This is a genomic window from Ornithinimicrobium sp. F0845 (assembly GCF_023015765.1).
Classification (GTDB): Bacteria; Actinomycetota; Actinomycetes; order Actinomycetales; family Dermatophilaceae; genus Ornithinicoccus.
In genome coordinates, this window is record NZ_JALKAL010000005.1 from 57,672 (window position 1) to 171,367 (window position 113,696).

Sequence of the window (113,696 nt, forward strand, 5' to 3'; positions counted from 1 at the left end):
CGGCCGGCGTGATGGCCGTGGTCAAGGCCGATGCCTACGGTCACGGCCTGGTCCCCGCCGCCCGCGCGGCGCTGGCCGGCGGCGCCTCCTGGCTGGGCGTCGCCCAGCTCCCCGAGGCGATCGCCCTGCGGGCCGCCGGCATCACCGCGCCGGTCCTGTCCTGGCTGCACGCCCCCGGGGCCGGCTTCGCCGAGGCGATCCGCGCCGACATCGACCTCGGGCTGTCGGCCGTCTGGATGCTCGACGAGGTCGCCGCCGCGGCCCGCACGACCGGCCGCACCGCACGGGTGCAGCTCAAGGTCGACACCGGGCTCGGGCGCAACGGGGCCTATCTGTTCCCCGCCTCGACGGGTGCTGCGACCGACTGGTCGGCCCTGGTCGACCTGGCCCGTCGGCTCGAGGCCGAGGAGGCCATTCGCGTCACCGGCCTGTTCACGCACTTCGCCTATGCCGATGCCCCGGACCACCCGACGGTCCGGGCGCAGCAGGAGGCCTTCGCCGAGGCGGTGGCGGAGGCAGAGCGGGCTGGGCTGCGCCCCGAGGTGCGGCACATGTCCAACTCGGCGGCCACGCTCACCACGCCGGCGGCTGCGTGGGACCTGGTCCGCCCGGGCCTGGCCGTCTACGGTCTCACCCCCGCGCCGGAGATCGGCAGCTCGAGCGACTTCGGGCTGGTCCCGGCCATGACCGCCCTGGCGCAGGTGTCGGTCGTCAAGCGGGTCCCCGGCGGGCAGGGCGTCTCCTACGGCCACACCTACACCACGACCGGGCCGACCACCCTCGTCGACATCCCGCTCGGCTACGCCGACGGCGTCCCGCGCCACGCCTCGGGCCTGGCGGAGGTCTTCGTCGGCGGGCAACGGCACCGCATCGCGGGCCGCGTGTGCATGGACCAGTTCGTCGTCGACGTCGGCGACCTCCCGGTCCGGGCCGGGCAGGAGGTCGTGCTCTTCGGGCCCGGCACCCGCGGAGAACCCACGGCCCAGGACTGGGCCGAGGCAGTCGGCACCATCAACTACGAGATCGTCACCCGCTTCGGTCCCCGGGTTCCCCGGGAGTATGTCGGCGGGCCGGGTGGCGGGCAGGAGGCCCGGTGAGTCAGGACCGCACGAACGCCCTGGTCGGTGTGGGGGCCGGCATCGCCGCAGCCGGCCTGGCCGTGGTCGGCGCGGTCGCTGTCGACCGACTCTGGCGCGACCGCAGGCACGCGATCGCCCTGGGCGCCGACGACGACTTCACCGTCGTGCCGGACGAGACGCGGGTCGTCGTGGCGGACGACGGGGTGCCGCTCCACGTCGAGATCAACGTGCCGACCGACTGGGACGAGAGCAGGCCCACGGTGGTCCTCAACCACGGGTTCACCCTCGACCTGCGGTGCTGGGTCTATCAGCGTCGTGCCCTGGTCGAGGCCGGCTACCGGGTCGTCGTGTGGGACCTGCGCGGCCACGGGAGCTCCGGCGAGGGCCCGGAGGAGTCCTACACCATCGAGCAGCTGGGCACGGACCTGGCCCACGTCCTGGCCGAGGTCGTCCCGACCGGAGACCTCGTCCTGGCCGGTCACTCGATGGGCGGCATGACGATCATGGCGCTCGCGGAGGCGGACCCCGGTCTGTTCCGCGAGCGGGTGCTGGGCGTGGGGCTGATCAGCACCAGCGCCGGAGGGCTGCACCGGATCACCTGGGGCCTGGGGTCCCTGCTGGGCGGGGCCGTCACCCGCGTCGGACCGAAGGTGCTGGGCGAGATCTCGCCCCACCAGGACTTTGTGGACTCGGTGCTGCGCGGCGGGCGGGAGCTGCAGGAGTTCTTCGTGGCCCGCGGTTCCTTCGGGTCGCCGGTGCCGCTGTCGGTGGTCCGGCTCACCGCCGACATGATCTTCGGCACGCCCCTGTCGGTCATGTCGGCGTTCAGCCACACACTGGACGACCACGACAAGCGCGAGGCGCTGGCGAACATGGCCGACCAGGAGGTCCTGGTGTTCAACGGGGACAAGGACGCGGTGACCGCCGCGGTGCACAGCACGGAGATCGTCGCGGCGATCCCCGGCGCCGAGCACGTCTTCGTCAAGGACGCCGGGCACATCATCATGCTCGAGCACCACGAGCTGCTCAACCGTGAGCTCCTGGACCTGATCACGCGGGCGGAGCGCTGCCGCGACGCTGGCCCGCGTGCTGCACCACGGACCGGCTCACGGCACACGGTGACCGACCTCAGCAAGCGTCGCAGGGACGTGCGGACACGGCCGGTGCGGGGTCGCCCGCGGCAACGGGCATGAGCACCGGGATGTTGGCCACCGCACTGCGGGGCGGGGTCGTGGAGCTGGCCACCGCCGCGGACACGCACGCCCTGGGCGTGGAGCTCGGTCGGGGGCTGGGGGCCGGCGACCTGGTGCTGCTCACCGGTGACCTGGCCGCCGGCAAGACCACCCTGACCCAGGGGATCGGCGCCGGCCTCGGCGTGCGGGGACCAATTACCTCGCCGACCTTCGTCATCGCCCGCGTCCACCCCAGCCTGGGGTCCGGCCCCGACCTGGTCCACGTGGACGCCTACCGCCTCGGAGGGGTCGGCGAGCTCGACGACCTCGACCTCGACGCAGATCTCGAGGCCGTGGTCACCGTCGTCGAGTGGGGCCACGGGATGGCCGAGGCGCTCGCCGAGGACTGGCTCGAGATCGTGCTGACGCGGCGCGAGGAGGGCCGGACCGACACGATCGAGGGTGACGAGCCACGCTGGGCGCGGGTGCTCGGGCACGGCCCCCGCTGGGCCGGGGAGGACTGAGTATGTCGGACCTGAGCATGTCGGACCCGTCACCTGACACCGGCGCCCGCCCCGCCCGCCTGCTGACCGTGTGCACCGGCAACGTGTGCCGGTCGCCGTTGCTGGAGCGGGTGCTGCAGCGCCGGCTGGACCAGCGCTGGGGCACCGGACGCTACGAGGTCTCCAGCGCCGGGACGCACGCCCTGGTGGGACAGGCCATGGACGAGCGGTCGGCCGACCTGCTGCAGTCCTTCGGCGGGTCACCGGACGGCTTCGTCGCCCGCCGGCTCACCGCGCGGCTGATCGCCGACGCCGACCTGGTGCTGGTCGCGACCACGGCCCACCGGGGACTGGTGATCCGGGAGCACCCGCCCGCGCTACGGCATACTTTCACCTTCCGCGAGCTCGGGGCGCTCACGGACACGCTGACCGCGGACCCGGTCGTGGCCGGGGACCTGCCGCCGGCCGAGCGCCTGCGCGCGCTGGCGGCCACGCTGATCGGCAGACGTGGCCCCGGCGTGGTCCGCGAGCCGGACATCGTCGATCCCTACCGACGTGACGACCGGGTCTACCGGCAGATGGCGGAGGAGATCCGGGGGGCCCTCCCCTCGGTGTTCCGCGCGCTGGGCTGAGGGCCGGGTCCGTCAGGAGCCCGTCCTTGCGCAGTGGAGGGCAGAAGGTTCTCGTGCCGTGACGGCGTGGCGTCCTTGCGTCGCGGCGGCGTGTGACTCGCGCCGTGGAGGGCGTGACGACTCTGGAAGGCGCGGTATGGTCGGAGGGTCCTTGCGGGCGGCTGCTACCAGTGGGTAATTCTGGGGGTAGCGCGCAAACGAGTATAGAACTACTATGCCGAAGGTAATGCGCAAGTAAAGTTCACGACGATTTCGCAACGACGGGGTTCGGATGACGGCACCACAGCAGGTGGAGGTGATCGCCTCTGCGCTGAGCCGCACCGCCGGGAGGGGTGGAGCCGACCGCGGGTCACGATCGACACCGCTGATCGTCGTCCCGGACTCCTGGGCCGAGGCCGGGGGGCAGCGGCCCCGTCGGGCGACGGGCCACCCTCGTGCCAGGCGCTACCTCGGGGGCTACCTGCGCTGGCTGCGCATCTCCGACCTGCTGGTCATCGTGATCGCCCTGGGTCTGACCACCATCACCCGGTTCGGGTTCACGCAGGCCGATCTGGCCGCCACGGGCGTCGGGTACACCGAGGTCAGTCTGGGACTGGCGGTCGCGTGGGTCCTGATGCTCAACCTGCACTCGGCCTATGACGGTCGGTTCACCGGCCACGGGGTCCAGGAGTATCGCCAGGTCTTCCACGCCTCGCTGATGCTCTTCGCCGTGCTGGCGATCGGGGCCTACGCGCTGAAGGTGGACGTGGCCCGGGGTTACGTCCTGCTGGCCTTCCCGCTGGGCACGCTGTTGCTGCTGGCCTCCCGCTACGCCGCGCGCCGCTGGCTGGTGCGGCAGCGCCGGGCAGGTCAGCTGTCCGACCGGGTGCTGCTCGTCGGGGACCGCGACAATGTCGAGCAGCTCGTCGTGGCGCTTCGACGGACCCCGGACGCCGGCTACAACGTGCTCGGTGCCTGTGTGGACGACGCCCCGGCGGCGACCGAGGTCGCGGGGGTTCCCGTGGTCGGTTCCGAGGGGGACGTCCTCGTCCGGGCCGTCGATCTGAACGTCGACGTGATCGCCGTGTCCTCCTCCGCGGGCCTCGGTTCCTCCGGGTTGCGGCGGCTCGGCTGGGCCCTGGAGGGCACCGACATCGACCTGGTGGTCGCCCCGGGGATCATGGACGTGGCCGGCCCTCGCGTGCGGACGCGTCCGGTGCAGGGACTGCCGCTCATCCATGTGGAGGCACCCACCTTTGACGGGCCCGCCCTGGTCGTGAAGAACCTCATGGACCGGGCCGTTGCAGCCCTGGGCCTGGCGCTGCTGTCGCCGGTCTTCCTGTGCCTGGCCGCGATGATCGCCTTCCACGACCGCGGACCGGTCTTCTTCCGCCAGGAGCGGGTGGGCCGCGACGGTCGCACCTTCCGGATGCTGAAGTTCCGCACCATGCACACGGAGGCCGAGGCGGCCCTGCCATCGCTGATGGCCGCCAATGACGGGGCCGGGCCGCTGTTCAAGATCAAGGACGACCCCCGCGTCACCCGGCTCGGCCGGGTGCTTCGGCGCTACAGCGTGGATGAGCTGCCGCAGCTGATCAACGTGCTCCGCGGAGAGATGAGCCTGGTGGGGCCCCGTCCGCCGCTGCCGCGCGAGGTCCTCGCCTACGAGGCCGACACCCGGCGCCGGCTGCTGGTCAAGCCCGGCATGACCGGCATGTGGCAGATCGGCGGGCGCAGCAACCTGTCCTGGACCGAGTCGGTCCGCCTCGACCTGTACTACGTCGAGAACTGGACACCGCTGCTGGACCTGATGATCCTGTGGCGCACGGTGCGCGTCGTGACGCGACCGGACGACACCGGGGCCTTCTGAGTCCCGCACCGCCCGCGCCGCGCGACAGCCCGGCCGATACGCTGACCGTGTGCTAGCCGCCTACGTCGCTGAGATCACTCCGGACGACCCCCTAGCGGGGCTGGTCGTGGGCGAGCGCCCAGAGCCGGAGGTGCCGGACGGCTGGGTCAGGGTCGACGTGCGAGCCGCCGCGCTGAACCACCACGACCTGTGGTCGCTGCGCGGGGTCGGTCTGCGGCCTGACCGGTTGCCGATGATCCTGGGCTGCGACGCCGCGGGGGTGGACCAGGACGGCCGGGAGGTGGTCGTGCACTCGGTCGTCTCCAGCCCCGGCTGGACCGGCGAGCAGACCCTCGACCCGCGCCGCTCCCTTCTGTCTGAGCTGCACCAGGGCACGCTGGCCGAGCAGGTGGTCGTGCCCGCGGGCAACCTGGTGCCCAAGCCGGCCGGCCTCTCCTTCGAGGAGGCCGCCTGTCTGCCGACCGCCTGGCTCACGGCCTACAAGATGCTGTGCGTCAACGGGGGCCCGCCGGGATCCACGGTCCTGGTCCAGGGCGCCGGCGGCGGTGTCGCGTCCGCGGCCATCGCGCTCGGTGCCGCGACCGGCTATCGCGTCTGGGCCACCAGCCGGGACGAGACCCGACGGCAGCGTGCCCTGGAGCTCGGGGCCGAGGCGGTGTTCGAGCCCGGTCAGCGGCTGCCCGAACGCGTCGACATCGTGCTCGAGACGGTCGGGGCCGCGACCTGGTCCCACTCGGTGTCCAGCCTGCGCCCAGGCGGCACGGTGGTCATCGCGGGAGCCACGTCCGGCGACGCTCCGGCCAAGGCGGAGCTGACCCGGATCTTCTTCCAGCAGATGCGGATCCAGGGATCGACGATGGGCAACCTGGAGCAGCTGCGCCAGGTCGTCCGGGTCGTCGAGCAGACCGGCGTCCGTCCGCTGATCGACCGCGTGATCCCGCTCGCCGAGGCGGCCGACGGCCTGGCGGCCCTGGACGCGGGCGAGGTCTTCGGCAAGGTGGTGCTGACTCCGTGAGCAGCGGGACGGGCGCCGTGGCCGGGGCGACAGACGCCGTGGCTGGGAGGACCGACGCCGGGTCGAGCGGAGGCATGGGTTACCTCGGCCCCGCCGGCACCTTCTGCGAGGCGGGGCTGCGGCGCCTCGACCCCGAGGCCGCTGCGAGCGCCTGGCCCGCCCCCAACGTCGCGGCAGCGCTCGAGGCACTGCGTGAGGGGCGTCTGGAGGCGGCGCTGGTGCCCTTCGAGAACTCGGTAGAGGGGTCGGTGTCGGCCACCCTGGACGAGCTGATCCGTGGTGCGCCCCTGGTCATCACCGGTGAGGTGCACGTCGAGGTCGAGTTCGCACTCATGGCGCGGCCCGGCACCGACCTGTCATCGGTGCGCCGCGTGGCGACCCACCCCGTGGCCCACGCGCAGACCCGGGACTGGGTGGCGGCGCAGCTGCCGGAGGCCGAGGTCATCCCGGAGTCGTCGACGGCACGGGCCGCTGTGCTGGTCGCCGCGGAGGTCTATGACGCGGCCATCGCGGCGCCCCTGGCGGCCGAGCGGCACGGGCTGGATATCCTGGTCAGTGGGATCGCGGATCGGCCGGGTGCCGTCACCAGGTTCATCCGCCTCGCGCGGCCCGGCCACATCCCGCCGCCCACCGGCGCGGACGTGACCACGGTCGTGGCCTACCTGCGACGCAACCACGCCGGAGCACTGCTGGAGCTGCTCAACCAGTTCGCGATGCGCGGCGTGGACCTGGTGCGCCTGGAGTCGCGCCCGACCGGCGAGGCCCTGGGGCAGTACTGCTTCGCCATCGAGGCGCTGGGCCACCTCAGCGAGCCGCGGGTCGCCGAGGCACTCGCGGGGCTGCGCCGGGTCTGCGCCGAGGTCCGCTTCCTCGGCTCCTACGCCCGGGCCGACGGGGCCCCCACGCGGGTGCCGGAGGAGGCGACCTCCACGGCATACTCCGACTCGCGGGACTGGCTCGCCAGCCTCACAAGCAGCCGGCCGGGGATCAGCCGTTGACCTTGAGCCAGTCCTGCCACCCCGCGTGCAGCACGAGCCACGCGATGAGGCCGTAGCCAGCCTGTCCTGGGTGCACGCCGTCACCGGCGGCGAGGTCGGACTGCCACTGGTCGTGGTCCTTGAGCGGATGGAAGCAGTCGACATAGGGGACCGACCGTCGGCCGCAGACATCGGCCTGGGCATCCGCGAGGACTCCGAGACGCTGGTTGACGTCGGCGTCCAGCGTCGGGGTGGGGCCGACGACGAAGGTGCTGATGCCGGTGGTCGTGGCCTCGTCCAGGATGTTGGCGAGGTTGAGCCGCGAGCGGGCGGTGGTGATCCCCGCCGAGATGTCGGTGGCCCCGACGCCGACGATCAGGCGACGCTCGGACCGGCCCTCCCACCGGGGTGAGCACTCGGTCCGCCAGCGCGCCATGACGTCCGCACTGGACTCGCCCCGAACCCCCAGGTTGTAGGCCGTCAGGTCGGCGTCCTGGACCGGGCTGCGCCCGACCACCCGGCTGACCCACCCCAGTGCCTTGGGGTCGCCGTAGCCGGCGACGAAGCCGTCACCCACGAAGCACAGGCCGATGTCACGGGGGCCTTCGGCGACGTGGAACTCGGCGCTGGGGTTGAACTCCACGGCGGGCTCGTCCTCATCGGGTGTCACGGGCGTCCTCCCTCACTCGTCGTCATCGTCATCAGACCGGGCCAGCCAGGTGGCGAACCGGTCCACCGCGGCCTCGAACTCCGGGTGCAGGTCCACGAACGTGCGCAACTGGTCGGAGAGCCACTCAAGAGTGACCTCCTCGTCGCCACGCCGGGTGGCCAGCTCCTCGATGCCCCGGTCGGTGAAGTACACAGCCGCAGACTAACCCGCGGAGGCCTCGACGTCCTTGTGCCACGACTCTGTGACGTAGACCGTCCTCCACCCCATCGAGGTGTAGAGCCCGTCCGCGCCCGTCGGCGACTCTGCGTCGACCTCGAGGCCGACACGGTTGCGTCCCCGGGCGGCGGCGTCCGCGATCACCGCCCACAGGAGCGCCTTGGCCACGCCCCGTCCGCGCGCGCTGGAGTGGACACCGATGTATTCCACGTAGGACCCGTCCGGCACCGGATTGCCCTGGGGATCCAGCCGGCCGGTGACCGTCGTCCCCACCAGGGCCCCGGCCGGGGCGCCGTCGACCTCGGCGAGCCACCAGTGGTCCCACCGGTGCCCGGGATCGGCCCGGAGCCGGTCCAGGAACTCCTCGAAGGTCTCCCGGTAGTTGTTGAAGTGGTCGGCGAAGGACTCCTCGAGGATCTCGTGCACCGCGTGCAGGTCGTCCTCGTCGGGAAGACCCACGGCGTCGTCGCGGCGGACCCGGTGCACCACGACGCCCTCACGCGGCTCGGGGTGGTCGGTGGCCTCCTCCGGGGTGACCGGGCGCTCCATCTGCCACCAGGTGCGGACCAGCCGGAAGCCGGCGGCGCGCAGCCAGCGGTCCTGGCGGTCGTCGTCCTCGAAGGCACCCGAGTCCATCTGGGTGGCGGCCAGCCCGCGGTCGTGGGCGATCCCCGCCGAGGTGCGCTCGGCGAGCGCGAAGGCGTAGGCGGCCACGGGCTCGGCCACCTCGGGATCGAGGTCCGGGTCCACCGTCACCCCGACCAGCACCCGCCCGGCCGCCCGGTCGTGGCAGCTCACCCAGGCACGGGCCACGCCCTCGGGGTCGCGGATGAGCCAGTGGGAGCGCGTCACGGCGCCCTTTCCGGTCACATCGGCCGTGACCTGCTCACTGTCGGCGCCCGGCCAGCCGCGGGCCTCCTTCTCGTGGCGCCTGAGCAGCCGGACCAGGTCCTCGACATCGTCTCCGGTCGGTTCTCGCGCGGTCCAGCCCGAGGGCAGGCCAGCGGAGGACGGGGCAACGGCGGGAGAACTCATGGGGGCCATTCTTTCAGGGTGCCCCCGGCCGGCGCACACACGGCCCGCCTCAGCGGTCGAAGGCCTCCTTGAGCAGGGCGCCCTGCTCGACCGCGTGCACCTTGGCCGAACCTGTCGCCGGGGAGGCCGAGGCCGGGCGGGCGACGACCCGCAGGGGCCGCTCCTCGCCGTAGTGCGCCATCGCCTCCGGCAGGTTGAGCGCCATGTGGGACCAGGCGCCCTGGTTCTTGGGCTCGTTCTGGACCCACACCAGCTCGGCGTTGGGGAAGGCCTTGACCTGCTCGGCAACCTCACGGCCAGGCACAGGGTAGAGCTGCTCGACCCGGATGATGGCGGTGCGGTCGTCCTCGCGCTTGGCCCGCTCCTCCTCCAGCTCGTAGGTCAGCTTGCTGCTGACCAGGAGCACCCGGTCGACCTTCTCCCCGTCCAGCTCCACGCGGTCGGGCAGGACGGGCTGGAAGGTGCCCTCGATGAAGTCCTGCGGGCTGCTCGCGGCGGGCTTGAGCCGCAGCATGGCCTTGGGGGTGAACACGATCAGCGGCTTGCGGGGTCGCAGGTAGGCCTGCTTGCGCAGGAGGTGGAAGTAGGACGCCGGCGTGGACGGGTAGGCCACCGTCATGTTGTCCTCGGCGCACAGCTGCAGGTAGCGCTCGATCCGTGCGGAGGAGTGGTCCGGACCCTGGCCCTCGTAGCCGTGGGGGAGCAGCAGCACGACCGAGGAGTGCTGTCCCCACTTCTGCTCCGACGAGGAGATGAACTCATCGACGATGGTCTGGGCGCCGTTGGCGAAGTCACCGAACTGGGCCTCCCACATGACGAGCGCGTCGGGACGCTCCACCGAGTAGCCGTACTCGAAGCCCATCGCGGCGTACTCGCTGAGCAGGGAGTCGTAGATCCAGAGCTTGGCCTGGTCGTCGGCCAGGTGCAGCAGCGGGGTCCACTCCTTGGCGTTGGTCTTGTCGGTGAGCACCGCGTGCCGCTGGACGAACGTGCCGCGACGGGTGTCCTGCCCGGCGAAGCGCACCGGGGTGCCCTCCACCAGCAGCGACCCGATCGCGAGCAGCTCGCCCATGCCCCAGTCGATCCCGCCCTCGCGGGTCATCTGCTGGCGGCGCTGCAGGAGCTGGGCCAGCTTCGGGTGGACGGTGAAGCCCTCCGGGGTGTCGACGAACGCGTCGCCGATCCTCTCGATCAGCTCCTGGGAGATCCGGGTGGGGTGCGGCTTGTGCGGAGCACGCTCGTCCTCGTCCTGGGCCCGCGGGCGGTCCAGCTGCCCGGTGGTCCCGTCCTCGCCCTTCAGCGCTGCCTTGGTCTCGGTGAAGACCTGCTCCAGCTGGTGCTGGTAGTCGCGCAGGGCCTTCTCCGCGTCGTCGATGGTGATGTCGCCGCGCCCGACCAGGGACTCGGTGTAGAGCTTGCGGACCGAGCGCTTGCCCTCGATCAGGTCATACATCAGCGGCTGGGTCATCGAGGGGTCGTCGCCCTCGTTGTGCCCGCGCCGCCGGTAGCAGACCATGTCGATGACGACGTCCTTGTTGAACTCCTGCCGGAACTCGTAGGCCAGCTCGGCCACGCGCACGCACGCCTCCGGGTCGTCCCCGTTGACATGGAAGATCGGCGCCTGGACCATCCGGGCCACGTCGGTGCAGTAGACGGAGGAGCGCGAGGACTCCGGTGCCGTCGTGAACCCGACCTGGTTGTTGATGACGACGTGGATGGTGCCGCCGGTGCGGTAGCCGCGCAGCTGGGACAGGTTGAGCGTCTCCGCGACGACACCCTGTCCGGCGAAGGCCGCGTCGCCGTGCAGCAGCACGGGGAGGACGGTGAACTGCTCCCCGGCGAGGTCGAGGCGGTCCTGCTTGGCCCGCACGATGCCCTCCAGGACCGGGTTGACGGCCTCCAGGTGAGAGGGGTTCGCCGCCAGGTAGACGCCGGTGCTCTTGCCGTCCTCGGTGGTGAACTCACCCTCGGTGCCCAGGTGGTACTTCACATCACCCGACCCCTGCACCGAGCGTGGGTCCTGCTTGCCCTCGAACTCGCGGAAGATCTGGCCGTAGGACTTGCCCGCGAGGTTGGCGAGGACATTGAGCCGGCCACGGTGCGGCATACCGATGCAGACCTCGTCGAGGTCGTCCCTGGCGGCCTCGGTGAGGATCTGGTCGAGCAGTGCGATGACCGACTCGCCGCCCTCGAGGCTGAACCGCTTCTGGCCGACGAACTTGGTCTGCAGGAAGGTCTCGAACGCCTCCGCGGCGTTCAGCCGGCGCAGGATCCGCAACTGCTCGTCCGGCGAGGTCTTCTCGTAGGGAACCTCGACGCGCTGCTGGATCCACTCGCGCTGCTCGGGGTCCTGGATGTGCATGTACTCGATGCCGACGGTGCGGCAGTAGGAGTCGCGCAGGATCCCGAGGATCTTGCGCAGCGTCAGCCGGGCCGACCCGCCGAAGCCACCGGTCGCGAAGCTCCGCTCCAGGTCCCACAGGGTGAGCCCGTGGTTGGTGATGTCCAGGTCGTGGTGCTGGCGCTGGCGGTACTCCAGCGGGTCCGTGTCGGCCATCAGGTGACCGCGGACCCGGTAGGCGTGGATCAGCTCCTGGACCCGGGTCGCCTTGGAGACGTCGTCGTCGTGGCCGGCGGTGACGTCCGCCGCCCAGCGCACCGGCTCGTAGGGGATCCGCAGGCCCGTGAAGATGTCGTCGTAGAAGCCGTCAGCGCCGAGCAGCAGCTGGTGCAGCACGCGCAGGAACTCGCCGGACTGCGCGCCCTGGATGATGCGGTGGTCGTATGTCGAGGTGAGGGTGAGCACCTTGCTCACCGCCACGCGGGCCACCGCGTCGGGGCTGGCTCCCTGCCACTCGGCCGGGTAGTCCAGGGTGCCGACACCGACGATCGTGCCCTGGTTGGGCATCAGGCGGGGGACGGAGGACACGGTCCCGATGCCGCCGGGGTTGGTCAGCGAGATCGTGGTGCCCTGGAAGTCCTCGATGGTCAGCTTGCCGTCGCGGGCCTTACGGACGATGTCCTCGTAGGCGCCCCAGAAGTTGGCGAAGTCCATCTCCTCGGCGCTCTTGATGTTGGGCACGAGGAGCTGGCGGGTCCCGTCCGACTTGGGCACGTCGATGGCCAGACCGAAGTTGACGTGGGCCGGCTCGACGATGGCCGGCTTGCCGTCCTGCTCGGTGTAGCTGTTGTTCATCTCCGGCATCGCCTGCAGGGCCTTGACCATGGCGTAGCCGATGAGGTGGGTGAAGGAGACCTTGCCACCGCGGCTGCGCGCCAGGTGGTTGTTGATCACGATCCGGTTGTCGATGAGCAGCTTGGCCGGGATGGAGCGCAGGCTGGTCGCGGTCGGCACCTCCAGGCTGGACTCCATGTTGGTGACCGTGCGTGCGGTCGCGCCGCGCAGCCGGGTGACCTGGGCCTCGTTCTGGGGTTTTGTCGACCGGCGCGCCGGCGCGTCGCGCGGGGTCGGGGCCGAGCCGCTCGGCTCAACCTTGTCAGCCGGCTTCTTCTCGTCGACGGCCTTGTCCGGCTCGGGCTTGGTCTCCGCGGGCCGCGCCGGCTCCTCCGCAGCCTTGGAGGCGGTCTTGGACTCCTGCGCCGCGGGCATCGCCTTGGCCTCCGTCTTCGGAGCCGGCTTGGCCTGCTCCGAGGCGTTCTTGGCCGCCGGCCTGGTCTGCTCCTCAGCGGCCTTGGGCGCTGGCTTCGTCTGCTTCTCCGCGGCCCGTGGCTCAGCTGCTGGCGCCGTGGCCTTCTGGGAGACTGGCTTGCCGGAGTTCGTCGACCCTGTCGCGCCGTCCTGCGCGGCGAAGAACTCACGCCAGGCGACGTCAACGGACGAGGGGTCCGCGAGATAGCGCTCGCGCATGTCCTCCACGAGCCACTCGTTGGCCCCGAAGTCTGCCAGGGGGTTGTCGCTGCTGAGGGACTGGTTCGCCACGGCGTGCGCGCCTCTTTCTCACAGGTAGTCGGCCGAACTTGTGTGTGGCCAGCCTATCTCCGTTCGGGTCGGTCGCGCGCAATGGCCCTGCGGGTCAGGTGATATCCCTGCGGCGGGTCAGCCAGAGCCCGATCAGGGTCATGATCGCGGCATACGCGAGGAGGGTCAGAGCACCCGCCCACCAGGTGAGCTGGTCACCCCCGGCACCCATGGCCTCGCCCAGCGCCGGGTCCATGCCGGAGTAGAGCGAGAGGGTGGCTGTCGTGGCCTGGCTGGGGAAGAACTTGGCCAGGACGTCCCAGCCCTCGAAGAAGGTCAGGGCGAAGGCCACGATCGGTTCGACGATGAGGGCGAAGGCGATCCCGACGAACAGCGCGGCGACCTGATTGCTGATCAGCACGCCCAGTCCCAGCCCGATGAGTCCCCACACGATGAGGATCAGGGCCATCAGCGCGAACGTCTGGCCGAGCGCTGCGACGTCCGGGAAGAGGGACTCACCGGCGGTGGCGAGCAGGACGCCACCGCCCACGAGTGCGCCGGCGATGTGCGCCACCGCGTTGACCACGAGGATGGCGATCAGCGCCGCGACCTTCGCGAAGATCACCTGGTGCCGACGGGGTCCGGCCAGAAAGGTGTTGGAGATGGTCTTGTGCCGGAACTCCTGGCCCATGCTGAGCACGCCGATGACCAGGGACAGCATGTAGGCGAACTGGATCCCGCCGGAGTAGATCATCCGGACCATCGTCAGCTCGGGCACCGCGTCGCGGACCCTGATCATGGCCTCGCCGACGGGCATCTCGCCGTAGAGGGTGAAGTAGCCGGTGAACGCCGCGAAGAGCGCGCCGACCAGGAACATGGCCAGAGCCATGCCCCACCACATCCGGGTCGTGAAGTACTTCCGCAGCTCGGAGCGCACGAGTCGGCTCATCGGTCGCTCCCCTCGGACGCGTCGGGCCGGGATGCTCCCGGGGGCAGGTCCGCTGGCGGTGGCGGTAGGTCCGGTGGGGGTAGATCGTGCGGGAGCGCGCCCGGCGGCGGGGTGTCTGCCGAAGAACCGTCAGCCAGGTTGCGGTTGCGGTTCTCCGGCGACTCGGTGAGCTGGAAGTAGAGGCGCTCGAGGTCGGTGCGCAGGACGCGCAGCTCGTGGACCGGCACCCCTGCCGCGAGGGCGATGTCGCCGACCCGGACCAGGTCTGCCGTGACGACCCGGACCGCGCCGGGGCCCTGGGCGGGCTCGTCCCCCGCCTCGAGGCCGGCCGCCCGGAGCGCCTCGATGAGGCCGCGGGCGTTGCTCGTGCGGATCAGGGCCGTAGTCTCGCCGTGGAGCTCATCAATGGTGCCCTGACGGACGAGCTGGCCGTTCGCGATGATCACGACGTCGTCGACCGTCTGCTCGACCTCGCTGAGCAGGTGGGAGGAGATCAGGATCGTCTTGCCCTCCGAGGCCAGGTGGCGCAGGAATCCCCGGAGCCACCGGATGCCCTCGGGGTCCAACCCGTTGGCGGGCTCGTCGAGGATGAGCACGTGCGGGTCGCCGAGGAGGGCGGCCGCCAGGCCCAGCCGCTGCCGCATGCCCATCGAGTAGCCGCCGGCCCTCTTGCGGGCCGCCGCCGGGATGCCGACCAGGGCGAGCAACTCGTCGACCCGTGAGTCCGGGATGCCGTGCGTGGCGGCCAGCACCCGCAGGTGGTCGCGGCCGCTGCGGCCGGGGTGGAAGTTCGTGGCTTCCAGCGCGGCCCCCACGGTCTCCATGGGGCGGGAGAGCTGGGCGTAGGGGATCCCACCGATCAGACCGCTCCCACCGGTGGGGTGGATGAGTCCCAGCAGCATGCGCAGCGTGGTGGTCTTGCCCGCGCCGTTGGGCCCGAGGAAGCCGGTGATCCTGCCCGGAGCGACCTCGAAGGAGAGGTGGTCCACCGCGACGAAGTCGCCGAACTTCTTGCTCAGGTCCCGCACCACGATCGCGGCCTCGGGTCGGGCGGCGGGCCGCTCGGCAAGGGCGGGTTCTGTCATGCGGTCTTCCCCTCATGGTCGGGATCGGGCGATCCGTCCGGTGTCTGGCACCAGCCCACCACGTCCCGCGTGGTCGGCGCATCCCCATTGTGGGGGAGATGGCGGACCGACCACAGGGACAGATGTCATGCGTCAGTCGGAGACCTAGACTGCGCCCGTGGGACGGGAGGTCGAGGAGCTCAACCGCCGGATGCTGCGGGCGAGGGACCTGATGGACCGGCAGTATGCCGAGCCGCTGGACGTCCCCTCCCTCGCGTCCGCGGCGCACGTGTCCCCGGCCCACTTCATCCGCAGCTTCAGGTCCGTCTTCGGCGAGACACCGCACCGCTATCTGCAGCGTCGCCGGGTCGAGCGTGCGATGTTCCTGCTGCGGACGGGGGACCGGTCCGTCACCGAGATCTGCTTCGAGGTGGGGTTCTCGAGCCTCGGCACGTTCAGCCGCACGTTCACCGCGATCGTCGGGGAGAGTCCGACCGCCTACCGGCGCAGAGGTCCGGTGCCGCTGGCCCCGTCGTGCTTCGCGATGCGGTGGTCGAGGCCGTCGGAGCACGCGCCGCGGCCCGGCACCCCGGACCTCGGACCCGCCCCGGAGTGAGCAATTTCGGATAAGCAGACGCGTGGGTGGTCGCCCTACCGTGGACGCATGATCAAGAACCTGACGATTTCGCAGATCTTCGTGACTAACCAGGACGAGGCGCTCGACTTCTATGTCAACGTCCTCGGCCTCGAGCCCGGCAGCGACATGAACTTCGGCCCGATGCGCTGGCTGACGGTGCGGGTGCCGGGGGAGGACCGGGAGATCCTCCTGGAGAAGCCCGGACCCCCCGGCTACGACCCCGAGACCGCGGACGCCGTGCGCGCCATGGTGACCAAGGGCGCCGGCGGCGGCACCCTGTTCTTCACCACCGACGACGCCCGGGCCGCTCACGCCGAGCTCGCCGCCAAGGGCGTGGACCTGCCGGAGGAGCCCACCGAGCAGCCCTACGGCATCGACTTCGGCTTCCGGGACCCGGCGGGCAATCACATCCGCATCAGCCAGATGCGCCCGATGCCGGCGCAGCCCTGACACGCGCCGGCGGGATCAGAGTTTGACGACGACCGTCTTGGTCTGCGTGAAGGCGTCGAGCGCCTCGGTGCCCTTCTCGCGGCCGTAGCCGGACTTGCCCCAACCGCCGAACGGCAGCTCGACGCCACCGCCGGCGCCGTAGTTGTTCACGAAGACCTGTCCCGCGCGCAGGGCGGAGGCGAGCCGGTGTCCCCGGGAGATGTCGCGGGTCCACACCGCGGCGAGCAGGCCGTAGTCCGTGCCGTTGGCCAGTGCGACCGCCTCCTCCTCGTCATCGAAGCTCATCGAGGCGATCACCGGGCCGAAGACCTCCTCCTGGGCCAGACGACCCTGGGGGTCGACCCCGTGGACGAGGGTCGGGGAGAAGTAGGCGCCGGCCGCCAGGTGCTCGGACTCGGGCCGGCTGCCCCCGGTGAGCAGCTCGCCGCCGGCGAGGTCGTCCATGAACCCCTCGACCCGCTGCTGCTGCTTCGCCGAGACCAGCGGCCCGAGGTCCGGGTCTTCGGCGCCGGGGCCGATGGTCGTGGCGCGCAAGCGCTGGACCACGGCCTCGAGGAGCTCGTCCTGGACGTCACGGTGCACCAGAAGGCGGGAACCGGCAGAGCAGGTCTGGCCGGCGTTCTGCAGGGCACCGCGGGCGATCGCCTCGGCGGCAACCGTCAGGTCGGCGTCGGCGAAGACGACCTGCGCGGACTTGCCGCCGAGCTCCAGCACGGTCGGGACCACCCGGTCCGCGGCGGCGTGCGCGATGACCGAGCCGACCTCGGTGGAACCGACAAAGCTCAGGTGACCGATCCCGGGGTGAGCGGTCAGGGCTGCCCCGGCCTCGGCTCCGGTGCCGGTCACCACGTTGACGATGCCGGCGGGGATCCCGGCCTCGACCGCGAGGCGGGCCAGGGCGATGGCGGTCCGCGGGGTCTCGTCGGCCGGCTTGACCACCGTGGCGTTGCCGGTGGCGACCGCCGCGGCCACCGAGCGTGAGAAGAGCTGCATCGGGTAGTTCCAGGCGATCACCGACCCCACGACGCCGAACGGCTCCCGCACGGTGTAAACGTGCAGGTCTGGTCCCTTGGGGATGGTCAGGCCGTAGTACGAGTCGATGGCGTGGGCGTAGAAGCGCAGGTAGCGCGCAGCCACGGCCGCGTCGGTGCGGGCCTGGCCGATCGGCTTGCCGGTGTCCTCGGACTCCAGGCGGGCCAGCCGCTCGGCGTCCCGGTCCACCAGACCGGCCCAGGCCGTCAGCAGGTCCGAGCGCTGCTCCGGCGTGCTCCGGATCCAGTCCCGCTGCGCCGCGGCACCCGCAGCGACCGCACGGTCGACCTCCTCGGCGCCGCCCCGGGACACGGGGCCCAGGCTCTGCCCCGTGGCGGGGTCGATGTTGTCGTAGGTCCCGGCGCTGGCGACGTCCTGCCCGCCGATGAAGGAGCTGATCAGGTCCATGCCGCGACTATCGCACGCGGGCACGGCGGGCCCGTTTCCGGGGACGTCGGTGACCGGGGCCGTCATGTCCTGGTCGGCGGCGGCGGACCGCTCAGGCGCTGGTCCGCCCGATGCGCACCCGCCAGACCTCGGGCCCCTCCTCCAGGTACTCCCAGCTGAACTCTCCGGTGTGCTCGGCCTGGAACTGGTAGTACAGCGGCTTGGGGTCGTGGTCGTTGACGAGCACGAAGGCGGTCTCCGGCTCCAGCGCGGAGTAGGTCTCGAAGATCTGGGTGTGCCGCTCGCGCGGGATCAGCTCACGGACATCGAGCTCACGGTTCTGGGACATGGAACCTCCTGAGTGACGACATATTTCACATGATGTGTCACAAAATATCTCACACCGCGGACAGTCGTCGAACGCCCGCCCGGCCCGGCACTGTTCACCGCGGTCCGGCCGGATGACGGAGCATCGCCTCCGGACTGGTAATCTGTGACGCCGTTGCCCCCGTAGCTCAGGGGATAGAGCACCGCCCTCCGGAGGCGGGAGCGCAGGTTCGAATCCTGCCGGGGGCGCAACGCACAGGGCCGCTGACCTGCACCTGCAGGGTGGCGGCCCTTTCGCCTGTCCTTCCACGTGCCCTGCGCCGCGTCACGTGCCCTGCGCCGCGTCACCGGCACGTCCAGGACGGGCCGGCTCACGGCATACTGCCGTCGTGTGGGTCCGCGCGGCGGAACTAGACTGCACGAGGTGACCCCAGAGCAACTTGCCGAAGCCATCATCGCCGCCCTCGACCAGGCCGTCTCGGCCGGTGACCTCACGGTCGAGGTGCCCCGCGAGGTGCGCGTCGAGCGACCCAGGAGTCGCGAGCACGGGGACTGGTCCACGAACATCGCCCTGCAGCTGGCCAAGAAGGCGGGCGTGCCCCCGCGTGACCTGGCGACCGACCTGGCCGGGCGCCTGCAGTACGTCGCGGGCATCGCCGCGGTCGACGTGGCGGGCCCGGGGTTCCTCAACATCACGCTGGACGCCGCCAGCGCGGGGGAGCTGGCCCGCAGCATCGTGGAGGCGGGCGGGTCCTACGGCACCAACGACACGCTGACCGGCCACGTCATCAACCTGGAGTTCGTCTCGGCGAACCCGACCGGGCCGCTGCACATCGGCCACACCCGGTGGGCGGCGCTGGGCGACGCGATCCGCCGGCTCCTGGCCGCGTCCGGTGCCGACGTCACGGCCGAGCACTACACCAACGACGCCGGCAACCAGATGGACCTGCTCGGCGCCTCGATCGTGGCCCGCGCGATGGGTGCGCCGGTGCCGGAGGGCGGCTACCCGGGGGAGTATGTCGAGGACCTCGCCAGGGCGGTGCTCGCCGAACGGCCCGACCTGCTGGACCTGCCGGAGCAGGAGCGGGTCGCGGTGGCGCGGGAGCTGGGCTACCGGCAGCAGGTGGCGCAGAACGAGCAGACGTTGACCGACTTCAACGTGCACTTCGACGTGTGGTTCTCCGAGCGCACCCTGCACGACAGCGGTGCCGTCGAGCAGGCCGTCGACCGGCTGCGCGAGCAGGGGCACGTCTTCGACCAGGAGGGTGCGGTCTGGCTGCGCACCACCGACTTCGGCGACGACCGCGACCGGGTCATGATCCGCGCGAACGGCGTGCCGACCTACTTCGCGGCCGACGCCGCCTACTACCTGAGCAAGAAGGACCGGGGCTTCCCGGAGAAGATCTACCTCCTGGGGGCCGACCACCACGGCTACATCGGCCGGCTCAAGGCGATCGCGGCCTGCGCGGGCGACGACCCCGGGACCAACATCGAGATCCTCATCGGGCAGCTCGTCACCATCGCCGGCGCCCGGATGGGCCGGCGCCGCGGCAACGCCCTGCTGCTCACCGAGCTGCTCGAGTGGATCGGGTCGGACCCGCTGCGCTACTCCCTGGCCCGCTATCCCGCGGACTCGCCACTGGACCTGGACGGCGAGGAGATGCGCCGCCGCAGCAACGACAACCCCGTCTACTACGTGCAGTACGCCCACGCCCGCACGTGCAACGTCGCCCGCCTGGCGGGTGAGGACGGTGTCTCGCGCGCCGACGGGTTCGACCCCTCGCTGCTCACGCACGAGACCGAGTCGACCCTGCTCGCGGCCCTCGGCGACTTCCCCCGGGTGGTCGCGCAGGCGGCCACCCTGCGCGAGCCGCACCGGGTGGCGCGCTACCTGGAGTCGCTGTCCGCCGCCTTCCACAAGTGGTATGACGAGTGCCGGGTCCGTCCGCGGGACGCGGACGAGGAGATCACCGACCTGCACCGCACCCGGCTGTGGCTCAACGACGCCACCCGTCAGGTGCTGGCCAACGGGTTGGGCCTGCTCGGGGTCAGCGCCCCGGAGAGGATGTGAGTGCCGTGACGTCGACGCCCGTGCGCGTGGCGCTGCTGGGTGCCGGCACCGTGGGGGCCGCCGTCGCGCGACGGCTGGCCGACCGGGCCGAGGTGTTTGCCGAGCGGGTCGGCGCGCCGCTGGAGCTGACCGGCATCGCGGTGCGCGACCTCGGGCGCCCGCGTGACCTGACGGGGGTGCTGCCCGGCCTGCTCACCGACGACCCCGAGTCGTTGGTGGACGGGGCCGACGTCGTGGTGGAGGTGATGGGCGGTATCCAACCGGCCCGCGGCCTGATCGAGCGCGCGCTGGGTGCCGGGGCCGACGTGGTCACGGCCAACAAGCAGCTGCTGGCCCAGCACGGCGTCGAGATCGAGGCGCTCGCCGAGCGGGAGGGCCGCGAGGTCGCCTACGAGGCGGCGGTCGTGGCCGCCGTCCCGGTGATGCGGACGGTCCGCGAGGCCCTGGCCGGCGACGAGATCCGGTCCATCAGCGGCATCGTCAACGGCTCCACCAACTATGTCCTCGACATGGTCGCCCGGTTGGGGGTGCCCTTCCAGGACGCCGTGCAGCAGGCGGGGGACCGGGGCTATCTGGAGGCCGACCCGACCGAGGACCTGGAGGGTCTGGACGCGGCCGCCAAGATCGTGCTGCTGGCCCGTGCGGCGTGGGGCGTGCGCGTCGGTCTGGACGACGTCCAGCGCGAGGGCATCACCGGCCTGACCGACGCCGACTTCGAGGCCGCCCGCGGCACCGGCCAGGTCATCAAGCTGATCGCCTCGGCGTGGTCCTCCGGCGCCGTGCTCGACCGGCGGGTCGAGGTGGCCGTGCGACCGACCCTGGTTTCGGCCGACCACCCGTTCGGGCTGACCCGCGAGGGCACCAACCTGGTGATCATCGACGCCGAGTCCGCCGGCACCCTGCGGTTGTCCGGGGCGGGCGCGGGCGGCGACGAGACCGCCTCCGCGGTGCTCGGTGATCTCGTCAACCTGGCGCGGGCGCGGGTCCGGGCGCGGGAGGCACACTAGGCACACGACATACTCCCGCGGCGCCGGTCTGGCAGCTGGACGAGACCGGGACGAGAATGCGTGGGAAAGCGACGAGAGCACAACGAAATGGGAGTCGACGTGGACGAGCGATTGATGCACATCGGTGGCGAGTGGGTGCCTGCGGCGGCGGGCGAGACGGTCGAGGTGATCACCCCGACCGACCGCAACGTCGTCATCGCCACGACGCCTCGCGCCCGGGCCGAGGACGCTGACCGCGCCGTCGCTGCGGCCCGTGCGGCGTTCCCCGGGTGGGCGGCGCTCTCCTTCACCGAGCGCCAGCGCGCGCTGTTGCGGATCGCCGAGGCACTCGAGGAGCACGTCGAGGACCTGGCGCGACTCACCGCGCTCGACACCGGCAACGCCATCCGCACGCAGGCGCGCCCCGAGGCGCTGAACCTGGCGGCGTGCTTCCGCTACTTCGGCGGCGTCGCCGGTGAGGTCAAGGGGACCGTCCTGCCCACCGCTGAGGGGCAGCTGCAGTACACCCGCCGCCAGCCCCTCGGGGTCGTGGCCGGCATCCTGCCGTGGAACAGCCCGCTGATGATCGCCGGCTTCAAGGTCCCCGGCGCCCTCGCGGCCGGCAACACGATGGTGCTCAAGGCCGCGGAGGACGCCCCGCTGACCATCCTGGAGCTGGCCAGGATCTGCGCCGAGCACCTGCCGCCCGGCGTGCTCAACGTCGTCACCGGCTACGGCGCCGAGATCGGTGAGGCCCTCGTGGTGCACCCGGACGTCGACAAGGTCTCGTTCACCGGGTCGACCCTGGTCGGGCACCAGGTCGCGGCCAAGGCCGGCGAGCGGCTGGCACACAGCTCGCTCGAGCTCGGCGGCAAGTCCCCGTGCATCGTCGACGTCGACTCCTGCACCGACGAGGTCGTCGAGCAGGTGCTGCTGGCCAGCCGCTTCGCGCGGCAGAGCCAGAGCTGCACCACCGGCTCGCGGCTGTTCCTGAACCAGAAGATCCACGACGAGTTCCTCGACAAGCTGGTCGCGCGCACCGCCCAGCTCGTGGTCGGCGACCCGCGCGAGGAGTCCTCCGACATCGGCTGCATCATCAACCAGAAGCAGTGGGACCGGGTGCAGGGCTATATCGAGGACGGCCTCTCCCAGGAGGGCGTCGGCGTGGCGTATGACGGGCGGCCGGCCCTGCAGGTCGGCCCGCCCGGGTTCTACCACGCGCCGATGATCCTCACCCAGGTCTCCAACGACTGGCGGATCGCCCGGGAGGAGATCTTCGGCCCGGTGCTCGCGGTGATCCCGTGGACCGAGCCGGAGGAGGTTGTCGCGATGGCCAACGACTCGCACTACGGCCTGGCCGCTTTCGTGTTCTCCAAGGACCTGGACCGCGCGCTGGGCATGGCGCACCGGATCGACTCCGGCTGGGTGCAGGTCAACCAGGGCGGCGGTCAGGTCGTCGGCCAGTCCTACGGCGGCATGAAGACCAGCGGCATCGGTCGCGAGCTCTCCCTGGAGGGGATGCTTGAGGGATTCACCCAGATCAAGCAGGTCAACGTCAAGCTCGGGTGACGGCACCGGGGTGACTCGCGCCCCGGCATACTGCCCTGGAGGCCGTGGTGTTCGGGGTCGGCGCCAACAAGTGTTATCGTGGCCAGACACTCGCGAACGACACAGCGGGCACAGCCCCGTGTTCTCGTTGAGTGATCCCACCACCAGGTATGTGGTGCAACCACGCGGTTCTCGTGTGGCGACATCGCGTCACGGTGGTCGGTGAGTCAATCGGGCCGGCAAGAAGCCGGATCTACCTGAAACCCCTGGGCCACGCTGTGGCTGGCCCCTACGAGGGAGAAGGAAACCTTCGTGACAAACACCACCGAAACCGCTGCACCGACCCGCTCGGGGGGCTCCCTGGGGTCGATGCGCGTGGCCGAACTGCAGGCGCTCGCCGGCAGCATGGGCATCACCGTGTCGCCGAAGATGCGCAAGGCAGACCTCGTCGAGGCGATCCAGGAGCGCCGTGGCGGCTCCTCGGGCCCGGCCCGCGCGAAGGCGCCGTCGAGCACGAGCTCCTCGAGCAGCAGCTCCGAGGCCGCCGCCGTCGAGTCCGGTGACGCCCGCGGCGAGTCGGCCCCGGCGTCCTCCGCCGACACCGCCCAGCGTCCGCAGCGGCGCTCCCGCCGCGTCGCGGCCGCCGCCGGAGCCCCGCAGCCCCGCCGTGCCGACGACTCGGACTCCGCCCCGCAGGGCGAGGACAAGCCTGCGTCCCAGGACGCACCTCAGGACACGGAAGCCCGTCAGGGCGGCCAGGAGCGCAGCGATCGCCAGGGCGACGACCGTCAGCAGGACGGTCAGCGCCAGGGCCGACAGGGTCAGGGCCGCCAGGGCCAGGAGCGCAACGACCGCCAGGGTGGCCAGGAGCGCAACGACCGCCAGAGCGACGGCCGTCAGCAGGGCCAGGACCGCCAGGGCGGTGACCGTCAGCAGGCCGAGGACCGTCAGGGTGGCGGCAACCGTCAGCAGGATGGCCAGCGCCAGGGTCGACAGGGCCAGGACCGCCAGGGCGGTGACCGCCAGCAGGGCGGCAACCAGCAGGGCGGCAACCAGAACCGCCGCTTCGACGACGACGAGGACGGCGGCGGCCGGGGTCGTCGCCGCAACCGCCAGCGGGGGCGCGACCGCAAGCGCGGCCGCAACCGCGGCGACCAGGACAACTACGCCGACGAGCAGGAGACCGGCTACACCGAGGAGGACGTGCTCGTCCCGGTGGGCGGCGTCCTGGACATCCTGGACAACTACGGCTTCATCCGCACGACCGGCTACCTGCCGGGCCCGAGCGACGTCTACGTCCCGATGGGCATCGTGCGCAAGAACGGTCTGCGCAAGGGTGACGCCGTCACCGGTGCGATCAAGGCCGACGGTCAGCAGCAGCACTCCGGCGGTCGTGGCGACCGTCAGAAGTACAACGCGCTCGTCCGGCTCGACACCGTCAACGGCCAGTCCCCGGAGGAGGCCAAGGCCCGTCCGGAGTTCTCCAAGCTGACCCCGCTCTACCCCCAGGAGCGCCTGCGCCTGGAGACCGAGCAGAAGAACCTGACGACCCGGATGATCGACCTGGTCAGCCCGATCGGCAAGGGCCAGCGTGGTCTGATCGTCAGCCCGCCCAAGGCCGGCAAGACGCTGATCCTGCAGGCCATCGCCAACGCGATCACGCAGAACAACCCCGAGGCGCACCTGATGATCGTCCTGGTGGACGAGCGCCCCGAGGAGGTCACCGACATGCAGCGCACGGTCAAGGGTGAGGTCATCGCCTCCACCTTCGACCGGCCGGCCGACGACCACACCACCGTGGCCGAGCTGGCCATCGAGCGGGCCAAGCGCCTGGTGGAGCTGGGTGGCGACGTCGTCGTGCTGCTCGACTCGATCACCCGGCTGGGTCGCGCCTACAACCTGGCGGCCCCCGCCAGCGGGCGCATCCTCTCCGGTGGTGTCGACTCCAGCGCGCTCTACCCGCCGAAGCGCTTCTTCGGCGCCGCGCGCAACATCGAGCACGGCGGCTCGCTGACCATCCTGGCGACCGCGCTCGTGGAGACCGGCTCCAAGATGGACGAGGTCATCTTCGAGGAGTTCAAGGGCACGGGCAACATGGAGCTGCGTCTGTCGCGCCAGCTGGCCGACCGCCGTATCTTCCCGGCCATCGACGTCAACCCCTCCGGCACGCGCCGCGAGGAGATCCTGATGGGCGCCGAAGAGCTGAAGATCATGTGGAAGCTGCGTCGCGTGCTCTCCGCGCTCGACTCCCAGCAGGCCGTCGAGCTGCTGCTCGACCGGCTCCGCAAGACCAAGTCCAACCACGAGTTCCTCGTCCAGGTGCAGCAGACCTCGTCGGTCAAGCTGGACGACGAGGACTGATCACCGCCCGGACGGCCTGGGCCGTCTGACCCCGTATGCCGTGTGGCCCGGTCTCCCCCGAGGGGACCGGGCCACACGGCTGTCAGAGGGGAGCGGTCAGGCCGACAGGGCCTGCGCGGCCGGGGTCGAGGGGCGTGCGATGAGGTCCTGCAGGTCGGTGCTCTCCGAGTAGAGCGCCCCCTGCTCGATGACGGGGTCCATCTGGGCGAACATCGTCGCGACCTCCGCCGGCATCCCGAAGCTCTCGAGGGTGGCCTGGTACTCACCTGCCGACTGGTTGACGTAGGTGACGTCGGTGCCGATCACCTTCGCCACCTCATCGGCGATGCCCGGGTAGTCAAGGCTGGGGGAGCCGGCGAGCTCATAGACCTTGCCGGCGTGGTTCTCGCCGGTCACGACGACCGCTGCCGCCTCGGCGTAGTCGCGGCGGGCCGCGCCGGAGACCCGTGCTGAGCCGGCCGCACCGAAGAACTTCCCGGTGGCTCTGCCGGAGTCGATCGCCGAGGCGTAGTTCTCCCAGTACCACCCGTTGCGCAGCAGGGCGTGGTCGATGCCGCTCTGGGCGAGGAACTCCTCGGTGCCCCGGTGCTCGGGGGCCAGACCGAGCTCCGAGGTGTCGAGGTTGAGCAGGCTGGTGTAGGCGATGAACTGCACACCGGCCGCCTTGGCCGCGTTGATGATGTTGGTGTGCTGGGCCAGGCGCTGTCCGACCTCGCTGCCCGACACGAGCACGAGGCGGTCGACGCCGTCCAGAGCTGCGGTCAGGGCGGTCGCGTCCTCGTAGGGTGCGACCGCCACCCTGATGCCCTGTGCGGCGAGCCCTGCTGCCTTGGCCTCGTCCCGGACGATCGCGGTGACGTCGCCGGGAGCGACGCCGCGCTCGAGGAGGAACTGGATGACAAGACCGCCGAGGTGGCCGGTCGCGCCGGTGACTGCGATGCGCATGGTGGAGGCCCTTCTAAGAGTGGTTGATAGTTAAACTATATCAGCACACCCCTTGCGGGTCGAGGGAGACCCAGCCCCTCGGCATACGGGGAATGGTCCTGCCTGACCGGGTGTTGAGGGGAGGTGCCATTTTGTGGCGCGGCTGCTGTTTCTGGCAGAATCACCCCTTGGCCCTCCGGTTCACGGCCCGCGACCGCGCGCCGACCCGGGGAACACGCCACCTGTGAGGAGACATCGTGAAGAAGAACATCCACCCTGAGTACGTCGAGACTCTGGTGACTTGTAACTGCGGCGCGCAGTTCACCACGCGCAGCACCGCGACGTCCGGCTCGATCCACGCCGACGTCTGCTCCCAGTGCCACCCGTTCTACACGGGCAAGCAGAAGATCCTGGACACCGGTGGCCGTGTGGCCCGCTTCCAGGAGCGCTACGGCAAGAAGGCCGAGAGCAAGTAAGGCTTTGCAGCGCCGGTCCCGCGACACTCGTCGTGGGGCCGGCGTTGCTCTTTCCAGGAGGGACCCGGCGTGGCCGACGTGGATGCATCAGCGGTGACACCGTTGCTCGAGGAGTACTCGCGCATCGAGACCGAGCTCGCCGACCCGGCCACCCACAGCGATCCGACGGCGCTGAAGCGGCTGAACAAGAGGTATGCCGCGCTGTCGCCGACCGTCGCGGCCTTCCGGGAGTGGCAGGAGGCCGCCGGCGACGTCGAGGTAGCCGCCGAGATGGCCGCCGAGGACGCGTCGATCGCGGCCGAGCTGCCGGCGATGCGCGAGCGGGAGGCCGCTGCGGGCGAGCACCTGCGCCGACTGCTGGTGCCGCGCGACCCCGACGACGACCGGGACGTGATCCTGGAGGTCAAGGCGGGGGAGGGCGGTGAGGAGTCCGCGCTGTTCGCCGGTGACCTGCTGCGGATGTACCTGCGTTATGCCGAGCGGCGCTCGTGGAAGACCGAGCTGCTCGACGCCACCGAGTCCGACCTGGGTGGCTACAAGGACGTGCGCGTCGCGATCCACGCGTCGGGGGCGCCCGCGCCGGGCGAGGCCCCGTGGGCGCGGTTGAAGTATGAGGGTGGCGTCCACCGGGTGCAGCGGGTGCCGGTCACCGAGAGCCAGGGCCGGATCCACACCTCCGCTGCCGGCGTGCTGGTGATGCCCGACCTGGACGACCCGGAGGAGGTGGAGCTGGACCTCAACGAGCTCAAGATCGACGTCTTCCGCTCCAGCGGCCCCGGCGGCCAGTCCGTCAACACCACCGACTCCGCGGTGCGGATCACCCACCTGCCGACCGGGCTCGTGGTCTCCTGCCAGAACGAGAAGTCACAGCTGCAGAACAAGGAGTCCGCGCTGCGGGTGCTGCGCTCCCGTCTGCACCAGCTCGCGGTCGAGGAGGCCGAGGCGGAGGCCTCCGCGCAGCGTCGCAGCCAGGTGCGCACGGTGGACCGCAGCGAGCGGATCCGGACCTACAACTTCCCGGAGAACCGGATCGCCGACCACCGCACCGGCTTCAAGGCCTACAACCTGGACCAGGTCCTGGACGGCGATCTCGACCCCGTCGTGCAGTCCGCCGTAGACGCCGATGAGGCCGCGCGGATGGCCGCCCTGGGGTCCGGCGAGTCGTGACGCCGGCAAAACCCCTGCAAAAAGACGGGGACGACCAGCAAAACCACTACGAAAATTGGGGGGATGCTGTGCGTGCGGCGGCGCAGGAGCTGGCCGTGGCGGGGGTGCCCAGCCCCCGGGTCGATGCCGAGCTGCTGCTGGCGCACGTCCTCGGCCGGGAGCCGGCCGACCTGCGGCGAGCCCTTCTCCTCGGCGAGGTCGTGGGGGAGGCCGAGCACACGGCCTACTCCCGTCTGGTCGAGCAGCGCGCCGCGCGGGTGCCGCTGCAGCACCTGACCGGCGTCGCCCACTTCAGGCGGCTGACACTGCGGGTGGGGCCGGAGGTCTTCGTGCCCCGCCCCGAGACGGAGGTGCTCGTCGACCTGGCGCTGGCCGACCTGCGTGCCGCCGGGGAGGCGCCGGTCGTGGTCGACCTGTGCACGGGCAGCGGCGCGATCGCCCTCGCCGTGGCCGACGAGTGGCCGGAGGCGCGGGTGCACGCCGTCGAGCTGTCCGAGGACGCACACGCCTGGGCGGCCGCCAACGTGGCACGGACGGGGCTGCGCGTGGACCTGCGACTGGGCGATGCGACCACCGCCTTCGACGACATCCTCGGGGCGGTGGACCTGGTGGTGAGCAACCCGCCGTACATCCCGCCCGGCAGCGTGCCCGTCGACCCCGAGGTGCGTGACCACGACCCGGAGGTCGCGCTCTACGGACTCGGCGAGGACGGTCTGCAGGTGCCGCTGGCTGTCGCCGCCCGCGCCGCCGAGCTCCTGGCGCCCGGTGGGGTGCTGCTCATGGAGCATGCCGACGTCCAGGGCGAGGAGCTCGTGCGACGGCTCCTGGGCACGGGGAGCTGGTCGGAGGTCAGCGACCACGACGACCTGACGGGTCTGCCGCGGGTGACCCGCGCAGTCCGGCGCTGAACGCGCTGCGGGCACGGCAGGGCCCCGGCACGCCGTGCCGGGGCCCACTCCGCCAGTCAGACTCGCGCCTGCGAGCGGCTGGTGCTCAGAAGATCCAGATCAGGAGCGCGATGATCAACAGGATTCCGACAATCGTCCAAATCAGTCCACTTCCACGCATCTGCCTACCTCCTTGGCGGTCAACTCACCGGGGGGTGAGGGGGCTGTCGCCCTTTGCGATCCTCACGCTAGACCCCGCGCCGGTGGCTGTCCCGCCGAGAGCGCACCCCCTGATGGTGGGGACCTCGTTGCGGCAGTGACGCTTTGGGTCGGACCGGGGAGGCGCCGTCAGTCGAGGACCGTGGCGCCGGTCAGGTCCTGCAGCGCCGCAACGGCCTGCCCGGTGGTCAGGATCGCGCCAGACAGTATGTCGAGGCGCTCGCGGGTGCACGGGCCCAGGTCCGCGCCGCGCAGGTCGGCCCCGGTGAGGTCCGCGCCCGAGAGGTCGGTGTGCAGCAGGACGCAGCCGTCGAGCACCGCCTCGCGCAGGTCCGCCCCGGCCAGGTTGGCCTCGGTGAAGCGGGAGCCCGTGTGGGTGCGGCGGGCGAGCACCAGCCCAGGCAGCTCCGCGCCGTAGGCGTTGCAGCCCAGCAGCAGGCAGCCCATGCCCCGGGTCGCCTCCGCGACCAGCCCGGTCATCCGGCACCCCCGGAACTCGGCGTCGGTGAGGAGCGCACCGCTGAGCACGGCACCGGTCAGGTCGACGTGGTCGAAGCGTGTGTCGGTCAGGTCGCAGCGGTCCAGCCGGACCTGCGTGGCCGAGCCACCGGTGAACCTCGCCCCGGATAGGCGTGACCCGGTCAGGTCCGCGCCGTCGAGCGAGCAGTCGGTGAAGGTGACGTCGTCGAGGTCGGCATCGCGCGCCCTCACCTCCGAGAGGTCGCACCTGAGGAGCTCGACCGGCTCACCCACCTCGCCCAGGGCGTCCACGTCGGCCGGTGAGAGTCGCTGGTCGGTGAGTGTCGGCATACTGCCGATCCTGACAGCACCATGACCGGGCCGTGGCACCCGGTGGCCGTGGGAACGCTACGACGTGCGTTCGGTCGGGAGAGGGGTGCGAAACTGGTGCCGTGATCGTTGATGCCACTGACCCGGAGACCCGGGACGAGGCCGTTGCCCGGGCTGCTGTCGTCGTGCGCGAGGGCAAGGTCGTCGTGCTGCCCACGGACACGGTGTACGGCGTGGGTGCCGACGCCTTCGACCAGGTGGCCGTCGCCATGGTGCTGGCGGCCAAGCACCGTGGCCGCGACGTCCCGCCGCCGGTCCTGGTGCCGACGGTGCGCACGGTGGACGGGCTGGCCACCGAGGTGCCGATGTACGCCAAGATCCTCATGCGGCAGTTCTGGCCCGGCGCGCTGACCCTCGTTCTGCGGGCCCAGCCGACGCTGGCCTGGGACCTGGGCGAGACCAACGGGACGGTCGCGCTGCGCATGCCCGACGACATACTGACCCTGCAGGTGCTGACCGAGGTCGGGCCGATGGCCGTCACCAGCGCCAACCTCACCGGACAACCCCCGGCGACCACCGCCGAGGAGGCGCAGGCGCAGCTCGGCGGGGCCGTCGCGCTCTATCTGGACGGCGGCACCCGCGCGGACAGCGCCCCCTCCACGATCGTCGACTGCACGGGGGAGGAGCCGGTCGTGCTCCGGCACGGGGCACTGCCAGCCGACCGGTTGCGCGAGGTGCTGGGGACGACCGTGCTGCATGACGCGCCCCCCGGGACCGAGGAGCCGACAGAGCCTGAGGCCGCCGGGGAGGCCCCCGCCGAGCGGGTGCGCGTCGTCGACCCGCTGGCGGCGATCGAGGCCCGCCCCAGCGGGCTCCCCGTGCCCAGCGGGAGCCTGCGGTCCGTGACCGCGACGGATTCACTACAGTGACCGTCATGAGCGACGCCGACACCTATTACGGACCGAGCTACAGCAAGCTCCTCGAGCAGGACCCCGAGATCGCGGAGATCCTGGTCAGCGAGCTGGACCGGCAGCGCGCCGGGATCCAGCTGATCGCCAGTGAGAACCAGACCTCTCCCGCGGTGATGGCGGCGATGGGCTCCACGCTCAGCAACAAGTACGCCGAGGGCTACCCCGGTCGCCGCTACTACGGCGGCTGCTCCGAGGTCGACAAGGCCGAGGTGCTCGCCGTCGAGCGGGCCAAGGCGCTCTTCGGGGCCGACCACGCCAACGTCCAGCCGCACTCCGGCGCCAGCGCCAACCTGGCGGTCTACGGCGCGTTCGCCAAGCCCGGGGACACCGTGCTGGCGATGTCGCTGGCCCATGGCGGCCACCTGACCCACGGCTTCTCGGTCTCCTTCTCGGGCAAGTGGTTCAACGCTGTGCACTACGGCGTGGACCGGGAGACCGAGGACATCGACTACGACCAGGTCGAGGCGCTCGCCAAGGAGCACCGGCCCAAGATCATCCTGGCCGGCGGCTCGGCCATCCCGCGGCTCATCGACTTCGAGCGCTTCCGGGCCATCGCGGACGAGGTCGGGGCCATCTTCTGGGTGGACGCGGCGCACTTCATCGGCCTGGTCGCCGGCAAGGCGATCCCCTCGCCGGTGCCGCACGCGGACGTGGTGAGCTTCACCACCCACAAGGTGCTGCGCGGGCCGCGCGGCGGTGCGATCGTGTGCACGGAGGACCACGCCGCCAAGATCGACCGCGCGGTGTTCCCGATGATGCAGGGCGGGCCGCTGATGAACAACGTGGCCGCCAAGGCGGTCAACTTCGCCGAGTGCGCCACGCCCGAGTACCAGGCCTACGCCCAGCAGGTCATCGCCAACGCGCAGGCACTGGCCGACGGCCTGGGCGAGCGGGGCATCCGACCCATCGCGGGCGGCACCGACACCCACCTGTCGCTGCACGACCTGCAGGGGGTCGGGGTGACCGGCGTCGACGCCGAGGCGCGCTGCGACGCGGCCGGCATCGTGCTCAACAAGAACGCGATCCCGTTCGATCTGGAGAAGCCCAACATCGCCTCCGGCATCCGGGTCGGCTCCCCGTCGGTGACCACGCAGGGCATGGGCACCGAGCAGATGGGCCAGATCGCCGACCTGATCCACCGGGCGGTGACCACCACCGACGGCGACCCCCAGCACGAGGGCGCCCAGGCGATCCGCGCCGAGGTGAGCGACCTGCTCGCCAGCTACCCGGCATACCCGGCCCCCTGATCGGGCGAACGACCCGGCCGGGCCCCGGCCGAGCGAAGACTGTGTGGTGACCGGTGCGCGAATACCTCCTGGTGCTGCTGGTCGCCGCGGTGTTCACGTATGCCGCCACGACCCTGGTCCGCTACCTCGCCTTCGCGATCGGTGCGGTGACGCCGGTCCGGGCCCGCGACGTGCATTCCGTGCCCATCCCGCGGCTCGGGGGTGTGGCGATGTTCTGCGGCTTCGCCGCCGCGGTCGCGCTGGGCAGCCAGCTGCCCTACCTGTCCGGGCTGTTCGGCAGCCGCGAGCTGCTGGGCGTGCTGCTGGGCGCGGGGATCATCACCCTGCTGGGGGCGATCGACGACGTCCGTGACCTGGACTGGCTGACCAAGCTGGCCGGGCAGGTGCTGGCCGGTGGTGTGATGGCCTTCTTCGGGGTGCAGCTGCTCTCGATCCCGGTCTTCGGCGTGACCGTGCTGCCCGAGCCGGTGCTGGTCACCCTCACCATCCTCATCGTCGTGGTCTCCACCAACGCGGTGAACTTCGTCGACGGCCTGGACGGCCTCGCGGCCGGCGTGGTGTTCATCTCCGCGGGCGCGTTCTTCGCCTGGAGCTATCTGGTCAGCCACAACTTCGACCCGCCCAACGTCTTCACGACCGCGACGTTCATCACGGCCGCGCTGATGGGCTGCTGCCTCGGCTTCCTGCCGCACAACCTGCACCCGGCCCGGCTGTTCATGGGGGACGCCGGGGCCCTGCTGCTCGGTCTGCTGCTCTCCGCGGCCACCATCTCGATGACCGGCAGCGTGGACCCCAACTCCAGCGTGGCCGCGACGTCGGCGACCACCGCCTTCCTGCTGCCCCTCTTCCTGCCGGTCGCCATCATGGCGCTGCCGATCCTGGACATGCTGCTCGCCGTCGTGCGGCGGACCCGGCGCGGTGACCTGCCGTGGAAGCCGGACGCCCACCACCTGCACCATCAGCTGCTGAAGATCGGGCACAGCCACCGGCGCGCGGTGGCGCTGATGTATCTCTGGTCCGCGCTGCTGGCCGTCGGGGCCGTCTCGTTCGCCTTCTTCCCGCCGCTGGCGACGGCCGTCGTGCTCGTGCTGCTGCTCGTCGTCGCGGCCGTCCTGACCTGGCAGCCGGGACGCCGCGTGTCCTGAGCGTGAGGAGCATCACCGACGCGGTGGTCGCACTCGGCTAGGTGCGCGCGCGGTGCTTGTGATAGTTTTCACAAGCGTTCGAAACGCGCGCGTGGCCACGCTCACGCTGCCGGACGCGCGCCACCGACCTCCCGTACAGAGCAGTGAGGAAGCCGATGTCAGCCAGCCGCAGCCCCCAGCCACGCCCCCGGCGTGCGCGCGGGTCCGTGCGGCGGCGGATGGTGACCTTCGCGCTCCTGCCCGGCCTGGTCGTCACGCTCCTGGCAGGCGTCGTCGCCTGGGCCCTGCGGGATGAGTGGGCCGGGATCTCCGCCCTCATCGGCGGTGGCATCGGGGTGGGGATCTTCCTGGCCGGACTCGTCGGGATCACCGGCGTCGTCGCCGGCCCCGCCTACGCCACGATGGCCGGGGCGTTCGCCCTGCTGGGACTGCAGATCGTCGTCGGTTTCGCCGTGCTCTACCTGCTCTCGCGCGTGGGGTGGATCGACATGCTGCCGCTGGGCCTGGGGTTCCTGGCCGCCGGCCTGGCCTTCCAGATCGGCACCGTCGTCGGCTACACCGGCTCCCGCCAGCTCGTCTTCGGCGGAGATGACTCGGCCCCCGGGAAGGTGCGATGATGTCGCGATCCGACGCTGGGAGCACAGCCATGACCGAGCAGCCCGAGCGCTCGACCGAGCCCGAGCACACGCCGGGCTACGCGGCGCAGACCAACATCGCCACCGACGTGATCGCCTACCTGCTGGCCGGGCCGCTGCTCTTCGGCGGCCTCGGATTCCTCCTCGACCGCTGGCTCGAGCTGACCTTTTTCGTGGTCATCGGCCTGCTGGCGGGGATGGCCCTGTCCATGTATGTCATCTGGAACCGGTACGGTACGTCATGACATCCCCCGCGAGCCCCGAGTGGCCCCTGCGATGGGGGACTGCCCAGAACACCCGCCCGAGCACGACTGAGGAGAACCTGTGAGCCCGACCGCAGCTGTGCTGCTGCCCATGGCCGAGGGGGAGAGCCACTTCCCCCCGGACCCCTCGCTGTTCTGGCAGCCGCTGGTGAAGTTCGGCACCGTCGACCTGTTCGGCTCGGAGATGACGCTGGCGATCACCCGCCCCATGGTCATCCTCGCGCTCACGGTCGGTCTGCTCTCCTGGTGGCTGATCGCCACGACCAAGAAGGCCGCGGTCGTCCCCAGCAAGGGGCAGGCGGGCACCGAGGCCGTCTACAACTTCGTGCGCAACGGCGTGGCCCGCGACATGATCGGCAGCCGCGACTTCCTGCCGTTCGTGCCCTTCCTGTTCACGATGTTCGTGCTGATCCTGTTCAACAACTGGATGGGCATCATCCCGCCGGTGCAGATGCCGACCATGGGCCGCATCGGCATCCCGATCGCGCTGACCCTGCTGGTCTACATCGTCTACCACTGGGTCGGCGTCAAGAAGCACGGCTTCGTGGGCTACTTCAAGTTCATGATCCCGGCCGGTCTGCCCGGCTGGATCAAGCCGGCCATCCTCGGCCTGGAGATGCTGACCTTCTTCGTCACTCGCCCGCTCACGCTGGCGCTGCGACTCTTCGGCAACATGTTCGCCGGCCACCTGCTGCTCGTCGTGTTCATCATCGGCGGCTGGGAGCTCTTCCAGCAGGGCGGCTTCCTGACCCTCGTCTCGGTCCCGGCCTGGATCATGGCCTTCGCGATGACCGTCTTCGAGGCCCTGGTCCAGTTCCTGCAGGCCTACGTCTTCGTCCTCCTGGCCGCCTCCTACATCGGCGGCGCCCTCGTGGACGAGCACTGACCAACAACTGAATAGTTCAATGCCACCGGGCGGCTGAGCGTCGTCCGGGACAACACACAGAAAGAGAACTGACGTGACTGGTGACATCACTCTGCTCGGCTACGGCCTGGCTGCCATCGGCCCGGCCATCGGCGTGGGTCTGATCTTCGCCGCCTACATCAACGGCGTCGCGCGCCAGCCGGAGGCCCAGAAGATCCTCCAGCCGATCGCCATCCTGGGCTTCGCGCTCGCCGAGGCGCTCGCGATCTTCGCCCTGGTGCTCTTCTTCATCCGGCTCTGACGCTGGTTCCTCCCGCACCCACCAGCCCATGTGGCGTTGCCTCGCTGAGGCGACACCGTCCCTGAGGAGACCATCGTGCAGCTCATCGCTAGCACCCTGACCGCCGTCCCGGTGGTCGCGGCCGCAGACGCCGACCCCGAGGCCACGGCTGTCCCGATCCTGCCGTACCTGCCCGAGCTCATCTTCGGTCTGGTCGCGTTCGGGATCCTGTACTGGGTCGTGGCCAAGTTCGTCGTGCCCAACCTGGAGCAGGCGTACGCCGAGCGCACCGCTGCCATCGAGGGTGGCATGCAGCAGGCCGAGAAGGCGCAGGAGGAGGCCGAGGCCGCCCTCCGCGAGTACAAGGCCCAGCTCGCCGAGGCCCGCGACGAGGCTGCCCGCATCCGCGAGGAGGCCAAGGAGCAGGGCGCGTCGATCATCGCTGAGATGCGGCAGCAGGCCCAGACCGAGGCGAACCGCATCACCGAGTCCGCGACCAAGCAGATCGAGGCCGAGCGCCAGCAGGCACTGGTCTCACTCCGCAGCGACGTGGGCCGGCTCTCGACCGACCTGGCCGGTCGCATCGTCGGGGAGTCCCTGGAGGACCAGACCCGGCAGAGCGGCATCATCGACCGGTTCCTGGCCGAGCTCGAGGCGGGCAACGTCCGTCCGGAGGTCGTCGGCTCTGAGGTTGGCGGCTCCGACGCTGGTGGCTCGGAGGCCGGCTCCGAGGGGCAGGGCTCCTGATGCAGGGCGCATCCCGTTCGGCGCTGGCCGAGTCCCGCGAGGTCCTCTCGCAGGCACTCGAGCAGGGTGCCGACCGTAGTCAGCTGGGTGAGGAGCTGCTCAAGGTGGCCGGGGTCATCGGGGGTAACGCCGTGCTCCGACGGTCCCTCGCCGACCCGTCGCGGGAGTCCCAGCCCAAGATCGACCTGGTTAACCGGCTGTTCTCCGGCCGGGTCAGCGACGAGGCACTGCACGTCGCCTCGACCGTGGCCTCCCGACGCTGGGCGGCCGAGGGTGACCTGACCGCCACGCTGGAGTCCTTCGGCGTCGAGGCGATCCTGGCCCAGGCCGAGGCTGCCGGTCGGTTGTCCCAGGTCGAGGACGAGCTGTTCCGCTTCGGACGCATCGTCGACGGCACCGGGGAGCTCCGCTCCGCGCTGACCGATCGGCGCGCACCTGCGGCGGCCAAGGGCAAGGTCGTCAAGACCCTGCTCGGCGACCGCAGCGCCCCGGAGACGGTGCGACTGGCCGAGCTGGCCGCGACCCACCGCAGCACGCGGTTCGACCACGCGATCGAGGCCTACCTGGCGATCGCGGCCCGACGGCAGGAGCAGCTCACCGCCATGGTGACCACGGCCGTGCCGCTGACCGAGCAGCAGCTCGACCGGCTCACCTCGGCGCTCGGCTCGCACTACGGCCGCGAGATCCGTGCCAACGCAGTCGTCGACCCGCAGGTGGTCGGTGGCATCCGTGTCGACATCGGTGACGAGGTCATCGACGGCACGATCCTCAGCCGTCTCGACGAGGCGCGCCGCAGGATGACCAGCTGACCCACCCCGCAGTGACCACCGCACAGACGACCACTGCACAGACGACCACCGCACAGACCATGCTCATGGCCCGGACCGGGCCGCGTACGAGGAGAAGATGATGACGGAGCTGACGATCCGTCCGGACGAGATCCGGGACGCACTGGACACTTTCGTCCAGTCCTACCAGCCCACGGCGGCCTCCCGCGAGGAGGTCGGACGCGTGATCGACGCCGGTGACGGCATCGCGCACGTGGAGGGCCTGCCCTCCGCCATGACCAACGAGCTGCTCGAGTTCGAGGACGGCACGCTCGGCCTGGCGCTGAACCTCGATGTCCACGACATCGGTGTGGTCATCCTGGGCGAGTTCGCCGGCATCGACGAGGGCCAGCAGGTCAAGCGGACCGGCGAGGTGCTCTCCGTGCCGGTCGGTGACGGCTACCTCGGCCGGGTCGTCGACCCGCTGGGCAACCCGATCGACGGGCTCGGCGAGATCGAGTCCGAGGAGCGCCGCGTCCTCGAGCTCCAGGCTCCCGGCGTCATGCAGCGCAAGTCGGTGCACGAGCCCCTGCAGACCGGCATCAAGGCGATCGACGCGATGATCCCGGTCGGCCGCGGCCAGCGCCAGCTGATCATCGGTGACCGTCAGACCGGCAAGACCACGGTCGCGATCGACACGATCCTGAACCAGAAGGCCAACTGGGAGTCCGGCGACCCGGACAAGCAGGTGCTCTGCATCTACGTCGCGATCGGCCAGAAGGGCTCGACCATCGCCTCGGTCCGCAGCACCCTCGAGGAGGGCGGCGCGATGGACTACACCACCATCGTCGCGGCCCCGGCCTCCGACCCGGCCGGCTTCAAGTACCTCGCGCCCTACACCGGCTCGGCCATCGGCCAGCACTGGATGTACCAGGGCAAGCACGTCCTCATCGTCTTCGACGACCTGTCCAAGCAGGCCGAGGCCTACCGCGCCGTGTCGCTGCTGCTGCGCCGCCCGCCGGGCCGCGAGGCCTACCCGGGTGACGTCTTCTACCTGCACAGCCGGCTCCTGGAGCGCTGCGCCAAGCTCTCCGACGACATGGGCGCGGGCTCGATGACCGGTCTGCCGATCATCGAGACCAAGGCCGGCGACGTCTCGGCCTACATCCCGACCAACGTCATCTCCATCACCGACGGGCAGATCTACCTGCAGGCGGACCTGTTCAACTCCGACGTCCGTCCCGCGATCGACGTGGGTGTCTCGGTGTCCCGCGTGGGTGGTGCGGCCCAGGTGAAGGCCATGAAGTCGGTCTCCGGCCGACTGAAGGTGGACCTGGCCCAGTTCCGTGAGATGGAGGCGTTCGCGATGTTCGCCTCCGACCTGGACGCCGCCTCGCGCGCCCAGCTCGAGCGCGGTGCCCGCATGGTCGAGCTGCTCAAGCAGCCGCAGTCCAGCCCGATCCCGATGGAGGAGCAGGTCGCGATCATCTGGGCCGGCACCACCGGTGAGCTGGACAGCGTCGCCGTCGCGGACGTGCGCCGCTTCGAGCAGGAGTTCATCGACTACCTGCGTCGTGAGCAGGGCGACCTGCTCGCCGGGATCCGCGAGACGGGCAAGCTCGGTGACGACACCGAGGCCAGCCTCAACTCCTCGATGAAGGCCTTCAAGGAGCAGTTCCGTGCCTCCGGCGAGGGCGGCATCCAGCCCGGCAGCGACGAGGACGACGAGAACCGCGACGCCCTCGAGGTCGAGGACGTCAACCAGGAGCAGATCCAGCGCCAGAAGCGCTGACCGCCCGCCGCGCGACCGGGCACCCCGGTCGCGCGGCAGGCACCACCAACCACCACTACGGCTGACTAGAGAGGCGAGGCATTGGGAGCCCAGCAGCGGATCTACCGCCAGAAGAGCCGGTCCGTCCAGTCGATGAAGAAGATCACCCGGGCGATGGAGCTGATCGCGACCTCCCGGGTGACCAAGGCCCGCGAGCGGGTCGTGCAGACCACGCCGTACGCCCGGGCGATCACCCGCGCAGTCTCGGCCGTGGCCACCTTCTCCGACGTCGACCACCCGCTCACCCTGGAGCGGGAGAACCCCAGCAAGGCCGGTGTCCTGGTCATCACCAGCGACCGTGGCCTGGCGGGCGCCTACTCCGCGAACGTGCTCAAGCGCTACGAGGCGCTGCGCGAGCTCCTGCAGGACGAGGGCCGGGAGGTCATCCCCTACCTCAGCGGGCGCAAGGCCGAGGGCTACTTCCGGTTCCGGCAGCGCCACGTCGAGGAGTCCTGGAGCGGCTACACCGACGCCCCGACCTACGAGGTCGCCAAGGAGATCGGTGAGCGGCTGACCGCGGACTTCATCAAGGGCGCCGAGGACGGCGGGGTGGACGAGATCCACATCATCTACACCCAGTTCGTCAACATGGTCACCCAGGAGGTGCAGGTCGTGCGCCTGCTGCCCCTGGAGGTCGTGGACGCCGAGGAGCGCGCCAGCGAGGAGGAGCTCTTCCCGCTGTACGAGTTCGAGCCCAACGGCCCGGAGGTGCTGGACGCCCTGCTCCCGCAGTACGTCACCTCGCGCATCTACAACGCGCTGCTGCAGGCTGCCGCCTCCGAGCTGGCGGCCCGTCAGCGCGCGATGAAGTCGGCGACCGACAACGCCGATGAGCTCCTGAAGACCTACACCCGGCTGGCGAACCAGGCCCGCCAGGCCGAAATCACCCAAGAGATCAGCGAAATCGTGGGCGGCGCCAGCGCCCTCGCCGACGCCAAGTGAGAAGGAAGCACTCCACCATGACTGCAACCGTGAACGAGACGGACACCCAGCAGGGTCAGGGCGGCGTCGGTCGTCTTGCCCGGATCATCGGCCCCGTCGTCGACATCGAGTTCCCCCCGGGGCAGATCCCCGAGATGTACAACCTGCTGCAGACCGAGGTCGAGCTCAGCGGCGAGACCAAGACGCTGAACCTCGAGGTCGCCCAGGACATCGGCGACAGCATGGTCCGCGCCATCTCGCTGCAGCCGACCGACGGCCTGGTCCGTGGTGCGCAGGTGCAGGACACCGGCGGCCCGATCACCGTGCCCGTCGGCGACGTGACCCTCGGCCACGTCTTCAACGCCACCGGTGACGTGCTCGACCTCCCCGAGGGCGAGACGCTGGAGATCACCGAGCGCTGGGGCATCCACCGCAAGGCGCCGGCCTTCGACCAGCTGGAGTCCAAGACCCAGATGTTCGAGACCGGCATCAAGGTCATCGACCTGCTCACCCCGTATGTCCAGGGTGGCAAGATCGGCCTGTTCGGTGGTGCCGGCGTCGGCAAGACCGTGCTGATCCAGGAGATGATCGCCCGTGTGGCCCGCGACCACGGTGGTGTGTCGGTCTTCGCCGGTGTCGGTGAGCGCACCCGTGAGGGCAACGACCTGATCGTGGAGATGGAGGAGGCCGGCGTCCTCGGGCAGACCGCGCTCGTGTTCGGTCAGATGGACGAGCCGCCGGGCACCCGCCTGCGCGTGGCCCTCTCCGCCCTGACGATGGCGGAGTACTTCCGGGACGTGCAGAAGCAGGACGTGCTGCTGTTCATCGACAACATCTTCCGTTTCACCCAGGCCGGTTCCGAGGTCTCCACGCTGCTGGGCCGCATGCCCTCGGCCGTGGGCTACCAGCCGACCCTGGCGGACGAGATGGGTGTGCTGCAGGAGCGGATCACTTCCACGCGTGGTCACTCGATCACCTCGATGCAGGCTATCTACGTGCCGGCCGACGACTACACCGACCCGGCCCCGGCGACCACCTTCGCCCACCTGGACGCCACCACCGAGCTCTCCCGCCCGATCGCCTCGATGGGCATCTACCCGGCCGTGGACCCGCTGACCTCGACCAGCCGGATCCTCGACCCCCGCTACGTGACCGCCGAGCACTACGCCACCGCGGTCCGCGTGAAGTCGATCCTGCAGCGCTACAAGGAGCTGCAGGACATCATCGCCATCCTGGGCATCGACGAGCTCTCCGAGGAGGACAAGATCCTCGTCGGCCGCGCCCGTCGCATCCAGCGCTTCCTGTCGCAGAACACCTACGTCGCCAAGCAGTTCACCGGCATCGAGGGCTCGACCGTGCCGCTGGCCGACACCATCGAGGCCTTCACCAAGGTCGCCGACGGTGAGTACGACCACGTGCCGGAGCAGGCCTTCTTCATGTGCGGTGGCCTCGACGACGTCGAGCGCCAGGCCGCGGAGCTCGAGAAGAACAGCTGATCCCGGACTCCACCCACGCATCAGGTCCAGGGGCGGGCGGCGGCTTTCGTGCCACCGCCCGCCCCTGGACTAGACTTGACAGAACGCCACGGAGAGGAAACAGCACGTGAGTGCACTGGAGGTTGAGCTCGTCGCCGCGGACCGGATGGTCTGGCAGGGCGAGGCTAGTTTCGTGCGGGCTCGCAGCATCGACGGCGAGCTCGGCATCCTGCCGGGGCACTCGCCGCTGCTGGGAGTGCTCGTGGAGGGCGCCGTCACCATCGACACCGGTGGCAGCAAGCAGTCCGTGACCATCGACTCAGGATTCCTGTCGGTGGACCACAACCGGGTCACCATCGTGGCCGCCCAGGTCGACGCGTCCGGACTCACCGCCTGAGCTGACCATGGACACCGGCGCCATCCTCCTCATCGTGCTCACGGTGCTGGCGGCTGCGCTGGTGGTGGGGGTCGGCTACCTCGCCTTCTCCCGTTACTCCGAGGTCTCCCACGGTTTCCCGTGCGCCTACCGCGCCGACGCGTCCTCCTCCTGGGACCGGGGGCTCCTCTGCTACAAATCGGGCCGTCTCGACCACTTCGGTCGCGGCGGCCCGTTCCGTGAGCCGCTGCACCACTGGCAGCGGGTCGCCCTGAACTTCGGGATCGCCCGGTCGATGGAGGCCGACGAACTGCCCTGGCTCCCCGCCCCCGTGCTCGCCGTCCCCTGTGAGTATGCCGGGGACCGCTTCGAGCTCGCGCTCGGCCTGGAGCACTACACGGCACTGCGCGCCTGGCTCGAGTCGGTCCCTCCCGGCTGGAACGCCAACGTCGCGTGAATGAGGCCGAGAGCGGCGTCGCCGGTGTGGTAGGCGCCTACCGGCCTAGCTCAATTTTGCAGACTTGGTAGGTCTACACGGCAAGCAGAACTCGAATGCGCTGGGCGTTGTGTTCTATCCGAACGACCTTAGGCATGTCACGAAACTCGTGCCATGCCTAAGGTCGAACAGGTTGTAGCGGTTTGCGTGCTGCCAGGAGAAAGCCATTCTGGGTGGGGAAAGGAAGGTCGGTATCCCTTTCAGCGGCCCGCTAAGCCGGCTCATCCGATTCCAGGGTGTAGTCGCGGTCTGAAGCCGCCGGTCTCGAGCAGGGACCTGGCGATGTAGTTGGTGAGGTTGCGGAACCCGAGGGCTGAGCCGCGGAGGTGTTCGAGCCGGCCGTTGATCGCCTCCGTAGGCCCGTTGCTGGTGCCGGGGCGGTCGAAGTAGGCCAGCACGTCGGCGGCCCGCTTCTTCCAACGTCCGGCCCAGCGTGATGACCTCGATCAGCGCGGCCGGGACGCCGTCGCTGACCGACTCGATCAGCTTGGTCATGAGCTCGCGGCCCTGGCGTCGGTCCTCGTGGCGGTAGGCCGCGATCATCCGCTGATTGATCCCCCAGGTCGCCTCGACCTGCACGTGCTCATCACCGGCGAACAGTGCCCGTAGTCGGCTGGCCTGCTTGTCAGTGAGCAGCCCAGCACCGGTGTGCAGCGTTCGCCGTGCGGAGTAGAGCGGGTCACCCTTGTGGCCGCGGTGACCGTGGATGGCCTGCTGGACCCGGCGTCGACACCGGTCCAACGCGTCGCCGGCCAACCGGACCACGTGGAAGGGATCCATGACCGCGACAGCGTCGGGGAGCTCCTCGGTGGTGGCGGTCTTGAAGCCGCTGAACCCGTCCATCGCGACGACTTCCACGCCGTCACGCCAGGTGTCGCTCCGGGTGGCGAGCCAGGTCTTGAACACCTGCTTCGAGCGACCCTCGACCATGTCCAGGAGCCGTGCCGGGCCGGTGCCATCACGGATCGGGGTGAGGTCGATGATCACGGTGACGTACTTGTCGCCACGCCTGGTGTGGCGCCACACGTGTTCATCGACGCCAACGACTCGGACACCCTCGAACCGTGCCGGGTCGTCGATCAGGACCCGCTTGCCCTCGGCCACGACGGCGTCGTTAGCGGTGTCCCAGGCAACCCCGAGACCCTCGGCGACCCGGGCGACGGTGAGGTGAGCGATCACGATCCCCTCAAGTGCCCACCGCAGCCCGCGACGCGAGAGCTTCGCCCGAGGTTCGGCCGCACGGGAGGTGTCTTGGCGCCACACGTGCCCGCAGCCAGCGCATCGGTAGCGGCGGATGGTGAGCAGCAGCGTGGTAGGTCGCCAGCCGAGTGGTTCGTGGGCCAGCTGCCTGGTGACCGTGTCCCGCGGGGTTCCTTCGCAGCCGCATCGGCGGCACCACTGGTCGGCTTCGGCGACCTGGCACGCGACGACCGCACGGTCGGACTCGAGGCGTTGGCCGGTGACGACGAGGCCGAGCTCGTCGAGTCGGCAGAAGGTGGTCAGATCTGGGTGGGCGAACGAGCGTGAGCGGTCGCCGGCGGTAGCGTCGGGCACGTCGAGGTCTTTCAGGATGAGCGTGTAGGAGCCTTCATCCTCGGGAGACCTCGACGTCTATCCCGGGACCGCCACGCCAACGCCTGCTACGCCCACAACCGGGATGAGCCCCTATACGGGTTGCGGCTCTCGGTTGAGGGCTGCGTAGTGGTCCTGCTCGTACTCGACTGGGGTCATCATTCCCAGCGTCCCGTGCAAGCGCCTGTTGTTGTACCACTCGACCCAGCCGGCGGTCGCGTACTCGACGTCGGCGATGGTCTTGTAGGGCCCGTCGTGGAAGACGGTGGTGCGGATGCACTCGGCCTTGTACAAGCCGCTGATCGTCTCCATCAGCGCGTTGTCGTAGGCATCCCCGACCGATCCGATCGAGGGCCGGATGCCCTCGAGCTCGAGGTGCTCGGTGAGCCGGATGGACGTGTCCTGGGACCCGGCATCGGAGTGGTGGATCAGCTCCCCGGCGACCGTCGGACGTCCTTCGCGGTCGCGGTGCCACAACGCCATGCGCAGCGGCACCATGACCAGGTCGGTCTGCTTGGTCGTGGCGACATGCCAGGCCACGATCCGCTGGGCGAAGACGTCGACGATGAAGGCGACGTAGACGAACCCGGCCCACGTACGGACGTAGGTGAAGTCGGTGACCCAGGTCCGGTTGGGCGCTGCGGCGGTGAAGTCCCGGTTCAGCAGGTCACCGGCCCGCTTGCCGTCCTTGGCCGGGATCGTGGTCCGCACGCCCTTGTCGCGGCGCACCCCCGCTAGGCCCAACGTGTGCATGGCCCGGTCCACCGCGCCCGCCGAAGCCTCGGGCAGCACGGTGCGACGCACCAGGGCGGTCATCTTCCGCCGGTGTAGAGGCCTTCGGCCGCGAGCCGGCGCCGGCCGTGGACGTCGATGGTCCACGCCAGCTCCCGGACCGCGTCGATCACCTGGGCGTCGGTGACAGTGCGAGCAGCGACCGTCCGGCCGGCCTGCTTCCAGGACCGGTAGGTGCGCGCGGCGATCTGAAGGACCTGCTCGCGCAGGACCCGGCAGATCGACTCGACCGCGTGCCCCTGGGAGCGCTGATCGTCGATGAACGCCGCGATCAGCGGTTGCGGGGGTCGAGCTCCCCCACGAAGAAAGTCGTTGCCGCGCGGAGGATCTCCACGTCCTCGCGCAGCCGCTTGTTCTCGGCCTTGAGCCGCTTGATCTCAGCGTGCTCCTCGCTCGTCACGCCCGGCTTGGCGCCCGCGTCGATCTCGGCTTGGGCCACCCAGCGACGCACGCTCTCTCGGCCCAATCCGAGCCGCTCGGCCACGGCCTTCGACGCGGCCGTCACCGACGGGTAGTCCTGCTGGTGCTCACGCACCATCCGCACCGCGCGCTCACGCAGCTCGGGATCGATCTTCTTCGGCATGGTGCTCATCCTCCTGGACTCAGAAGGGAGCGGCATCAAACCTGGGGCGCTTCACAACCGTGGTACACGAGAGCACGCATGGTGCGGCTCCTTCGGTGGGTGGGCTGCCGGCCGGGGGCCGGGTTCGGTGCGGGTCGGTCTCAGAAGGCGCTGGCGGCGGCTTCGGCGACGGCCTGGTCTTGGTCACCGGTTCCTCCGCTGACGCCGACGGCGCCGACGACCTGGCCGTCGCGCTCGAGCGGGATGCCACCGGCGAAGATCATCACCCGACCGTCGTTGGAGGCGTGGATGCCGTAGAACTGCTCACCGGGTTGGGCGAGGTCGCCGAGGTCTTTGGTGGCTGTGTCGAACGCGCGGGCCGTGAAGGCTTTGTTGATCGAGATGTCGATGCTGCCCAGCCACGCTCCGTCCATCCGTACGTGAGCGACGAGATTGCCGCCGGCATCGACGACGGCGATGTTACTGGGCTGACCCTGCGTGCTGGATTCAGCTTCTGCTGCCGCGATGACACGTTTGGCGTCGTCCAACGACAATGTAGGAATAGATAGCATCAATTGCTCCTTCGAATGTGGCGTGCGCTTTGTGGCTCGAGCCGCTCCAGAGCCGCCCGTTGGTTTGCCTGTTGAGTTTGTGACCGACAGCGCTCGTGTTGTGCTTCGCGTTGCGAACGTGCGTGGGCGGACTACGGGAGCTTGGACGCGAGGACGTCGGCCGGCAGGATCTCGGGTGCTGCGCTGAGGAGGTGCTGGTTGGCCATCAGGGCTGCGACGATGGCGCCGTTGGCGTGGGCGTCGCGAGCGGCCTCGTCGGGGAATGCATCGAAGATCCAGAAGGTGTCGGCGTGGGTCCTGACCGCGAACCAGACAATCGTTCCTACTTCTTCGTTGGCGAGTGCGACAGCGCCGGCGAGCAGATCGGCGAGCGCGTCGTGCTGGCCATCGGCCGCGACGATCTTGGCGACGAAGGCATACGGAAGTGATGCGGGTGTGGACATGAGGGACTCTCCTTGACGTCGGGGTTCTTCGTGGGACGAGTTCAGCGTATGACGAGCGAGGGCCGGTGGGTAGTGGCGTATACGGCAGTATTGCTATTGTTTACGTCATGCGTATCGGACTGATCGCGATCGACGGCTGCTTCGGTTCGGCTATCGCGTCGATCATCGACATCGTGCGGGTGGCCGACGGAGCCCGCGGCGATGTCGACCCGCGGATCGACCCGATCAAACTCGCCATCCTCGGACCGAAACGGCGAGTGACCACGACGGCATCGATGACCCTGTCGGTGGACCACCCGCTGTCGGAGTCCGCAGAGTTCGACGTGGTCGTCGTCCCTGCGCTTGGAACCCTTACGGCCGCCGCTACCAACGACGCCCTCCAGAGCCGAGATGCTCGTTCGGTCATCGCCTCGCTCGGGCGCCTCGACGAGGCGACCACCCGGATCGCCGCGGCGTGCACCGGCGTGTTCGCTGTCGCCGAGACCGGACGGATGCATCATCGGCGGGCGACGACCAGCTGGTTCCTGGGGCCGGAGTTCCTGAAGCGCTATCCGACCGTCGCCCTCGATCTCGACACCATGGTCGTGGTCGACGGGAACCTCGTCACCGCCGGCGCCGCGTTCGCCCACATCGACCTCGCGCTCTCACTCGTGCGATCGATCAGCCCCGACCTGGCCCAACACGTCGCCAAGCTCCTCATCATCGACGAGCGCCCGTCGCAGGCGGCCTTCGTCGCCTACGAACATCTCCGGCACGAGGACCCGATCGTCGTCGAGTTCGAACGCTTCGTGCGCGCCCGCCTGGACGAACCGTTCAACGTCGCCTTCGTCGCGCAGTCGCTCGGCACCAGCCGGCGCACCCTCGAACGACGAGTCCGTGCGGCGCTCAACCTCACTCCGCTCGGCTTCGTCCAACGGCTTCGCATCGAGCGAGCTCGGCACCTCTCAGCAACCACGGCCCTCACCTCCGCCGAGATCGCGCTACGGGTCGGCTACGCGAACGCCGAGACTCTGCGCTCCCTCCTGCGTAGGGAGCGACGCCGTTCCTGACCTATCGCCATGCCTGTAGCCGGTGTGCTAGTACTCGACTGGAACCAGCTCTCAGCACGTCGCGTCGACGCTCCTGCGTCGCCCCTGGACGACCCACTCGACACGCCCGCAGCATAGGCCATGTGACGTGTCCCGGCTTCCCGGACGGTCGGGGTTGGGTGGCTGTGATGTCGCTGCGTTCTCGTCGAGAGGATCAGCAGACCCGATCAGAGTCGATTGGGATTAGACGCGAAGGCGGTCAGGTCAGGGCGGCCGAAGCCGGCCGGCGGGGGAGCGTCGGACACGTCGAGGTCTTTCGGATGGATGGCGTAGGAACCTCCATCGTCGGGAGACCCCGACGTCTACCTGCGGACCGACGCGCCCGGCCGACCTACACCCTCATCTGGGAAGAGCCCCTAAATGTGCGCCGACCCCTTTGTCAGCGTCTCGTGAAAACTGACTGTCCCACCCCCCCCGCAGATAGCAATGGACTTTGCAAAACGAATGCCATGTTCTTAGTTCTCCTTGCCCATGCAAGCGCGTGGAGCCCTCGCACGCGGAACCGTGACACTGGCTGTGCCTCCGCCTTCTTCTCCATCACCTGGCCGTCACGGAAGGAGGCCTGATCGCCGTCACCCTCCGACCTCGTTACGGTCCTGGGTGCGATGATGCGGGCATGGTCATCCTGAATCGGATCTACACGCGCACCGGCGACGACGGCACCACCTCGCTCGGTGACTTCAGCCGCACCAGCAAGAACGACCCGCGCCTCGTGGCCTACGCCGACACCGACGAGGCCAACTCGTGCATCGGCATCGCCGTGGCGGCCGGCGCGCTCCGGGCGGACGTCCAGGAGACCCTGACCCGCATCCAGAACGATCTCTTCGACGTCGGTGCGGATCTCTGCGCACCCCTGCGCACGGCCTACGAGTATCCTCCGCTGCGCGTCGAGGCGGCGTGGATCGACGAGCTCGAGGCCGACTGCGACCGCTACAACGAGGAGCTGGAGAAGCTGCGCTCCTTCATCCTGCCCGGCGGCACCCCGGGCTCGGCCCACCTGCACCTGGCGCGCACGGTGGCCCGCCGTGCCGAGCGCTCGGCCTGGGCGGCGCTGGAGGAGTACGGCACCGAGCCGGCCGCGGCCGAGGCCGACCGTGGCATCGGCGGGGTGAACCCCCTGACCGCGAAGTATCTCAACCGCCTCTCGGACCTGCTCTTCATCCTGGCCCGGGTCGCCAACCTCGACGCCGACGGCGACGTCCTGTGGCAGCCCGGGGGCGGTCGCGCCGAACAGCCCGCGAGATAGCTTTCGGCACGCGTCGGGTGACCGACCGGGCGAAATACAGATGCGCAGACGAAGTTTTTACGAAATCGTGACCGCATTGGGTGCAACCAAACCTGGATTGATGACGTTAGTTGAGTAGACACTGTTCGGGACGCGCACAGCAGCGCGTCGCCGAACACTCCTTATCGGGTGGAGGTTGGGATGACCGCGGTGCTATGGGCGGGGCCAGGCGTCGAGTTGTCAATCGACTCTGCTGGCCGCGAGGCGACCATCAGTGGGCAGGTCGGGGTGCGGACCGTCCCCGAGCTGCGCGCACACCTCCAGCGCATCCTCGCCGCCGGTGAGGGCGATCTCGTGCTCCACCTGCGCGACGCCGAGGTCGCCGACGCGACCGGGTTGGGCGTGCTCGTCGGGCTGCACCACCGGGCCCGCCGGCAGAACCGCCGGCTGGTTATCGCCGAGGCCTCCGAGCGGTTGGAGCGCCTGATGCGGATCACCCGGCTGCACCTGGTGCTGGCCCGGGTCGACACGCTGAGCGCCGGCGGTCCCGTGCCGCAGGTCGGCGGCTCCCTCCCGCAGATGCCCAGCCCCCCGCCGCGCTGACCCTCAGCCCACGGCCGTCGCCGACGCGCGCCGGGGATCAGCCGCGGCAACCAGCTCCCCACCTGCACTGAGCAACGCCGCGCCCACACCCCCGAAGTACATCGCGTGCCGCTCGTGCGCGTGCAGCGGCACCACCTCGCCCGTCGACCGGCCGATCACCCCGGTGAGCGCCTCGAGCAGCTCCGGTGCGTCCTCGTAGTCGATCCTGACCCCACCGTCGTCCAGGTGGCGCACGTGCAGGCGGGGCGCGTCCACGGCATACTGCAGCGTCTCGCCGTGGAGGCAGAAGTGCAGGAGCACCTGCAGCAGCGCCGTGGTGATCCGGTCCGCACCGGGCGTGCCGATGGCCAGGACGGTGCCGTCGGGGTGGCGCAGCGTCGTCGGCGCCATGTTGGAGGCCAGCCGGGTGCCGGGCGGCAGGGCGTGTATCCCCCGACGGTTCAGCTCCGGCTCGCCGAGAGCGTTGTTGCCGAGCAGCCCGGTGCCGCCGATGTACATCCCGGAGCCGTAGCCGGAGGAGGCGGTGATCGCGCAGGCGTTGCCGTCGCTGTCGACGACCGAGACGTGTGCGGTGTCCTGCGACGTGGGCAGGCCTACCGCCCCCATCGCGGCGATCGTCTCCAGCAGTGCGTGGCCGGCCACCTCGAGGTCCTCGGCGATATCGACCCGGTGCAGTCGCAGATCGAGCACGTCCTTCATCACCCGGGCCGCGTGCTCGGGGGACACCCGCTCATCGACGTCGCCGACGAGGCGCAGCATCGCGGTCAGCACCGCGCCGCCGATCGCCGGCGGCGGGTTGCACGCCAGCTCCCAGCCGTTGAGCGAGGAGCGCAGCGGGGGGCGCGCGATCGGTCGGTACTCCGCGAGGTCTCGGGCCGTGATCAGCCCGCCGCGCTCGGTCAGGTCGGCCACGATGCGCGCCGCGAGGTCGCCGGTGTAGACGGTGGCCGCGCCCTCCTCGGCTATCCGCCGCAGGCTGTCCACGAGGTTGTCGTCCCGGATCGCGTGGCCCGCCGGCCACGCGGACCCGTCGTCGGTGTAGAGCGCCCGGGTCTGCTCATCCCAGGCGAAGATCGTGTGGGCGACTAGGTCGAAGTATGACGAGGCCGTGTGGCTCATCTGGAAACCGTCGGCGGCGATCGTGGCGGTGGCACCTATGATCTCTGCCCACGGTGCCGCACCGTAGCGCTCGTGCGCCAGGCCCATCCCGGCGAACATCCCGGGGGTCGCGACCGAGCCCGGTCCCGCATAGGTGGTCAGACCTCCGCCGTAGGTCGTGACGCACTCGATCAGACCGCTCCCGAACCGTGCGGGGTCGGCCCCGCGTCCCGGCATCTCGACGTTGCCGTCGATCACGACCGGCTCCCCGTCCACCGGCCAGATGTTGATGAAGCAGCCGCCCAGCGGGCTGACGATGCCCGGCTCGGTCGCCGTGGCCGTCACCATGGCAGCGATCGCGGCGTCGACCGCGTTGCCTCCTGAGCCCAGGGCCTGCTGGCCGGCCTGGGTGGCCGAGGAGTTCGGGGCGGCGATGGCGGCGCGGCGGGTCATGTGGACGATTGTGCACCCAGCGTCGTCACCGGGCACCTGCCGGCCCGGGACGTCAGTCCAGGCAGAACTCGTTGCCCTCGGGGTCCTGCATCACGATGAAGCCACCGCTGAGCAGGGGCTCGGGCTCGAAGCGCTGGACGCGGGTGGCGCCCAGCGCGACCAGGCGCTCGCACTCCGCCTCGAGCGCGTCGAGACGCTCGGCGCCCTCCAGCCCGGGCGCTGCCCTGACGTCCAGGTGCACGCGGTTCTTCACCTGCTTGCCCTCGGGCACGCGTTGGAAGAACAACCGCGGACGTCGGCCCTCCGGGTCCTCCAGGGCCGAGCGGGAGTTGCGCTCCTCGGCCGGCACGTCCAGCTCGTCGAGGAAGGCGTCCCAGGCCGACAGCGGGTCCCCGCCCTCGGCCAGCTGGACCCCGGGAGGGGGCGGGTGCACGTAGCCCAGGACGTCCTGCCAGAAGAGCGACAGGCGCCGTGGGTCGGCGCAGTCGAAGGTCACCTGAAACTCGCTGCTCATGGGCATGAACCTAGAACCGGGCGCCGACGGTCGCGACCCGGGCCGCCCCTAGAACTGCCGGGCCGCCGCTCAGAACAGCCCTGCCGCCCCTCAGAACAGCCGGGACGCGGTGTCGTCCATCCCGCGCAGCGCCTCATAGTCCAGCGTCACGCAGCGGATCCCGCGGTCGGTGGCCAGCACCCGCGCCTGCGGCTTGATCAGCTGGGCGGCGAAGACCCCCTGCACCGGGGCCAGGTGCGGGTCCCGGTTGAGCAGCTCGAGATAGCGGGTGAGCTGCTCCACGCCGTCGATGTCGCCGCGTCGTTTGATCTCCACGGCGACCGTCGCGCCGGAGCCGTCCCTGCAGAGGATGTCCACGGGCCCGATGGCGGTGGCATACTCCCGCCGCAGCAGCGAGTAGCCCTCGCCGAGGGTCGAGATGTGCTCGGCCAGCAGCGCCTGCAGCTGCGCCTCCACACCGTCCTTGACCAGCCCCGGGTCGACACCCAGGTCGTGGGAGGTGTCGGAGATGACCTCGTGCAGCCGGATCCGCAGGTGGTCCTCCCGCTTGCCGTGCTGCACCAGCCACACCGACTGGACCCCCTGCTCGGTCTCCTCGTCATCGGGGGCGAGCTCCGTCATACTGCACGGCGGGGCCATCCAGTTGAGGGGCTTGTAGGACCCGCCGTCCGAGTGGATCAGCACCGACCCGTCGGCCTTGACCATCAGCAGCCGGGTCGCCAGGGGGAGGTGGGCCTGCAGGGCCCCTTCATAGTCCACGCTGCACCGGGCGATCACGACACGCACGTCCACCACCCTAAGCGGGGGGTGAGAGGATCTGCGCATGGCACGTGAGATCGCAACCGTCGGAGTCGTCGGCCTGGGCACCATGGGTGCGGGCATCGTGGAGGTGTTCGCCCGGGGCGGGCTCACCGTGATCGGGGTGGAGAGCAGCCAGGAGTATGCCGAGCGCGGCCGGTCCATCCTGCAGGCCTCCACCGACCGGGCCGTCGCCAAGGGCAAGCTGGACGAGGCGGGGCAGGCCGACATCCTGGGGCGGATCACCATCACCACGGAGTATGCCGAGCTCGCGCCGGTTGATCTCGTGGTCGAGGCCGTGCCGGAGATCATGTCCCTCAAGCACGAGGTCATCGGCCGGCTCGAGGACGTGCTGCGCGAGGACGCCATCGTGGCCACCAACACCTCCAGCCTCTCGATCACTGAGATCGCCGCGCCCGCGAAGGTGCCCGGCCGGATCATCGGCATGCACTTCTTCAACCCCGCGCCGATCCTCAAGCTGGTCGAGGTCATCACCACCCCGATGACCGACCCCGAGGTGACGGAGACGGTGCGCAGCCTGTCCGCGGGCCTGGGCAAGAAGCCGATCGTCGTCGGGGACCGGGCCGGCTTCGTGGCCAACTACCTGCTGTACGGCTACTACTGCACCGCGATGCGGATGCTGGAGAGCGGCCACGTCTCCCGCGAGGACCTGGACACCGCCGTCCACGTGGGCATCGGTCTGCCGATGGGGCCGCTGACCCTGGGGGACCTGGTCGGCCTGGACGTCATGCACCACATCTCCGACGTCATCTACGGCCACAGCCGCAGCCCGCAGCACGCACCCAGCACGATGCTGGAGCGGATGGTGCTCTCCGGTCGGCACGGGCGCAAGACCGGGCGCGGGTTCTACACCTACGCCAAGGTGGGCAGCGGTCAGGTCGTCGAGGACGAGCTGACGCCGACGGCCGATGAGGGGCACGAGGTGTCCTCGGTCGCGGTGCTCGGGTCGGGCGCGCTGGCGCAGGAGCTGGTGGGGCGCTTCGAGGCGGGCGGTCTGGCCGTCACCCACGTGGCGGACGCCTCCGAGGACCTCTTCGGGCTGGCGGCGGTCGGCCTGGTCGTCGAGGCCCAGGACGAGGACGTCGAGGAGGAGGCGGCCGAGGAGCTGCGTGACGTCGACGACCTGTTCGCCGAGCTGGGTGAGGTCACCGCGCCGGGGACGATCCTGGCCACGGTCAACACCTACTCCGCCGTGGCGCTCGCCGCGATCAGCGGCCGGCCCGAGGACACCGTGGTGCTGCGCGTGCACGCGCCGACCCCGAACGGTCAGGTGGTCGAGGTGGGTCGCACGATCAAGACCTCCGAGGAGACCGTCGCGACGCTGCGCTCGGTCGTGACTGCCATCGGCGCGGCACCGGTGGTCTGCAAGGACCGCACCGGTCTGGTCGTCGACGCGCTCCTGGTCACCCACCTCAACGACTGCGTGCGGATGCTGGACGAGGGCTATGCGTCGGCGGAGGACATCGACACGGCGCTGCTGTTCGGTCTGGGCTATCCGATGGGGCCCTTCGCGATGATCGACCACCTCGGCGCTGACGAGGTGCTCGCCGTGGCCGAGGAGCTCTACTCCGGAACCTCCGGCTTCCAGTCGCACCTGGCGCCCTCCCCGCTGCTCGTCGAGCACGTGCTCCTGGAGGAGCCCTTCCTCAGCGGGGAGTGATCATGGGCCGCTCCAACCGCAAACGGCGCGGCGGCCGGGTCCCGCCGCGCCGGGGTGGGCCACCCGTGTCCGAGCGCGGTCCGGTGCTGGACGAGGTCGAGTTCGCCGGTCAGGAATGGACCTTCCGGCAGGTCCGGGGCAACGACTCGGGGCGCAGCTATCTGTGCCCCGGCTGCCAGCAGGACGTCTCGGCCGCCTCGGCCCACACCGTCGCCTGGCCGGCCTCGAGCATGTCTGGGGTGGAGAACCGCCGCCACTGGCACACCACCTGCTGGAACGCACGCGACCGCCGCCGTCCGGGGCACGCCTGGGCCTGAGCGCCGCTGCGTGCCCTCTCGATGCGCTCGGTGGAGGCGGAGCGGGACCAGCCACGTCTTCGAGCGCCTCGCGGTTCCTCGAGCCGGTTGCAGCAGGCCCGAAGAGCGCCGGGGCGCTCGAAGACGTCGGTCCGACCGGTGCCCACTCGGTGGGGAGGGGCTAGAGGCGCTGCTGGCGGGGGACGACGACCTCGTTGTAGAGCAGCAGCATGCCCGCGGCGACCGGGATGGCGATGAGGGCGCCGAGGACGCCCATGAGGGTGCCGCCGGCGAACACGGCGACGACGGTCAGGGCACCGGGCACGGAGACGGTGCGGGCCATGATGCGCGGCACGATGACGTAGTTCTCGAACTGCTGGTAGACGAGGTAGTAGATGCACACGATCAGGGCGACGACCCAGCCCTGGCTCAGGGCCACGAGGGCCACGATCACCGCGCCGAGGGTGGCGCCGACCAGGGGGATAAGGCCGAGGATGCCGACCAGGACGGCGAGCACGATCGCGTAGGGCACCCCGAGCAGCTGCATCATGACCCAGGAGCAGGTGCCGTTGATGGTGGCCACCGCGACCTGGCCCAGGGCATAACCGCCCACGCGTCGCATGATCTCCTCGGCCAGCCCGATGACCCGGGCCCGACGGCTCAGCGGCACGATCTTGTAGGCCGCGTCCTTGACCGTCGGGAGAGCGGCAAGGAAGTAGAGCGTGAGCACGAGCGCGGTGAAGAAGCCGACCAGTCCGCCGGCCAGCGCACCGGCGACCCCGAGCACGCCTCCGAAGACCGAGGAGATGAAGGTGGTGTCCTCCAGGCGGTTCTCGATCTCGGTGTTGATCCGCTCGGCCAGGTCGTAGCGCTCGTTGAGGTCGATGAGCCACGGCTGGGCGTTGAGGTCCTCGAAGTAGCGGGGGGCGCGCTCGATCAAGGTGGAGGTCTCCTGCACGATCGTGGGCACCACCAGCCAGCCGAACAGGCCCAGCACGGCGACCATGCCGAGGAAGACGGTGAACACCCCCGCCGGCCGGCTCAGGCCGCGACGGGTCAGGCTCTCCACGATCGGGTTGAGCGCCAGGGTGGCGAAGACCGCGATGAGGATGAAGGTGATGACCGACCCCAACCGGCCCACGTTCTGGGCCAGCCACCAGGCGACCAGCACACCGAGCGCCCCGAAGAAGCCGAACATGAACGGTGAGGTCACCGTCATCAGCTCGCGCCGTCGCTCGACGATCGGCTCATCCGACGGCTCCGCGTCCGGCGACCCCGACGGGGCCTCAGCCAGCCCCGGCAGCGTGCCCTGCGCCGACGACGTGTGGGCCGCCTCGATCAGCTCGCGCTGCAGGCGGTTGCTCTCGGCCAGCTCGGTCAGCTGGGTCTCGCGGTAGCGGCGCCACGTCTCGACGGCCTCCTTGCTCCGGCCCCGCACACTGCCGCGCCCGCCGAGCGCGGGCAGCCGCAGCCGAAACCGCTCGCGCCGCCCGGTGTGGCCCGCCGACCGCCCCCCTGCATCCCCACCGGCGTGGACGCCCGGACCGGCGTCCGCCTCGCTCTCACTCACCGGATCATCCTCACCCACGCGGCGGTGCTTCCGTCAGCAGCGCGCCCGCGCCGGCCGCAGCTTCGCCGGCCGGCGGCTCGACGAGCTCGACGAGCACACCGCCGGCGTCTTTGGGGTGCACGAAGTTGATGCGGCTCCCGCCGGTCCCGCGGCGCGGGGCGTCATAGAGCAGGCGCAGCCCGCGGTCCCGCAGCACCTCGGACACCGCCTCGACGTCGGCGACCCGGTAGGCCAGCTGCTGCAGCCCCGGCCCGGAGCGGTCCAGGAACCTGGCGATCGTGGACTCGGGCGTGCTCGGGGCGAGCAGCTGGATCTGGGTGGACCCGGCGGGAGCGCCGGACGGCGCCAGCATCGCCTCGCGCACGCCCTGCTCGTCGTTGGTCTCCTCGTGCAGCACCACCAGGCCCAGCACGTCACGGTGGAAGGCGATCGCCTCGTCGAGGTCGGGCACGGCCAGACCCACGTGGTCGATGGCGAGCAGGAGCGGGACGACGTCGTCGGGCAGGCCGGTCATGGGCCGAGCCTACCGACCGGCGGCGACACGACAGGCGGGCCGGGCAGCCCGGCGTGAAGCCGGTGGTCCGGGGACGTACCGTGCAGCCATGACCGATCTGCTGGTGCGCGGGGTCCGGCCCGTGCCACTGGACCTGACCGTCGCCGGCGTGCCCCACGCCGCCGACACGACCCACGCTGCCACGAAGACCCACGCCGCCGACACGACCCACGCCACCGGCGAGCGGACGGCGGGGAGCCGGCCCGTCGACATACTCATCAGGGACGGCCGGGTCGCCGCAGTCGGGACCGACCTGCCCGCGGGCGGTGTGCCGGAGCTCGCGGGGGAGGGCCGGTGGGTCGTGCCCGGCCTGTGGGACCACCACGTGCACGCCGTGCAGTGGGCGATGGTCCGCTCGCGCCTGGACGTCTCCGCAGCCGTCAGCGTGGAGCACGCCCTGAGCATTCTGGCGGGCGCGCTCGGGGCCGACCCCGCGGCCACCGCGCCGCTGGTCGCGTGGGGACACCGCAGCGCGGGTTGGCCGCAGCCGCCGACGACCGCGCACCTGGACGCCGTGAGCCCGGTCAGGCCCGTCGTGCTGATCAGCGGGGACGGACACCACGGGTGGCTCAACTCCGCCGCGATGGCCCTGCTGGGCGCGCCCTACCGCGCGGAGGTGATCCAGGAGGAGGAGTGGTTCGCGATCTACGACCGGCTGGGGGAGCTGCCTGGCGCCGCCGACCAGGGGGAGGCGGCGGTGATCGACGCCGTCCGGGACGCCCGGGCCCGCGGGCTGGTCGGGATGGTGGACCTGGAGTTCAGTCCCGCGTGGGACCAGTGGCCGCGGCGCATCGCTCAGGTCGGCCCGTTCCGGGTGCGGACCGGCGTCTATCCCGGGCGCCTGGCCGAGGTCCTCGACCGTGGCTGGCGCTCCGGGGACCCGCTGCCGGGCACCGACGGCTGGGCCGTCATGGGGCCGCTGAAGGTGATCTCCGACGGCTCCCTCAACACCCGGACGGCGTGGTGCTGCGAGCCGTATGCCGTGACGCACCCGGGCGCCTCCGGTCCGGTGGGCGCCCCGCACCTGGGCGCGGCGAACTACAGCGAGGACGAGCTGCGCGCCGTGGTCGACCTGGCCCACGGGAGCGGGCTGGAGGTCGCGCTGCACGCGATCGGGGACCGGGCGGTGCGCCAGGCGCTGCACGTGCTGCAGGCCACCGGTGCCCGCGGCTCCATCGAGCACGCCCAGCTGGTGGCTGTGGCCGACCTGCCGCTGTGGGCGGGTCTGCCGGTGCGCGGCAGTGTGCAGCCCGCGCACCTGCTGGACGACCGGACGGTCACCGAGCAGTACTGGCCGGAGCGGACCGACCGGACCTTCGCCCTGCGCAGACTCGTGGAGCACGGCATACCCCTGGCGCTGGGGTCCGATGCCCCAGTGGCGCCGCTCGACCCCTGGCTGGCGATGGCCGCGGCGGTGCACCGCGCGCCGGACGGCGGGGACGCCTGGCACCCCGAGCTGGCGCTCACCCCGGCCGAGGCGCTGGGTGCCTCGACCGACGGGCGCTCGCTGCGGGTGGGCGAGCCGGGTGACCTCGCGCTGCTCGAGGCCGACCCGCTGGCCGGCGACGACCCGGTCGAGCAGGCACGGGTGCTGCGCCGGATGGCTGTGTCGGCGACCGTGGTGGGCGGTCACGTGGTGCACGGCAGCTGATCGGGACGACTCCGGGCGCCCGCACGCCCCCCACCGGCACCGTGGTCCGAGGCGTCCCTCCCGCTCGTTACGATGGGAGGACTCGATCACGCATCCACCGAAGTGCTGGAGGACCCCATGACTGCACCCACTGACGCCCCGACCACGGCCCACCCCGTCTCGGTCATCGTCGCCGGCGCCCGCACCCCGATGGGTCGCATGTCCGGCGGGCTCAAGGACTTCTCCGGCAGCGACCTGGGCGGCTTCGCGATCAAGGGCGCCCTGGAGAAGGCCGGTGTCTCCGGCGACCAGGTCGACTACGTGATCATGGGCCAGGTCCTCACCGCCGGTGCCGGGCAGATTCCGGCCCGTCAGGCCGCCGTCAAGGCCGGCATCCCGATGGACGTGCCGGCGCTGACCATCAACAAGGTCTGCCTCTCCGGTCTGGACGCCATCGCGCTGGCCGACCAGCTGATCCGCGCCGGCGAGTTCGACGTGGTCGTGGCCGGTGGCCAGGAGTCGATGACCAACGCCCCGCACCTGCTGGAGAAGAGCCGCGCCGGCTTCAAGTACGGCGACGTCACGATGCGCGACCACATGGCCTACGACGGACTGTGGGACGCCTTCACCGACCAGGCGATGGGCAACCTGACCGAGGACGCCAATGTCGCGGACCGGGCCTTCACCCGCGAGGAGCAGGACGCCTTCTCCGCGCGCAGCCACCAACTGGCCGCCAAGGCCTGGGAGGACGGCACGTTCGACGACGAGGTGGTCACCGTCCAGGTGCCGCAGCGCAAGGGCGACCCCGTCGACTTCCGCAACGACGAGGGCATCCGTGCCGAGACCACAACCGAGTCGCTCGGCAGGCTCCGCCCGGCGTTCTCCAGGGACGGCACGATCACGGCCGGCAGCGCCTCCCAGATATCCGACGGTGCGGCCGCCGTCGTGGTGATGAGCAAGGCCAAGGCGCAGGAGCTCGGGCTGTCCTGGATCGCCGAGATCGGCGCGCACGGCGTCGTCGCCGGCCCCGACTCCTCGCTGCAGAGCCAGCCGGCCAACGCCATCCGGGCCGCCTGCAAGAAGGAGGGCATCGAGCCCACCGACCTCGACGTCGTCGAGATCAACGAGGCCTTCGCCGCGGTCGGCCTGGCCTCCACCAAGGAGCTCGGCCTGGACCCGGAGAAGGTCAACCCCAACGGCGGCGCGATCGCCCTGGGTCACCCGATCGGTATGTCGGGTGCTCGCCTCGTCCTGACCCTCGCCCTCGAGCTGGGTCGCCGGGGCGGTGGCACCGGCGCCGCGGCCCTGTGCGGTGGCGGCGGGCAGGGCGACGCCCTGATCGTCCGCGTGCCGGCCCAGGACTGAGCCCGCCTGCATGGCGCGCCGCGAGGTCGACGTCCCCGCCCTGGTCGAGCAGGCCAGGGCGGGTTCGCCGCGCGCGGTGGCCCGCCTGATCACCCTGGTCGAGAACGACCACCCGGCGCTGCGTGAGGTGATGGCCGCCCTGGCGCCACACACCGGTCACGCCCACGTCATCGGGCTCACCGGCAGTCCCGGCGTCGGCAAGTCCACCAGCACCTCGATGCTGGTCAGCGGGCTGCGCGGCCGTGACCTGCGGGTCGGTGTGCTGGCCGTCGACCCGTCCTCACCGTTCTCCGGCGGCGCGTTGCTGGGGGACCGGATCCGGATGACCGACCACGTCCTGGACCCCGAGGTCTATATCCGGTCGATGGCCAGCCGCGGACACCTGGGTGGTCTGTCGTGGAGCACCCCGCAGGCGCTGCGGGTCCTGGACGCCGCCGGGTGCGATGTCGTCCTCGTCGAGACCGTCGGCGTCGGACAGAGCGAGGTGGAGGTCGCCGGCCTGGCGGACACCACCCTGGTCCTGCTCGCGCCCGGCATGGGGGACGGGGTGCAGGCGGCCAAGGCCGGCATCCTGGAGATCGGCGACGTCTTCGTGGTCAACAAGGCCGACCGCGAGGGGGCCGACAACACGGTCCGCGAGCTGCGCCACATGATCAGCCTGGGCGACCGCACCGAGCCCGGCCTCTGGCGGCCGCCGGTCGTGAAGACGATCGCCGACCGCGGTGAGGGGCTCGACGAGGTGCTCGAGGCGCTCGACAAGCACCGTGCGTGGATGGAGGGCAACGACGAGCTGCACCGTCGCCGGGTGCGTCGTGCCACCGCCGAGATCGAGGCCATCGCGCTCGCCCAGCTGCGCGAGCGGATGGGTGACCTCGGGCACGGAGACGACCTCACCTCCGCGGCCGAGGAGGTCGTGGCGGGCGAGACCGACCCCTACGCCGCCGCGGACCGCGTGGTCGCCGCGCTCTGAGGGGACCGAAGGGCAGCAGACTGCCGCACCGGGCTCAGCTCCCGGAGCGCGCCGGCGGTGCCACGAGCTCGGCGGGGACGAGGTCGATCTCGAACGGACGCTGCAGCACGAGTCGCTCCGAGCCACGTGCCTCGCCAGCGTCGACATAACGACCGTCCGACAGGTCCAGCGCGAGCACCGAGGGCTCCGCAGGGTCGACCAACCAGTAGGACTGCACTCCAGAGTCCTCGTACTTGGAGCGCTTGAGCACCAGGTCTTTGCGCCGCGTGGAGGGGGAGAGCACCTCCACGGCCAGGACCAGCGGCACCGTGATGTTCTTGACCGCGACGTCCTCCGCGCGGACCACCAACAGGTCGGGCTGCAGGGACGTCCGCAGATCTGGACGCCAGTCGACGGGGGAGAGGAAGACCTCCAGGCCGGGCGGGCAGGCCCGCCGCAGCGCGAGGTGGAGATTGCCGATCGCTCGCTGGTGCATGAGCACCGGTGCAGGCGTCACGAGGAGCAGCCCGTCGAGCAGTTCATACTGCAGGCCGTCGTCCGGCAGGCGGTCGAGGTCGTCGACCGTCCACTCCTCGCCCGTGCGCGGCATGGCCGTCATGACACCCATCGTCCACCTCTCGGCCCCGCTTGTCACCATCAGACACGAGACCATCGTCGGCCATTCGACGGCAAGACGGGTTCCTTCATCCACAGGGCGCGCTCAGCGCGGCTCGACCATGGCCAACCAGCCGACCCGGGGCTAGGTTGGGTTCATGACCGAGGAGGAGTCGCCATACGTCATCCGACCGCCCGCGGTGGAGGACGTGGAGGCGCTGGGGACGCTGCACTGCCGGGTGTGGCAGGAGGCCTACGTCGGGCTGATGGACGAGGCGGCCTTCGCCGAGCTCACACCGGAGCGGTTCGCCCGCGGCTGGGGGCGGCGGCTGGTGGCCGAGGACGGCCTGCCGGCCGAGAAACAGGACGAGAACCTGCTGGTGGACGGGCGCAGCGCCCGCGGCGAGCGGGTTGTTGTCGCGCAGTATGACGACGGGCTGGTCGGCTTCATCAGCGTCGGTCCCGCGCGGGAGGAGGACGGGCCGACCGACACCCAGCTGTGGGCGATCAACGTCCTGGCCGAGCACTACGGGACCGGGGTCGCCCAGGAGCTGATGGACATCGGGCTCGGGGAGGGGCCGGCCTACCTGTGGGTCGCCGAGGGCAACGACCGGGCGATCCGGTTCTACGAGCGCAACCACTTCCGTCTCGACGGCGGGCGGGCCACCGACCGGGAGGACGGTCTGGTGGAGCTGCGCATGGTGCGACGCTAGGCCGCCGTGGGGGAGTTCTTCGACGCGGAGGACGGCGGGCCGCTGCGGCTCGAGCTGCGCAGCATCGACGGGCGGGACTTCACCCTGCTGCGCCGGATCGGCTTCGACAGCGACCACTACGACGAGGCGTTCGTGGTGCCGGCCGACCTGCGCCGCTTCCGGACCGACCTGGCCTCGGTGCCGGCGCTGTTCACCTGGCTGGTGCCCAAGAGCGGTGACTTCCTGCCGGCCGCCGTGCTGCACGACGCGCTCGTCCGGCCGGGCGCCTTCATCGGGCCCGACACCGACCGCCACGGTGAGCCGTTCGCCCGGCCCGAGGCCGACCACATCTTCCGCGAGGCGATGATCGGTCTGGGGACCGGGCGGGTCCGCGCCTGGCTCATGTGGTCCGCCGTCACGCTGAGCACGATGTGGCACTCGGGGCGCGCCTGGACCCGCGCCGTGCTGGTCGGGCTGCTCGGGACCGTCGCCGTGCTCGGGGTGCTGGCCAGCCTCGACTTCTTCGACGTGATCGACGTGGTCCCGTGGATGGGTGGCCCGGGGACAGCGTGGTGGTGGAAGCTGCTCACGGGGGCGCTCGGTGCGCTGGTGATCCCTGGGGTGCTGAGCCTGTCGTGGGGCAGGTTCTGGCGGGCCGGGGCGATCACCGGGGTCGCACTGGCCTTCCTGCTGCACGTGACGGCCGTCCTGGCCCTGCTGGTCGTGCTCTATCGCATCGTGGAGCGGATCGTGAGCGGGCCGGCCAACCGCGAGGGCATCCGCACCCGGGACCGGGAGGCGGCCCGGGCCGGATAGTCGCCCCAGCTCCTCGCCATACTGCCCAGGTGGTCCCCGACACGAGAGTGACGCGACGTCAAGCGGTAACCTGACGAGCATGAGCGACAGTGCCGTCCCCGAGACCCCTTCGACATCCGGCCGCGAGCGCTGGCAGGCACGGTTTGACGCTGCCGTCGCCAAGGGAGCGGTCCGGGACGCCGACTTCACCACCCTCTCGGGTATGGAGGTCGAGCCGGTCTACGGACCGAGCCCCGAGCTGGAGGCCGCCGACGAGCGGATGGAGCGCATCGGGTGGCCGGGGGAGTTCCCGTTCACCCGCGGTCTCTACCCGACCGGCTACCGCGGGCGCACCTGGACCATCCGGCAGTTCGCCGGCTTCGGCAACGCGCAGCAGACCAACGAGCGCTACAAGATGATCCTGGCCCGCGGGGGCGGCGGGCTCTCGGTGGCTTTCGACATGCCGACCCTCATGGGCCGCGACTCCGACGAGCCGCAGAGCCTGGGCGAGGTCGGCCACTGCGGCGTGGCGATCGACTCGGCGTCCGACATGGACGTGCTCTTCTCCGACATCACGCTCTCGGACGTCACCACCTCGATGACGATCAGTGGCCCCGCCGTGCCGGTCTTCTGCATGTACCTCGTGGCCGCCGAGCGGCAGGGCGTGGACATCACCACGCTCAACGGCACGTTGCAGACCGACATCTTCAAGGAGTACATCGCCCAGAAGGAGTGGCTGTTCCCGCCCGAGCCGCACCTGCGCCTGATCGGCGACCTGATGGAGTACACCAACGCCAACATCCCGGCCTACAAGCCCTTGTCGGTCTCGGGCTATCACATCCGGGAGGCCGGGGCGACGGCCGCGCAGGAGCTGGCCTTCACTCTCGCCGACGGGTTCGGCTATGTCGAGCTGGGCCTCTCGCGCGGCATGGACGTCAACAGGTTCGCGCCCGGGCTGTCCTTCTTCTTCGACTCACACCTCGACTTCTTCGAGGAGATCGCCAAGTTCCGCGCCGCGCGCCGGATCTGGGCGCGGTGGATGCGCGACGTCTACGGCGCGACCGACGAGAAGGCGCAGTGGCTGCGCTTCCACACCCAGACGGCCGGGGTCTCCCTCACCGCGCAGCAGCCGCTCAACAACGTGGTGCGCACCGCCGTCGAGGCGCTCGCGGCGGTGCTCGGCGGCACCAACTCCTTGCACACCAACGCTCTCGACGAGACCCTCGCCCTGCCCACCGAGCAGTCGGCCGAGGTCGCCCTGCGCACGCAGCAGGTGCTCATGGAGGAGACCGGCGTCGTCAACGTCGCCGACCCGCTCGGCGGGTCCTGGTATGTCGAGGCCCTCACCGACCAGATCGAGGCCGAGGCGGAGAAGATCTTCGAGCACATCCGGCTGATGGGGGAGCGCGACCGCACCCTGGCGGCGGACGGGTCCGTCGAGCACCCGATCGGCCCGATGACCAGTGGCATCCTGCGTGGCATCGAGGACGGCTGGTTCATGTCGGAGATCGCCGACTCCGCCTTCCAGTACCAGATCGCCCTGGAGAAGCGGGAGAAGAAGATCGTCGGTGTCAACGTGCACACCGAGTCGGTGAGCCACGAGCTGGAGATCCTGCGGGTCAGCCACGAGGTGGAGCGCGACCAGGTGGCCACGCTGGGGCAGCGGCGCCAGGGCCGGGACATGGGCCAGGTGCAGTCCGCGCTGGAGGCGATGGTCGCTGCAGCGCGCACCTCGGAGAACATGATCCCGACGATGCTGGAGGCCGTCCGCGCCGAGGCCACGCTGGGCGAGATCTGCAACGCCCTGCGCGAGGAGTGGGGCGTGTATCGTGAGCCGGCGAGGTTCTGACCGCCTCCCGCACTGAGAAGTGCGTCACACAGAAGCCGTGCTCCGGACCCTTCGTTAGCAGCCCATTCTGGGCGATTCCTGAGGATCTCGGATTAGGTTCACCCCCATTCCCGAGGTTTACCATTTCGTTATGAAGTTGTCCCACGCTGCGCTCTCCCTTGCCCTGACGTCCTCGCTGCTGCTTGCCGCCTGCAGCGGGTCGGAGGAGCCCGAGGAGACCACTGACGCCACCTCCGCCACCGCCGAGGACTCCGCCGAGACCACGGACGGGGACTCCGCGGAGGCCACCGGTGACGCGTCGACCGCCACCGGCGACGCCGCGACCTCCACCGGCGATGCCGCGACCGCCACGGGCGACGCGGCCCCCACCACCGCCGGTCCCGGCGAGAGCGCGGACGACGGCACGGTCACCGCGCCAGCCGACGGTGTCGGCGTCATCTCCGTCGAGGAGGCCGAGGAGGTCGCCGGCACGCTGCTGCAGCAGGCCGCGCAGTCCCAGAACGCCGACCCCGAGGAGGCGGCCGAGCTCAACGAGTCCACCTTCGTGGGGTCCGAGCTGCGCGCCGCGACCGCGGCCACCGAGCTGCGCGAGGTCGGGCTCGAGCCGGTCATCGACTACCACCCCTACGAGGTCAACGTCCTGTCGATCAGCCGTGAGGACGGGGAGAGCCCCGCCTACATGGTCGTCCAGACGGTGCCCGAGTCGGGCCTGCCCGAGCTGCACCTCATCGTGAGCGAGGACGACGGCGCGAACTGGCTGATCGGCTGGAGCGCCCCGATGCTGGCCGGCACCGAGGTCCCCAGCTTCGACCCGCGCTCCGAGGGGTCCCCGGTGCTGCGCGAGGGCAAGGGTGATCTCCAGTGGTCCCCGAGCCAGGTCGTGGACCAGCTCTTCCTGATCCTGGACTACCCCTTCGCCGATGACCGCCCCGACTTCCGCACCAACGACTACGGTCCCCAGGTGCGCCAGGCCGCCGAGGAGCAGGCCGCCGCCGTGGCCGATCAGGCAACCCTCACCCAGGAGCACGACCTGCGCTCCGGCACGATGCGCACCATCGAGCTCGCTGACGGCTCCGCGATCACCTTCCCGGTGCTGCGGCGCACGAGCACCTTCGACGTGAGATCGGGCACCTATCTGGAGGCCCCGACCGCCTTCGCGCACTTCGCCGGTGCAGACGTCATCAACAACAGCGCCACGATGACGACCGACGTCTTCCTGGCCGTCCACATCAAGACCGACGGCGACCCCGTCGTCATCGCCGCTCGCGAGCAGGTCATCGGCGCCTCCGGCAGCTGAGCACCTTCGCGATCGATCACCCTCGGTATCGCAGCAGCCCCGGCCAGCGCGGCCGGGGCTGCTGCGTTCAGCCCGAGTAGTCCGTCACCAGCCACTCGCCTTCGAGCCGCTCCAGGTCGACGCGCGTCCACACACCCGGCGTGCCCCTCGGTGAGGACACGCGCACACTGGACTGGTCGTCATACTCCGTGATCTCGAGGACCTCCACGTCGGCCGACTCCGCGCCGGACCCCTGACCCGACGGATCGACGATCTGGCCGAACTGGGCGCAGTCGTCGGCGTCGAAGCGGTCGAGCTCGGCCTGCCGCATGGCCGGGGCCGTGAGGAGGCAGGCCCGCTCGGCGTCGCCCTCGTAGACAGCGACCACGAAGTCCGTGGCCACGTCCTGCGCGGACGCGGGGCGGTTGAGGAGCTGCAGGGTCAGTATGCCGACGATCACCAGGGCAACCACGATCCCCGCCAGGATGGCGAACGGGATGACCGAGCGGCTGGCCGGCTCGGGCGGCGCAGGATCCGGGACGGGGACGGCGGGTTCCATATCCTCCACCCTGTCAGGTGACAATGGGGGCATGACACAGCCCACGCCGCAGTCGCTCAACGCCGCCCTGCGCGGTGCCGTCGACCTCTCCTCCCTGGCCAGCCCGCGCCCGCAGGCGCCGGGTGGTCAACCGGCAGGGGGTGCCGCGCCGACCGGGTCAGCCGGTGGGACGGACGGCGTCCTCGTGCACGCGACGGACGCCAGCTTCGCGACGGTCGTCAACGGCAGCACCACCGTGCCCGCCGTGCTCGTGCTCTACACCGACCAGGTGCCCGAGTCGGTGCAGTTCGTGCAGACGATGGTCGACGAGTCGGTCCGCAACGAGGGTCGGTTCCGGGTGGCCGCGGTCGACATCGCGGGCAACCCGGGCATCGTGCAGGCGCTGTCGCCGGTGCTGCAGGAGGCGTTCGGTCAGGTCAGCGCGCTTCCCGTGGTCGTCGGGCTGCTGCAGGGACAGCCGGTGCCGTTCTTCCTCGGGGTGCAGCCTGTCGAGCAGCTGCGGACCCTGCTGGAGCAGTTCCTCTCGGCGGCGGTGGCAAACGGGGTGACCGGTCGCGTGGAGGGTGTGGAGGCTGCCCCGGCCGGGGACGGTGCCGAGGCGGAGGAGCCGGAGCTGCCGCCGCTGCACCAGCAGGCCTACGACGCGATCGACCGGGGCGACCTGGACGCCGCGGCCGCCGCCTACCAGCAGGCGCTGGAGCAGGACCCCAGGGACGAGGACGCCCGGCTCGGGCTCGGTCAGGTCGAGCTGCTCCGTCGCACGGCAGGTCTCGACCTCAACGCCGTGCGCGAGGCGGCCGCCGCCGACCCCACGGACGTGCAGGCCCAGCTGCGGGCCGCCGACCTGGACCTGGTCGGCGGACACGTCGAGGACGCCTTCCTGCGCCTCATCGAGCTGGTGCGCAGGACCGCGGGCGACGAGCGGGACACCGTGCGTAAGCACCTCCTCGGCCAGTTCGAGGTGGTGGGCAGCACCGATCCGCGCGTGGTCAAGGCGCGTGGGTCGCTGATGAGCGCGCTGTTCTAGCCACGCCGGGTTAGCCGGAGAGAGCGCTGTCGACGAGTGCCTGGGCCTCCTCCTGGACACTCGCCAGGTGGTCCGGCCCCTGGAAGGACTCGGCGTAGATCTTGTAGACGTCCTCGGTGCCGGAGGGACGCGCGGCGAACCAGGCGCTCGCCGTCTGGACCTTGAGGCCGCCGATGGCCGCCCCGTTGCCCGGCGCCTCGGTGAGGATCGCGGTGATCTCCTCACCGGCCAGTGAGGTGGCGGTGACGTCGGCCGGGCTGAGCGCCTTGAGCTTGGCCTTTTGCTCCCGGTTGGCGGGGGCGTCGATGCGGGCGTAGGCGGGGTCGCCGTGCTCGGCGACCAGCTCGGCATACCTTTGCGAGGGGGACTTGCCGGTGACCGCCTGGATCTCCGAGGCCAGCAGCGCCAGGATGATGCCGTCCTTGTCGGTGGACCACACCGAGCCGTCGCGGCGCAGGAACGAGGCGCCCGCCGACTCCTCGCCGCCGAAGCCGATGCTGCCGTCCAGGAGACCGGGGACGAACCACTTGAAGCCCACCGGCACCTCCACGAGCTCGCGCCCGACCCCGGCGGCGACCCGGTCGATCATCGAGGAGGAGACCAGGGTCTTGCCGATCGCGGCGGTGCCGGGCCAGCCGGGGCGACCCCCGCCATACAGGTAGTCGATGGCCACGGCCAGGTAGTGGTTGGGGTTCATCAGCCCCGCGTCCGGCGTGACGATGCCGTGCCGGTCAGAGTCGGCGTCGTTGCCGGTGCTGATCTGGAACCGGCCGCGGTTCTCGATGAGGCTGGCCATCGCGTTGGGGGAGGAGCAGTCCATCCGGATCTTGCCGTCCCAGTCCAGGGTCATGAAGCGCCAGGTCGCGTCCACCAGCGGGTTGATGACGGTCAGGTCCAGCCCGTGGGTCTGCCCGATCGCGGCCCAGTAGTCCACGGCCGCGCCACCCAGGGGGTCGGCACCGATCCTGATCCCGGCCTCGCGGATCGCGTCGAGGTCGACCACCTCGGGCAGTGCGGCGACGTAGGTGCCCATGAAGTCGAACTCCTCGGCGGCCTCGCGGGCCTGCGCGAACGGCACGCGGCGCACGCCTTCGAGGCCGGCCCGCAGCAGCTCGTTGGCGCGGTCGGCGATCCACCCGGTCGCGTCGGTGTCGGCCGGACCGCCGTGCGGCGGGTTGTACTTGAACCCGCCGTCCCGCGGCGGATTGTGCGAGGGCGTGACCACGATGCCGTCGGCCTGTGCGGCCGGGTCGCCGGCGTTGGCCCGCAGGATCGCGACCGACACCGCCGGAGTCGGGGTGTAGCGGTCGGCGCTGTCCACCATGACGTCCACGCCGTTGGCCACCAGCACCTCCAGCGCGCTGGCCCACGCCGGCTCGGAGAGCGCATGGGTGTCGCGGCCGATGAACAGAGGTCCCTCGGTGCCCTCCCTGGCCCGGTAGTCGCAGATCGCCTGCGTGGTCGCCAGGATGTGCGCCTCGTTGAACGCCGTGTCCAGCGCGCTGCCCCGGTGGCCGGAGGTGCCGAAGGCGACCTGCTGGTCGATCTGCTCCGCGTCCGGCGTGAGGGTGTAGTAGGCGGTCACCAGGTGGGCGACGTCGATCAGGTCCTCAGGCTGCGCGGGTTGACCGGCGCGCGGGTGGGTGGCCATGGCTACTCCTGCGGTGTGGGTGGGGTGGGAGTCGGGTCAGTCTGTGGCTGAGCGTCCTGCTGTATGCCGTGAGCCGGCCGGTCCTGGGCGCCCGCCTGCGCGTCGGGTCCGGCGGGAGCCGCGTCGGGCACCAGCCAGAGGACGCCCAGCGGGGGCAGCATGAGCGTGACGGAGTGCGGCTGACCCTGGTGCGGGTCGTCGGTGGCGGTGACCGACCCCATGTTGCCCACCCCGGACCCGCCATAGGGGTCGGCGTCGGTGTTGACCAGCTCGCGCCACCGGCCGGGGCGCGGCACGCCGAGCCGGACCTCGCGCGGTGTGCCGGAGAAGTTGGCCGCCGCCACGAGGACGGGCCGGTCGCCGCCCTCGTCCTGGGTGCCGTAGCGCACGAAGCTGAAGGTGTTGCCGCGCGCGTCGTCGGCGTCCAGCCACTGGAACCCGGCGCTCTTGTGGTCCAGCTGCCACAGGGCGGGGGTGTCCTGGTAGGCCCGGTTGAGGTCGCGCACCAGGTGCTGCACCCCGACGTGCGCCGGCTGGTCCAGCAGCCACCAGTCCAGGCTGCGCCCGTCGGCCCACTCCGAGATCTGGGCGAACTCCTGGCCCATGAAGAGTAGCTGCTTGCCGGGGTGGGCCCACATGAACGCCAGGTAGGCGCGGAGGCTGGCCAGCTGCTGCCAGCGGTCGTTGCCGCCCATCTTGCGCACCAGCGAGCCCTTGCCGTGGACGACCTCGTCGTGGCTGATCGGCAGCACGAACTGCTCGGAGAAGGCATACATGAGCGAGAAGGTCATCTGGTGGTGGTGGTACTGCCGGTGGACCGGCTGTCGCTGGACGTAGTCGAGCGAGTCGTGCATCCACCCCATGTTCCACTTGAAGCCGAAGCCCAGTCCGCCGGCACTGGTCGAGCGGGTCACCCCCGGCCAGGACGTGGACTCCTCGGCGATGATGACCACGCCGGGGGCGCGGCGGTAGGCCGTGGCGTTGGTCTCCTGCAGCAGCGCCACCGCCTCGAGGTGCTCGCGGCCGCCGTACTTGTTGGGCAGCCACTCACCCTCGTTGCGCGAGTAGTCGAGGTAGAGCATGGAGGCCACGCCGTCCACGCGCAGCCCGTCGGCGTGGAACTCCTCCAGCCAGAACAGCGCGTTGGCGACCAGGAAGTTGCGGACCTCCGGGCGACCGAAGTCGAAGATGTAGGAGCCCCACTCGTTCTGCCAGCCGCGGCGGGGGTCGGGGTGCTCGTAGAGCGGTGTGCCGTCGAAGCGGGCCAGTGCCCACGGGTCGGTGGCGAAGTGGCCGGGCACCCAGTCCAGGATCACGCCGACCCCGGCCTGGTGCAGCCGGTCGATGAGGTAGCGCAGGTCGTCGGGGTTGCCGAAGCGGGAGTCGGCCGCGTAGTAGCCGGTCACGTGGTAGCCCCACGAGGGGGCGTAGGGGTGTTGCATCACCGGCATCAGCTCGACGTGGGTGAAGCCCATCTCGGTGACATAGCCGGTGAGCTGGTCGGCCAGGTCGCGGTAGGACGCGCCCTGCCGCCAGGAGCCCAGGTGCACCTCGTAGATGCTCATCGGCCCCTCGTGCGGGTTGCGCTGCGCCCGCCGGGTCATCCAGTCGCCGTCACCCCACTCGTGCCAGCTGTGCGTGACGATGGAGGCCGAGCTGGGCGGCACCTCCGCGGCCCGCGCCATCGGGTCGGCCTTGAGCCGTCGGTGACCGTCCGGGCCCGTGATGTCGAACTTGTAGCGGTTGCCCTCCCACACACCCGGCAGGAAGATCTCCCAGATCCCGCTCTCACCGAGCACCCGCATCGGGTGGGCGGTGTTGTCCCACTGGTTGAAGTCGCCGACCACGTGGACCCCGCGGGCGTTCGGCGCCCACACCGCGAAGCTGGTGCCGCGCACCTGACCCAGCGGCCCGTCATACTCCCTCAGGTGGGCGCCGAGGACCGTCCACAGCTGCTCGTGGCGGCCCTCGCCGATGAGGTGGCGGTCCATCTCGCCCAGCGTGGGGAGGAACCGGTAGGGGTCGTCCTGCTGGTGCCCGACGCCGTCGCCCCAGGCCACCTCGAGGCGGTAGTCGGGGATCTCCGTCAGCGGCAGCGCCACCGTCCAGATGCCGTGCGTCTCGTGCCGCATCGGGTGCCGCTCGCCGCCGGCGAGGAGCACGGTGACGCGCTCGGCCAGCGGGCGCAGCGCCCGGATCGTGATGCCCCCGTCGTGCGGGTGGGCGCCGAGCAGGGAGTGCGGGTCGCGGTGCAGCCCCCGCATGAGCAGCTCCACCTCGTGCGCGGCGAGCGGTCTCTCCCCAATTTTGAGAGGGGTTTTGTCGCCCTGCCCCGCATTTTCGTAGTGGTTTTGCTGGTCGGTGGCGTCGGCGTCCGCCGGGGAACCACCGGACTCGGTGGGGCCACCCTCCTCGACAGCTCCCGCGGCCCCAGGCGTCGCGGCGGTGGCGCCCCTCCCAGCGGCTCCACGACCGGCGGTCGGTGCTGCAGGGGCAGCCTCGGCGGAGGACCCGCTTGCCGGCCGACCCACCAGGGCGCGGACCGCGGCGACCGGGATGCCGACCCACGCCGGCCGGTGGCGCGCCTCGTAGACCACCTCGTAGAGCGCCTTGTCCAGCTCGAGCGCGGCCAGCACCGGGTCGGAGGTGCTCACGTCCTGGCCGGACTGCGCGGCGTACCCCTCCAGGAAGGCGGCGCGGGCCGCCCGGGCCCAGCCGGCCCGGTCCAGGTCGGTGTCCTGCGCGAGGGAGCCGGCGGCGTAGTCGAAGGAACGCAGCATCCCCGCGACGTCGCGCAGCGCCAGGTCCGGGAGCGTGCGCTCCTCCAGCGGCCGCAGCGGCTCGCCCTCGAAGTCGACCAGCACCCAGCCGCGCTCGGGCACGTCCAGCACCTGGCCGAGGTGGTAGTCGCCGTGGACCCGCTGCAGGGGCGGCCAGTCGGCCTCCGCCGCGGCGGCGAAGACCGAGGTGACCTGCTCGTCATACTCCGACAGGGCAGGCACCTCGGTGAGGGCGTCAGTATGCCGTGCGCGCAGCCGGTCGAGGATGGCCGCCCGACTGTCCTCGGTCAGGTCCTGGCTCCCGAAGGACTCCCGGAGGGTGGCGTGGACCTCGGCGGTCGCGACCCCCAGCTCCCGGGCGCGCTCGGTGAAGTCGGTGTCCTCCCGCGCGGCGACGAGGGCGCTGCGCCAGGCGTCCTGGACGCCGGGCAGGAACTCCTGGGCGAAGGCGAGGTGACCGTGGGCGGTGCTGCCGTCGGTGTGCGGCCAGTCGCCGGTGACCCAGCCGACGGGGCGGGGGACCCGGGTGCTGCCGGCCTCCGCGAGGGCGCTCTGCACGGCGACGTCGGGGTTCTCTCCCGGGTGGAGCACCCGGAAGACCTTGATGATCACCGGCGCGGACTCACCGGGCTCGCCGGTCTCCACGATGATCGAGGTGTTGGACTGCTCGCCGACCAGCACCGCCGAGCGGCGCACGACCGGCCGGGGACCCTCCGAGGCCGCGGTGGTGGCGCAGCCGGTCACCCGCGCTCCCTCGCCCTCCCCGGTCACGGTGCTGCCCGAGTGCATCAGGTCGGCCAGCGCCTGGACGTAGACCGGGTCGTGGCAGCCGTCGTAGATCCAGCGCGTGCCGAGCTCGGAGTGCTCGGCGGTGGCGACCAGGGCGGTGTGCAGCTCGGGCGCCGGCTCCCCGCGGTAGGTGAGCGGCACGTGGTAGACGACCGGGGCTGGCCCGGACTCGTCGACCACGATGTGCGTGTCGATGCCGACCTGCCCGTCCGGGTCATCCAGGCGGTAGCCGCCGATCCGCCGCAGCTCCGGCACCCGTCCGCTGCCGGTGAACCAGCGCTGGGCGGCGAGCCAGCCGGGCAGGAACTCGGAGAAGGACGGGGTCAGGGTTGCCATGTCAGGCTCCTTCGGGGATGAGGCCGAGCCAGAAGAAGTCCTGGGCCCCCAGGGTCAGGTGGATCCGCCCGTCGGCGTCGACGTCGGGGAAGCCGTTGCCGCCGAACAGGTCCGAGGTGATGGCGCCGGCCAGCTCGGCGGGCAGGGCGATCCGCGCGGCCTGGGGCCGGGAGGACAGGTTGTTGACGCACAGCACCGCGCGCACCCCCTGGACCTCCGGCTCCGCACGGCCCCCGATCTCAGCCTCCGGCACGGCCGCGCCCGTGGACACGATGCGGGTGTAGGCCAGCACGGCGGGGTTGTCGGCCTCGGCCAGGCTGAAATCGCCGATGCCGAAGACCTCGTGCCGGCTCCGGATGGCCAGCATCCCGCGGGTCCAGTGCAGGAGCGAGGAGCCGGAGGCCATCTGCGCCTCCACGTTGACCGCCCCGTGGTGATAGACCAGGCTCGAGATCACCGGCAGGTAGAGCTTGCCCGGGTCGGAGGTGGAGAACCCCGCGTTGCGGTCCGGTGTCCACTGCATCGGGGTGCGCACGGCGTCGCGGTCCTGCAGCCAGATGTTGTCGCCCATCCCGATCTCGTCGCCGTAGTACAGGCACGGTGACCCGGGCAGGCTCAGCAGCAGCGCGTTGATCAGCTCGAGCTCGCTGCGCGAGTTGTCCAGCAGCGGTGCCAGCCGCCGGCGGATCCCGATGTTGGCGCGCATCCGCGGGTCGGGGGCGTACCAGCCGTACATCGCCGAGCGCTCCTCGGCCGAGACCATCTCCAGGGTGAGCTCGTCGTGGTTGCGCAGGAAGGTGCCCCACTGGGTGCCCGGCGGGATCGGCGGGGTCTCCCGCATCACCCGGATGATCGACTCGGCCGTCTCCTCCCGCAGTGCGTAGTAGAGCCGCGGCATCACCGGGAAGTGGAAGCACATGTGGCACTCGGGCGCCTCGGGCGTGCCGAAGTAGTCCACGACCTCCGCCGGCAGCTGGTTGGCCTCGGCCAGCAGCACCCGGCCGGGATACTCCTCGTCCACCATCGCCCGCAGGCTCGCCAGGAACTCGTGCGTCCTGGGCAGGTTCTCGCAGTTGGTGCCCTCCTCCTCGAACAGGTAGGGCACGGCGTCCAGCCGGAAGCCGTCGATGCCCATGTCCATCCAGAACCGGACGACGTCGAACATGGCCTCCTGGACGGCGGGGTTCTCGAAGTTCAGGTCCGGCTGGTGGCTGAAGAACCGGTGCCAGTAGAACTGCCGCCGGACGCTGTCGAAGGACCAGTTGGAGACCTCGGTGTCGACGAAGATGATGCGGGCGTCGGCATACTTGTCGTCGGTGTCGGACCACACGTAGAAGTCGCCGTAGGGCCCGTCCGGCTCGGCCCGGGAGGCCTGGAACCACGCGTGCTGGTCGCTGGTGTGGTTCATCACCAGGTCGGTGATGATCCGTATGCCGCGCGCGTGCGCCTGGGAGATCAGCTCGTGGAACTCCGGCAGGGTGCCGAACTCGGGCAGGACGGCGGTGTAGTCGGCCACGTCGTAGCCGCCGTCCCGCAGCGGCGAGGCGTAGAACGGCGGCAGCCACAGACAGTCCACCCCGAGCCACTGCAGGTAGTCCAGCCGGGAGATCAGGCCGCTGAAGTCACCGGACCCCGAGCCCGTCGAGTCGTCGAAGGCCCGCACCAGCACCTCGTAGAAGACGGCCTTGCGGAACCAGTCCGGGTCGTACCTCAGGCCGGGTTGCTGCAGGTTCAGGCCGCGCATCAGAACTTCCTGACGTGGATGATGTGGACCGGCAGACCGCCCTGGCCGAGCTGGACGAAGTTGGCCTCCCCCCAGTGCCACTGCTGGCCGGTGAGCAGGTCGTGCGCCACGAACCCGTCACCCCAGCCGAGGCCGAGCGAGGGCATGTTCAGGTGGATCGTGGTGCCCCGGTTGGAGTGCGGGTCCAGGTTGGCGACGACGACGATCTCGTCGCCGTCCGACCCGTCGTGGGCGCCGCCGCCGCGCTTGGAGAAGACCAGGAAGTTCTCGTCCTCGGCGCTGTGGAAGGTGATGTTGCGGATCCAGTGCAGGGCGGGGTGCTCGCGGCGGATCTCGTTGAGCCGCTTCAGGAACGGCGCCAGGTTGGGCCTGCCCTGCGCCTCGCCGGTGCCGCCGTGCTCGCCGTCCAGGTCCCAGCGGCGGTTCTTGAACTCATACTTCTCGTTGTCGATGTGCTCCTCGGCCCCCGGCCGGGCCACGCTCTCGCAGTGCTCGTAGCCGGCGTAGATCCCGTAGGTCGGGACGAGAGTCGCCGCCAGCGCCGCACGCAGCAGGAAGGCGGTCGGCCCGCCATACTGCATGTAGGGAGTCAGGATGTCGTGGGTGGTGGGCCAGAAGGACGGCCGCATGTAGGCCGCCGCGGCCCCGGACAGCTCCTGGACGTACTCCCGCAGCTCACCGGCCTGGTTGCGCCAGGCGTAGTAGGTGTAGGACTGCTGGAAGCCGACCTTGGCCAGGGTGTGCATCATCGCCGGCTTGGTGAACGCCTCGGCCAGCCAGATCACGTCCGGGTGGTCCACGGCCACGTCGGCGATGAGCCACTGCCAGAACTCGACCGGCTTGGTGTGCGGGTTGTCGACCCGGAAGATCTTGATGCCGTGGTCGATCCAGACCTGGATGACGCGCCGCACCTCGGCGTAGATCGTGTCCGGGGCGTTGTCGAAGTTGACCGGATAGATGTCCTGGTACTTCTTCGGCGGGTTCTCGGCGTAGGCGATGGTCCCGTCCGCGCGGGTGGTGAAGAACTCGGGGTGCTCGGTGGCCCACGGGTGGTCCGGCGCGGCCTGCAGCGCCAGGTCCATGGCGACCTCCAGGCCGAGCTCGCCCGCGCGGGCCACGAACGCGTCGAAGTCGTCGAAGTCGCCCAGGTCCGGGTGCAGAGCGTCGTGCCCGCCCTCCTCCGCGCCGATCGCGTAGGGCGAGCCCGGGTCGTGCTCGCCGGCGACGAGCGTGTTGTTGGGACCCTTGCGGTTGACCCGGCCGATCGGGTGCACCGGGGTCAGGTAGACCACGTCGAAGCCCATGTCGGCGATCGCCGGCAGCCGCTCCTGCGCGGTCTCGAAGGTGCCGGAGGTCCACAGGCCGGTCTCCGGGTCCCGGGTTGCGCCCTCGGAGCGGGGGAAGATCTCGTACCACGCCCCGTGCAGCGCCAGCTGTCGCTCCACCCACCAGGTGAACTCACGGCTGGGGCTGACCAGGTCGCGCAGCGGCTGGTCGGTGAGCAGCTCCCTGAGGTCGGTGCCGGCCGCCAGCCGCTCGTGGGTGGGCGCGGCGGTGTCACGCAGTATGCCGATCGCCCGGGTCAGGCGCTCGCCGTCACCTGGGGGGCGGGTCACCTCGTCGCGGGCCCGCTCGAGGACCCGGGCGCCCTCCTCGAGCATCAGCTCGACGTCGACGCCCGCCTCGACCTTGATGGTCGCGTCGTGGTGCCAGGTGGCGTAGGGGTCGGACCAGCCCTCCACGCGGTAGCTCCACAGGCCCTCGCGGTCCGCGAAGATGGTGGTGCCCCAGTGGTCCAGGCCCGGGTTCAGCAGGTGCATCCGGACGTGGTGCTCGCCGCCGTCCGGGTCGGTGAGCACGACGGTGGCGTTGACCTTGTCGTGGCCCTCGCGGAAGACCGTCGCCGTGACCGCGAACAGCTCGTTGACCACGGACTTCGTGGGCCGCAGCCCCCCGTCGACGGCGGGGCGGACGTCCTGGACGGGGATCCGCCCGATCGGGTGTTGCCCCACGAGGTCGAGGACGGACTGACGGGTCGGGTCCTTGCCGGGTGTCTGGCTCACGAGCCCGACGCTACCGGTCCTGCGACGGGTCCGCACGGGCCACGGTCGGGGACGCCGCGCCTAGCGCCTACCCTTGTGCCTCGTGAAGGCAATCCGCAGACTCCACGTGCGCACCGTTCTCCCGGACGCACTGTCCCCGTTGCACGACCTCGCGCTCAATCTGCGCTGGTCGTGGCACCAGCCGACGCTCGACCTGTTCGAGAGCATCGACCCGCAGAAGTGGGAGGCGGTCCGTCGCGAGCCGCTCGCCATGCTCAGCGCGCTGACCCCCGACGACCTGGCCGCCCTGGCGGGCGACGCCGGCTTCGTCCAGCGGGTCCGCGAGGCGGGCGAGGGCCTGCAGCGCTACCTGACCGAGCCCCGGTGGTACCAGCGCGAGGCGGAGGCAGGAGCCGCCGCCGGCGGCTTCGGCCAGGCCTACGCCTACTTCTCGCCCGAGTTCGGGATCACGGCGGCGCTCCCGCAGTACTCCGGAGGCCTCGGCATACTCGCCGGAGACCACCTCAAGAGCGCCTCGGACCTCGGCGTGCCGATCGTGGGCATCGGCCTGTTCTACAAGAGCGGCTACTTCCGCCAGCGGCTCAACGCCGAGGGGTGGCAGCAGGAGTCCTACCCGGTCCTGGACCCCGACGACCAGCCGCTGTCCCTGCTGCGCGAGGAGGACGGGACCCCCGCCGTCGTCTCGCTGGCGATGCCCGGCGACGGCCAGCTGCACGCCCACGTGTGGCGGGCCCAGGTCGGCCGGGTGCCGCTCCTGCTGCTCGACTCCGACGTGGAGACCAACGAGCCCAGCAAGCGCGATCTGACCGACCGGCTCTACGGCGGTGGCGGCGACATGCGCCTGCAGCAGGAGATGCTGCTCGGCATCGGTGGCGTGCGGGCACTGCGGCTCTGGTCGCGGCTCACCGGCGCCCCCGCCCCGGACGTCTACCACATGAACGAGGGCCACGCCGGCTTCCAGGGGCTGGAGCGGATCAGCGAGCTCACCACCGGGGCGGGGCTGTCCTTCGAGGAGGCACTGCGCGCGGTGCGCGCCTCGACGGTCTTCACGACGCACACCCCGGTGCCCGCCGGCATCGACCGGTTCGGTGTCAACCAGATCTCCCAGCACTTCGGTGGCGCTGCCGCTCTGTCCGGCGTGCCGCTGGCCAAGCTCCTCCCGCTCGGTGCGGAGTCCTACGAGGGCGGAGACCCCGGTGTGTTCAACATGGCCGTGATGGGCCTGCGCCTGGGTCAGCGCGCCAACGGCGTCTCCGTGCTGCACGGCGCCGTGAGCCGCGGCATGTTCCAGGGCCTGTGGCCGGGCTTCGACGAGGACGAGGTGCCGATCGGCTCGATCACCAACGGCGTCCACGCCGGGACCTGGGTGGACCGCAAGGTGTTCGACCTGGCCACCGAGTTCATGGGCCCGCACGCCATCGCCGACGGCACCGCCTTCTCCAACGTCGAGCAGGTCCCGGTCGACCGGATCTGGGCCACCAAGCGCGAGATGCGTGAGCAACTCGTGGAGGAGACCCGGGCCCGGCTGCGCAAGTCGATGCGGACCCGCGGCTCGACCTCCGCGGAGTTGGGCTGGATCGATGACGTCCTGGACCCGGACATCCTGACGATCGGCTTCGCACGGCGAGTTCCGACATACAAGCGACTCACCCTGATGCTCCGCGACCCGGAGCGGCTGAGCAGGATCCTGCTCGATGAGGACCGCCCGGTGCAGCTGGTCATCGCGGGCAAGGCGCACCCGGCCGATGACACCGGGAAGCGGCTCATCCAGGAGATGGTGAAGTTCACCGACGACCCGAGGCTGCGGCACCGGATCGTCTTCCTGCCCAACTACGACATCGCGATGGCGCAGCGGCTCTACCCGGGCTGCGACGTCTGGCTGAACAACCCCCTACGGCCGTTCGAGGCGTGCGGCACCTCCGGCATGAAGGCCGCGCTCAACGGTGCCCTCAACCTGTCCATCCTGGACGGCTGGTGGGACGAGTGGTTCGACGGCGAGAACGGCTGGGCGATCCCCACGGCCGACGGGGTCGACGACGACCGCCGTGACGAGCTGGAGGCGGCGGCGCTGTACGACCTGCTGGAGAACAGCGTCGTGCCGACCTTCTACGACACCGACGACGCGGGTCTGCCCACCCGCTGGCTGGAGATGATCCAGCACACGCTGGGCACGCTCGGGCCGAAGGTGATGGCCGACCGGATGGTGCGGGACTACACGCAGACGCTCTACCTCCCGGCGGCTCGGGCTGGGTGGGCCGTGCGGGACAACGACTTCGCCGGGGCCCGTGACCTGGCCGCCCGGGTCGACCGGATCCGTGCCGCGTGGCCGTCGGTGCGGGTGGACCACGTGGAGGCCGAGGGCGTCAGCGACAGCCCGCAGATCGGCGAGACGGTGCGCGTGCACGCCTACCTCTCGCTCGGGGAGCTGTCGCCGGAGGAGGTCAAGGTCCAGGTGGCCTTCGGGCGCGCGTCCGAGGCCGACGAGCTGACCGAGGTGGAGACCAGCGTGCTGCGGCACGTGGAGTCCTACGACGGTGGCAAGCACCGCTTCGACGGCGAGCTCGAGCTGACCCGCACGGGGTCCCTGGGCTGGACCGTCCGCGTGCTCCCCGCGCACCCGCTGCTGGCCTCCGATGCCGAGCTCGGCCTCGTCACCAATCCGAAGATGTAGGGGTCACCCACAAGAAAGATAGGGGTTTTGCGGTTCGATCCCGCATTTTCGTAGTGGTTTTGTCGGTCGATCCCGGCTTTTTGCAGGGGTTCTGCTGACTGTCCTCCACAGGCCCCCGCGACCCGGCCCCGCCCTCAACAGGACCTGCACGCGGTCTGGCGCGACGGCATACTGGCGCGCAGCCTTGCCCGCAGGAGGTGGTGAGGTGACGTTCCAGATCAGGCGGACAGCGGAGCTGTTGGCAGAGGGCATGACCCGGCACGCGGTCGACCAGCTGCCACGGATCGAGGGCATGAACGGTCTGCGCGTCCTGGGGAGCGAACCCGAGGACCGCCGACTCCTCCGGGTCCGGGCCGCGTGGGTGAAGGCGCCCGCCGGTTCCGTGCTGGCGGGGTGGGCGGCGGCCGTGGTCCACGGTGTGCCGGACAGTTTCGTCGACGGGACCGTGGACGGGACCCGGCTGCGGCCGGTCGATCTCGGCGTGCCCGAGGACGCCGGGAGCTATGACACCCGCGGACTTCGACCACGGCGGTCGCGGGTCCCGCAGGCGCAGCAGATGGTCATCGACGGCATCCGGGTGACCAATGGCCAGCGGACCGCGCTGGACCTGGCCCGCTGGACCCGGTCTGACGCGCGCACACTCGCCATGCTCGACCTGTCCGCGCGGTTCGAGCTGATGGAGCCGGGTGCGTTCCACGAGTTCCTGGACCCGCTCGGTGGGCTGCACGGGCTCGCCCGGGTCCGTGAGGTCCTTCCGGGTGTCAGCTCGCGGGCGGAGTCCGTGCCCGAGAGCGAGATGAGGCACGCGTGGGTGGAGGCCGGGCTGCCGTCGCCGCTGGTCAACCAACCCATCCACGACAGGCGCGGGCATTTCGTCGGCCGCCCCGATCTGTTCGACGGGGAGAGCGGTCTGGTCGGGGAGTACCAGGGGTTCTGGCACCACCTGGACCTTGCCCCGGAGGAGGATCAGGCCCGTCGTGACCGGTTCCAGGCGATGAACATGACGGTCGTCGAGATCTGGAAGGACGACCGGGAGCGGATGGAGTCACTGCTGCTCGACGGATACGCGCGAGCCCAGGCACGGGACAAGCGTCTCGACTCCTGGACGTTGTCACCGCACGAGGCAGTATGACGTTTAGCTGGCTCGCAGGAGCACCCATCGGGGTGCGTGGGCCGGACCCGCAGGGTCGAGCACCGGGGGGACTCCGCTGTCCCGGTGCTCGGTGTGTCCTCACCCCGCAAGAAGCCGGGACAGGTCGTCCATGAAGTGCATCGCGACATCGACGCCGAGTGCGGTGCGGTGGAGCGTCCGCCCCTCGCGTCGCCAGACACCGGTGTCGTCCGCCGCCCAGAGCAGCCGCTCCACCTGACGGTCGCTCGCGGTGCGAGCCGGTGAGCTGCCCACACCCAGGTCGACCCACGGGTTGGCATCGTGCTCCCACCACCAGTCCTGGACCTCCGACACCTCGACCCGGTCGACCGACTCGGTGAGGAACGGCAGGAGCACCCGCATCACGGGGTCGAGAGGCTCCAGGAAGTGCCGTGTCACGATGGCGGAGGCGACGAGCCGGTGGCCCAGCTGTGCCCAGTCGTCCGGGGATCGCTCGCACTGCGGGTCCGCGGCGGGGGTTGCGTGCACACGCGTGGGCCCGACCTCGATGAGATGCGCAGACGCGCAGGAGCGCCACAGGGACTGCAGCGAACGAGTGGGCACGAGGACGTCCAGATCTCCGAGCTGCCCGTCAGGGGCGCGGTCACCGGGGCCAGGTGACTCGAAGAGGCCGGGCACCCGCAGCGGGGAGCGGGCGAGAAACTCTGCCTCCCACCGCTCCAGGTCGAACTCAAGGAACGCCTCCCGCACGTGGGCAGGGCTGAGGATGCCCTCGGCGACATGCTTGCCGTCACCGATCCACCGGGCGAACCTCAGGCACTGCTGCACGTAGGGCGACTGCTCCGCGTCGCGCGCGGAGTCCTCCCCCGGCGGATCCTGCACCCACTCGTCGTGGGGGCCGGGCTCCAGTGCCCACGTCTCGTCGTGCGTGAAGTCGTCGAGGAAGCCATCGTCGAACTCCTCGTCGTCGTCCCAGTCGTCGGGGTCGCCGCTCCATTCCTCGAGTGCTTCCTCCACGGTCATCGACTGGCGCCCCGCGCTGTCGAGAGTGGTGTCGATCATCGTCGGCGCGGCGCGTCGGGCCTCCTTGGCCAGGACCTTGGGCTCGGCCGAGCCAGAACGCATCCGGCCGGTGGCGCGCAGGAACCTCCAGAAGGTGTCAAGGGTTTCCACCAGGGCCTCGACGTCGGACGTGTCGAGCCCCGAGGGCGTCGGCCACTCGTGAAGCAAGAGCCGTTCCGCGGACCCTGTCGGCCACTCCGCAGCTGCGTGTCCCTCCCGACGGCACACTGAGAGCGCGGCAACCAGGAGGCCACGGTCCAGGGGCCGGTTCTTCGCCGATGCCCAGGTCTCGGTATGCCGAAGCAGTTCGTTGTCGCCCATCCGCGGATCGTGACACGCGTCCGACGAGCCCCGCAGGAGTTGTCCACAGCCCCCGCCGGTCAGGTCACTCGGGGTCGCAAGACGCGAGGCCGGACCGACAAAACCCCTGCAACAAGCCGGGATCGGCCGGCAAAACCACTATGAAAATTGGGGGGAGGTGGACAGGACCACCACGCTCGTCGCGCTCACCTCGATCGACCCGCTCACCGACTCCGGCTCCTGCGGGCCCTCCCAGGCGCTCGACCACTCCAGGCGCCACGGGTGGGAGGCGTCGGAGTCGGGCAGCTGCACCGTCACGGGCTCGACGGCGCCATTGAGGACGACCAGCACGAAGTCCGCCTCCGCCCCCTCGGCCTCGCTGACCGCCCGGTCGTCGAGCAGAGCCACCAGGGTGCGCTGCCCTGGGTCGGTCCACTGGCGCTCGCTGAGGATCTCCCCGGCCGGGTCGAACCAGCGCAGGCGCACCCGTCCCGGCACCGCGTCGAAGGTCTGGAAGTCCGGCGGGCTCAGCACCCGGTGCCGGCGCCGCACCTCCAGCAGCCGCGTCACCGTGGCGGTCATGTCCCGGTCCGCCGACTCCCAGTCCAGCCAGCTGATCTCGTTGTCCTGGCAGTAGGCGTTGTTGTTGCCGCCCTGGGTCCGCCCGATCTCGTCACCCGCCGTGATCATCGGCACACCTGCCGCGAGCAGCGTGGTCGCCATCAGGTTGCGGGCCGAGCGCCGTCGCGACTCCAGGATCTCGGGGTCGTCTGTCGGGCCCTCGACGCCGTGGTTCCAGCTGCGGTTGTCCCCGTGCCCGTCCCGGTTGTTCTCCAGGTTGGCCTCGTTGTGCTTCTGCTCGTAGGCCGTGGTGTCGGCGAGCGTGAACCCGTCGTGGGCGGTCACGAAGTTGACCGAGGCGATGGGTCCACGGGAGTGGGCGCGGTAGAGGTCCGCCGACCCGGCGAACCGGGTCGCCAGCTCGCGCACCCCGTGGCCCTGCTGGCCGTGCTGCGCACGGGCGGTGTCCGGCAGCCAGAAGGTGCGCACCGTGTCGCGGAACCGGTCGTTCCACTCCGCGAACGGCGGCGGGAACTGGCCCGTGCGCCACCCGTGCACCCCGACGTCCCACGGCTCGGCGATGAGCATCACCCGCGACAGCACCGGGTCGGTCCGCAACGCCACGTGGAAGGGGTGGTCGGGGTCGTAGGCGTCGTCCCGGCCCCGCGCCAGGGCCGGGGCCAGATCGAACCGGAAGCCGTCCACGTGATATTCGGTCACCCAGTGGCGCAGCGAGTCCAGGACCATCTTGGCCACCTGCGGCTGCCGCAGGTCGACGGTGTTGCCGCAACCCGTGACGTCGATGTCGCGGCCGCGCTCGTCGAGGCGGTAGTACGTCGCGTTGTCCAGCCCGCGCCAGGACAGCGTCGCCCCGGAGTCGCCGCCCTGCTCGCACGTGTGGTTGTAGACGACGTCGAGGACCACCTCGATGCCCGCGGAGTGCAGCGCCTTGATGGCTCCCTTGAGCTCATCGACCACGCCCTGCGGATCCTGCGCCACGGCATACTCCGGATGCGGTGCGAAGAACCCGAGCGTGTTGTAGCCCCAGTAGTTCGTCAGCCCGCCCTCCACCAGGTGCGGCTCGTGCGTGAACGCGTGGATGGGCAGCAGCTCCAGGGTCGTCACACCGAGGCTGGTGAGGTGATCGAGTATGACGGGATGGCCCAGTGCCGCGTATGTCCCCCGGATGTCCTCGGGCACCTCGGGGTGTTGCTGGGTGAGTCCGCGCACGTGCGCCTCGTAGATCACGGACTCGGTCCAGGGCGTGGTGGGGGAGCGGTCGTCGCCCCAGTCGAAGGAGTCGTGGTCGACCACCACGGACCTGGGGACGTAGGCCGCGCTGTCCCGGTCGTCGCGACGCCCGCCGTCGCCGTTCCACCGCTCGTCGACGACGTGCCCGAAGACCTCGGGTCCCCAGGTCACGACCCCTTCGATGGCTCCGGCGTAGGGGTCCTGGAGGAGCTTGGCCGGGTTGTGCCGGTGGCCGTCCTCGGGTGTCCAGGGGCCGTGCACCCGGAAGCCGTAGCGCTGGCCAGGGCCAACGCCCTCGACGACGTCCCACCAGATCCCGTAGGCGTTGCGGGACAGCGGGACCCGGCGTTCTGCGCCGTCGCCGTCGAAGAGGCACAGCTCGACGGCCTCGGCGTTCGCTGCGAGGACGGACACGTCGGCCGCCCCGTTGTGCACGGTGACACCGAGCGGAGGGGGCACATCTGGTCTGCGATGGGGCACGGGCATGGTCGCAGCCTAAGGACTCGGTAACGTGGGGCCCATGACCGACCCCACCAGCCTTCCCAACTTCCCGCCGCCGCCCGAGGAGAGCCCCCTGCGTGGGCGCGTCCTCGACGCGCTCCAGGACCTGCAGCTGCAGCCCGACCTCGACGCCGAGGGCGACATCAAGTTCACCGCGCAGGAGCAGCAGCTCTTCGTCCGTTCATTGACCGGTGGTCAGGTCGACATCATGCGCGTCTACGGCCAGTGGCAGATCGCCGACAGTGTGCCCACGGACCTGCTGACCCGCCTGAACGGCTGCAACGACATCACGCTCGGGGTCAACCTGGTCAAGGCCGGGATCGCCTCGGGCAACCTGGTCCTGAGCGTCGAGCAGGTGATCGCGCCCAAGGAGAACCCGAAGGCCAAGGTGCAGATCGCGGTCAGCATGATCCTGCAGGCCGTGGCGTTGTGGCACCGCAACGTGACCGCCAAGGCCAAGCGCGAGGCCGACATCGCGGCCGGCGGCACCGGTGACGTCGTCGTCGAGGGCAAGGGCGACGCCTCCGGCGAGCAGCAGAAGGTCGGCCCCTGGCTGTCTGAGGGGACGCGCCGCAAGCAGGGCGGGACCCCGGACGCCGGCGGTGAGGCATGAGCGAGCCGCGCACGGTCGCGACCTCGACCGAGCACGTCCGCGTCGAGATCGAGGCCGGGATCGCCACGATCCGGATCGACCGGCCGAAGATGAACCCCCTCGACATCGCCGTCCAGGACGCCCTGGGCGAGGCCGCCGGGATCGTCTCGGCCGACGCCGAGGTCCGCGCGGTGATCATCTACGGCGGGGAGAAGGTCTTCGCCGCCGGCGCGGACATCAAGGAGATGGAGACCATGTCCTACACCGACATGGTCGACCGGGCCGCCGTGATCCAGGAGTGCTTCCGCGCCGTCGCGCACATCCCGAAGCCGGTCATTGCCGCGATCACCGGCTACGCCCTGGGCGCCGGCTGCGAGCTGGCGATGTGCGCCGACTTCCGCGTCGCCGGCAGCGACGCCAGGCTCGGCCAGCCCGAGATCCTGCTCGGCGTCATCCCCGGCGCCGGCGGCTCCCAGCGCCTGCCCCGTCTGGTCGGACCGGCCAAGGCCAAGGACCTGATCTTCAGCGGCCGGATGGTCGAGGCCGAGGAGGCCCTGGCGATCGGTCTCGTTGATGAGGTGGTCGAGCCGGACCAGGTGTATGCCGCAGCCCGAGCCCGCGCCGAGCGCTACGTCAGTGGTGCGCCCTACGCCCTGCGGGCGGCCAAGGAGGCCGTCGACCGCGGCATCGAGACCGACCTGGACACGGGCCTGGCCATCGAGGCGATGCTGTTCGCCGGGGTCTTCGCCACGGAGGACCGCCAGATCGGCATGACCTCGTTCGTGCAGGACGGCCCCGGCAAGGCCAAGTTCACCGGCAAATAAATCTCGACCGAGCGCGAGGTATTGCGGTCCAGAAGGTCACCGAACGCACCGCGTGGCGAACGGTGCGCGGTCCGCGGTCGGGACCAGACGGCATAGTGCCCGGCAGGGAGCGCCACCCCGTGCGCTCGGTCGCTAGGGGGCCAGCAGCTCTCGGACGCGCGGGCCGACCTGCTCGGCATACAGCCGGATGCACTCCATCCGTTGCTCGTGCGGGAGGTGGCCCATGCTGTATTTGAGCTGGAAGCGGGAGAGCCCGAGGAGCCGCGCGGTGTCGGCGATCTTGCGGGCCACGGTCTCGGGGGATCCGACGTAGGCAGCGCCGTCCGGACCGAGCTGCTCCAGCGCCCGCACCTCGTCCATCGGCGCCCAGCCGCGCTCGCGGCCGAGGCGGTTCATGTACTCGACGAACGGGCCGAGGTACTCCTCCCGGGCCTGCTCGTCGGTCGCGGCGACGTGCCCGGGGGAGTGCACCCCGAGCGGCTGCTCTGGCTGCTCCGCCTGCACGAGGGCCCGCCGGTAGAGGTCGACGAGCGGCGCGAACTGCCTGGCTGGCCCGCCGATGATCGCGACCACGACGGGCAGGCCGTAGGCCGCGGCCCGGACCATGGACTGCGGGGTCCCGCCGACCGCCACCCAGGTCGGGATCCGGCCGCCCTCGGTGCCGGGCATGACCTGGTCTACCTGCAGCGGCGGTCGGATGGTGCCCTCCCACAGCACAGGCTGTTCGGTCAGCAGGTGTGCGAGCAGGTCGAGCTTCTCGGAGAACAGCACCTCGTAGTCCTCCAGGGCGAAGCCGAACAGCGGGAAGGACTCGATGAACGAGCCGCGGCCGACGGTGACCTCAGCGCGACCGCTGGAGAGGGCGTCGAGGGTCGAGAAGCGTTCGAAGACGCGCACCGGGTCGTCGGAGCTGAGGACCGTGACGGAGGTGCCCAGCCGGATCCGCTCGGTTGTGGAGGCGAGGGCGGCCAGCACCGTGTCCGGTGCCGAGATCGCGTAGTCGGGCCGGTGGTGCTCGCCGATGCCGAAGAAGTCGAGGCCGAGCTGGTCGGCCAGCTGCCCCTCGGCCAGCACCTCCCGCACGACCTGCGCCGGGTGCAAGGGCTCGCCGTCCGGGCCGTTCGCGATGTCGCCGAAGGTGTCCAGGCCCAGTTCGAGACTCATCGCCTCATCGTAGGAGGGCGCAGGGCCGGGCATCGTGTGTCAGGACAGCGTCCACACCCCCAGCTCGTTGCCGCTGGGGTCGGCGAAGTGGAACCGTCTCCCGCCCGGGAACGCATACGGCGCCTGGATGATCCGACCCCCGGCTCCTTCCACGGCGGCCACGCTCGCATCGAGGTCCTCGGAGTAGAGCAGGACGAACGGACCGCCAGGACCTGGTTGCCCCGCAGGGTTGAGGCCGCCGGCCTCGTCCTCGCGCCCGACTGTGCGGAAGCCGGCATAGCCGGGGCCGTAGTCGGTGAACGTCCACCCGAAGGCCTGCCCATAGAAGTCCTTGGCGGTGGCCAGGTCCGCGACGTTGATCTCGATGTAGTCGATCGCATGGTGTGTCGATGCCATGAGCGGACGGTATGACGTAGGTCCGACACTGGGCGTCGTCCGGCGGTCTGTGGTCCTGTTCGGCGGATGGCGGGGTTCAAGGTGCCACTCGCCGAAAGCGGTCAACAAAACCACTACGAAAATGGTGGACGGACCTGCAAAACCACTACGAAAAGACGGGGCGGGGGTGCAAAACCCCTGAACTTTTGTGGGGGCTAGTTGACGTGCCTGACTAGTTAGTGACACCATCTAGTCATGAACCCGGAACAGGAGTGGCCCAGCGAGTGGCTGCGGGGGGTGCTGAGCGTGTGCACGCTGCGGATCCTGCGCGACGGCCCGACCTACGGCTACGCCATCGCCTCCAGGCTCACGGAGGCCGGGCTGGGCAGCGTCAAGGGCGGCACGCTCTATCCCCTGCTCGGGCGGCTCGAGGAGGCGGGCTGGGTCGAGGTGGAGTGGCGGCCCGGGGAGGGCGGGCCGGGCCGCAAGTTCTATGCACTGACCGCCGAGGGCCTGGCCGAGGCCGAGCGCCAGGCGACCCGCTGGGCCGCGTTCACCAACACCACCCGGGCACTTACCGACCACATCGTCTCGAAGGGACGGGCATGACCATGACCAGCACTGGCAACGGGGGCAGCTTCGAGCTGGCCACCCCGCACATCGACAGGACCTGGCGGGAGCGCTTCGTCGTGGAGCAGCGTCTCGCCGACCGCACGGGAGCCCAGATCGGCGACGCGCTCGCCACCGTGGACGCCCACTGTGCCGAGTCGGGGGAGACCGCGCAGGAGGCGTTCGGCGACCCGGCGGCATACTCCCGGTCGTTGATCGGTGACGCCGCCGACGAGCCGATGCGTCTCGCACCGCGCACGGTGGCGGGGATCGTGTGCGGGGTCCTGTCCCTGCTCATCCTGCCGCGCGCGATCGAGGCCCTGGTCGAGGGCTCCAGTTTCAGGATCACCGGCGGTGACGTCGCGGCCGCGGTGCTCCTGGCGGCCCTCGTCGCGGTGATCTTCTGGCGGCCCACGCCGGTCCTGCGCTGGCTCGTCCGGCGCCCGGCGACGGCGGGGGCCGCGGTCTTCGCGGTGCTGATCGTCCTCGTCGTCCCGCAGGCGCTCCTGCGGGAGGCTCTCCTGGAGGTCGGCCCGGTGACCCCGCTGGTGGTGGGGGCGGTCCTGCTGGTGCTGTCCGTGGTCCTCCCGTGGGGCGACCTGTCGCAGCAGGACCCGGTGCGTGACCCGCGCGCCCGCGAGACCGGTGGCGGCGGGGGCATCGGGTGGTTCACGGCCTTCCTCTTCCCCGTGCTCACCGTGATCATGGTCGGGATGAACGCCCTGTTCCGCGCGGTGAGCTGAGCGGGGCGCCTGGCGCCACCTGAGGACCCGTTTGGCGACGGCCACGGGGTGGGTGCGAAGATGACCTCAAGGTAACCCGCCCCCAACGATGAGGATCGACACGTGAATATCGTCGTCTGTGTCAAGTACGTGCCGGACGCGCAGTCCGACCGTTCCTTCGAGTCGGACCACACCACTGACCGCGAGGCCGTGGACGGTCTGCTCTCGGAGCTGGATGAGTATGCCGTGGAGGCCGCTCTGGCTCTGAACGAGGCGGGGGACGGTGGTGAGGTCACGGTCCTGACGATGGGTCCGGAGGACGCGGCCGATGCGGTGAAGAAGGGTCTGCAGATGGGCGCCGACAAGGGCGTGCACGTGCTGGACGACGCGATCGCTGGCTCGGACGCCGTGGCCAGCTCCCTGGTGCTGGCCGAGGCGATCAAGAAGCTGGGTGGGGTGGACCTGGTGATCACGGGGCTGGCCTCGACCGATGGTGCGATGTCGGTGGTGCCGGCGATGCTGGCCGAGCGGCTGGGTCTGCCGCAGGTGACCTTCGCCTCCGAGCTGACGGTGGAGGGCGGGGTCGCGCGGATCCGGCGTGACGGGGACATCGCCTCGGAGACGATCGAGGCCTCGCTGCCGGCGGTGGTGTCGGTGACCGACCAGATCAACGAGCCGCGCTACCCCTCGTTCAAGGGGATCATGGCGGCGAAGAAGAAGCCGGTGGAGACCTGGGGGCTGGGTGACCTGGGCGTGGACGCCTCGCAGGTCGGGCTGGGCGCGGCCTGGACGACGGTGGAGTCGGTCGAGGCGCGTCCGCCGCGCAGCAAGGGTGAGGTCGTGACCGACGAGGGCGAGGGCGGCAAGGCCCTGGCCGAGTTCCTGGCCTCCCGCAAGTTCGTCTGAGTCGACCAGAGACAGTTCAGGAGAAGGAGAAACATCATGGCTGAAGTGCTCGTTCTGGTCGACCACGTCGACGGGACCGTCCGCAAGACCACCGCCGAGCTGCTGACCGCGGCCGCCCGCCTGGGTGAGCCGTCCGCGGTGTTCATCGGCACCGGGTTCGAGTCCGCCCGGGACACGCTGGCGCAGTATGGCGCGGCGAAGGTCTACCGCATCGATGACCCGGCGGTCACCGACCACCTGGTCGCCCCGACCGCCGAGGTGCTGGCCCACCTGGTCGACCAGACCAGCCCGGCCGCGGTGCTGCTGCCCTCCTCCGCCGAGGGCAAGGAGATCGCCGGCCGCCTGGCCATCAAGACCGAGTCCGGTCTGGTCACCGACGCCACCGACGTCCAGCCGGGCGACGGCGGCGGGGTGCGCACAGTGCAGTCGGTCTTCGCCGGCAACTACACGGTCACCACCGCGGTGACCAAGGGGTCCCCGATCGTGACGGTCAAGCCCAACTCGATCCCGGTCCAGGAGGCACCGGGCGAGGCGACCGAGGAGACCATCACGGTCCCGCTGTCCGAGCAGGCCACGACCGCCCGGATCACCGACCGCAAGGAGAAGGCGGCCTCCGGTCGCCCGCAGCTGACCGAGGCCGCGATCGTGGTCTCCGGCGGGCGCGGCACCGGCGGTGACTTCGGCCCGGTCGAGCAGTTCGCCGACTCCCTCGGCGCAGCCGTGGGTGCCTCCCGCGCCGCGGTCGACGCGGGCTGGTACCCGCACGCCTCCCAGGTCGGACAGACCGGCGTGTCCGTCTCCCCGCAGCTCTACGTCGCGGCCGGCATCTCCGGGGCGATCCAGCACCGCGCGGGCATGCAGACCTCCAAGACGATCGTCGCGGTCAACAAGGACGCCGAGGCCCCGATCTTCGAGCTGGTCGACTTCGGTGTCGTCGGCGACCTCTTCCAGGTCCTGCCCCAGGCGACCACCGAGGTCCAGGCCCGCAAGGGCTGACCCGGCCACACGACATACTGACCGGCCCCGGCGCTCACCCGAGCACCGGGGCCGTTCCGCATCGGGCGACTGGCACTGGCCGGGGCGGGGTCACCGCTGCTACGTTGCCACCAGAATGATCCAGGTCGCCTGCGTCCACTCGTTCCGCGGCGGGACCGGCAAGTCAACGCTCACGGCCAGCCTCGCCGGTCAGCTCGCGCAGCGCGGCCGCGCCGTGGGCGTGGTCGACACGGACCTGGCCTCGCCGGGCATCCACGTCCTGTTCGGGCTCGATGGCGCCGCGGTGGAGGCCTCGCTCAATGACTACCTCTTCGGGCGGCGCACCATGGGCGAGGTGGCCCGGCCGGTGGTCGTCGACGGGCCGGGCAGCATCCACCTGGTCCCGGCGAGCGTGCGGGCGGGGGAGATCACCCGGATCCTGCGCGAGGGCTACGACGCGCAGCGCCTCGTGCGCGGGCTGCGCGAGGTGGTCGACGCGCTCTCCCTCGACGTGCTGCTCGTCGACACCCACCCCGGGCTCGGTGAGGAGACCCTGCTCAGCCTGGCCATCAGCGACACCGTGGTCACCGTGCTGCGCCCGGACCGCCAGGACTACGAGGGCACCGCGGTGCTCCAGGAGGTGGCGGCCGGCCTGGGCGTGCGTCGCCAGGGGCTGGTGGTCAGCAAGGTCCCGCCCGGGCTCGATCCGGCCGGGGTGCGCAGCCGCGTGGAGACGGCCTACGGGTGCCCGGTCGTGGGGGTCGTGCGCCACGACGACGACCTGATGGCCCTGGCCAGCGCCGGGATCTTCACCCTGCAGCACCCCGACCACCCGGTCACCGCAGCGGTGTCCGAGGTCGCCGACTGGCTGGAGGCGGACCGGTGAGACACCCGCCCCGCGCCGGGTCGAGGCGGCAGGTGGGACCGTGAGCGAGCCCGCCCCGATCGACCGCGAGGAGGTGCTCGGCGGGCTCACCGGGCGCCGGGTGAGCACCGCCCTGTATGCCGTGGAGAGCCGGGCCGGGCTGCTCGCCCTGGCCGACCGGCACGCGGGAGCACCGGCCATCTGCGAGGGGATGGTGCGGACCGCCGAACGGGACCACCTCGCCGCCCTGCGGGCCGGGGAGGCATTGCCGGCGCCGCCGCGGATCCAGCACCTCGAGCGCTCCGCCGAGGCGTGGGCGCACCTGGTGCCCGCCGCCCCCGCGGTCCGTGCCGGGCTGGCCCACGCGCTGACCGCCAAGTACGCCGCGCGCGCCCGCGACGTCCCCGGGCTGCGCCGGGCGGTCGGCTTCGAGGACCCCGAGGTCGTCGCCGAGCACGTGCGCCGGCACGGCACCGCGCCGGACGCCGGGTGGGCCGACACGCTGCCGTGGGCAGAGCGCCTGCGCTGGCGAGCCTCCGGGCTGGCCGACCGGGTGGGCACCCTGCCTGCGTTCTGGTCGGCCTTCGCCCTCACCCTCACCCAGACCGTGGGCGCCGGGGTGCTCGCCCTGCCGATCGCGATCGCCGGCATCGGTCCGCTCTGGGGACTGGCGCTCATCGTCGTGATCGGCCTGGCGAACGTGCTGACCGTGACCGCCATCGCCGAGGCGGTGACCCGCACGGGAGCCGTGCGCTGGGCCGGCGCCTTCCTCGGGGGAGTGGTCCGTCAGCACCTCGGCAGACAGGCTGCGGCGGTGACCGCGGCCGCGGTGACGGCCTTCGCCGTGGCCACCCTGGTCGCCTACTACCTGGGCCTGTCCACCACCCTGGCCGCGGCCGTCGGTCTCCCGGCGACCGTGTGGGTCGGGATGCTCTTCGCGCTGACGGCGGCCCTGGCGTGGAGCGGCCGCATGGGCGCCACGATCGTGTCGGCCCTGCTGATCGGTGCGGTCAACCTGCTGGTCATCGCCCTGCTCGTGGCCGTGACGCTGACCGCCTTCGACCTCGACCGGCTCACCGGGGGCGCCGGGTCGCGCGACGGGATCGACGTCTCGGCCGTGGGTGCGGTCTTCGGCGTCGTGCTGATGTCCTTCTTCGGCCACACGGCGGTCGCCGCGGGTGCCCGGGACATCCTGCGCCGCGACCCGGGCGGCCGGGGCCTGATCCGCGGCACCGCCGCCGCGATGCTCGTGGCCATCCTCGTGTATGCCGTGTGGACCCTGGTCGTCGCCGGCGCCGTGGACGGTGGTCGGCTGGTCGGAGAGAGCGGCACCGTCCTGGAGGCGCTGACCGAGACCGTGGGCCCGGTGGTCATGGTGCTGGGCAGCGTGTTCGCGGTGACCGCCATGGGGATGGGGGCGGTGCACTCCTCGGTGGGTCTGCACGCCCAGGCCGCCGAGCTGCTGCGCACCCGCGTCGGCTCGGGCCGGCTCCCCGCGATGGTGCCGCTCGTGGCGGTGTTCCTGCTGGTGGAGGTGCTGCTGGTGACGGGCCGCGCCTCGTTCACCGGGGCTCTGGCCACGGTGGGAACGCTGGCCGTGCCGGTGCTCGCCGGCACCATCCCGGTCCTGCTCCTGGCCTCGGCCCGGCGGCGTGGTGACTATGTCCCGACCGGCGCGCTGCCCGGCCTGGGAGTCCCGGTGCTCCTGGGCCTGTGGGTGCTCTTCGCGGGCGGCGTCGCCGCGCACGGTCTGGTGATCTGGGGCGGAGTGGTGGCGCGGGTGCTGGCGGGCCTGGTGGTGGTGCTGATCTGCGTGCTCACCGCTGTGGTGCTGCGCGCCGGCGTGCTGGACCCCCTGTCGACCCTCGAGGTCCGTCGCGACCGCGACCTGGGGCTGGACACCATCCAGCTGACCACGGCGGGACGGTCCGGTCGTGCCGAGGTGGTGGCCGCGGTCGACCGGGGCCGGAGCACCGCCGAGCTGCTCGAGGGGTCGCTGCGGCTTCCGGAGCAGACGACGACCGCGACCGTGCAGGTCGCCACGGCGCCCGCGCGGCAGCTGCGTGTCTGGGCCCACGAGGTCGACCCGTTCGGTGTGTCCCAGGACCTGCCGGTGGAGGTCCTCGTCGGACCGCCTGCTGCCGGGGCTGCTGCTGCCACCGGGCCGGCTGCCGCCGGGCCGGCCTCTGCTGCCGCCGGGCCGGCCTCACCTGCCGGCGTTGGTGCCACTGCTGCCGCTGGCGCTGGTGCCACTGCTGTCGCCGGGGCCGCGACCCTGGTGCTCCCGGCCACGTCGACAACCGTCCCGGTCACGCTGGGGCTGGCTGGGCCCGGAGTCGTCTGCGACCTACCGGGGGGTCACCGGTGAGCGCGCGCGTCCTCGTCGTCGACTCCGACCCGGAGGAGAGGTGGGCTACGTGCCAGGCGGCCAGCGGCTTGGGCTACCGCCCGGATCCCGCGGCCGACGGCCCGGCCGCGCTGGCCATGCTCAGGGGGGACACGGCATACGAGATCGTCCTGCTCGAGCTGGTCATGGCGCAGGTCGACGGGTGCGCCGTGCTGTCGGCCATGAAGGCCGACGAGCGGCTGCGTGACCTGCCGGTCATCGTCGTGTCCCGGGCCGACGAGGTCGAGGACATCGCCCGGTCCATCGCGCTCGGCGCCACCGACCATCTCACCAAGCCGGTGCGGACCGAGGTGCTCGGGGCACGCCTGCGCACCTCGCTGGCGAGCAAGCGGCTGCGTGACGTGGAGCGGGACCACCTGGCCCAGGTGCGGGCGCTCACCTCGGCGGCCGTCGAACTGCAGGCCGGGGCCGAGTGCGGCGACCTGTCCGTGCTCGACCCCGTCGCCGCGCGCGACGACGACCTCGGCACGCTCGCCCGCGTCTTCCGCCAGATGGCGGAGGAGATCCGGTCCCGGGAGACGGCCTTGCGCGAGCAGGTCGACCGGCTGACCGTCGAGCTGGACCGGAGCCGCATCGGGGGGCAGGTCGCGGAGGTGACCGGGTCCGAGTCCTACCGGGACCTGGCCGGCCGTGCCGAGGAGCTGCGGCGCATCCTGCGTGAGGAGTGAGCTACCGCGCCCCTGGGTGCACAGGTCGCCCGGAGGCAACCGCTCCGCCCGGACGCAACCGCCGCGGGGGCCAAGCTTCCCGCGGGCACGCGGGAGACAAAGAGGGCAGGCGGGCAAAACGTCCCCAAGAATGCGCGGGAGGCGGGCAAACCTCCCCAAAATTTGTGGGGTCCCGGCCCGGTGGGATGATGGGTCGGTGCCCGACGCCCCCACCTACCTCGACCACGCCGCGACCACGGCCGTCCTGCCGGAGGTCATCGAGACCGTCACCGAGCACATGCGCCAGCTCGGCAACCCGAGCTCGCTGCACGGTGCCGGGCGCGACGCACGGCGGGTCGTCGAGGAGTCCCGCGAGTCGATCGCCAGCGACCTGGGGGTGCGGCCGTCGGAGGTGATCTTCACCTCCGGGGGCACCGAGTCGGACAACATGGCGGTCAAGGGCACCTGGTTCCACAACTACGAGAACGAGACCGGTCGTAACGTCCTCGTCGTCAGCGCGATCGAGCACCACGCCGTCCTCGACGCGGTCGAGCACCTGGTGCTGGAGCACGACGCCGAGGTCGCCTGGCTGGAGCCGGACAGCGCTGGCCGCATCCGCCCCGAGACCCTGCAGAAGGCGCTCGACGAGCACGGTGACCGGGCCGCGCTGGTCAGCGTGATGTGGGCCAACAACGAGGTCGGCACGGTGCAGCCGGTCGAGGAGCTCGCCGGCCTGGCCCGCGAGCACGGCGTGCCCTTCCACACCGACGCAGTGCAGGCGCTGGGGCAGGTGCCGCTGCCGCTCGGGGAGGTCGGTGCCGACCTCGTGGCGCTGACCGGCCACAAGATCGGCGGCCCGATGGGGGTGGGTCTGCTGGTCGCCGGGCGCGACCAGACGCCGGTGCCGCTCACGCACGGTGGGGGCCAGGAGCGCCAGCTGCGCAGCGGCACGCTGGACACGCCCGCCATCGCCGGGCTCGCGGTCGCCGTGCGCCGCGCGGTCAGCGAGCAGGAGCTGCACGCCAAGACGATGATCCAGCTGCGTGACCGGCTGATCCAGGGAGCTCTCGACCTGGACCCCACGATCCAGGTGAGCGGCCCGTGGGAGCCGGGTGACGGCATACTGCGGCTGCCGGCCAACGCCCACCTGCGCGTGCCCGGCTGCGACGGGGACTCCCTGCTCTACCTGCTCGACGCGGCCGGCGTGCAGTGCTCGACCGGGTCCGCGTGCCAGGCCGGGGTGCCGCAGCCCAGCCACGTGCTGCTCGCGATGGGGGTCGAGGAGGACGCCGCCCGTGGCTCGCTGCGCCTGACCCTCGGCCGCACCTCCACCGACGCCGACGTGGACGCCTTCCTCGCGGCCTTGCCCGGCGCCGTCGACCGGGCGCGCCGTGCCAGGGGCGTCAGCCGGGGAGCATGATGCGCGTCGTGGCCGCGATGAGCGGCGGGGTCGACTCGGCCGTGGCCGCCGCCCGGATGCTCGACGCCGGGCACGAGGTCGTCGGGGTCCACCTCGCGCTCAGCCAGTCGGCCGCGACCCTGCGCGAGAGCGCCCGCGGCTGCTGCACCCTCGAGGACGCCGGCGACGCCCGACGCGTGGCCGACCGGCTGGGCATCCCGTTCTACGTCTGGGACATGGCCGAGCGCTTCCGGGAGGACGTCGTCGAGGACTTCGTCGCGGAGTATGCCGCGGGCCGCACCCCCAACCCGTGCCTGCGGTGCAACGAGAAGATCAAGTTCGCCGCGCTGCTGGACAAGGCGCTCGCGCTGGGCTTCGACGCGGTCGCGACCGGGCACTACGCGCAGATCCGGGAGGTGCCCGACGGCTCCGGCGTGCGGCGCGAGCTGCACCGGGCGGTCGACATGGCCAAGGACCAGTCCTACGTGCTGGGCGTGCTCGACGCCGAGCAGCTGGCGCGGGCATTCTTCCCCCTGGGCGACACGACCAAGCCGGACATCCGGGCAGAGGCGGCCGAGCGCGGCTTCTCGATCGCCAAGAAGCCGGACAGCCACGACATCTGCTTCATCGCCGACGGCGATACCCGCGGGTGGCTGACCGCCCGGCTCGGCGAGCAGCCCGGCGAGATCGTCGACACCGACGGGACCGTGCTGGGGGAGCACGGCGGGTCCTTCGGCTACACGGTCGGTCAGCGTCGCGGCCTGGGTCTGAAGGTCCCGGCGGCCGACGGAGCCAAGCGCTACGTGGTGCAGACCCGCCCCGAGACCAACCAGGTCGTGGTCGGCACCGCCGAGCTGCTCGGTGTCGACGAGATCACCGGCGACCACGCGCGCTGGTGCGGGGCGGCACCCGAGGGCATCGTGTCGGTCGGGGCGCAGGTGCGGGCGCACGGCGAGGAGATCCCCGCGACCGCCTGGGCCGACGGCGACCACGTCGAGGTGAGGTTGGAGCGCCGGATCCGGGGCGTGGCACCCGGCCAGTCCGTGGTTCTCTACGAGGGGACCCGCGTGGTCGGGTCGGCCACCATCGCCGGGACGGGCACGAGCCGCAAGGACTGAGTATGCCGGGGGCTGGCTCCCGGACGCCTGCCGACCACCGCCTGCCGACCCTCCGGAGTCAGCCGGCCCCGCGTCGCGGGCGATCGCCACGCGCTGCTGCTCCCCGCCGCTCTTCTTCGAGCGCCCAAGCGTTCTTCATGCCGACTGCAACCGGCTCGATGAACAGGTAGGCGCTCGAAGACGATGGCTCGCACCACAGCTGGGCGCCAGGGACGGGTATGCGCGGGAGGTCGGGCCAGCGGGCGGACGCGTGGGCTGCACGCGATGGGTCAGGTGGTCGCGCTGCGCCCGCCGACCGAGGCGATGCCCAGCCACGTGTGCCGGTTGCCCGCCCAGCACCACCCGAGCTTGGGTGCGCCGCGGCGCGCCACCCCGTCGCGGCCGGTGCCGTTGCTGATCCACAGCGCCGGCACTCGCGCATCGAGTCTGCCGGCTCGCGTGCCCGGCTTGCGGGAGCCGGTGGTCATGAAGCAGTGGTTGCGCTCGAGCACCTCGGGCACCTGCAACGCCCAGGCCAGTCCCTCGCTGGCGGTCATCGGGTCCCGCCCACGGGCACGCAGCTGCGGGTCGACCTCGTCCGGGCTCTGGTTGGCGAACTCATCGCCCCGCTGCGGGGCGTGCACCGCATAGAGATCGGCGTCGGGCACCTCGACCCCGGGGGCTGGGCCGAAGTCCGCCAGGTCGGTGAGGTCCTCGACGACAAACCCTTGGCGGCCGCCGAGCCGCAGCAGCGGGGCGAGTTGCGCCGCTGCAGTATGCCGGGGGTGCAGCACGAGCAGGTCGCCCCGCAGGTCCGGGGGCAGGGGCGGGACGGCCAACCCCAGGTCGAGGAGCCGTTGGTGCTGGGTCGCCAGCTCGGGGAGGGTGGCCAGGGAGGACAGTGCGGTCATGTGCGCTCCTTCAGCGTTGAGGCCGTGCAACGTGCCGACCGACGGATCCATTCCCGCACGAGAGCCTGGGGCCAGCTGCCGCAGCCTGGGGCCAGCACCGCCTCGAAAGGCGCGAACTCGATCGGCAGGCGCATCACGTGGGCGCGAGCCATGCGGCGGACTCGGTCCCGGCCAGCTCGAGCCGACGCAACACGTTGTGCGTCTCGACGAGGATGTGGTCGGGGCGATGAGGTCGTCCTGCGAGGCCACGGACAGCGCCCAGGGGCCCTCGGTGCCGGAGTCCAGGACAGCGCTGACCAGGACGGATGCGTCGAGACGATCACGGGCGGTCGGCGTCGCGAGCGGCCAGGATCTCCGCGGCGGACAGTCGCACGGTCGTCGCCGCCTTGGCCCGCTGGACGTTCGCGGCCCACTGGTCGGGCGAGGGCCGACTCGCGATCCTGGTCAGCTCGTCCCTGAGGAACTCCTGCAAGGACCGGCCCTGGTCGGCCGCACGAGCCGTGAGGGTGGAGACCACCTCGTCGGGGACATCGCGCACGGTGACGGACTTGCTCATGCCTGCAAAATAGCTGCATCGCAGGCAACTTGCTGCTCAGCCGGCCGTCGCGAAGCTCTGCCCGGTGAGTGGGCCAGTAGGCGGGGTGTCTGGTGCCCGAGGCAATGACCGTGCCCAGATCGGGTGCCGGTGGGTGAGTGCCCTGAGCCGTCCCTGAGGGCGACCCTGAGCGGTCCCGCAGAGCTGGCCGATCGGCTTACTGCCGGCCGCATGGTGGGGGACAGAGATCCCGCACCGACCTTGGAGCCACCATGTCCCGCCGACGCAACCGCAGCGTCCTGTCCGTCTTCGCCCGTGTCGTCGCCGTCGGCGTCGGGGGCGTCATCCTGCTGGTCGCCGGCCTCGTGGTGGGCGCCTGGATGCTCCTCGCGCCGACCGACACGGTGGGCGAGGTGGACTTCGACACCGAGCTGGCGATCCCGCCGCTGGCCGAGTCGACGATCGACGACCAGGGCCGGCGCGTGTTCGACCTGACCGCGCAGGAGGGCAGCCTCGACCTGAGTGAGGGCGAGGTGCAGACGTGGGGTTTCAACGGGGACTACCTGGGGCCGACGCTGCGGGCCGAGCGGGGCGAGGAGGTCCTCGTCCGCTACCGCAACGAGCTGCCCGACGCCTCGACCGTCCACTGGCACGGCATGCACCTGCCGGCCGCGATGGACGGCGGGCCGCACCAGCTCGTCGAGTCGGGCGGCACCTGGGAGCCGACGTGGACGATCGACCAGCCGGCCGCGACGCTCTGGTATCACCCCCACCCGCACGGCGAGACCATGGACCACGTGAGTCGCGGGCTGGCCGGGATGTTCATCCTGGCCGACCCCGCACAGACCGTGGACCTGCCCTCGGAGTATGGCGTGGACGACCTGCCGATCATCGTCACCGATCCCTCGAGCAGCCGGGGCGAGGTTCAGACGAACAGCGAGTTCGGGGACCGGCTGCTGGTCAACGGCACCGAGGGGCCGTATGCCGAGGTGTCCACCGAGCTGGTCCGGCTCCGGTTGCTCAACGGGTCACCGATGCGGGTGTACAGCTTCCAGCTCGACGACGGGTCGCCGCTCGTGCAGGTGGCCAGCGACGGTGGTCTGCTGCCGGCCCCGCACGAGACGACCTCGGTCCGTCTCTCACCGGGCGAGCGCGCCGAGGTGCTGGTGCGGATGGAGCCGGGGGAGACCCGGACGCTGCGCAGCATCGCGCCGGACCTGGGGCAGAACTTCCTCAGCGAGCGGTTCGGCGGTGGTGAGGACCGGTTCGACGTCCTGCAGCTGCGGGCCGCCGACCAGCTGGCGGACTCCCCGGACGTCCCCGAGGAGCTGGCGCCGGACATCGTGGAGCACGCCGGGGACCCCGACGCGGTCGACCGCACCCGGGAGTTCCGGATGAGCGGCCGCCAGATCAACGGTGCTCAGATGCGGATGGACCACGCCGACGAGGTCGTGACGCTCGGCGACACCGAGGTCTGGGAGGTCACCAACACCGGCGGCGAGGTGCACACCTTCCACGTCCACGACGTGCAGTTCCGGGTGCTGTCGGTCGACGGCCGGGAGCCGCCGCCGGAGCTGTCCGGGCTCAAGGACACGATCCTGGTCGAGGACGGTGTGGACTATCGCCTGCTGATGACCTTCACCGACTACGCCGACCCGACGATGCCGTACATGTACCACTGCCACTTGTTGCGCCACGAGGACCAGGGGATGATGGGCCAGTTTGTCGTGGTCGAGGAGGGACAGGAGCCGGCTATCGCTGCCCGCCAGGGGAACGGCCACCACTGACGGCAGCGGATGCACTCCGTCAGCGTTGCGCAGCGCGCCGCGGCGGTGCGTGACCACCCCAGTTACGACCAACGACCACGCGCTCAAACTAAGCGAGGTACGCCGACAGTTTGACTTGACACTCCGTTCGACCAGTTCTACTGTCCGCCTATGGCGCGCACAACCGGGCTGGGGTCGTGAATATTTACGGATGATCGGAGCCCAGGTGTCTCGTTCTCCACGATACCGATGGGTGGCAAGTGCAGGCATCCTGTGTTTGGCTTTGTCAGCATGTTCTGGCGCGCCGGGTGATGTCGATGTCGTTGCAGGGGAGCACGATCGAGTCCCGACGCCGAGGGCTACGGAGGGCAGCATCCAGACCCCGCAGAGTGAAGAAACAGGTGATGATGGGTCGGCTGAGTTCTCGCGGGTAAAGATGTACACGAGCCTCAAGGAGATGGCTCATGACAGTAGTACCATCGGGATTTTCCAGTCTACCGGTGAGATCAATTATGACACCATTGCAGGCTCGGCCATCGCAGTCGTGACGCTCGAACTTGCGGAGCCGATCGCCGGTGAGCGGCCCGAGCAAGTACGGGTGGCGACGTTTGCCCACGATGAGTCGGGGAGTCTCCTTCTGGGTGAGCCCGGGGAGTACCTGCTCTTCCTCAAACCCTGGGTAATCCGGGGGGAGCAGGTGAGCGAGCGGTGGCTCGCCACCGACGATTGGTCGGGCATCTACACCTCGGGCAACTCCGGTGGCAGCTGGGTGCGTTACGACAGCGAGGCCACTGAACTGCCCGAGTCAGTGAGCATCGGCGAGCTCGACGATCTGTCCACACGGTCAACCCCGGAGATCGTCGCCGAGGTCGTGGAAGATCAGACTGGCCGGAGTCAGCGCTGATACGGACCTGACTGAGCGGCATGAACCCGGGTTGCGCAGCGACCATCACCTGGCCTGGGGCCGGGTGAGTCCGTGACCCAGCGAGGGTCTGGTATCTGGACCTGGTCGGCCAGCGTCGGGGCTATGCCGCACACTTGACCCATGGTGCTCGCTTCTGGGATCGGATCGTGGCCCGGGACCGACATCCGGGATGCTCTTCGCGTCGTGCGCGACGCGCTGACCGAGGCACCCGACGGCGTGACGACGCTGCCCTACCTGCCCGAGCTGCCGGCCCGGGGCCCGGGCGCCGACATGGTGGGCCGCTCCGCCGGGCTGCTGGTGGACCTGCCCGTCGACATGCCGCCGCAGGGCTGGCGCCTGGTCGACCGGCCCGGGCGGGACGCCGAGCGCACCACCTCACTGTGGCGCCAGGACCTGGACGAGCTGGCCGAGGCCTTCGACGGTTGGTCCGGCCCGCTGAAGCTGCAGGTCACCGGCCCGTGGACGCTGGCGGCGGCGCTCTGGCTGCCGCTGGGGGACCGCGTGCTCTCCGACGCGGGGGCCACCCGCGACCTGGCCGAGTCCCTCGCCGAGGGAGTCCGCGCTCACGTCACCGAGGTGGCGCGGCTCCTGCCCGGCACCAGCCTGACCCTGCAGGTCGACGAGCCATCGCTGCCCGCCGTCCTCGCCGGGCACGTCAGGTCCGACTCCGGCTATCGCGTGCTCCCCGCGCCCGACGCCAGCCAGGCCGAGCACGTCCTCGGCACCGTGCTGACGGCCGCCCGGGACGCCGGCGCCGCCACCGCCGTCCACTGCTGCGCCGGCGACCCACCCGTCGCGCTGCTGCGCGGGGCGGGGGCCGAGGCGCTCGCCCTCGACGTCGCCACCCTGAGCACCCGTGACTGGGACGCCGTGGCCGAGGCGGTCGAGGCCGGGACCACCCTCTGGGCGGGCGCGCTGTCGACCAGCCGCCCCACGGCATACGGCCAGGTCGTGGAGACCATCAGCACCCGATGGCACGAGCTCGGCCTGTCGCCCGCCAGCCTGGCGGACCTCGGGGTGACCCCCGCCTGCGGACTCGCCGGCACCACCCCGGACGCGGCCCGCGCGATCACCCGGGCCACGGTGGAGTCCGCCCGGGCACTGGCCGAGGTGGCGGTGCGGTGACGGCCACCGTCCTTCCGGCGCCCGCCGTCGGCCGGGTGCCGTGGCCGGCGAAGTACGCCGCGATCGCCCTGATCTGGGGCTCCAGCTATCTGCTGATGAAGGTCGGCCTCGAGGCGATGTCCGGCGTGCAGGTGGCGACCCTCCGCGTCATGTGCGGCGGTGCGGTGCTGCTCCTGCTGCTCGGTCTCAGCGGCGGCCAGCTCCCGCGGGGACTGCGCACCTGGGGACACCTGTGCGTGAGCGGGACGTTGTTGTGCTCCCTGCCGTGGACCCTGTTCGCGGTCGGCGAGGAGCGCGTCGACTCCTCGATCGCCGGACTCGCCAACGCCGTCACGCCGGTGGCGACGGTCGTCTGCTCGTGGCTGCTGCTGCGCGGGGAGAAGGTCGGCCGGACCCGCGTGGTGGGGGTGGCCGTCGGGTTCCTCGGGGTGCTCCTCATCTCACAGCCGTGGGCGGCCGACCGCGGCCCGGACCCGATCGGCTTCGCGATGGTGCTGGCGGCCTCGGCGAGCTACGGCGTGGGCTGGATCTACGTCCGCCGGTTCCTGACCCGGGCCGACCGCGGCGGGTTGTCGTTGCCGACCGCCCAGATCGTGGTGGCCATGGTGCAGATGCCCGTGGTCCTCGTGCTCTGGTGGTGGCTCGGGGCCGGGGAGTCGATCAGTATGCCGTGGACGCTCCACAGCCCCGACCCTCTCGTGCCGCTCCTGGCCGTGCTGGCCCTGGGCGTCATCGGGACCGGGCTGGCGCAGTGGCTGCAGTTCGACGTGGTGCGCGCCGCGGGCCCGACGGTGGCGACCAGCGTGACCTACCCGATCACGGTGGTGTCGGTGCTGCTCGGCGTCCTGATCCTCGGCGAGGAGCTCGGCCCGGTCGTGCTGCTCGGCGGTGCGGTGGTGCTGGTGGCCTCCCTCCTCATCGGGCGGGGTGCGCGCGGGCCGAGGTGAGACACCCGGTGTTACACTCCAGTATGCCGACCGCTCGCCCCCGCGTGCTCGTCACGGAGACCGACGACCTCGCCGCCGCGCTGCAGCTCGCCGCCCGGGCCTGGCCGCAGGAGCGTTCCCGGGCGCGGCTGCTGACGCGACTGGCGCTGCTGGGTGGCCAGCGCCTGGCCGAGCCCAGTCACGAGTCACGACTGAGCCGCCGCACCGCGGCGCTCGAGCAGCACGCCGGGCGGTTCGCCGGCGTGTTCCCGCCCGGCTATCGGGAGGCGCTGCGCGACGAGTGGCCGGAGTGAGTGTCGTCCTGGACGCGAGCGTCCTGATCGCCTGGTTGGACCCGCAGGACGGGCACCACCACAGCGTGCTCTCCGACCTGCATGAGGCTGCGCGCGAGCAGTGGGCCATCAGCGCCCTGACGCTGGCCGAGGTGATGACCAGGGCAGCCGCTGACGAGGAGCTGCTCGCAGCGGTCGGGGAGGCCGTCGCCGACCTTGAGCTCGTGGTCGTTCCGCTGGGAGACGAGGACGCCGAGGCCCTCGCCCGGTTGCGCGCGGCATCGGGGCTGCGGATGCCCGACTGCTGCGTGCTCCTGGTGGCGTCCACGCTCGGGGGCCGGGTGCTCTCGACCGACACGCAGCTCGTGCGCAGGGCGGGGGAGCTCGGGCTGGACGCCCGGCTCCTCTGACCCCATCGGGGGAAGGCCCCCAGAGATCAGGGGTTCATGGCCGGCGTGGCGCTGGTGTGCACGAATGGCTCGTCCTCGGCCACCCAGCTCGCGGTGACCACGTGCAGCCCGTCGCCGAGCTCGCTGTCGGACAGGTCATACATCACGGCGCCGCCGGTGGGCCGCTCGGTCAGCTGCTGCGACACCTCGTCGCCGTCGTCGATGCTGGCGGTGACGGCGACGTTCGGTCCGGAGTCCTTGAGCAGCGCGAACGTGATCGGGGCGTCGGGGTTCACGACCCACGGGTCGACCCCCTCCTGGATCCCGGGGTTGAGCCAGTTCAGGCGGGTCTCGCCGGTCGCGGGGGTGATGCCCTGGTCGACGACCCAGCTCAGGCCGTCCAGCTGACGGACGGCGAAGGCGTGCGCGAACGGGTCACCGTCGCCGCCCTCGCCCCAGATACTGACCACCCGGGCGCCGTCGTGAGTCTCCTCGTAGGCCGAACGGACCGCCCACTGCGGCTCACCCGAGGCGTCGGCCAGGTCAGCGGCGAGCTCCGCGACACCGTTCTCCTCGAAGGTCTCCACGTCCGGGAAGTAGGCGATCGCCTCCGGGCTGAGCATCCCGTAGGCGGCGTCCATGTCCCCGGAGGTGACCAGCTCGACATACTGCTCGGCGGTGGTCATCGCGTCCCCGGCCCCCTCCGCGGGCGGCTCCTCGCTGGTCGGCTCGGCGGGCTCGGTGGTCGGCTCCTCGGTGGCCTCCGCGGTCGGCTCCGTGGTGGGCTCCTCGGTGGTGGGTGCCTCGGTGGTGGGCTCCGGCTCGGCCGTCGTCGGTGCGGCCTCCGTCGGGGTCTCGGCGGACGTGGTGGGCGCTTCGACCTCCGGCTCCTCCTCTGTGCCGCACGCGGTCATCAGGACCAGTGCCGCGATCGGCAGGGTCGCCACTGCGGTGCGCCGTGACCGGCTGCGTCGGTGTGCTGCCCCCGTGTGCTGCGTCGTGTGCATCCTCAGTCCTCCTCCGTGCGGGGCTCCTGGCCCGCGCTGTTCGGCATCCCCGGTGGCGGGGGTGCCTCAGGTCCTCCAACGCCCCAGCCCCTCCCCACGGTTGCACGCAGCCGCCGATCACGCATCCGGGAGTATGGCGTGGGGCCGGCTCAGGCGCGACCCTCCGGGACCGCGTGGGCCGCCGGGAACCGGTCCCACACGCGGTGGCCGCCCAGCAGCTCCTGGACGCGGGTCAGTGCCTCGGTCGCCGAGTCGGCGATCACCACGCCCGGCCCGGACACCCCGGCCTGGTCCAGGACGGTGGCACCCGCGCCCCAGGCGCCGATCGGCTTGGCGTGCCGGAACGCCTCGGCCACCAGCATGGTGACCCTGGGGTCGACGGTCGCCTCGGTCGCCTCGGTCAGCGCGTCGGACCCGGCGGCTCGGGCGTCCGCCGCAGGGGTCGTGGGCGGGGCCGGCGCCGGGGCGCCGGCGAGCAGCACGGCGTCGACCTCGACCGACCGTCCGGTGAGGAAGGACCGCTGCACCGGGAACGGTGAGTCGGAGGTCTGCCCGAGCATGCCGCCGTGGGGGGCGATGACCAGGGGCGTCATGCCCGCCGCGTGGATCGCCGAGCGCAGCTCCCGGACCCTGTCGAGGTCCGAGGACTCGTCCGCGACGATCCCGATCCTGCGGCCGTCGGTCGGCCAGGTCCTCCCGATCTGGGACAGGGCGGGGCTGGGCGCCACCTCGGCCAGGGGCAGGCTCGGCTCGGGGCCGGGCAGGCCGAGGCCCTGGGCCACCTGCCGGCACAGCACGGGGTCGATGTTGGCCAGGCACATCAGCTGGCGCTCCTTGATCGCCTGCTCGTAACACTTGCCCAGCTCGAAGGTGTAGGCGTCGGCGATCTGTTGCTGCTCGACCGGCGTCATACTGACCCAGAACAGGCGCGGCTGGGTGAAGTGGTCGGCGAAGGACTCGGGGGCGCGGCGCTCCTTGGCCCCCTCCACCGGCTCGGGCACCTCCACGTACCCACCGCCCTCGGCCCCGACCGCGAAGGGGCAGCCACCGTCGATGCTGTTGGGCTGGTACGGGGCGTTGCCGGCGTGCACGGCGTGCTGGTGGAAGCCGTCGCGGAACATGTCGTTGACCGGGGCGTGCGGGCGGTTGACCGGGATCTGGGAGAAGTTCGGGCCGCCCAGGCGGGTCAGCTGCGTGTCCAGGTAGGAGAACAGCCGACCCTGCAGCAGCGGGTCGTTGGTGACGTCGATCCCCGGCACCAGGTGGCCGGGGTGGAAGGCGACCTGCTCCACCTCGCTGAAGAAGTTCGTCGGGGCCCCGTCGAGCGTCAGCCTCCCGATCGGCTGGACCGGGGCGAGCTCCTCCGGGACGATCTTCGTCGGGTCGAGCAGATCGATCCCCGCGAAGGTCTGATCCGGGGTGTCGGGGAAGGTCTGGATGCCCAGCTCCCACTCCGGGAAGACGCCCGCCTCGATCGCGTCGTACAGGTCCCGTCGGTGGAAGTCCGGGTCGGCGCCGTTGATGAGCTGCGCCTCCTCCCAGACCAGGGAGTGGGCACCGAGCACCGGCTTCCAGAAGAACTTCACGAGCGTGGTGCCTCCGTCGGCGGCCACCATCCGGAAGGTGTGCACCCCGAAGCCCTCAAGCGTGCGGAAGGAGTAGGGGATGCCGCGGCCCGACATCTGCCACATGACATGGTGCTGGGCCTCGGTGTGCAGCGACACGAAGTCCCAGAAGGTGTCGTGGGCACTCTGCGCCTGCGGGATCTCCCGGGCCGGCTCGGGCTTGACCGAGTGCACGACGTCCGGGAACTTGATCGCGTCCTGGATGAAGAACACCGGGATGTTGTTGCCGACCAGGTCGAAGTTGCCCTCGGGGGTGTAGAACTTCACCGCGAAGCCGCGAGTGTCCCGCACCGTGTCGGCAGAACCGCGGAACCCCACCACGGTCGAGAACCTCACGAAGACCGGGGTCTCCGCGTCCTGCCCCAGGAAGGCCGCACGGGTGATGTTGCCGGCGGTGCCGTAGGAACGGAACGTCCCGTGCGCGCCGGTGCCGCGGGCGTGGACCACGCGCTCGGGGATGCGCTCGTGGTCGAAGTGCATGATCTTCTCGCGCAGGTGGTGGTCCTGCAGCAGGACCGGTCCTCGCGGACCCGCCGTCAGCGAGTGGTCTGTGTCGGCCAGTCGCAGTCCCTGCGCGGTCGTGAGGTAGGCACCGGCCTGGGAGCGCACGTCGTCCGGCGCCGACGGGAGGGGCTTGCCGGTGGCGGAGCTGGGCACGGGTGCCCGCTGTTCGGGCTTGGGCGGCAGGGGCTCGCGTGGCTCCGTCGGCTCCTCCACGGTCGGCGGCTCGCTGCCGGGGGCACCAGGGATCGTGACCCCTCCGACCGCGTCCTTCACCTTGTTCACCACCTCCTTCGCGGTCTCCGCTGCGCCGCGGACCGCCGACGAGGCGGCCTCCGCGAGCTGCTCGGTGGAGCTGCGCTCGGACTCGTCGTTGGCACCCATCCTCGGACGCTATGTCGGCCCTGGCCGGTCGTCGCGCCCGGAGGCGAGGTCGTCCCGCCCGGGTGGACCGTGCTGTCGGGGGTGTGCGTCAAGATAGGCGGGTGAGTGAGACGGCACCGGAGGACGTGCGGCACGAGTGGACCGAGCTGGCCGAGCAGATCAGGGAGCATCAGTTCGCCTACTACGTCAGGGACGCGCCGACGATCAGCGACGGGGAGTTCGACGCGCTGCTCAAGTCGCTGGAGGCGATCGAGGAGGAGTGGCCCGAGCTGCGGGTGCCCGAGTCGCCGACCCAGCTGGTGGGCGGCACGTTCTCCACCGAGTTCGCCGCCGTCGACCACGTCGAGCGGATGCTGAGCCTGGACAACGCCTTCTCCATCGAGGAGGTGCAGGCGTGGGCCACGCGGGTGGAGAACGAGGCCGGCGGTGCGGACGTGCACTACCTGTGCGAGCTCAAGATCGACGGACTGGCGGTCAACCTGCTCTACGAGAAGGGTCGCCTGGTGCGGGCCGCGACCCGCGGCGACGGGCGCACGGGTGAGGACGTCACCCTCAACGTCCGCACCATCCGGGGTATCCCGCACACCCTCACCCCGCCGGAGCACCAGGAGGGGGAGTTGGTGCCGATCCCGGACGTGCTCGAGGTCCGGGGCGAGGTCTACTTCCCGGTGGAGGCGTTCGAGGCGCTCAACGCCTCCCTGGTCGAGGCGGGCAAGACGCCGTTCGCCAACCCGCGCAACACCGCGGCGGGCTCCCTGCGGCAGAAGGACCCGCGGGTCACCGCCTCGCGCGGGCTGAAGATGCTGGTGCACGGCATCGGCGCCCGCACCGGCTTTGAGATGACCCGCCAGTCCCAGGCCTACGACCTGTTGTCCGCCTGGGGGCTGCCGGTGTCGGAGCAGGCCAAGGTGCTCGACGACCTCGCGGCGGTGGAGGAGTTCATCACCTACTTCGGCGAGCACCGCCACGACGCGGCCGAGCACGAGCTGGACGGGGTCGTCGTCAAGGTCGACGAGGTGAGCGTGCAGCGTCGGCTCGGGTCGACGTCCCGGGCCCCGCGCTGGGCGATCGCCTACAAGTACCCGCCCGAGGAGGTCACCACCAAGCTGCTCGACATCAGGGTGAACGTGGGCCGCACGGGGCGGGTCACGCCGTATGCCGTGATGGAGCCGGTGAAGGTGGCCGGGTCGACCGTCGAGCAGGCGACGCTGCACAACGCTTACGAGGTGGAGCGCAAGGGGGTGCTGATCGGCGACACCGTGGTGCTGCGCAAGGCTGGCGACGTGATCCCGGAGGTCGTCGGTCCGGTGGCCGACCTGCGGGACGGCAGCGAGGTCGCGTTCGTCATGCCGACCGAGTGCCCGTCGTGCGGCACCACGCTGGCCGAGCAGAAGGAGGGCGACAAGGACATCCGCTGCCCCAACGCCCAGACCTGCCCGGCCCAGCTACGCGAGCGGCTGTTCTCCCTCGCGTCCCGGGGGGCCTTCGACATCGAGGCGCTGGGCGGGGAGGGGGTCAACGCCCTGCTCGACGCCGGGGTCATCACCGACGAGTCAACGCTCTTCCGGCTGACCGCCGAGGACATCGCACGCGTCCCGCTCTACACCCGCGCGGCGAAGAAGACCGACCCTCAGGAGACGGTCGTCGACGGCCGGGTCCTCTCGGCCAACGGCACCAAGCTCGTGGCCAACCTGGAGCAGGTGAAGTCCCAGCCGTTGTGGCGGGTGATCGTCGCTCTCTCCATCCGGCACGTCGGTCCGACCGCGGCGCGGGCGCTCGCCACGGAGTTCGGCTCGATGGACGCCATCCGCGAGGCCTCCCAGGAGCAGCTCGCCGCGACCGAGGGCGTGGGCCCGACGATCGCGCAGTCGGTCACCGACTGGTTCGAGGTGGACTGGCACCGGCAGATCGTCGAGGACTGGGCCGCCGACGGGGTCCGGATGGCCGACGAACGTGACGACTCGGTCGAGCGGACCCTCGAAGGTCTGACGGTCGTGGTGACCGGGTCGCTGGAAGGCTTCAGCCGCGACGAGTCCAAGGAGGCCATCGTCTCCCGCGGCGGCAAGGCGGCCGGGTCGGTGTCCAAGAAGACCGACTATGTCGTCGTGGGCGACAACGCCGGCTCCAAGGCCGACAAGGCCGAGCAGCTCGGCGTGCCGATCCTGGACGAGGCCGGCTTCCGCAGACTCCTGGAGACGGGCGCGCCGGACTGATCAGGGTGCACCTGTCCAGGGGACGTGACACTGGTGCATGTCCTGCACCGGCCCAGGCTGGTGCGTGTCCTGCACCAGCCCCAGGCCCGGGTGCGTGTCCTGCACCGGCCCCCACGGTGGTGCGTGTCCTGCACCAGTCCCGGGCCCGGTGTGTGTCCTGCACCGGCCTAGGCTCGGTGCGTCACGTGCACCGATGTCACGTCCCCGCGACCTCCCCGTCCCAGACCACCTCGTCCGAGCCCGTCAGCCGCGCTCCCTCGCTCACCGGGTGCTCGGTGAGACGTCCGGTGTGCATCAGGTGCCGCACAGCCACCTCGTGCTGCAGGACCGCGACGTCGGCGACGATCCGCCGGTGGCAGCGCCACCAGACGGCCTCGCTGCACATCACCGCGGTGCGTCGCTCCGCGGCGCCTGCGAGCAGCTCGCGCATTGCAGCCGCGAAGTCCTCGGTGCGTGTCCCGGCGGCATAGGCACGGAACTGCGCGACGCGCCACCAGCGGTCCGGGCTGGCCGCATCCTGCTCAGCGGTCAGCCGCCGCCGTCCGCCGAGCCGCTCCTCCCAGCGGTAGGCGACACCGCGCGCGGGCAGCCACTGCTCGAGCGCCTCCCGCCGGGCATCGGGGTTGTGCCGACTGCCCGGGAAGCGTCGGATGTCCACCAGTTGCTCGATGCCGGCACCGGTCAGCAGATCACCGAGGTCGTCCCGGTCGAGCGTGCTGTGCCCGACCGTCAGCAGTGTCGACCGGCCCATCGGACCCATGCTGCCACCGCCGCACCGAGCTGCCACCCGCGGACGCACGGCGCGCCCGCGACCGGCGCCACGACATGCCACCTGCGCACGCACGACATACTCCGCGGCCGGCCCCACGGCATACTCCGCGGCCGGCCCCACGGCATACTCCCCGATGCGACCGAGACACGGCTCCGGCGCGCGGGGGATGCGCCATCACCCTGCGCGGCGGCAGCATGGAGGCATGCGCTGGTTGTGGCTGCCGATGCTGGCCTTCTTCGCCTACCTGACCGGTGAGGCGGCCTGGGAGCAGCGGTGGGCGCTCGCGGCGGTCTACGCGGTGGTGGGTATCGGACTCTCCTACTGGCTCAGCCCGTGGCAGGGTGGGAGGAGTCGGCGACACGAGGAGGTCCTGGCGATGCCGGAGTCGGAGCGGCAGGTCGTCATCTACTGGCGGCCCGGCTGTCAGTACTGCATGCGCCTGAAGTCCTCCCTCGGGGACCTGCGCGACAAGGCGCTCTGGGTCAACATCTGGCAGGACGACGACGCCGCCGCCTTCGTGCGCAGCGTCAACGACGGCAACGAGACCGTGCCGACCGTGGTCATCGACGGCGAGGCGCACACCAACCCCGACCCCGGTATGGTCCGCGAGCGGCTGGAGGCACCGGCATGACCGAGATCTCCATCCGGCGCGTCTATGACGGTGCACCTCCCGGGTGGCACCCGATCCTGGTCGACCGCCTCTGGCCGCGCGGGATCGCCAAGGACGACCTGCGGGTGAGCTGGCTCCAGGAGGTCGGGCCGTCCACGGAGCTGAGGAAGTGGTTTGGCCACGACCCGGCGAAGTTCGAGGAGTTCGCCGAGCGCTACCGGGCTGAGCTGGAGGGCTCCGACGCGTTCGACGAGCTGCTCGAGGAGGCACGTGGCCACCAGCGGGTTGTCCTGCTCTACAGCGCCAAGGACGAGGAGCACAACCAGGCGGTCGTGCTCGCTGACCTGCTGCGCCAGCGGCAGTAGCCCATCGCGGGTCGGCAAGCCGCCATAGGCTTTCGCCCATGGCGATCATCCACCGCGCAACCCTCACCCCGACCAAGCTCGAGCTCATCGGGCCCTGGCTCGACCAGCAGCAGTGGGGCGGCAGCGGCGACCTGGAGCTCGTCGGTTCCTACCGCTTCGACGACCCCGCGGGAGAGGTCGGCGTCGAGGCGTTGCTGGTCCGACGGGGAAGCAGCAGCACCGTGCTGCACGTGCCGCTGACCTATCGCGCAGCACCCCTGGAGGGTGCACAGGAGCACCTGGTCGGCACGACACAGCACTCGGTGCTGGGACAGCGCTGGGTCTACGCCGCGTCGGGTGACCCGGTCGCCCTCGGCTGCTACGCCCGTGCGCTGGCCGGGCAGCAGGACCAGGCCAGTTTCGAGGTTTACGACGGCGACACCCTGGTCACAGTCCGGGACCAGACCGTGCGGCTTACCCTCGAGCCCGGGCCGGCCACCGAGACCGACCCCCGGCTGGCACAGGTCGTGGACGATGTCGAGGGCACCCACCGGCTCGTGGCGAACTGGGAGGGTGGCAGCGGAGCAGTCGCGGCCGGGAGCGCTGCCTATGTGCACGTCTCGGCGCCGCTCGGACTCACGATGGACACGGCGAACACCGCAGACGTCCTGGAGTCCCTCGATGACGAGGACGACGGCTGACAGATCCGGTCAGCCCAGCCCGCCGACCTCGTGGATCTCGTTGGTGAAGGCGGTGCGGGCCCGGTCGCCGTCCTGCGGCTCGACGTTGACGACGATCCCGGTCTCCACATCGAGGGAGACCCAGTATGCCGAGGGGTAGCCGGCGACCTCCGCCTGCGACGGCGCCCTCTCATCCCCTGTGGTGAACTCCAGGGCCTGGCTGACCGCGCCGAAGAGCAGGGCACAGCACGAGCACCGCGGGTCGTAGCCGTCACCGAGGTCCTCGCTCGTGGCCGGCAGCGGGCGGCAGGTCGCGGTCCAGGTGAGCCGTCCGAAGCGTTCGCGGGTGTGCACCTCGCTCACCTCGACGCCGCGGGACAGCTCGACGGGGTCAAGCATCGCCACCCACCGGTAGTCGTGCCACATCGGGTCGTCGTAGTCCGCCGCGAACGGTCGCTCCAGCACCAGGCCGTCGGGTCGCCGCACCGGATCGACATCCTGGGGCGGCACGATCGGGGGGTCCGACTGGGTGTCGCGGGGTGCGAGGCCCGGCACCGCGGCCCAGCGCCCGCCCGGCCGGAGGCTGCGGCGTGGCAGCAGGCGACGCAGCCCGGTGGGAGGCTCCTCGAAGTAGAGCACCGAGCGGCTGTAGGGCACGCCGGTCTCGACGTGGCGCTCGCCGCCGACCAGCACCTCCAGGTGCCCCGGCCTGCGCAGCCACGCCTCGACCGGCGCCCCGTCGTGGGGCCGGTGGGTGAAGTGAAGGGTGCCGAACCGCCACGGCGAGGACCGCGCGAGGGCCTGGAAGTCGTCCGGCCCCGGCGCGTCCGGGAGAGGTGAGGTGCTCGGCATACGGGCGATCCTGTCAGCCCCAGGGCAAGGTGACGAGCGGTTTCAGAGCCCCGGGCGCGGGAACCTAGACTGACCCCATGTCCGCACTGTCCCGCGACGATGTCGCGCACGTCGCCATGCTGGCCCGCATCCAGCTCACCGATGCCGAGCTCGACCGCCTCGCCGGTCAGCTCGACCAGATCGTCGGCTGGGTCGGCCAGGTCAACGAGGTCGCTGCCGACGACGTGCCGCCGATGAGTCACCCGCTGCCGCTGACCAACGTGACCCGCCCCGACGAGGTGCGCCCGAGCCTGACCGCCGAGCAGGCGCTCGCCAACGCGCCCGAGGCCGAGCTCGACCGGTTCAGCGTCCCCCGCATCCTGGACGAGGACTGAGTATGACGACCGCTCCCGACCTCACCCACCTCACCGCCGTGCAGATGGCCGACGGCCTCGCCTCCGGCGAGTTCACCTCGGTCGAGCTGACCCAGGCGCACCTGGACCGCATCACCGCGCTCAACCCGGTGCTCAACGCCTTCCTGCAGGTGGACATCGACGGCGCTCTCGCGACGGCCGCCGACGTCGACGCCCGCCGGGCTGCCGGCGAGGAGCTGCCGCGCCTGGCCGGCGTGCCGATCGCGGTCAAGGACATCGCCTGCACCCAGGGCATCCCGACGACCGCCGGCTCCAGGACCCTCGAGGGCTGGATCCCGCCGTATGACGCGACGATCGTCACCCGCCTCAAGGACGCGCGGATGCCCATCCTCGGCAAGACCAACATGGACGAGTTCGCCATGGGCTCCTCCACCGAGCACTCCGCCTTCGGCCCGACCCGCAACCCGTGGAACCTGGACCGGATCCCCGGCGGCTCCGGCGGCGGCAGCTCGGCCGCGGTCGCTGCGTTCCTCGCACCGCTGGCCATCGGCTCGGACACCGGCGGCTCGATCCGCCAGCCCGGCGCGGTCACCGGCACGGTCGGGGCCAAGCCGACCTACGGCGGGGTCTCCCGCTACGGCGTGATCGCGCTGGCCTCCAGCCTGGACCAGATCGGTCCGTGCGCGCGCACCGTCACCGACGCGGCGCTGCTGCACGAGGTGATCGGCGGTCACGACCCGATGGACTCCACGAGCATCGACGCCCCGGTCCCCCCCGTGGTCGAGGCCTCGGCCAACCGCGACCTCACCGGGCTGCGGATCGGCATCGTCACCGAGCTGACCGGCGAGGGCTACCAGGACGGCGTGCAGGCCCGCTTCGACGAGTCCGTCCAGCTCCTGCGGGACGCCGGCGCCGAGATTGTCGAGGTCTCCTGCCCGCACTTCCGGTACGCCATGGCCGCCTACTACCTGATCCTGCCCAGCGAGGCGTCCTCCAACCTGGCCCGCTACGACGCGATGCGCTACGGCCTGCGGGTCGCGCCGGAGGGGGTGGAGTCGCCCAGCGCCGAGCAGGTCATGGCCTCCAGCCGCGACGCGGGCTTCGGCGATGAGGTCAAGCGCCGCATCATCCTGGGCACCTACGCGCTGTCCTCGGGCTACTACGACGCCTACTACGGCCAGGCGCAGAAGGTCCGCACCCTCATCGCGCGCGACTTCGAGGCCGCGTTCGAGCAGGCCGACGTGCTGATCAGCCCGACCGCGCCGACCACGGCGTTCAAGATCGGAGACAAGCTGGAGGACCCGATGGCGATGTACCTCAACGACATCGCCACCATCCCTGCCAACCTCGCCGGGATCCCCGGACTCTCGCTCCCCTCCGGGGTGGCGGACGAGGACGGCCTGCCCGTCGGCATACAGATCCTCGCCCCGGCGACCCAGGACCAGCGGATGTATGCCGTGGGCGCGGCCCTGGAGGCCCTGCTCGCGCAGCAGTGGGGCGGGTCGGGCAGCGTGCTGGATCGCGCGCCCGAGGTCACGACCGGAGCAGTCAGCGAGGAGGCGAAGTGAGCACGCAGGCCAGGAGCGCCCACAGCGAGGACGTCGTCGGCTACGACGAGGCGCTGACCAGGTATGACCCCGTTCTGGGCCTGGAGGTGCACGTCGAGCTGAACACCGCGACCAAGATGTTCTGCGGCTGCGCGACCGGCTTCGGCGCCGACCCCAACACCCAGGTGTGCCCGGTGTGCCTGGGTCTGCCCGGCGCGCTGCCGGTCGTCAACGCGACGGCGGTGGAGTCCGCGATCCGGATCGGGCTAGCGCTGAACTGCCAGATCGCCGACTGGTGCCGGTTCGCCCGGAAGAACTACTTCTATCCGGACATGCCCAAGAACTTCCAGACCAGCCAGTATGACGAGCCGATCGCCTTCGACGGCTACCTGGACGTGGATCTTGACGACGGGACGACGTTCCGCGTGGAGATCGAGCGGGCGCACATGGAGGAGGACACCGGCAAGTCGACCCACGTGGGTGGTGCGACCGGTCGGATCCACGGCGCGGAGTACTCCCTGGTCGACTTCAACCGGGCCGGCATCCCGCTGATCGAGATCGTCACCAAGCCGATCACCGGCGCAGGGGAGCGCGCCCCG

The 113,696-nt window shown here is 71.0% G+C and carries 102 protein-coding genes, 1 tRNA gene, 2 pseudogenes and 1 other annotated feature (2 of these 106 cut by a window edge); of the genes and pseudogenes, 70 read left to right on the forward strand and 35 right to left on the reverse strand.

Annotation, left to right across the window (positions count from 1 at the left end):
- The 7 genes from alr to pheA all read left to right on the forward strand — a co-directional run.
- A protein-coding gene (gene alr / locus MWU75_RS09125) for an alanine racemase (protein ID WP_247089845.1) crosses the window boundary here: on the forward strand, positions 1–1,097 show its 3' portion. Its footprint begins 106 nt before the window's first position; the window shows 1,097 of its 1,203 coding nt (coding positions 107–1,203); its start codon lies beyond the left edge, outside the window; the stop codon is at positions 1,095–1,097.
- Positions 1,094–2,272 (forward strand): alpha/beta hydrolase, encoded by a 1,179-nt coding sequence (locus tag MWU75_RS09130; RefSeq protein ID WP_247089846.1) that lies wholly within the window; start codon positions 1,094–1,096, stop codon positions 2,270–2,272. Before alr ends, MWU75_RS09130 begins: the two co-directional genes overlap by 4 nt.
- Positions 2,273–2,280: 8 nt before the next feature.
- Positions 2,281–2,775: a tRNA (adenosine(37)-N6)-threonylcarbamoyltransferase complex ATPase subunit type 1 TsaE gene (gene tsaE, locus MWU75_RS09135; protein ID WP_247089847.1), complete on the forward strand. Its 495-nt coding sequence runs from the start codon at positions 2,281–2,283 to the stop codon at positions 2,773–2,775.
- 2 nt (positions 2,776–2,777) lie between these two features.
- Positions 2,778–3,386 (forward strand): low molecular weight phosphatase family protein, encoded by a 609-nt coding sequence (locus MWU75_RS09140; RefSeq protein ID WP_247089848.1) that lies wholly within the window; start codon positions 2,778–2,780, stop codon positions 3,384–3,386.
- 271 nt (positions 3,387–3,657) lie between these two features.
- Positions 3,658–5,235, forward strand: a complete 1,578-nt coding sequence (locus MWU75_RS09145; RefSeq protein WP_247089849.1) for a sugar transferase — start codon at positions 3,658–3,660, stop codon at positions 5,233–5,235.
- Between the two features lie 49 nt (positions 5,236–5,284).
- The gene (locus MWU75_RS09150; protein WP_247089850.1) at positions 5,285–6,250 is read left to right on the forward strand and encodes a zinc-binding dehydrogenase; all 966 of its coding nucleotides are present in this window, start codon (positions 5,285–5,287) and stop codon (positions 6,248–6,250) included.
- Positions 6,247–7,248 (forward strand): prephenate dehydratase, encoded by a 1,002-nt coding sequence (gene pheA / locus MWU75_RS09155; protein WP_247089851.1) that lies wholly within the window; start codon positions 6,247–6,249, stop codon positions 7,246–7,248. Before MWU75_RS09150 ends, pheA begins: the two co-directional genes overlap by 4 nt.
- Here the strand turns inward: pheA and MWU75_RS09160 are convergent.
- The 6 genes from MWU75_RS09160 to MWU75_RS09185 all read right to left on the reverse strand — a co-directional run bounded on the left by MWU75_RS09160 (position 7,238) and on the right by MWU75_RS09185 (position 15,101).
- Positions 7,238–7,897 (reverse strand): GDSL-type esterase/lipase family protein, encoded by a 660-nt coding sequence (locus MWU75_RS09160; protein ID WP_247089853.1) that lies wholly within the window; start codon positions 7,895–7,897, stop codon positions 7,238–7,240. The genes pheA and MWU75_RS09160 overlap by 11 nt on opposite strands.
- Before the next feature lie 12 nt (positions 7,898–7,909).
- Positions 7,910–8,089, reverse strand: coding sequence for a DUF6104 family protein (locus tag MWU75_RS09165; RefSeq protein ID WP_247089855.1), 180 nt, complete (start codon positions 8,087–8,089; stop codon positions 7,910–7,912).
- Positions 8,090–8,098: 9 nt separating this feature from the next.
- The gene (locus MWU75_RS09170) at positions 8,099–9,148 is read right to left on the reverse strand and encodes a GNAT family N-acetyltransferase (RefSeq protein WP_247089857.1); all 1,050 of its coding nucleotides are present in this window, start codon (positions 9,146–9,148) and stop codon (positions 8,099–8,101) included.
- 49 nt (positions 9,149–9,197) lie between these two features.
- Positions 9,198–13,088 carry a multifunctional oxoglutarate decarboxylase/oxoglutarate dehydrogenase thiamine pyrophosphate-binding subunit/dihydrolipoyllysine-residue succinyltransferase subunit gene (locus MWU75_RS09175; RefSeq protein ID WP_247089859.1) on the reverse strand — a complete coding sequence of 1,297 codons (3,891 nt, stop codon included), beginning with the start codon at positions 13,086–13,088 and terminating at the stop codon, positions 9,198–9,200.
- A 94-nt stretch (positions 13,089–13,182) separates the two neighbouring features.
- Positions 13,183–14,016: an ABC transporter permease subunit gene (locus tag MWU75_RS09180; protein ID WP_247089861.1), complete on the reverse strand. Its 834-nt coding sequence runs from the start codon at positions 14,014–14,016 to the stop codon at positions 13,183–13,185.
- Positions 14,013–15,101 carry an ABC transporter ATP-binding protein gene (locus MWU75_RS09185; protein WP_247089863.1) on the reverse strand — a complete coding sequence of 363 codons (1,089 nt, stop codon included), beginning with the start codon at positions 15,099–15,101 and terminating at the stop codon, positions 14,013–14,015. Before MWU75_RS09185 ends, MWU75_RS09180 begins: the two co-directional genes overlap by 4 nt.
- Before the next feature lie 157 nt (positions 15,102–15,258).
- Here MWU75_RS09185 and MWU75_RS09190 point away from each other — a divergent pair, with 157 nt between their 5' ends.
- Both MWU75_RS09190 and MWU75_RS09195 read left to right on the forward strand, forming a co-directional pair.
- Positions 15,259–15,696 carry an AraC family transcriptional regulator gene (locus MWU75_RS09190; RefSeq protein WP_247089865.1) on the forward strand — a complete coding sequence of 146 codons (438 nt, stop codon included), beginning with the start codon at positions 15,259–15,261 and terminating at the stop codon, positions 15,694–15,696.
- A gap of 48 nt (positions 15,697–15,744) precedes the next feature.
- The gene (locus MWU75_RS09195; protein WP_247089867.1) at positions 15,745–16,167 is read left to right on the forward strand and encodes a VOC family protein; all 423 of its coding nucleotides are present in this window, start codon (positions 15,745–15,747) and stop codon (positions 16,165–16,167) included.
- A 15-nt stretch (positions 16,168–16,182) separates the two neighbouring features.
- Here MWU75_RS09195 and MWU75_RS09200 read toward each other — a convergent pair whose 3' ends face one another.
- Both MWU75_RS09200 and MWU75_RS09205 read right to left on the reverse strand, forming a co-directional pair.
- Positions 16,183–17,607 (reverse strand): aldehyde dehydrogenase family protein, encoded by a 1,425-nt coding sequence (locus MWU75_RS09200; protein WP_247089869.1) that lies wholly within the window; start codon positions 17,605–17,607, stop codon positions 16,183–16,185.
- 91 nt (positions 17,608–17,698) lie between these two features.
- Positions 17,699–17,935, reverse strand: a complete 237-nt coding sequence (locus tag MWU75_RS09205) for a DUF2249 domain-containing protein (protein WP_247089871.1) — start codon at positions 17,933–17,935, stop codon at positions 17,699–17,701.
- 155 nt (positions 17,936–18,090) lie between these two features.
- On the opposite strand from MWU75_RS09205, the gene MWU75_RS09210 reads away from it, so the two are divergent.
- The 5 genes from MWU75_RS09210 (at position 18,091) to rho (ending at position 24,879) form a co-directional block, all read left to right on the forward strand.
- Positions 18,091–18,162: transfer RNA gene (locus MWU75_RS09210), tRNA-Arg, on the forward strand.
- Positions 18,163–18,337: 175 nt separating this feature from the next.
- Entirely contained in the window at positions 18,338–19,984 is a 1,647-nt protein-coding gene (gene argS, locus MWU75_RS09215) for an arginine--tRNA ligase (protein ID WP_247089873.1), read from the forward strand.
- A gap of 5 nt (positions 19,985–19,989) precedes the next feature.
- The gene (locus tag MWU75_RS09220; RefSeq protein ID WP_247089875.1) at positions 19,990–20,991 is read left to right on the forward strand and encodes a homoserine dehydrogenase; all 1,002 of its coding nucleotides are present in this window, start codon (positions 19,990–19,992) and stop codon (positions 20,989–20,991) included.
- Positions 20,992–21,105: 114 nt separating this feature from the next.
- Complete coding sequence (locus MWU75_RS09225) at positions 21,106–22,539, forward strand: aldehyde dehydrogenase family protein (RefSeq protein WP_247090159.1); 1,434 nt, start codon at positions 21,106–21,108, stop codon at positions 22,537–22,539.
- 291 nt (positions 22,540–22,830) lie between these two features.
- Positions 22,831–24,879, forward strand: a complete 2,049-nt coding sequence (rho, locus tag MWU75_RS09230; RefSeq protein WP_247089876.1) for a transcription termination factor Rho — start codon at positions 22,831–22,833, stop codon at positions 24,877–24,879.
- Between the two features lie 96 nt (positions 24,880–24,975).
- Here the strand turns inward: rho and MWU75_RS09235 are convergent, their stop codons facing one another.
- Positions 24,976–25,824, reverse strand: coding sequence for an SDR family oxidoreductase (locus tag MWU75_RS09235; protein WP_247089877.1), 849 nt, complete (start codon positions 25,822–25,824; stop codon positions 24,976–24,978).
- A gap of 236 nt (positions 25,825–26,060) precedes the next feature.
- Here MWU75_RS09235 and rpmE point away from each other — a divergent pair, with 236 nt between their 5' ends.
- The 3 genes from rpmE (at position 26,061) to prmC (ending at position 28,354) form a co-directional block, all read left to right on the forward strand.
- Entirely contained in the window at positions 26,061–26,279 is a 219-nt protein-coding gene (rpmE, locus tag MWU75_RS09240) for a 50S ribosomal protein L31 (protein WP_247089878.1), read from the forward strand.
- A gap of 78 nt (positions 26,280–26,357) precedes the next feature.
- Positions 26,358–27,446 carry a peptide chain release factor 1 gene (gene prfA / locus MWU75_RS09245; protein ID WP_247090161.1) on the forward strand — a complete coding sequence of 363 codons (1,089 nt, stop codon included), beginning with the start codon at positions 26,358–26,360 and terminating at the stop codon, positions 27,444–27,446.
- A gap of 68 nt (positions 27,447–27,514) precedes the next feature.
- Positions 27,515–28,354 (forward strand): peptide chain release factor N(5)-glutamine methyltransferase, encoded by an 840-nt coding sequence (prmC, locus tag MWU75_RS09250; RefSeq protein WP_348647753.1) that lies wholly within the window; start codon positions 27,515–27,517, stop codon positions 28,352–28,354.
- Positions 28,355–28,681: 327 nt separating this feature from the next.
- Here the strand turns inward: prmC and MWU75_RS09255 are convergent, their stop codons facing one another.
- The gene (locus MWU75_RS09255; RefSeq protein ID WP_247089880.1) at positions 28,682–29,362 is read right to left on the reverse strand and encodes a pentapeptide repeat-containing protein; all 681 of its coding nucleotides are present in this window, start codon (positions 29,360–29,362) and stop codon (positions 28,682–28,684) included.
- A gap of 101 nt (positions 29,363–29,463) precedes the next feature.
- Between MWU75_RS09255 and MWU75_RS09260 the strand changes: the two genes are divergently transcribed.
- The 14 genes from MWU75_RS09260 (at position 29,464) to MWU75_RS09325 (ending at position 41,321) form a co-directional block, all read left to right on the forward strand.
- On the forward strand, positions 29,464–30,270 hold the full coding sequence (locus tag MWU75_RS09260; protein WP_348647754.1) for an L-threonylcarbamoyladenylate synthase: 807 nt from the start codon (positions 29,464–29,466) through the stop codon (positions 30,268–30,270).
- Positions 30,271–30,275: 5 nt separating this feature from the next.
- On the forward strand, positions 30,276–31,559 hold the full coding sequence (gene glyA, locus MWU75_RS09265) for a serine hydroxymethyltransferase (protein WP_247089881.1): 1,284 nt from the start codon (positions 30,276–30,278) through the stop codon (positions 31,557–31,559).
- A 53-nt stretch (positions 31,560–31,612) separates the two neighbouring features.
- Entirely contained in the window at positions 31,613–32,704 is a 1,092-nt protein-coding gene (locus MWU75_RS09270; RefSeq protein WP_247089882.1) for an MraY family glycosyltransferase, read from the forward strand.
- A gap of 155 nt (positions 32,705–32,859) precedes the next feature.
- On the forward strand, positions 32,860–33,321 hold the full coding sequence (locus tag MWU75_RS09275; RefSeq protein ID WP_247089884.1) for a hypothetical protein: 462 nt from the start codon (positions 32,860–32,862) through the stop codon (positions 33,319–33,321).
- Between the two features lie 29 nt (positions 33,322–33,350).
- Positions 33,351–33,584: an AtpZ/AtpI family protein gene (locus tag MWU75_RS09280; protein WP_247089886.1), complete on the forward strand. Its 234-nt coding sequence runs from the start codon at positions 33,351–33,353 to the stop codon at positions 33,582–33,584.
- Positions 33,585–33,663: 79 nt separating this feature from the next.
- A complete protein-coding gene (atpB, locus tag MWU75_RS09285) occupies positions 33,664–34,488 on the forward strand; it encodes a F0F1 ATP synthase subunit A (protein ID WP_247089887.1) in 825 nt (274 codons plus the stop codon).
- A gap of 73 nt (positions 34,489–34,561) precedes the next feature.
- Positions 34,562–34,768 (forward strand): ATP synthase F0 subunit C, encoded by a 207-nt coding sequence (gene atpE / locus MWU75_RS09290; RefSeq protein WP_109473824.1) that lies wholly within the window; start codon positions 34,562–34,564, stop codon positions 34,766–34,768.
- Between the two features lie 96 nt (positions 34,769–34,864).
- On the forward strand, positions 34,865–35,494 hold the full coding sequence (locus tag MWU75_RS09295; RefSeq protein ID WP_247090165.1) for a F0F1 ATP synthase subunit B: 630 nt from the start codon (positions 34,865–34,867) through the stop codon (positions 35,492–35,494).
- Positions 35,494–36,303 carry a F0F1 ATP synthase subunit delta gene (locus MWU75_RS09300; RefSeq protein WP_247089888.1) on the forward strand — a complete coding sequence of 270 codons (810 nt, stop codon included), beginning with the start codon at positions 35,494–35,496 and terminating at the stop codon, positions 36,301–36,303. The genes MWU75_RS09295 and MWU75_RS09300 overlap by 1 nt, the downstream gene beginning before the upstream one ends.
- 100 nt (positions 36,304–36,403) lie before the next feature.
- On the forward strand, positions 36,404–38,053 hold the full coding sequence (gene atpA / locus MWU75_RS09305) for a F0F1 ATP synthase subunit alpha (RefSeq protein WP_247089889.1): 1,650 nt from the start codon (positions 36,404–36,406) through the stop codon (positions 38,051–38,053).
- 81 nt (positions 38,054–38,134) lie between these two features.
- The gene (locus MWU75_RS09310) at positions 38,135–39,034 is read left to right on the forward strand and encodes a F0F1 ATP synthase subunit gamma (RefSeq protein WP_247089890.1); all 900 of its coding nucleotides are present in this window, start codon (positions 38,135–38,137) and stop codon (positions 39,032–39,034) included.
- Between the two features lie 17 nt (positions 39,035–39,051).
- Positions 39,052–40,509, forward strand: coding sequence for a F0F1 ATP synthase subunit beta (gene atpD / locus MWU75_RS09315; RefSeq protein ID WP_247089891.1), 1,458 nt, complete (start codon positions 39,052–39,054; stop codon positions 40,507–40,509).
- A 106-nt stretch (positions 40,510–40,615) separates the two neighbouring features.
- Positions 40,616–40,885 carry a F0F1 ATP synthase subunit epsilon gene (locus tag MWU75_RS09320; RefSeq protein ID WP_247089892.1) on the forward strand — a complete coding sequence of 90 codons (270 nt, stop codon included), beginning with the start codon at positions 40,616–40,618 and terminating at the stop codon, positions 40,883–40,885.
- A 7-nt stretch (positions 40,886–40,892) separates the two neighbouring features.
- A complete protein-coding gene (locus MWU75_RS09325) occupies positions 40,893–41,321 on the forward strand; it encodes a DUF2550 family protein (RefSeq protein ID WP_247089893.1) in 429 nt (142 codons plus the stop codon).
- 260 nt (positions 41,322–41,581) lie between these two features.
- On the opposite strand, the pseudogene MWU75_RS09330 reads toward MWU75_RS09325, so the two are convergent.
- The 4 genes and pseudogenes from MWU75_RS09330 to MWU75_RS09345 form a co-directional block, all read right to left on the reverse strand.
- Positions 41,582–42,914 (reverse strand): annotated as a pseudogene (locus MWU75_RS09330) (ISL3 family transposase).
- 111 nt (positions 42,915–43,025) lie between these two features.
- Positions 43,026–44,307, reverse strand: a pseudogene (locus MWU75_RS09335) (IS3 family transposase).
- Positions 43,904–44,038, reverse strand: a sequence feature (AL1L pseudoknot). It overlaps the preceding pseudogene by 135 nt.
- Positions 44,308–44,447: 140 nt before the next feature.
- Positions 44,448–44,834: a heme-binding protein gene (locus MWU75_RS09340; protein WP_247089895.1), complete on the reverse strand. Its 387-nt coding sequence runs from the start codon at positions 44,832–44,834 to the stop codon at positions 44,448–44,450.
- Positions 44,835–44,989: 155 nt separating this feature from the next.
- Positions 44,990–45,301: an antibiotic biosynthesis monooxygenase gene (locus MWU75_RS09345; protein ID WP_247089897.1), complete on the reverse strand. Its 312-nt coding sequence runs from the start codon at positions 45,299–45,301 to the stop codon at positions 44,990–44,992.
- Between the two features lie 107 nt (positions 45,302–45,408).
- Between MWU75_RS09345 and MWU75_RS09350 the strand changes: the two genes are divergently transcribed.
- From MWU75_RS09350 to MWU75_RS09360, 3 genes are all read left to right on the forward strand, one after another.
- Positions 45,409–46,350, forward strand: a complete 942-nt coding sequence (locus MWU75_RS09350) for a helix-turn-helix domain-containing protein (protein ID WP_247089898.1) — start codon at positions 45,409–45,411, stop codon at positions 46,348–46,350.
- Positions 46,351–47,005: 655 nt separating this feature from the next.
- The gene (locus tag MWU75_RS09355; protein WP_247089899.1) at positions 47,006–47,635 is read left to right on the forward strand and encodes a cob(I)yrinic acid a,c-diamide adenosyltransferase; all 630 of its coding nucleotides are present in this window, start codon (positions 47,006–47,008) and stop codon (positions 47,633–47,635) included.
- Between the two features lie 180 nt (positions 47,636–47,815).
- Positions 47,816–48,217, forward strand: a complete 402-nt coding sequence (locus tag MWU75_RS09360; protein WP_247089900.1) for an STAS domain-containing protein — start codon at positions 47,816–47,818, stop codon at positions 48,215–48,217.
- 3 nt (positions 48,218–48,220) lie between these two features.
- Here the strand turns inward: MWU75_RS09360 and MWU75_RS09365 are convergent, their stop codons facing one another.
- From MWU75_RS09365 to nucS, 3 genes are all read right to left on the reverse strand, one after another.
- The gene (locus MWU75_RS09365; RefSeq protein WP_247089901.1) at positions 48,221–49,768 is read right to left on the reverse strand and encodes a gamma-glutamyltransferase; all 1,548 of its coding nucleotides are present in this window, start codon (positions 49,766–49,768) and stop codon (positions 48,221–48,223) included.
- A gap of 52 nt (positions 49,769–49,820) precedes the next feature.
- Complete coding sequence (locus MWU75_RS09370; RefSeq protein ID WP_247089902.1) at positions 49,821–50,282, reverse strand: VOC family protein; 462 nt, start codon at positions 50,280–50,282, stop codon at positions 49,821–49,823.
- Positions 50,283–50,372: 90 nt separating this feature from the next.
- Positions 50,373–51,068, reverse strand: coding sequence for an endonuclease NucS (gene nucS, locus MWU75_RS09375; RefSeq protein ID WP_247089903.1), 696 nt, complete (start codon positions 51,066–51,068; stop codon positions 50,373–50,375).
- Between the two features lie 37 nt (positions 51,069–51,105).
- On the opposite strand from nucS, the gene MWU75_RS09380 reads away from it, so the two are divergent.
- Together MWU75_RS09380 and MWU75_RS09385 are read left to right on the forward strand one after the other, a co-directional pair.
- The gene (locus MWU75_RS09380; protein ID WP_247089904.1) at positions 51,106–52,761 is read left to right on the forward strand and encodes a 3-hydroxyacyl-CoA dehydrogenase NAD-binding domain-containing protein; all 1,656 of its coding nucleotides are present in this window, start codon (positions 51,106–51,108) and stop codon (positions 52,759–52,761) included.
- A 2-nt stretch (positions 52,762–52,763) separates the two neighbouring features.
- Positions 52,764–53,078: a hypothetical protein gene (locus MWU75_RS09385; protein WP_247089906.1), complete on the forward strand. Its 315-nt coding sequence runs from the start codon at positions 52,764–52,766 to the stop codon at positions 53,076–53,078.
- A gap of 160 nt (positions 53,079–53,238) precedes the next feature.
- On the opposite strand, the gene MWU75_RS09390 is transcribed toward MWU75_RS09385, so the two are convergent.
- Together MWU75_RS09390 and mce are read right to left on the reverse strand one after the other, a co-directional pair.
- Entirely contained in the window at positions 53,239–54,627 is a 1,389-nt protein-coding gene (locus MWU75_RS09390; RefSeq protein WP_247089908.1) for an AI-2E family transporter, read from the reverse strand.
- Between the two features lie 10 nt (positions 54,628–54,637).
- Entirely contained in the window at positions 54,638–55,141 is a 504-nt protein-coding gene (mce, locus tag MWU75_RS09395; protein ID WP_247089910.1) for a methylmalonyl-CoA epimerase, read from the reverse strand.
- A gap of 88 nt (positions 55,142–55,229) precedes the next feature.
- On the opposite strand from mce, the gene MWU75_RS09400 reads away from it, so the two are divergent.
- From MWU75_RS09400 to meaB, 3 genes are all read left to right on the forward strand, one after another.
- Positions 55,230–56,831: an amidohydrolase family protein gene (locus tag MWU75_RS09400; protein ID WP_247089912.1), complete on the forward strand. Its 1,602-nt coding sequence runs from the start codon at positions 55,230–55,232 to the stop codon at positions 56,829–56,831.
- Positions 56,832–56,948: 117 nt separating this feature from the next.
- Positions 56,949–58,175, forward strand: coding sequence for an acetyl-CoA C-acetyltransferase (locus MWU75_RS09405; protein ID WP_247089914.1), 1,227 nt, complete (start codon positions 56,949–56,951; stop codon positions 58,173–58,175).
- A gap of 10 nt (positions 58,176–58,185) precedes the next feature.
- Positions 58,186–59,145 carry a methylmalonyl Co-A mutase-associated GTPase MeaB gene (gene meaB, locus MWU75_RS09410; protein WP_247089916.1) on the forward strand — a complete coding sequence of 320 codons (960 nt, stop codon included), beginning with the start codon at positions 58,186–58,188 and terminating at the stop codon, positions 59,143–59,145.
- Between the two features lie 34 nt (positions 59,146–59,179).
- Here the strand turns inward: meaB and MWU75_RS09415 are convergent, their stop codons facing one another.
- On the reverse strand, positions 59,180–59,743 hold the full coding sequence (locus MWU75_RS09415; protein ID WP_247089918.1) for a Uma2 family endonuclease: 564 nt from the start codon (positions 59,741–59,743) through the stop codon (positions 59,180–59,182).
- Positions 59,744–59,897: 154 nt separating this feature from the next.
- Here MWU75_RS09415 and MWU75_RS09420 point away from each other — a divergent pair, with 154 nt between their 5' ends.
- The 4 genes from MWU75_RS09420 to MWU75_RS09435 all read left to right on the forward strand — a co-directional run bounded on the left by MWU75_RS09420 (position 59,898) and on the right by MWU75_RS09435 (position 64,372).
- Entirely contained in the window at positions 59,898–60,452 is a 555-nt protein-coding gene (locus MWU75_RS09420) for a GNAT family N-acetyltransferase (RefSeq protein ID WP_247089920.1), read from the forward strand.
- A 6-nt stretch (positions 60,453–60,458) separates the two neighbouring features.
- Positions 60,459–61,247: a DUF1353 domain-containing protein gene (locus MWU75_RS09425; RefSeq protein WP_247089922.1), complete on the forward strand. Its 789-nt coding sequence runs from the start codon at positions 60,459–60,461 to the stop codon at positions 61,245–61,247.
- A gap of 79 nt (positions 61,248–61,326) precedes the next feature.
- Positions 61,327–63,075 (forward strand): methylmalonyl-CoA mutase family protein, encoded by a 1,749-nt coding sequence (locus tag MWU75_RS09430; RefSeq protein ID WP_247089924.1) that lies wholly within the window; start codon positions 61,327–61,329, stop codon positions 63,073–63,075.
- A gap of 130 nt (positions 63,076–63,205) precedes the next feature.
- Positions 63,206–64,372 (forward strand): hypothetical protein, encoded by a 1,167-nt coding sequence (locus tag MWU75_RS09435; protein WP_247089926.1) that lies wholly within the window; start codon positions 63,206–63,208, stop codon positions 64,370–64,372.
- Positions 64,373–64,439: 67 nt separating this feature from the next.
- Here the strand turns inward: MWU75_RS09435 and MWU75_RS09440 are convergent, their stop codons facing one another.
- A complete protein-coding gene (locus MWU75_RS09440; RefSeq protein WP_247089928.1) occupies positions 64,440–64,910 on the reverse strand; it encodes a hypothetical protein in 471 nt (156 codons plus the stop codon).
- Between the two features lie 31 nt (positions 64,911–64,941).
- On the opposite strand from MWU75_RS09440, the gene MWU75_RS09445 reads away from it, so the two are divergent.
- On the forward strand, positions 64,942–65,937 hold the full coding sequence (locus MWU75_RS09445) for a tetratricopeptide repeat protein (RefSeq protein ID WP_247089930.1): 996 nt from the start codon (positions 64,942–64,944) through the stop codon (positions 65,935–65,937).
- A gap of 10 nt (positions 65,938–65,947) precedes the next feature.
- On the opposite strand, the gene pgm is transcribed toward MWU75_RS09445, so the two are convergent.
- From pgm to MWU75_RS09465, 4 genes are read right to left on the reverse strand one after another with little or no spacing between them, the layout of a single operon-like run.
- Positions 65,948–67,588 (reverse strand): phosphoglucomutase (alpha-D-glucose-1,6-bisphosphate-dependent), encoded by a 1,641-nt coding sequence (pgm, locus tag MWU75_RS09450; RefSeq protein ID WP_247089933.1) that lies wholly within the window; start codon positions 67,586–67,588, stop codon positions 65,948–65,950.
- Positions 67,589–67,590: 2 nt separating this feature from the next.
- On the reverse strand, positions 67,591–71,493 hold the full coding sequence (gene glgB / locus MWU75_RS09455; protein ID WP_247089935.1) for a 1,4-alpha-glucan branching protein GlgB: 3,903 nt from the start codon (positions 71,491–71,493) through the stop codon (positions 67,591–67,593).
- A 1-nt stretch (position 71,494) separates the two neighbouring features.
- Positions 71,495–73,237, reverse strand: coding sequence for a maltose alpha-D-glucosyltransferase (gene treS / locus MWU75_RS09460; protein ID WP_247089937.1), 1,743 nt, complete (start codon positions 73,235–73,237; stop codon positions 71,495–71,497).
- A complete protein-coding gene (locus MWU75_RS09465; RefSeq protein WP_247089939.1) occupies positions 73,237–75,300 on the reverse strand; it encodes a maltotransferase domain-containing protein in 2,064 nt (687 codons plus the stop codon). Before MWU75_RS09465 ends, treS begins: the two co-directional genes overlap by 1 nt.
- An 82-nt stretch (positions 75,301–75,382) precedes the next feature.
- On the opposite strand from MWU75_RS09465, the gene glgP reads away from it, so the two are divergent.
- Together glgP and MWU75_RS09475 are read left to right on the forward strand one after the other, a co-directional pair.
- Entirely contained in the window at positions 75,383–77,971 is a 2,589-nt protein-coding gene (gene glgP, locus MWU75_RS09470; RefSeq protein ID WP_247089941.1) for an alpha-glucan family phosphorylase, read from the forward strand.
- Between the two features lie 205 nt (positions 77,972–78,176).
- Positions 78,177–79,103 (forward strand): hypothetical protein, encoded by a 927-nt coding sequence (locus tag MWU75_RS09475; protein WP_247089943.1) that lies wholly within the window; start codon positions 78,177–78,179, stop codon positions 79,101–79,103.
- Between the two features lie 99 nt (positions 79,104–79,202).
- Here MWU75_RS09475 and MWU75_RS09480 read toward each other — a convergent pair whose 3' ends face one another.
- Both MWU75_RS09480 and glgX read right to left on the reverse strand, forming a co-directional pair.
- Positions 79,203–80,255 (reverse strand): hypothetical protein, encoded by a 1,053-nt coding sequence (locus MWU75_RS09480; RefSeq protein WP_247089945.1) that lies wholly within the window; start codon positions 80,253–80,255, stop codon positions 79,203–79,205.
- 348 nt (positions 80,256–80,603) lie between these two features.
- On the reverse strand, positions 80,604–82,742 hold the full coding sequence (glgX, locus tag MWU75_RS09485; protein ID WP_247089947.1) for a glycogen debranching protein GlgX: 2,139 nt from the start codon (positions 82,740–82,742) through the stop codon (positions 80,604–80,606).
- A 34-nt stretch (positions 82,743–82,776) separates the two neighbouring features.
- On the opposite strand from glgX, the gene MWU75_RS09490 reads away from it, so the two are divergent.
- Entirely contained in the window at positions 82,777–83,370 is a 594-nt protein-coding gene (locus MWU75_RS09490) for a hypothetical protein (protein WP_247089949.1), read from the forward strand.
- Positions 83,367–84,173, forward strand: coding sequence for an enoyl-CoA hydratase-related protein (locus tag MWU75_RS09495; RefSeq protein ID WP_247089951.1), 807 nt, complete (start codon positions 83,367–83,369; stop codon positions 84,171–84,173). Before MWU75_RS09490 ends, MWU75_RS09495 begins: the two co-directional genes overlap by 4 nt.
- 132 nt (positions 84,174–84,305) lie before the next feature.
- Here the strand turns inward: MWU75_RS09495 and MWU75_RS09500 are convergent, their stop codons facing one another.
- Both MWU75_RS09500 and MWU75_RS09505 read right to left on the reverse strand, forming a co-directional pair.
- Positions 84,306–85,337: an LLM class flavin-dependent oxidoreductase gene (locus MWU75_RS09500; RefSeq protein WP_247089953.1), complete on the reverse strand. Its 1,032-nt coding sequence runs from the start codon at positions 85,335–85,337 to the stop codon at positions 84,306–84,308.
- Between the two features lie 39 nt (positions 85,338–85,376).
- A complete protein-coding gene (locus tag MWU75_RS09505) occupies positions 85,377–85,733 on the reverse strand; it encodes a VOC family protein (protein WP_247089955.1) in 357 nt (118 codons plus the stop codon).
- 234 nt (positions 85,734–85,967) lie between these two features.
- Between MWU75_RS09505 and MWU75_RS09510 the strand changes: the two genes are divergently transcribed.
- The 9 genes from MWU75_RS09510 to mnmA all read left to right on the forward strand — a co-directional run bounded on the left by MWU75_RS09510 (position 85,968) and on the right by mnmA (position 95,360).
- Positions 85,968–86,321, forward strand: coding sequence for a PadR family transcriptional regulator (locus tag MWU75_RS09510; protein ID WP_247089957.1), 354 nt, complete (start codon positions 85,968–85,970; stop codon positions 86,319–86,321).
- A 2-nt stretch (positions 86,322–86,323) separates the two neighbouring features.
- Positions 86,324–87,064: a hypothetical protein gene (locus tag MWU75_RS09515; RefSeq protein ID WP_247089959.1), complete on the forward strand. Its 741-nt coding sequence runs from the start codon at positions 86,324–86,326 to the stop codon at positions 87,062–87,064.
- Positions 87,065–87,166: 102 nt separating this feature from the next.
- Positions 87,167–87,949: an electron transfer flavoprotein subunit beta/FixA family protein gene (locus MWU75_RS09520; RefSeq protein ID WP_247089961.1), complete on the forward strand. Its 783-nt coding sequence runs from the start codon at positions 87,167–87,169 to the stop codon at positions 87,947–87,949.
- Positions 87,950–87,985: 36 nt separating this feature from the next.
- The gene (locus tag MWU75_RS09525; RefSeq protein WP_247089963.1) at positions 87,986–88,945 is read left to right on the forward strand and encodes an electron transfer flavoprotein subunit alpha/FixB family protein; all 960 of its coding nucleotides are present in this window, start codon (positions 87,986–87,988) and stop codon (positions 88,943–88,945) included.
- 115 nt (positions 88,946–89,060) lie between these two features.
- Positions 89,061–89,810, forward strand: a complete 750-nt coding sequence (locus tag MWU75_RS09530) for a MinD/ParA family protein (RefSeq protein WP_247089965.1) — start codon at positions 89,061–89,063, stop codon at positions 89,808–89,810.
- A gap of 40 nt (positions 89,811–89,850) precedes the next feature.
- Positions 89,851–92,157, forward strand: a complete 2,307-nt coding sequence (locus tag MWU75_RS09535) for an aromatic amino acid transport family protein (protein WP_247089967.1) — start codon at positions 89,851–89,853, stop codon at positions 92,155–92,157.
- Positions 92,154–92,864, forward strand: coding sequence for a response regulator (locus MWU75_RS09540; RefSeq protein WP_247089969.1), 711 nt, complete (start codon positions 92,154–92,156; stop codon positions 92,862–92,864). Before MWU75_RS09535 ends, MWU75_RS09540 begins: the two co-directional genes overlap by 4 nt.
- 196 nt (positions 92,865–93,060) lie before the next feature.
- Positions 93,061–94,263, forward strand: a complete 1,203-nt coding sequence (locus MWU75_RS09545) for a cysteine desulfurase family protein (RefSeq protein WP_247089971.1) — start codon at positions 93,061–93,063, stop codon at positions 94,261–94,263.
- A complete protein-coding gene (gene mnmA, locus MWU75_RS09550) occupies positions 94,263–95,360 on the forward strand; it encodes a tRNA 2-thiouridine(34) synthase MnmA (protein WP_247090167.1) in 1,098 nt (365 codons plus the stop codon). The genes MWU75_RS09545 and mnmA overlap by 1 nt, the downstream gene beginning before the upstream one ends.
- Positions 95,361–95,629: 269 nt before the next feature.
- Here the strand turns inward: mnmA and MWU75_RS09555 are convergent, their stop codons facing one another.
- Positions 95,630–96,250, reverse strand: a complete 621-nt coding sequence (locus tag MWU75_RS09555) for a DUF5701 family protein (RefSeq protein ID WP_247089972.1) — start codon at positions 96,248–96,250, stop codon at positions 95,630–95,632.
- A gap of 319 nt (positions 96,251–96,569) precedes the next feature.
- Entirely contained in the window at positions 96,570–96,806 is a 237-nt protein-coding gene (locus MWU75_RS09560; RefSeq protein WP_247089974.1) for a hypothetical protein, read from the reverse strand.
- Positions 96,807–97,057: 251 nt separating this feature from the next.
- On the opposite strand from MWU75_RS09560, the gene MWU75_RS09565 reads away from it, so the two are divergent.
- The 6 genes from MWU75_RS09565 to MWU75_RS09590 all read left to right on the forward strand — a co-directional run bounded on the left by MWU75_RS09565 (position 97,058) and on the right by MWU75_RS09590 (position 102,230).
- Entirely contained in the window at positions 97,058–98,572 is a 1,515-nt protein-coding gene (locus MWU75_RS09565) for a multicopper oxidase domain-containing protein (protein WP_247089976.1), read from the forward strand.
- A gap of 232 nt (positions 98,573–98,804) precedes the next feature.
- Entirely contained in the window at positions 98,805–99,455 is a 651-nt protein-coding gene (locus MWU75_RS09570) for a hypothetical protein (protein ID WP_247089978.1), read from the forward strand.
- A gap of 141 nt (positions 99,456–99,596) precedes the next feature.
- Positions 99,597–100,601, forward strand: coding sequence for a methionine synthase (locus tag MWU75_RS09575; RefSeq protein ID WP_247089980.1), 1,005 nt, complete (start codon positions 99,597–99,599; stop codon positions 100,599–100,601).
- Positions 100,598–101,548, forward strand: coding sequence for a DMT family transporter (locus MWU75_RS09580; RefSeq protein WP_247089981.1), 951 nt, complete (start codon positions 100,598–100,600; stop codon positions 101,546–101,548). Before MWU75_RS09575 ends, MWU75_RS09580 begins: the two co-directional genes overlap by 4 nt.
- 23 nt (positions 101,549–101,571) lie before the next feature.
- The gene (locus MWU75_RS09585) at positions 101,572–101,841 is read left to right on the forward strand and encodes a hypothetical protein (RefSeq protein ID WP_247089983.1); all 270 of its coding nucleotides are present in this window, start codon (positions 101,572–101,574) and stop codon (positions 101,839–101,841) included.
- A complete protein-coding gene (locus tag MWU75_RS09590) occupies positions 101,838–102,230 on the forward strand; it encodes a PIN domain-containing protein (protein WP_247089985.1) in 393 nt (130 codons plus the stop codon). The genes MWU75_RS09585 and MWU75_RS09590 overlap by 4 nt, the downstream gene beginning before the upstream one ends.
- Positions 102,231–102,256: 26 nt before the next feature.
- Here the strand turns inward: MWU75_RS09590 and MWU75_RS09595 are convergent, their stop codons facing one another.
- Complete coding sequence (locus MWU75_RS09595) at positions 102,257–103,216, reverse strand: hypothetical protein (RefSeq protein ID WP_247089987.1); 960 nt, start codon at positions 103,214–103,216, stop codon at positions 102,257–102,259.
- Positions 103,217–103,365: 149 nt separating this feature from the next.
- Positions 103,366–105,726: a catalase gene (locus MWU75_RS09600; protein ID WP_247089989.1), complete on the reverse strand. Its 2,361-nt coding sequence runs from the start codon at positions 105,724–105,726 to the stop codon at positions 103,366–103,368.
- An 11-nt stretch (positions 105,727–105,737) separates the two neighbouring features.
- On the opposite strand from MWU75_RS09600, the gene ligA reads away from it, so the two are divergent.
- Complete coding sequence (ligA, locus tag MWU75_RS09605; RefSeq protein WP_247089990.1) at positions 105,738–107,939, forward strand: NAD-dependent DNA ligase LigA; 2,202 nt, start codon at positions 105,738–105,740, stop codon at positions 107,937–107,939.
- Between the two features lie 196 nt (positions 107,940–108,135).
- Here the strand turns inward: ligA and MWU75_RS09610 are convergent, their stop codons facing one another.
- Positions 108,136–108,690: a DUF488 domain-containing protein gene (locus MWU75_RS09610; RefSeq protein WP_247089991.1), complete on the reverse strand. Its 555-nt coding sequence runs from the start codon at positions 108,688–108,690 to the stop codon at positions 108,136–108,138.
- Positions 108,691–109,087: 397 nt separating this feature from the next.
- On the opposite strand from MWU75_RS09610, the gene MWU75_RS09615 reads away from it, so the two are divergent.
- Genes MWU75_RS09615 through MWU75_RS09625 form a run of 3 tightly spaced genes read left to right on the forward strand, consistent with a single transcriptional unit; the run spans position 109,088 to position 110,366 of the window.
- Positions 109,088–109,342, forward strand: a complete 255-nt coding sequence (locus tag MWU75_RS09615) for a glutaredoxin domain-containing protein (RefSeq protein ID WP_247090169.1) — start codon at positions 109,088–109,090, stop codon at positions 109,340–109,342.
- Positions 109,339–109,686, forward strand: coding sequence for a DUF488 family protein (locus MWU75_RS09620; protein WP_247089992.1), 348 nt, complete (start codon positions 109,339–109,341; stop codon positions 109,684–109,686). Before MWU75_RS09615 ends, MWU75_RS09620 begins: the two co-directional genes overlap by 4 nt.
- A 38-nt stretch (positions 109,687–109,724) precedes the next feature.
- Positions 109,725–110,366 carry a hypothetical protein gene (locus MWU75_RS09625; protein ID WP_247089993.1) on the forward strand — a complete coding sequence of 214 codons (642 nt, stop codon included), beginning with the start codon at positions 109,725–109,727 and terminating at the stop codon, positions 110,364–110,366.
- A gap of 9 nt (positions 110,367–110,375) precedes the next feature.
- On the opposite strand, the gene MWU75_RS09630 is transcribed toward MWU75_RS09625, so the two are convergent.
- Positions 110,376–111,197 carry a hypothetical protein gene (locus MWU75_RS09630; RefSeq protein WP_247089994.1) on the reverse strand — a complete coding sequence of 274 codons (822 nt, stop codon included), beginning with the start codon at positions 111,195–111,197 and terminating at the stop codon, positions 110,376–110,378.
- Positions 111,198–111,274: 77 nt separating this feature from the next.
- Between MWU75_RS09630 and gatC the strand changes: the two genes are divergently transcribed.
- The 3 genes in view from gatC to gatB are tightly spaced (at most 2 nt apart) and all read left to right on the forward strand, a layout consistent with a single transcriptional unit that may run on beyond the window.
- Positions 111,275–111,571, forward strand: coding sequence for an Asp-tRNA(Asn)/Glu-tRNA(Gln) amidotransferase subunit GatC (gene gatC, locus MWU75_RS09635; protein ID WP_247089995.1), 297 nt, complete (start codon positions 111,275–111,277; stop codon positions 111,569–111,571).
- Between the two features lie 2 nt (positions 111,572–111,573).
- Entirely contained in the window at positions 111,574–113,118 is a 1,545-nt protein-coding gene (gene gatA / locus MWU75_RS09640; RefSeq protein WP_247089996.1) for an Asp-tRNA(Asn)/Glu-tRNA(Gln) amidotransferase subunit GatA, read from the forward strand.
- A protein-coding gene (gene gatB, locus MWU75_RS09645; RefSeq protein WP_247089998.1) for an Asp-tRNA(Asn)/Glu-tRNA(Gln) amidotransferase subunit GatB crosses the window boundary here: on the forward strand, positions 113,115–113,696 show its 5' end (the start). The gene runs 969 nt beyond the window's last position; only the first 582 of its 1,551 coding nucleotides appear in the window; the start codon lies at positions 113,115–113,117; its stop codon lies off the right edge, out of view. Before gatA ends, gatB begins: the two co-directional genes overlap by 4 nt.

Excerpts from the sequence above, each read along its gene's own strand:
- ligA (WP_247089990.1), top strand. The coding sequence starts at position 105,738 with ATGTCGGCCCTGGCCGGTCGTCGCGCCCGGAGGCGAGGTCGTCCCGCC.
- atpD (WP_247089891.1), top strand. The coding sequence starts at position 39,052 with ATGACTGCAACCGTGAACGAGACGGACACCCAGCAGGGTCAGGGCGGC.
- MWU75_RS09585 (WP_247089983.1), top strand. The coding sequence starts at position 101,572 with ATGCCGACCGCTCGCCCCCGCGTGCTCGTCACGGAGACCGACGACCTC.
- MWU75_RS09575 (WP_247089980.1), top strand. The coding sequence starts at position 99,597 with ATGGTGCTCGCTTCTGGGATCGGATCGTGGCCCGGGACCGACATCCGG.
- meaB (WP_247089916.1), top strand. The coding sequence starts at position 58,186 with ATGGCGCGCCGCGAGGTCGACGTCCCCGCCCTGGTCGAGCAGGCCAGG.
- glyA (WP_247089881.1), top strand. The coding sequence starts at position 30,276 with ATGAGCGACGCCGACACCTATTACGGACCGAGCTACAGCAAGCTCCTC.
- MWU75_RS09275 (WP_247089884.1), top strand. The coding sequence starts at position 32,860 with ATGTCAGCCAGCCGCAGCCCCCAGCCACGCCCCCGGCGTGCGCGCGGG.
- MWU75_RS09495 (WP_247089951.1), top strand. The coding sequence starts at position 83,367 with ATGAGCGAGCCGCGCACGGTCGCGACCTCGACCGAGCACGTCCGCGTC.
- MWU75_RS09140 (WP_247089848.1), top strand. The coding sequence starts at position 2,778 with ATGTCGGACCTGAGCATGTCGGACCCGTCACCTGACACCGGCGCCCGC.
- MWU75_RS09365 (WP_247089901.1), bottom strand. The coding sequence starts at position 49,768 with ATGACCCGCCGCGCCGCCATCGCCGCCCCGAACTCCTCGGCCACCCAG.
- MWU75_RS09510 (WP_247089957.1), top strand. The coding sequence starts at position 85,968 with ATGAACCCGGAACAGGAGTGGCCCAGCGAGTGGCTGCGGGGGGTGCTG.
- MWU75_RS09145 (WP_247089849.1), top strand. The coding sequence starts at position 3,658 with ATGACGGCACCACAGCAGGTGGAGGTGATCGCCTCTGCGCTGAGCCGC.
- MWU75_RS09325 (WP_247089893.1), top strand. The coding sequence starts at position 40,893 with ATGGACACCGGCGCCATCCTCCTCATCGTGCTCACGGTGCTGGCGGCT.
- glgB (WP_247089935.1), bottom strand. The coding sequence starts at position 71,493 with ATGGCAACCCTGACCCCGTCCTTCTCCGAGTTCCTGCCCGGCTGGCTC.
- MWU75_RS09200 (WP_247089869.1), bottom strand. The coding sequence starts at position 17,607 with ATGGACCTGATCAGCTCCTTCATCGGCGGGCAGGACGTCGCCAGCGCC.
- MWU75_RS09565 (WP_247089976.1), top strand. The coding sequence starts at position 97,058 with ATGTCCCGCCGACGCAACCGCAGCGTCCTGTCCGTCTTCGCCCGTGTC.
- MWU75_RS09385 (WP_247089906.1), top strand. The coding sequence starts at position 52,764 with ATGGGCCGCTCCAACCGCAAACGGCGCGGCGGCCGGGTCCCGCCGCGC.
- MWU75_RS09490 (WP_247089949.1), top strand. The coding sequence starts at position 82,777 with ATGACCGACCCCACCAGCCTTCCCAACTTCCCGCCGCCGCCCGAGGAG.
- MWU75_RS09525 (WP_247089963.1), top strand. The coding sequence starts at position 87,986 with ATGGCTGAAGTGCTCGTTCTGGTCGACCACGTCGACGGGACCGTCCGC.
- MWU75_RS09630 (WP_247089994.1), bottom strand. The coding sequence starts at position 111,197 with ATGCCGAGCACCTCACCTCTCCCGGACGCGCCGGGGCCGGACGACTTC.
- MWU75_RS09370 (WP_247089902.1), bottom strand. The coding sequence starts at position 50,282 with ATGAGCAGCGAGTTTCAGGTGACCTTCGACTGCGCCGACCCACGGCGC.
- MWU75_RS09530 (WP_247089965.1), top strand. The coding sequence starts at position 89,061 with ATGATCCAGGTCGCCTGCGTCCACTCGTTCCGCGGCGGGACCGGCAAG.
- MWU75_RS09555 (WP_247089972.1), bottom strand. The coding sequence starts at position 96,250 with ATGACCGCACTGTCCTCCCTGGCCACCCTCCCCGAGCTGGCGACCCAG.
- MWU75_RS09280 (WP_247089886.1), top strand. The coding sequence starts at position 33,351 with ATGACCGAGCAGCCCGAGCGCTCGACCGAGCCCGAGCACACGCCGGGC.
- MWU75_RS09415 (WP_247089918.1), bottom strand. The coding sequence starts at position 59,743 with ATGACGGCCATGCCGCGCACGGGCGAGGAGTGGACGGTCGACGACCTC.
- MWU75_RS09255 (WP_247089880.1), bottom strand. The coding sequence starts at position 29,362 with ATGCCGACACTCACCGACCAGCGACTCTCACCGGCCGACGTGGACGCC.
- MWU75_RS09430 (WP_247089924.1), top strand. The coding sequence starts at position 61,327 with ATGAGCGACAGTGCCGTCCCCGAGACCCCTTCGACATCCGGCCGCGAG.
- atpA (WP_247089889.1), top strand. The coding sequence starts at position 36,404 with ATGACGGAGCTGACGATCCGTCCGGACGAGATCCGGGACGCACTGGAC.
- treS (WP_247089937.1), bottom strand. The coding sequence starts at position 73,237 with ATGCGCGGCCTGAACCTGCAGCAACCCGGCCTGAGGTACGACCCGGAC.
- MWU75_RS09505 (WP_247089955.1), bottom strand. The coding sequence starts at position 85,733 with ATGGCATCGACACACCATGCGATCGACTACATCGAGATCAACGTCGCG.
- MWU75_RS09560 (WP_247089974.1), bottom strand. The coding sequence starts at position 96,806 with ATGAGCAAGTCCGTCACCGTGCGCGATGTCCCCGACGAGGTGGTCTCC.
- mnmA (WP_247090167.1), top strand. The coding sequence starts at position 94,263 with ATGCGCGTCGTGGCCGCGATGAGCGGCGGGGTCGACTCGGCCGTGGCC.
- MWU75_RS09380 (WP_247089904.1), top strand. The coding sequence starts at position 51,106 with ATGGCACGTGAGATCGCAACCGTCGGAGTCGTCGGCCTGGGCACCATG.
- MWU75_RS09420 (WP_247089920.1), top strand. The coding sequence starts at position 59,898 with ATGACCGAGGAGGAGTCGCCATACGTCATCCGACCGCCCGCGGTGGAG.
- MWU75_RS09595 (WP_247089987.1), bottom strand. The coding sequence starts at position 103,216 with ATGCACACGACGCAGCACACGGGGGCAGCACACCGACGCAGCCGGTCA.
- MWU75_RS09170 (WP_247089857.1), bottom strand. The coding sequence starts at position 9,148 with ATGAGTTCTCCCGCCGTTGCCCCGTCCTCCGCTGGCCTGCCCTCGGGC.
- MWU75_RS09440 (WP_247089928.1), bottom strand. The coding sequence starts at position 64,910 with ATGGAACCCGCCGTCCCCGTCCCGGATCCTGCGCCGCCCGAGCCGGCC.
- MWU75_RS09355 (WP_247089899.1), top strand. The coding sequence starts at position 47,006 with ATGGTCATCCTGAATCGGATCTACACGCGCACCGGCGACGACGGCACC.
- MWU75_RS09600 (WP_247089989.1), bottom strand. The coding sequence starts at position 105,726 with ATGGGTGCCAACGACGAGTCCGAGCGCAGCTCCACCGAGCAGCTCGCG.
- MWU75_RS09445 (WP_247089930.1), top strand. The coding sequence starts at position 64,942 with ATGACACAGCCCACGCCGCAGTCGCTCAACGCCGCCCTGCGCGGTGCC.
- MWU75_RS09185 (WP_247089863.1), bottom strand. The coding sequence starts at position 15,101 with ATGACAGAACCCGCCCTTGCCGAGCGGCCCGCCGCCCGACCCGAGGCC.
- mce (WP_247089910.1), bottom strand. The coding sequence starts at position 55,141 with ATGACCGGCCTGCCCGACGACGTCGTCCCGCTCCTGCTCGCCATCGAC.
- MWU75_RS09610 (WP_247089991.1), bottom strand. The coding sequence starts at position 108,690 with ATGGGCCGGTCGACACTGCTGACGGTCGGGCACAGCACGCTCGACCGG.
- gatA (WP_247089996.1), top strand. The coding sequence starts at position 111,574 with ATGACGACCGCTCCCGACCTCACCCACCTCACCGCCGTGCAGATGGCC.
- gatC (WP_247089995.1), top strand. The coding sequence starts at position 111,275 with ATGTCCGCACTGTCCCGCGACGATGTCGCGCACGTCGCCATGCTGGCC.
- MWU75_RS09350 (WP_247089898.1), top strand. The coding sequence starts at position 45,409 with ATGCGTATCGGACTGATCGCGATCGACGGCTGCTTCGGTTCGGCTATC.
- MWU75_RS09195 (WP_247089867.1), top strand. The coding sequence starts at position 15,745 with ATGATCAAGAACCTGACGATTTCGCAGATCTTCGTGACTAACCAGGAC.
- MWU75_RS09435 (WP_247089926.1), top strand. The coding sequence starts at position 63,206 with ATGAAGTTGTCCCACGCTGCGCTCTCCCTTGCCCTGACGTCCTCGCTG.
- tsaE (WP_247089847.1), top strand. The coding sequence starts at position 2,281 with ATGTTGGCCACCGCACTGCGGGGCGGGGTCGTGGAGCTGGCCACCGCC.
- MWU75_RS09515 (WP_247089959.1), top strand. The coding sequence starts at position 86,324 with ATGACCAGCACTGGCAACGGGGGCAGCTTCGAGCTGGCCACCCCGCAC.
- MWU75_RS09405 (WP_247089914.1), top strand. The coding sequence starts at position 56,949 with ATGACTGCACCCACTGACGCCCCGACCACGGCCCACCCCGTCTCGGTC.
- MWU75_RS09400 (WP_247089912.1), top strand. The coding sequence starts at position 55,230 with ATGACCGATCTGCTGGTGCGCGGGGTCCGGCCCGTGCCACTGGACCTG.
- MWU75_RS09500 (WP_247089953.1), bottom strand. The coding sequence starts at position 85,337 with ATGAGTCTCGAACTGGGCCTGGACACCTTCGGCGACATCGCGAACGGC.
- MWU75_RS09180 (WP_247089861.1), bottom strand. The coding sequence starts at position 14,016 with ATGAGCCGACTCGTGCGCTCCGAGCTGCGGAAGTACTTCACGACCCGG.
- MWU75_RS09615 (WP_247090169.1), top strand. The coding sequence starts at position 109,088 with ATGCCGGAGTCGGAGCGGCAGGTCGTCATCTACTGGCGGCCCGGCTGT.
- MWU75_RS09620 (WP_247089992.1), top strand. The coding sequence starts at position 109,339 with ATGACCGAGATCTCCATCCGGCGCGTCTATGACGGTGCACCTCCCGGG.
- glgX (WP_247089947.1), bottom strand. The coding sequence starts at position 82,742 with ATGCCCGTGCCCCATCGCAGACCAGATGTGCCCCCTCCGCTCGGTGTC.
- MWU75_RS09345 (WP_247089897.1), bottom strand. The coding sequence starts at position 45,301 with ATGTCCACACCCGCATCACTTCCGTATGCCTTCGTCGCCAAGATCGTC.
- MWU75_RS09235 (WP_247089877.1), bottom strand. The coding sequence starts at position 25,824 with ATGCGCATCGCAGTCACCGGCGCGACCGGCCACCTCGGCGGTCTTGTC.
- MWU75_RS09225 (WP_247090159.1), top strand. The coding sequence starts at position 21,106 with ATGCACATCGGTGGCGAGTGGGTGCCTGCGGCGGCGGGCGAGACGGTC.
- MWU75_RS09360 (WP_247089900.1), top strand. The coding sequence starts at position 47,816 with ATGACCGCGGTGCTATGGGCGGGGCCAGGCGTCGAGTTGTCAATCGAC.
- MWU75_RS09625 (WP_247089993.1), top strand. The coding sequence starts at position 109,725 with ATGGCGATCATCCACCGCGCAACCCTCACCCCGACCAAGCTCGAGCTC.
- MWU75_RS09205 (WP_247089871.1), bottom strand. The coding sequence starts at position 17,935 with ATGTCCCAGAACCGTGAGCTCGATGTCCGTGAGCTGATCCCGCGCGAG.
- pgm (WP_247089933.1), bottom strand. The coding sequence starts at position 67,588 with ATGGCCACCCACCCGCGCGCCGGTCAACCCGCGCAGCCTGAGGACCTG.
- MWU75_RS09300 (WP_247089888.1), top strand. The coding sequence starts at position 35,494 with ATGCAGGGCGCATCCCGTTCGGCGCTGGCCGAGTCCCGCGAGGTCCTC.